Below are 115,343 nucleotides of genomic sequence, written 5' to 3'. Positions count from 1 at the left end.
TCGCTAACAGCAGGTTTTTTATGACCAGACGCCCCTCAATTGAGGTATCCATCCCGTAGTTGATGGAACTAAACGGAATCTGAGCCCCAGCCCGACTGTGCATGGTGTTGAGATTGTGAACAAAGGCCTCCATGGATTGATAAACACTGCGGTCAATTTCCCGTTCGGCATTTTCCATGGCAAAATTCTGAGCCCGGCTGATGCTGTTGGCATCCGCTATCCATAACGCCAAACTCCGGGCTTCGGCTTCCAGATAATTCTTCGGTTGATTTAGCTCGGGCTTTAACCCCAGTTTCTTTTCGATATCTTCACTGATGGCCTTTACCTTGGCTAAAGCATTTTTGGTATCGGTCAATAAGGTCAGGGCCTTGGCCAAATTCTCCCGATAGAGCCGGATAAAAGTTTTTTTCACCCCCGGCACCATGGCATAGTCAAAGTTGGGAATACTCTGTCCGCCATGCTGATCATTCTGGTTGGACTGAATGGCAATGCAGGCCAGCGCCGAATAACTCTGAATATCGTTGGGTTCCCGGAGATGGCCGTGACCAGTCGAAAACCCATCTTTAAATAAGCGTTCTAAATCAATCTGACAGCAGGTAGTGGTCAGGGTTAAAAAATCCATATCGTGAATGTGGATTTCACCGGCTTTATGAGCGGTTGAATGCTCGGGATTGAGGACAAACATTTCATAAAACTGTTTAGCGCCCTCTGATCCATACTTCAGCATCGTCCCCATGGCGGTGTCGCCGTCAATGTTGGCATTTTCCCGTTTAACATCGTTGTCCTTGGCTTCTTTAAAGGTCAGATCCTCATATATTTTCATCAAGCGGGTATCCATTTCCCGGATTCGGGTTCGCTCGGCCCGGTAGAGAATATATTTCTTGGCGGTTTTAGCATGTCCGGTTTCGATCAGAATTTTTTCCACCGCATCCTGAATTTCTTCCACCGTCGGGGTTTTGGTGTTCATTTCCTGTTCGATATAGATGGCCACTTTTTCAGATAGCTCCATGGCGGTCTGATAATTCTGGCCGCCGATTTCACTGGCGGCCTTAAAAATGGCATTGGCAATTTTTTCAATATTAAAAGGCGCTTCTCGTCCATCTCTTTTTTTGATCTTCGTAATCATCCTGGTTTGTTTTCCTACTTTCCTGCGAGTCTTTTTGTTGTTTCGGGCATTGAAAAACCTCTCGACGGCGTGGGTCAAGAGGCCTCAGATTGCTTGGCTCAAACACCCTCTATCACGCGTAGAGTCTGGTGTGACGAATAACGGCGGGTAATCTGACTTAGGCTTGATCTTTTTAAAAAAATCTCCCCCTTACAGCGGCGGGACCGTGCCGGATTTGCACCGGCTTCCCCCATGCTGCACCGGTTGGCACAGCACCATTATCTTCATATTTGGTTGTTTTAATTTTATCACATACAAGATGTGGTGTCAAACCGGTTGTTATCTGCAAACGGTTATCATTATTTAAAGCTCCCCGGTTTCGCGTAAAAATGGCGACTGATGGTCTTGACCACTGCATCATCGTCATTCGCTCCGATCTGCGGCCAGCCCATTTCTTTTAGTTCAATGGATGCATTTTCAACCACATAAGCAAAATCGGCGGCTTCCAGCATCGCTGCATTCCTGATGTCATTGCCAAACGCAATCACTGTATCGGTCGCATATCGGGCTTTCATATCCATGATGGCATTTTTCACCGAGGCTTCCCGGCTGGTTATTTCGAGAAAGTAATAGCCCGGATGTTGATCATCCGGATAGCACTCAACATTAACCGCTGAGGCAATTTCCAGCTTCATGATGGCCGCTTTAACCTGGACGATCGTCACCTTCTGATCCACTGCCATAATCGATAAGACGCTTTGATCATTTGGCACCTCGCCGCACACATAGCTCTGTTCCGGGAGTCGCTTTTTGGAATGATAGATTTTTTCTTCCACCGGATTAATAAGCCTGGTGTAATAAACATGGAGGACATCATTGATGATGGTGTGGGTAAAACAATTCAGCTCCCGTTTTTCAAAAACAGCAATCAGTTGCCTGGCCACTTCCGGATTCATTTTTTTGCAGCTTAAATAACTTCGTTTTTCCAGATCATACCAAACCGCCCCATTCATCATGATAACGGGAACCTTTATTTCGACGCCTTCCAGCAGGGGCAGCAGGGTTTCGGCACTTCTGGTCGTGGCAATGGTAATCAAAGCGCCCTGGCGGATCATGGTGTTTAGTTTTATTCTGGAGTAACTGCTGATTTCGACCTGGGAATTCAACAACGATCCATCCAGATTGGTGACAAAGAGCGTTTTTCTGTTTCTGCGCCGGGGCAAGTGAAACGCGTTGACTCCCAATGACACAAAGATTCCGATAAGGGTGTCCACGATCCGGTCAATGGTAAAAATCAGCGGATTCACATCGGCCCCATGGGTCACTGTAATGCTTAAAAAAACCACACAGGTAATATAAGATGCCGTTGGTTTTTTGATGGCCACCGTAAAATAAATGAGTGGGATAACGCACAAGGATACCACCAGATATTGCAGCATCGGCATATCCACCGGGATGAAGCTCCGCTCAAAAATAAGCAACCCCAACCCCATCGCCCCACCGATAAAGGTGCCCAGGGTTCGATTCATGGCTACCTTAAAGCTATTGGAAACATAGGGCTGCATGCATAAAATCGCCGCAATCGCCGAATAGAAGGGGGAGCCTTGCTCGCCTCTTAATAAATAGATTAAGAAGCAGAGATAAACCGCTATAAATGTTTTAAAAATTCGCATTCCTACTTTTGGCATAACCTTCTCCTCTTTCTGATGCCTGTCTATAATAACACACATTTGAAATTTTCTGCCGCTTAAATTTCTGCAAACCCTTTCAAATACAGATACCCCTTAACTTTTTTCAGAAACAGATTAATTTTTCTAAAAAGTATTGACAGATAAAAAAAGGTAATGTATTATCAATTAAGGTAATGTATTACCTTAATTGATAAGTGGAGGTTATATTTTGGACAATATGGATTCAATGCCCGATCAAAAATTCATCTTTGGCGGTGTCCAAGTCGTCGCCAACCAGATGGACACCCTGTTGGAACGGGAACTGAAAGAATACAACTTGACAACCAAGCAATGGCTGCTGACCATTGTGGTGCAGAATATTTTTGATCACGACCCAACCCTTAAGGAAGTAGCAAAAAGCATGGGCAGTTCCCATCAGAATGTCAAACAGGTGGCGCTTAAACTGGAACAAAAAGGCTTTGTTGTGATGGAAAAAGATCCCCATGACGCCCGGATCACCCGGATTAAGCTAACCGATGCGGTTGATTCGTTTGGCACAGAAAGTCAGCAGAAATCAGAAATCTTTACCGAAAAATTATTTGATGGTATATCTGACGAAGAACTGGCAATGACCCGGTCGGTTATTGAAAAATTGCTGGCCAACCTGGAAAAAATGGACCAGGAATCAAAATAACAGGAGGAAAAGCAGATGAAAAAAGCAATAATTATTCTTCTCAGTATTCTGGGGGTATTGGTACTGGTCGGCGCCGGTGGCGTTTTTTACATCACCAACGGCCTGGAAGCTGGGGAAAATCTGGCGATTAACCCCGTCGATCTAAAAGGAATTGAAGACGGCACCTATACCGGTGTTTATACGGCCGGGCGCTGGAGCAATGAAGTCGCCGTCAGCGTGGCTGATCACCAGATTTCAAACATTGCGGTGGTCAAAACCGTCACCATGGAAAAGCCCGAGGTGACTGACGCCCTTATTCATGCGGTGATCGAAAAACAAAATACCACCGTCGACACCATCAGCGGTGCCACGGTGTCCAGCAAAGCCTATCTCAAGTCGATTGAAAATGCCTTATCCCAGTGATGCCGTTAAAGTTGTCTGATTTTATAAACGTTCTAAAGAAACGAAACAGCCTGTTGTCTTTTAATCGACAACAGGCTGTTTCGTTTCTGTATCCTACTGATTTATCTCTTCCAGGGTGATCCCCATCGTTTCCTTACCAAACACCGCTACCACAATGGCCACCACTGCAAATACGAGGGTCAGAGTAATAAATACATTGGTATAGCCGATTTCGGTGCCATAGTAATTATAGATCACCGGCACAATAAAGGGAGCCGAAAAAGCGCCAATCCGTCCAAATGCGGCGGCCCAGCCAGAACCGGTCGCTCTGAAAAAGGTCGGATAAACTTCTGGCGTATAGGCATAAACACAGCCCCAGGCACCCAGACTGAAAAAATAAAGCATTGAACCATAGATCAGAATCTGTTCCACACTGCCAGCATGGCCAAATAGCCAGGCCGCCAGTGCCGTTCCGGCAAAATAAATGGCCAGCACTTTTTTTCGGCCAACTTTCTCAATCAGATACGCCGCACTGAAATATCCCGGCAACTGGGCCAGACACATGATCAGCGTAAATTCAAAACTTTTTGTCAGGGTGAAGCCTTTTGCCACCAATAGTGACGGCGTCCACAAAACAAAACCATAGTAACCAAAATTGATCCCAAACCAGATCACCCATAATACAATGGTAGATTTTATATAGGGCTTGGACCATAAATCTAAAAATGATGCCTTGATATGACTAAGTTTATCAACTTCAGTAGACTCAACCTGACTGGTAATATTGGCCTGTTTTTCCATGGTTACCAGCAATGCTTCGGCTTCAGCGGTTTTTCCCACTGATTCCAGATACCGGGGCGATTCCGGCACGGCCATCCGAAAGAAAGCTGCAAACAGGGCTGGAATACCACCCACTAAAAAGGCCATCCGCCAGCCATAGACGGGAATAAACAAGTAAGCCACAAAGGCGGCAATCAGCCATCCCCAGGCCCAGAAGCTCTCCAGAATAATTACATTTCTGCCCCGCATCCGGGTCGGCGAAAACTCACTGACCAGGGTTGATGCCGCTGGCAACTCCCCACCCAGTCCAAAACCGGTACAAAACCGCAGTACCAATAGCATCGTAAAATTGACGGCAAAACCGGACAGCGCACTGGAGACCCCATAAATAATCAGGGTCCACATAATCACCGTTCGGCGGCCCCACTTATCAGCGGCCATCCCGGACAAACCGGCACCCAAGGCCATCCCCAGCATTCCGATGCTGCCCAGCAACCCGAGCTGACTGGGATCTAACGCCCATTCTTTACCGATGGCTGCCATCACACCGGAAACCATCCCCTGATCCATCGCATCAAACATCCAGCCGATCCCGGTTAACAAAAGAACCTTTTTCAACATTGATGTCATCGGCAGCTGATCAATCCGCGAAGCAATATGTAACATTGTTACCCTCCTCATCATACTTACGTTGTGATTATTATAGCACAACTATTGGTTTTTGCTACAAAATCCCGGTATGAATTGGAAGAATTTGTTTATCCATAACCCTTATCGTTCCTACGATTCGTGCTTTAACCGGATTGTTCTTCATCGCTTTTTATCGTCGTCAGCAATTGTTTCATGGCCTGCGAAAATGCCGGATGAAGACTGGCTATTTCCCTTTCATCACAGCTTTCCAGAGCTTTTTGCAAGGCCTTGGCCACTTCAAAAAGTTTCCTGGCGCCGATACTGCCAGAACTGCTTTTAACCTTATGAACCATTTGGGCGGCTTCCTGATAGCGCCGGTTTTTGATAGCGAGCGCCAGTTTTTCAACCACTTCCTGATTTTCAGTGAAATAGGCTGCCAGTACCTCCTGATAGAGCGCCTGATTGTTCCCCATATAACGGAGCCCCTCTGCCCGATCAAGAACCGCAACCCCATCTGCCCTTTCCTTGTTCTGATCACTGTCCGGGTGCTTGGACTCTTTTGAAGTAGCTGTTTCGACGCTGATAATTTTGCTGATGGTTTCGACAAATTGCTCGGGATCAAAGGGCTTGCTGATGTAGTGATGAATCCCGCATGATTCGCACTTTTCCTTTACCCCCTCAATCACATCAGCGGTCATGGCGACAATTGGAATATCCGCCGAGAGCGTTCTGATTTGCTCCGACGCTTCATAACCATTAAGTACCGGCATGTGCAAATCCATCAGGATTAAATCAATATCACTGCGGTGCGCCTTAAAGAGCTCTACCCCTTCCTGTCCGTCATTACCCAGCCAAACCCGGAAACCGACTGGTTTCAACAGTGATTTGGCAATCAGCTGATTGGTTTTGTTGTCTTCCACCACCAGGATACCATAGTTATTATCCAGGATATCTTTATTGATCGTTTCCTGCTTAAACTCCTGATTGGCGACAATTGCTTTGGTTCTAAAAATCTCCAAAATCCCATTGTATAAAACTGAGGGGATGATCGGTTTGCCGATGCCAATGTCAACCCCCTGGGTATCGAGTTGGTCAAACAAGTCTTCCCGCATCATCGGCAATAGCATAATAACCTTGGGATTTTTCAGGATTTTCTTGTTTTCCTGGATCATTTCAACAAATTTAAAGCCCCCACCACTTGGCGTATCGTAATCCAGAATCAGCAGATCAAAGGGCTCCGTAAACTTGCCATTTTCCAGTTCCAGCATGTTGATGGCACTGACCGACGAGGTGGTCAGCTCACAATGCATCCCAAAAGCCCCGAGATAGCTGTCAATAATATTCATATTTGACCCGGTTTTTTCCAGTACCAGGGTCTTGATATCATTGAAATAAAGTGAGGAAACCTGCTGCTGATATTCCTGTTCGCTCTGCTGATCTTTTTCCAGAGACAATTCGACAATAAAGGTTGATCCTTCACCGGCAGTGCTGTAAACTTCAATCTCGCCCTTCATCATATCCACCAGACTTTTAACAATCGAAAGCCCCAGCCCGGTCCCCCCAAAACGGCGGTTAATGCTGGCATCGCCCTGAGCAAAGGGTTCGAACAGATTTTTTATCTGCTCGTCGGTCATCCCGATGCCGGTATCCCGGACGGTAAAGGCCAGATGATAGTAATTGGATTCCCTGGCCACCAGACGGATATCAAGGGAGACTTCTCCGGTGTTGGTAAATTTGGTGGCATTATTAATCAGGTTTAATAAAATCTGCTCAATCCGTTTGGCATCACCGAAATAACAGTTGGGAATTTTGGGATCCTTGGTCAGTTTAAAACCGATCCGCTGTTCTTCGATTTTATAGGATACGATGTTAATCACATCCTGAATCACCTGATCCAGATTAAAAGAAACCCGCTCCAGTTCGATTTTTCCGGCTTCAATCTTAGAAAAATCAAGAATATCGTTAATAATACTCAGCATCGTATTCGCCGACTGAGTGATCCGATCCAGATACATCTTCTGGGTCAGTGTTACCTGGGTTTTTTTAACCAGATAGGCCATCCCGGTAATCGCATTTAGGGGCGTCCGGATTTCATGGGACATTCGGGCCAGAAAACTGGATTTAATCGTGTTGGCGGCCTCGGCTTCCTGCCGGGCAATTTCCAGATCACTCTGAATTTTCTTGCGCGTGTCAATCTCCCGACGGAGCCGTAAAATCCAATAAATCGACACCAGCCAGATCAGAATAATGACCCCACTGACCATCATGACCACCTGATAAACCGGACCATAATCCGGTTCCACATCGGCCCCAACCCACTTGCTGTTAATCGCAATCCGCTCTTCCGGGGTGATGGTCGCCAGGGTTTTATCAATGATGCCAATCAAAACCGGCCAATCGTTGCGTACCGCAAAATATAGGCCCTGCTGTTTTTCGGCTTCGAAGGCGACATACTTCAGATTAGTCAGACCCGTTGAATTGATCAGATAATTGGTGGTCGCCAGATTTCCCACAAAAGCCGTTTCACTACCATCGGCAACGGCCGTTAAGGCGGCTTCGACCGAGTCGTACAAACTCAGGTTAAGCTGCGGATAGTCTGCCAGATAGCTGTGATGGGAACTGTTTTTTTGAACCGCCACGGTTTGACCGAACAGATCTTCAAGGCTGCTGATTCCCTGGGTGGAATCCCGCACCACAATGACCCGCTTAAAATAATAGTAGGGTTCTGAAAATAAAAAATATTGTTCCCGGGCCGGTGTTTTTGAAACCGCCGGGAGCATATCGACCTCGCCATGAAGGGCTTTTTCATAAGCTTCAGTCCAGGTCAACCCGGGGGTAACCACCATCTCCAAACCGGTTTTTTCACTGATTATTTCCAGATAGTCCGAGGTAATACCCTGATAGGTGCCATCTTTATCAAAAAACTCAAAGGGCACAAACTTGGGGTCGATCCCCAGCCGGATTACCGGGTGCTCTTCCATAAACGCCAGTTCTTCAGGGGTCCAGCTAATGGTGTCATCTCGGGCATAACAAAAAGAGGGCCAGCCCAGAATAATGATCAGTATCACCATTACCCTGGCCAACCACTTCATGACCAGACCTCAGAATCATCGGTGTCCTGAATGAATTTACGGGAAATCTCTATTACTTTTTCCTGGATTTCCAGAAACCCCGTCACAATCTCCGGATCAAAATGTTTCCCGCTTTCGCTTCGGATCAGATTGATGCTATAATCATAATCATAAGCTGGCTTATAAACCCGTTTGCTAGTCAGCGCATCATAGACGTCGATAATCGCCATCAGACGTCCCGGCAGCGGTATCTCTGCTCCCGCTAATCCCCGGGGATATCCACTGCCATCATATTTTTCATGATGGGCCCCGACAATTTCCATGGCCGTTTTGATAAAGCTGGGGACATCCTCATCGCAGTAAATTTCATTTTGCAGGGCATTGACCCCGTAATCCACATGTTTTTTCATGATTGTAAATTCATCCTCGGTGAGTCTTCCCGGTTTTAATAAAATATTATCGGGAATGCCAACCTTGCCGATATCATGAAGCGGGGTGGTGGTCACCAACTCCTTGACGTAGTTTTCACTGAGGATATCCTGGTATTTGGGTTTTGCCCTTAAATGATCACAAAGAATTTTCATAATTAGTTGGGTGCGGATGGTATGTTTGGACGATTCAACATTACGGACTTCCAACAGCCCGACCAACGCCTGGATGGTGATGTCCCGGGTGGCGGCCACTTCTCTGGTTTTCTTTAACACCATGGCATCCAGCCGTTCATTATCCTGTTCGATCATTTTCTGGATCCGCTTTAATTTGATATGGATGTTAATCCGAATCAGCAACGACTGAAGATTAAGCGGTTTTCTGATATAATCCACCGCTCCTAATTCCAGGCCTTTGACCTCATTGTCGATTTCATCATAATTAGTCAGAATAATGGTACGGAGTTTGCGATATTCCGGATCCTTCTGTAGTGCCTCCAGCACTTCAAATCCGTTCATTCTGGGCATGTTTAAATCAAGAATGACCAAATCAATGTCCGGGTTTTTGGCAATTAATTCCATGGCCTCCAACCCATCACAGGCTGTCAACGTCTGATAATCCGCCAACATGGTACTGATAATCAGCCGATCTGTGGTCGAATCATCCACAATCAATATCTTTGTGCTCATTGTTCCCCCTAAGCTTTTATTATTTACCCAATTCCAGCTATCCTTTGTCCCTTTACGTCCTTTTTTCTTTGTCTTGCTATCTTATACGCTGTTAACATCCAGTATACCCCTTTTACATACCCCCTTGCACTATATTTTAAACGCAGAAAAAGTTTCAAGATAAAAATAATCCTGAAACTTTTTCTGTTTGAGTCAGCTTATAAATATTTTTTATTACTTTGCCATACTGCTTTTTATATGGTACCACTGTTGATATGCGTTATCTCACTTAATCAAAGGCTTCCACTGAAACTTCTTTAGTGGCCTGCCCAGAAAAAAGCAATTCTGGGGTTTTGATACTAACTTTGGTTCCTTCCGGCACCGATTTTGTAATAAATACATTACTACCAATGACCGATCCTTTGCCGACAACCGTATCGCCACCTAAAATAGAAGCCCCGGAATAAACGGTAACTTCATCCTCCAGACAGGGATGACGCCGGATACCCCGCAGTTTCTGGCCACCCCGGGTAGATAGCGCCCCCAGGGTAACACCCTGATAAATTTTGACATGTTCCCCGATAATCGCCGTTTCACCAATAACCACACCGGTCCCATGATCAATAAAAAAGTATTTACCGATGGTCGCCCCAGGATGGATATCGATCCCGGTAATGTTATGGGCATATTCGCTCATAATCCGGGGGATCAACGGCACTGAAAGTTTATACAACTCATGTGCCAGACGATGAATACTGATGGCAAAAACACCGGGATAGCAGAAGATGATTTCGTCCTTACTCTTTGCCGCCGGATCACCGTCAAAGGCGGCAATAACATCGGTTGCTAAAAACTCCCGAATCTGCGGAATTCTGCTCATAAACTCATCGCAGATTCGCAACGCTTCCTGATGATAATGCTCCTCGCCCAAATTTTCCTTGCGGCTGGCCTGATGCTTCAAGGCCAGGGTAATCTGCTTGGTTAAGCTCTCAATAATACAGACCAGCAGCTCGCCAATATGATAATCCTGAATTTCTCTACGAAAATTGGTTTTCCCGAAATAACTGGGGAAAACAAGCTGGCGCAAAGCTTTAGTGGTATCAATGATTACCGTACGGTTTGGTAAAAACCCTAAATCATGCGGGGCAATATAACACTCCTTTCGATAACTTTCTGAAATGTTGTCAACCAATTTACCTATTTTTTCTTTATATTCGTTACTCATTGTGTTCCCTTTCACTTTCGCTTATTTTTACACATCAACCATTTGATAAAATATCTGTTTCTATAAAATTTTCTTTTATTATACTACAAAATCCGACTTAATCCGGAAAAATAATAAGGATTAACCCCTTTAAATATTAGGAGTTAATCCTTAATTAATTTGTTGCTGTAATCAGATAGTCAGTACCGGTACACTGCTGCCAGCTCCCTTTCGGTGGGCATTTCATCTTTTCCCAGGATCAGCACCTCACCACCCCGGCGCAGCACCACCTCAGCCATATCATCATAGACATCGCCAACACGGGGATCGGCAATTTCACCCTGCATAACCGTGCCCAGCTGGGGATCAAAGCGGCCGGGATGAACCGTGTTTTCTTCCAGATAGAGGCTGGCGACCTTGCCTTCGACAATGGCCCGGCCAATCTGTATCACATCATCAGACCCCAAATCCTTGGCGTGGGCTTCAGAAAAAGCGGCCATCCGGTCTTTCAATTCTTTTTTAAACCGTTCCTGCATCACATCCTGAACCTTTACATACAGGCTTTTCTTGTCCAAAGAATCGCCATCAATTTTGATGCCCTCATCAATCAGGAAATTATTTTTTGACAGCTTTCTGAATTCACCCTGGTGTTCATCGGGACTAACCAAAATCAGGGGTATTTTTTGTTTTTTGGAATACTGTTCCAGCACAAAGGTATCGACATGCCGGAAGAACTTTTCCTGATCCACCTTGCGCTCATCCTTGGCCCCGCCATGACCGTGATACATGGACTGGTCGCCGCCAATGCTGGCCACAGACAGATGGGGGGCGGTTTTCTCCGTTCCCAATACCCCTTCCATGGTGGCATCGCTGGCATCCACCGGAATTTCGGTAATACCGTAACGGTCGGCTTCAAACAAAACAAAATTATCCCGATTCAGTCCCAGCACATGATAATGGCCATTAGACTGAAAACTTCGCAGCAGGGGTTTTATATAAAAACTGTCTGACACAATCGCCAGGCTTTTGACATTCACCGGCAGCTTATAGACAATACATTCGTCTTCATCTCCCAGAATGGCCATACTTTCGGTGGCCCCTTCCCAGAACAAAGCATCTTCTTCCATTTCTTTAAACAGCGAAAACAGATCCTTAAATCCTTTGAATTCTTTCTCTTTCAAAGACGCTTGGGCTTCTTTAACGAGATTTTTAAAACGGATGGGATTTTCCAGACGATCCGGTTTCTTGATATGGGTATCCACATAAATGGAGATCACCGGCCTCTTTCCTTTTTCCATCATCGGATGGGGAAATTCTTTAACGATTTGATAGTTCATCCACAAATCCTCCTCTCTGGTTTATGGAGTATTTACCCGTTTTTTTTATAAAATCACATCGTTTCAGTTATCCTCTCAAAGAACTGTTGCCGAAATAGTAATTTTGCTATAAATTAAAAAAATAGTTTTCATCAATAATAAAGACCGGCGTTTGATCGTTTGATCGTTTTCCCAGACCAAGGCTCTCATGGGACTTATGGGTTACTGAATCAAGGGAATTTTCCCGATCTTCCAGAATCGGTTCAATGGCAATGACCCGATCCACCGTCAGACCTATTTCCAGATTTTGTTTTGGATCCTCCAACACGATCGCCAATTCCCGTTTGGATTCTGTAAAATCATTCACCAATGTATCAAACAGTTTGATCATTTGGATTAACTCGTTATTTTTTGCTTTTCTGATTACATCAAAAGCCTTTTCTCGCTCGCCCTGATCCACCAGTTGCCTGACTTCAACGCCCACTTTATGAATCCGCTTATGGGGCGCATCAAATTTTCGCAAAAGATATTCCAGCGTGTTATCATTGGTTTCAAAATGATCATACCATTTTCCAAAGGCACAGGCGTGAGGATCGGTTGTTAGCTTGAACTCCCGGTTTTCCACAACTGAGTCTTCCAATTCTCTAATCCAATTGATATGATCCTGTTTTCGCTGTCCCAACAGTTCTGTCAATCCGTTAATTTCCTCTGCAACCGACTGAAACCCATAAAATTTTCGCGTATCAATAATCGGCACAATTTTCCCGCGCATGTTCACTGCACCCCGCATGTAGTCGGGCATACCCGGCATCTTTATTAAATTTTCAATTTTAAAAATGGATTTAATATATTGACTGGAAACACCATAAACACCCTGTTCCAGGTTAAACAATGCCCATGGGTATGCTGTTTCTAATTCACTCATTGCTGCCTCCCGATTTCTAGTAATTATTCTTTTTAATCAAATAATCATTATAAACTAATCATACTCTATGTTAATTAAACCGGTTTAATTAGTCAAGAAAAAAGTATGTTAAGTCAAATTTATTATTTGACTCCTCAATATTGATCCCACTTGATCGCGACAAATATCAAATCAGACTTTTTTACAAAATAATACCCTAACCCAGCTTTGACAAAGCTGTCAAACAATGCTAAGATTGCCTTATTAAACTGAAAACGTTATAGTGTTGCTATTATCCTGACCGAAAAGATTTTTTCTGACCGGAAAGGTGCGAAATTGGCAAGTTTATTGATAATGCACGTGTTTGCTTTATTTTTTAAACATCCTGATACAATTGCGCTCTCTTTCCGCCTATTTTTCGGAAAGAGAGCTTTTTTGTATTTGAAAAGAGGGAAAACATGCGAATTGAACATGATTTATTAGGACCGTGTGAAGTACCGGCGGATGCCTATTTTGGTATCCATACGGTGCGGGCTAGGGAGAATTTTCATCTGACCGGCCAGCCGATTCACAAAGAGTTGGTGGCCGCTCTGGTGGTCATCAAGAAAGCGGCAGCGCTGACCAATCTAAGCATTGGCGCCCTGGCGCCTGACAAAGGCGAAGCCATCATCGCCGCCTGTGACGAGATTCTGGCGGGAGCCCTAAGTAACCAGTTTGTGGTGGATTGTCTGCAGGGCGGCGCCGGTACCTCGGCCAATATGAATGTCAACGAGGTGATTGCCAACCGGGCCATTGAACGCCTGGGCGGACAAAAAGGGGATTACCGCCTGATACATCCGCTGGATCACGTCAATCTTCACCAATCGACCAATGATGTCTTTCCGACTGCGGTGCGAATTGCTGCCATCCGGCTGTTAAAACCGGTGACCGAGTCCTTTGCCAACCTGCAGTCGGCCCTTCAGGAACAGGAAGAAGCCTTTTCCCGGATCATCAAAGCCGGGCGAACCCAGCTTCAGGATGCCGTACCAGTAACCCTGGGTCAGGAGTTTGGCGCCTGGGCCCAGGCCATTTCCCGGGATCGCTGGCGGCTTTACAAGGCTGAAGAGCGGCTCCGGCAGGTGAATATCGGTGGTACTGCCGTGGGTACCGGCCTCAATGCCCCCCGGGCCTATATCTTTACGATGATTGAAAAACTTCGGGATCTGACCGGCATCAGCCTGGCCCGAACCGATTACATGATGGATCCGACCCAGAACTGCGATGTCTTTGTGGAAGTTTCAGGACTGTTAAAAACAGCCGCCGTCAATCTTTCAAAAATTGCCAATGATCTACGGCTGCTGTCCTCCGGACCCTACACCGGCCTTGGCGAAATCACCCTGCCGGGAGTTCAGGCCGGATCTTCAATTATGCCCGGTAAGGTCAATCCGGTCATCCCTGAAGCGGTCAATCAGGTTGCCTTTCAGATTATTGCCAATGACACCGCCATCACCCTGGCAGCCATGTCCGGACAGCTGGAGCTTAATGCTTTTTTACCGGTGATTGCCAAAAACCTGTTTGAGGAACTGGATCTGCTCCGTCATGCGCTGCCGCTGTTTAGCAAGCGCTGTATTGCCGGGATTACCGCCAACGAGCAGACCTGTCGGGAACATCTGGAAAACAGCACCGTCATGCTCACCGCTCTGACTGCCATCATCGGCTATGACAAGGGCACCGAAGCAGCCCTGATTTTAAAAGAAACCGGAAAGCCCATCCGGGATATCATTCTCGAAAAAAATTGGATGACCGTTTCGGAGCTCGATGCAGTATTAAAACCGGAACGGCTGACCTCACCCAGCATGGATAAAAAACACTGATCAAAATCTCTGATCGAAAGGAAAAAATTATGAATTTAAATAGTATGAATGAAACCCCGATGTCCAGCCGGATGGCGATTGGCCTTTTTGGCAAACGAAATGCCGGTAAATCCTCTTTGATTAATGCACTGACGGACCAGTCGGTGGCGGTTATTTCGGACGTGGCCGGAACCACCACCGATCCGGTTTATAAAACCATGGAGCTGTTGCCGATCGGCCCGGTGGTCTTTATTGACACCGCCGGTCTGGATGATACCGGCGAACTGGGACTGCTGCGGATTGAAAAAACCTATGAGGTCCTCCGGAAATGCCATTTTGCGATTGTCGTGGCAGATATTGAAACCGGCATCACTGACTTTGAAGAAGAATTCATTGATCAACTGATCAAGCGCAAAATCCCCAGCGTTTTTGTGCTCAACAAGGCCGACAAGGGCTGTCCTGCACCGGAAGAGATCGAAGCCTTGAAAAAATCCCTTAAAATCCCCTTATCCTTTACCAGTGTTTATAATGGCACCGGGATTCAAGCCGTTAAGCAAATGATCATCGACCATGCCAATTATGAAGATGTAGAACCGGCCCTGGTTGGCGATCTGATCGATTCCGGAGATATGGTGGTACTGGTGACCCCAATTGACAAATCGGCCCCCAAGGGTCGGTTGATTCTGCCCCAGCAGCAAACCATCCGGGACATCCTCGAAAAGGATGCGGTGGCGATGATCACCAAGGAGCATGAGCTCAAACACACCCTGGAAAGCCTGAACAAGCCGCCAGCCATTGTCATCACCGACTCCCAGGCCTTCCTGAAGGTCTCGGCCGATACCCCTGCCGATATTCCCCTGACCTCTTTTTCGATCCTGTTTGCCCGACAAAAAACCGATTTGGCCGAAATGGTTCGGGGGATTAAACGGATTGAACAACTGGCCCCCGGGGATAAGGTGCTGATTGTTGAGGGCTGTACCCATCACCGCCAGGCCGATGATATCGGCAAGGTTAAAATCCCCCGCTGGATCCGCCAGATTGCTGGCTGTGATATTGACTTCCATTGGGCCTCCGGGGCCCATTATCCCAAGGATATTGGCGAGTATGCGGTGATTGTCCATTGTGGCGGCTGTATGCTCAACCGTCGGGAAATGCAATACCGGGTTCACACCGCCCGACAAAAAGGGGTTTACATCACCAACTACGGGATGCTGATCGCCTACGTTCAGGGAATCTTAAGCCGGGCGCTGGAGCCTTTCCCGGCAGCCAAACTGGCCCTGGAAGAAAACAATCTAAATTAACACAATTTAAACCCTGATTAAGCATCAGGGTGTGAGGTTGTTGATAAACTGCCGTACCGACCAATTGTTAATCTGTTGTTCGCTGCGGAATCGGACAGGCGATGCCGTGTCCGCTCCGATGCGCACAACATGATGTAACAATTGTCGGTACTGGGTTATCTTTTTTAACAGTCTGAATAGATCCGTTTAGCGGGTCTATTTTTTTTGCATTTTTAACCGCTATCACCGATTTATTTGAATGCTCACATCAAATTGGATCAATGAAGGTTCGTTCTTTTGCACTTGAATATTTAGGAAAGTTCGTTTGACACGAAGCAAGGCTTTATTGTACAATATACAAAAACAATTTAAACATAACAAAAACTAACTAAACAAATTAAATCGAAGTTTATCAAGGAGACAGTATTGAAACAGTTTAACCGAAATACTTTAATCATTCTCAGTCTGGGCATTATTCTGATTCTTACAATCGTCGTTTCCTTCCGGATTGGTCGATACCCAATTTATACCAATGAGCTGCTGGGCATTCTCTTTTCAAAGCTTATCCCCATCGAACCCTTTTGGACTGAAAAAATTGAAACTGTCTTATTCAATGTCCGCTTACCCCGAATCGCATTGGCCTGCCTGGTCGGTTGTTGTCTATCGGCTGCTGGTGCCGCTTACCAGGGCGTTTTTCAGAATCCCATGGCCGCTCCCGATATCCTGGGGGCCTCAGCTGGTGCCGCTTTTGGTGCTGCTCTGGCGATCCTCCATTACGGCAGCAGCTTTATGATCACGATCTCAGCCTTCGGATTCAGTCTGCTAACCGTTGCCCTGGTCTATCTAATCAGCAAAAAAGCCAAGGGCAAAAACATTTTAGCGCTCATTTTGTCCGGCATAATGATCAGTTCGCTGTTCTCGGCCGGTACCTCCTTTATCAAACTCATTGCCGATCCCAGCGATCAACTCCCTGCCATCACCTACTGGCTGATGGGTAGCTTAAACGGTGCCAAAATCAGTGAGGTGACCTTTGTCCTGATTCCCATGGCGCTGGGCCTGATCCCCTTATTATTATTAAGGTGGCGGATGAACGTCCTGACCATGGGTGACGATGAAGCCCGCACCATGGGAGTTAATTCAAACCAAATTCGTTTAATCGTCATTATCTGCGCCACCCTTGTTACTGCTGCCAGCGTGTCGGTCAGCGGCATGATTGGCTGGGTTGGCTTGGTCATTCCCCACTTGACCAGAAAACTGGTGGGGAATAACTTTAATCATCTGATGCCCGCCACGATGCTGTTCGGGGCTATCTTTCTCTTGCTTGTAGATGATGTATCCCGAAATCTGTTCACCACCGAGATCCCCCTGGGGATCTTAACCGCCTTTATTGGTGCCCCCTTTTTCATCTATCTAATTACCAGAACGGAGGAAATCTATTGAGTATTGAAGTCGCAAATCTCAGCTTCAGTTATGGCACGCATCCGATTCTCAAGCACGTCAGTTTTGCCGCTCAGGAAAATCAGTTGTTGTCCATTCTGGGCGCCAACGGTGTCGGCAAAAGCACCCTTTTTCGCTGCATGCTGGGTTTACAAAAAGGGTATTCCGGCCAAATACTCCTTCATGGTAAAAACCTGAATGCCATGAGCATTATGGATATCGCCAAAGCTGTTGCCTATATCCCCCAATCCCACTATCCGTCCTTTAACTACAGTGTCTTCGACATGGTATTGATGGGCACCACCCATCAGGTCTCGGTGATTTCAAAACCGGGGAAAAAACAGCTGCAACTGGTGGAACAGGCCCTGGAACGGCTGGGGATCAGTCATCTGAAAAAGCGGGGCTATACCCAAATAAGCGGCGGTGAACGCCAGCTGGTGTTGATGGCCCGGGCCCTGGTGCAAAAGGCAAAAATTCTGATTCTGGATGAACCGACCGCCAATTTGGATTATGGCAACCAGATCCGTGTTCTGACCCAGATAAAATCCCTGGCTCAAGAAGGTTACACGATCATCCAATCAACCCATAATCCGGATCAGACCTTTTTATTCTCCGACACGGTGATGGCCATGAAAGATGGTGAAATCGCCGCCTGGGGGCAACCCGGCGACATTTTTACCGAAGAGCTGATTCGCAATCTCTACGCTGCTGAGGTAACCATCAATAGCCTTTATGATGACCGGGTCAGAGTCTGTGTTCCCAAATGTGCCATCTGATTATCTGGTAATCCGCTCTTGGTTCAGCCTCTAGAATTGATTGACACTGACTTTAAACCATTGTCAATGGTTTTGATATAAAGAACATAAACGTCTAAAGAGGAGAAAATGAAATGAAGAAAAAACTTGTAGCCCTATTACTGGTAGTTTGTCTGGTGATGACGATGGCCACCGCCTGCGGCAGCAGCGGATCCGGCACGGCATCAGCAAATGCCACCACCAGCTTTACCGACTCTGCTGGCCGGGTGGTCGAGGTTCCGACCAAAATCACCCGGATTGTCCCTTCCGGGGCGCTGGCGCAGATCGCCCTTTTTGCTTTAGCTCCGGAAATGTTTGTCGGTCTTTCCAGTAAATGGGATGCCACTGCTCAAGAATACATCGACACCCAATACCTGGATCTGCCCGTTTTAGGCCAATTTTATGGCCAGGGTGATTTAAATCTTGAAGAAATTGCCAAGGTCGACCCCCAGATTATCATTGATATTGGCGAATCCAAATCCACCATCGTCGAGGATATGGATGGCATTCAGGAACAGGTCGGCATTCCCACCGTTCACATCGAAGCAACCATCGATACCATGGCCGAGGCTTATCGAACATTAGGGAAACTGCTTGGTAAAGAAAAAGAAGCCGAAGTTCTGGCAAAATACTGTGAAACGGTCAATACCGATACCCAAAATATTATTGATAAAGTTGGTGAAAGCGGCAAAGCCAAACTGGTTTACTGTACCGGCGAAGATGGCCTGAGTGTGCTGGCCAAGGGTTCTTTCCATGCTGAAGTAATTGATGCCCTCAGCAATAATGTGGCGGTTGTCAGTGATATTTCCAGCAAAGGCACCGGCAACCCGGTGGATATGGAGCAGCTGATGCTGTGGGATCCGGATGTCATTATTTTTGCCCCCGGCAGTGCTTACAGCGCCGTGGCAACCAGCGAAGCCTGGCAGAATCTTAAGGCCATTAAAAACGGCACTTATTATGAAGTCCCCAATGGCCCCTATAACTGGATGGGCAGCCCGCCATCCGTTAACCGTTTGATGGGGATGATCTGGATGACTCAGTTATTATATCCCGATCAGGCTCAATATGATGGCTATAAAAAAGCCGCTGAATATTACAAATTGTTCTACCACACCGATTTAACCCAGGATCAGTACACTAAACTGGTTGCTAATTCACTGGGTAAAACAGCCAAATAATTCCACCACTGATACGGCAAAGCAGCCACCCCGCTGCTTTGCCGTTTTAAAAAATTAAGGGTCTGTGACCCCTTACACGTCATGATAAGCAAAGATAAAGAAGGTAACGAAATGAAATTAATCACCATCGCCGGACCACCCTCCTCCGGCAAGACTGCTGTTATTTTAAAATTGATTGAAGCCTTTAAGATGCCCCCGGGCAGCATTGGCGTAGTCAAATTTGATTGTCTCACCTCCTTCGACAATTTAAGCTATGAGGCCGCCCAGGTTCCCGTTCAAATGGGTTTTTCCGGGAAAACATGTCCCGATCACTATTTTGTCAGCAATATTGAAGACGCTGTTCAATGGGGGATTGAGTCCGGCTTTAAACTGTTGATTACTGAAAGTGCCGGTCTCTGTAACCGCTGCTCCCCTTATATCAACAGCATTGCTTCGATCTGCGTCATTGATAATTTATCCGGGGTCAATACGCCCCGCAAAATCGGTCCGATGTTAAAATTCGCCGACATTGTCGTTGTCACCAAGGGAGACATTGTTTCTCAGGCCGAGCGTGAAGTCTTTGCCTTTAACATCAAACAGGTCAATTTAACCGCCCGGATTATTTTTATCAATGGCATCACCGGCCAGGGGACTTTTATGCTGGCTAAACACCTGAAAAATGCTCTGGAGATTGACACCATCCGGGACATGCGGCTGCGCTTTACCACCCCGGCGGCGGTTTGTTCCTATTGCACCGGCGAAACCCGAATTGGGGAGCCCCACCAGCGGGGCATGCTAAAAAAAATGGAGTTTAAAAAATGATGACTGTTTCCGATTTTATGACTCTTCTGAATAACGACTATCTGGCCCTTGTGATTGAACGCTATCCGATCACCCTGGATTTTCTAGCCAACTATCGGTTAAGCGATCTTGCCACCGATGGGCTGCTACTTGATGCCCTGGCGAACGTTGAAGACGAAATTCTGGAGGAATTTGGTCTGGAACCTTATGATCTGCTGCTGAACCTGGCCGTCTTTCTAAAAACATTTTCCGAAACCCGATCCGCCATTGGTGGGGTCACCTCAATTACCATTAATGGCGGCATCAATAAATTAAAGCAGCCGGAAAATATCAGTCTGACCATTACTGCCGGGGAAGTCATCAGTATTGTCGGTCCCACCGGATCAGGAAAAAGCCGATTACTCAATGACATCGAATGTCTGGCCCAACGGGACACCCCTACCCAGCGTCAGATAATGATTAATAATCATCCGCTGGATGATACCCAACGTTTTGAAATGGATGGCAAACTGGTGGCCCAGCTTTCCCAGAACATGAATTTTGTGATGGATCTGACGGTTCGGGAATTTCTGGAAATGCACGCTAAATGCCGGTTATCTCCCAATGTAAATGAGGTGGTGGAAACGTGTTTTTTATGTGCCAATGATCTGGCCGGGGAGACGTTTTCTGATGATACCAAGGTCACCCAGCTCAGCGGCGGACAGTCCCGGGCCCTGATGATTGCCGATACCGCCTACATGAGCGATTCCCCCATTGTTTTAATCGATGAGATTGAAAACGCCGGAATCGATCGCCGGAAGGCCATTATGCTGCTGGCCAAGCGTGAAAAAATCATCTTCGTATCAACCCATGATCCGCTACTGGCACTCAATGCTGACAAACGAATTATTATCAAAAACGGTGGTATTGACCGAATTATTGAAACCTCGACGGAAGAACGGCAAAGCCTGGCGCTGATCGAAAAACTGGATAATCAGCTACTCAAACTGCGAAATCATTTGCGTAGTGGTGATTTGATCACCAAAGAATTAATAAATCTGTAAGGAGAATCGCTTATGTGGGAATTATACGATGCCCTGATTGATGGCATCCCAGAAAATTATGGAGTTGATGAGTTGATCTGCGGAAAAAAACGGGCCTATGTCCGCAGCGGTAACGGTGTCGGAATCGCATCACCCCGGCTTTGCGAAACCCGGCTGCCGATGTTGACAAAAAACATGCTGGGCCTGCCCTTACGGGAGGTTGCCAGCTGTGCAAAATCCTGGAATTTTGTTGAGGCAGCCGTGGGCATTGCGGCTATCAATGCCTATTACAACAACCCCCAAATTGCCCGAGCCAATGGCATTGAATTTTCAGACAAGCCGCGGGTGGAGGATCGTAACTTTGATCCTTTTATTATGTGCCAAAACGATATTAAGGATAAAAAAGTCGCAGTGGTCGGCCATTTCCCCTACATTGAAAAGCTGATGGCACCGGTTTGTGATTTTTCGATTATCGAATGGAACCCGGAGTCTGGTGATTACCCCATCTCGGCCAGTGAATATATCCTACCGGACTGCGACTATGTCTATATTACTTGTGCAGCCCTGCTTGATAAGACCCTACCGCGCTTTCTGGAGCTGTCAAAAAATGCCCGACGCATTACCATTGTTGGGCCCGGAACGCCCCTGGCTCCAGCATTATTTAACTTTGGCGTCGGTGAGCTATCCGGATTTATGGTCAAAGACAATTTGCGGGCCGCCCGGATTGCCGCCGGGGCTGAAAATGTCAAGATTTCTGTCACTGGTCAAAAGGTGGCTTTTAAAAGAGAAGCGAAGGTGAAGACGCAATGAATTTCAGCTGGGATCCGACAACAATTAAATGGTATCAGGACGCCAATGCATACTCGCAATTTTTTAAAAACATTGCCGATTTTATTGCCCCCAGTTTAAACGGCTATACCACTTTATGCGACATTGGTTGTGGACTGGGCCTGATCGATCTGGAATTAAGCAAACATATCGACCATATCACCTGCATTGATATTAATGAATTTGCCCTCAATTCTCTAAAGACAACCATTGCCAAACAAAGAATTACCAATATTGAGCCCCGCCTGCTAAATTGTGATGACATACAAAATACGTGGGATGTCATCTATACCAGCTTTTTTGGCAGTCGTGAACCCGAAAAATTCCTACCCTACTGTCGCAAGCAAATTTCTGTCGTAAATCAAAAGAGCGCCAACCATTCATCAATAGAAAAATATAAATCCTTTCACAAAAACACCTGTGACCTGGTTGCTGCTGCCTTAGATAAGAAAAGCATCCCCTATTCCGTTACTGAAATCACGTTTGAATTTGGCCAGCCACTTGCTTCCTTTGAAGAAGGAAAACACTTTGTCCGCAAAAACTATCCCAAAGTCACTGAAGCAGATCTGCACCGTTTTCTATCGCAAAATCTGGTTGAAACCAATCAGACTGACTACCCCTTCTACCTTCCCAAAAAGAAATCATTGGGGATTTTTGAAATCGAAGGGAGGTGTCAATAAATGCATATCTTTTTAACCGGCCCGATCCAAGTCGGAAAAAGCACCATTATCCGCCGAACCCTGGGGCAGTTAAATCAGACCTACGGTGGTTTTAAAACTTATTTTGGTCCGGATCGACGTTTTCAAGATCGGTTACTGTATCTAAATGGCGCTGCTGAACCCAAATTTTTCAGCACCGATCACGGTATTGCTATTTTTAAGAAGGATTGTTTACCACAAGTTGATGACGCTCGATTCAATACCGATGGTGTTGCCCTGATCCAGCGAGCCAAAGCCAATGCTGCCATGATTATCATGGATGAGTGCGGAAATCTTGAACGCAATGCCCTTACCTTTCAGCGTGAAATTATAAATACCCTGGATGGCGACAAGCCTGTTTTAGGGGTGATAAAATGCGATAGCAACGGTTGGACGGATACGATTCGAAACCATAAAAAGGTAACACTAATCACCGTTACCTACGAAAATCGTAATAATCTCCCCGCTTACCTTGTCAATTATTACCTCCAAAGGGGCAGTTTCAAAGACCTCTGATGTTTATTTGCTGTCGTAGCACCGCCTCGATTTCCACTGCCTGCATTGGCTTATGGTAGTAAAAGCCCTGAACCGTATCACAGCGGTTTTCTTTTAGAAAATTGACCTGTTCGATGGTTTCCGCACCTTCAGCAATGACAGCAATGCCTAAATTTTTAGCCAGCTGGATGATCGTATTAACAATGGCCTGATCTTTTTCATCGCCAACAATCCCATCAATAAACTGCTTATCTATTTTTAACTGATCAATGGGCAACAGTTTCAGACGGCTCAGCGAAGAATATTCAGTGCCAAAGTCATCGATTGAGATGTAGACCCCTATTTTTTTTAGTCGGTTCAATACCCTAATCACATAGTTGGCTCTGTTGATGGCAATACTCTCAGTCAATTCCAGTTCCAGATATTTGGGTTTCAGCTCTGTTTCTTTGAGTAATTTTTGAATTTGATTGATTAACAGCGGATTGCGAAATTGGGTGGCCGAGACATTTACAGCAATTCGAACATGGGCTAGTCCCATGTCCTGCCAACTTTTATTTTGAAGACAGGCTGTTTTTAATACCCATTCCCCAATAGGATTGATGAGCCCGGTTTGTTCCGCCAGGGGAATAATTACCTTCGGCGGAATCAACCCCAGCTCCGGATGCTGCCATCTCAACAACGCCTCAACGGCAACAATTTTACCGGTTTCCAGAGAAATCTGGGGTTGATAATAAACCCGCAATTCATTATTGTCCAAGGCATGATACAAATGACTGATGAGTTTATTCTTAAATTCTACCTCCTCATATATGGTGTTTGAACACAATACGTAATTATTTTTGCCCTTATCCTTAGCCTTATACATAGCAATGTCGGCATTCTTAATCAGTTCCTCAGCGGTTTCCCCATCCTTGGGAAAAATAGCAATACCGGCATTAGCCGCAATATAAAATTCCTGGCCGTTGACTATAAAGGCATACTTGAATAAACCAATGATTCGGTTAGCTACCTTTAGCACCTCTTTTTCCCGGGCGATGTTATTGAGCATAATGACAAATTCATCCCCTTCAAAGCGGCAAACTGTATCGGTTTTTTTGATCGTTTGGGCCAGTTTCTGGCTGACCTGGATCAGCAATTTGTCCCCTCCTTCATGCCCCATCATATCGTTAACGGTTCTGAAGCTGTCAATATCCAGATAGATGAACCCGATCATCTTTTCGGCTGTCCGGGATACCTCAATTTGTTTTGCGATGCGTTCACCTAACAACAATCGATTTGGTAATCCGGTCAGTTGGTCATAGTAGGCCCGATACCGGATTTCCCGTTCGGACTGAATCTTTGACATCGCATCTGCCAGCAGATTGGCGATGATTTCCAACATATCCGCATAACGATCATCAATGACTGCAACTTCCCGGGACAAACAAAATACTAAAAATCCCCGAACATCGCCCCCCCGGCAGGAAATGGGAATGGCCATGGTTACATTGCTGTTGCCGCATATTTTTTGTTCTTCCTGTTTTTCCCCTGATTGATTCGCTTGCTCAAAACAATGCACCACCTGATTGGCAAGTATCCGCTTAATCCAGGCCGGAGCATTTGCCACCGGGATCTCCTGATGACAATGCTTTTGCGGTTTTAGCCCTTCTCGGCACCATTCATCGGTACAACTGAAATTTGTTTTATCCAGACTGAAAAAGCACAGACAGGCCCGATCCATATCAAAAGCTTCGCCGCTTTTTTCCAGCCATTTATTGGTGATGGTTTCAAAATTCTCACTACTGATCGTCAGGAACTCTGCGGAAATTTGCGCAATCATTTTCTGAATCTTAATTTGCTCGGTATTTTCTTTTAGTCGCTGAACATACAAAGAGTTGACAAAAAAGGCCACCCAGATACCGATACCAAACAATCCAATTCTGACCACATGCTCGTTGCTGTCAATCACCACAATCGCCTGCGGCATGATGATAAAGACCAGAATCTGGGTCAAAAAAATCGACACCGTGATTCCCACGATAGCAATCCGGTTATTAAATACAAGGGCCATAATAATTAAAATAAAGGGAAAAGCCCATACTGTCAGACTGGCTGAGCTGATAAACCGAAGGGTAATCAACGGAATGGCAGCTACCAGTATCACCATAATGATCTTATTCTGATGCTTTCTTAAACGATTGCTCCGCTGGGTAATCTGAATCACCAGCCCAACCAGTAATAGCAGGCTGCTAAAGCGGAAAATGGCGGTGAGCTCGTCGGAACTGGCCATAAAATACTGGGAAATAATATTCAACAAACTACCGGCAATAAAGACTACCGTCAGGTAATTATAGATCTGTTCCCGGGTATGGTTGTTTAAAATCATTTCGTAGGTACTGATGGGCTTCATCTTCACCAGGCCGTATTTTTTGATTGAAAAAAAGATACACAACGTCACGATATACATAATGTTTGGCAGTATTTGGAGGATTGACATCAGTGAAAACAACTGACTGATGACTTTAAAAACAACTGCTACTGCCAGAGAAACTGAAAAGCACAGCAAAATATAGCGGCCCTGTTTTTTATATTGTGGATTTTTTGTATTTCTGATCCAATCAATCAATAACACCAGCCCTAACAAAATACCACCAAAATAGTATAAATTATACAGCCGATCCCAGCCGTTATTCCCTGGGGTATTGATCCAGCCAAAGGGAGTGTTCGTTAAATTATATTGAATAATTGCTAAGTCCCGTGACAGGGAGAACACATAAATTAAAACTGCTGCCGGTATGTAGATCAAAAAATAAAGCCACCATTGTTTTAACAGCTTGTTACGCTGGGTTAGTACCAGAAAAAAATGAAACAGCAGCCCCGGAAACGTCGCCCATCCCAAGGCCGATACCCGACGCCAGAATAAACAGCTTTCCATATCCGGTGCCGAAACCGCCAGAGCAAATGCAAAAGCCCAAACGCTTAAGAAAATACACAACACAAAAAAAAGGCGGTTGCTCTTCTCTTTTGAATTAGTCAAAACGATATTGCTACCAAAAAAAACATAGCTGCCGCCAATCACAAAAAATATAAATGAAACCAGATGCGGTATTATCTCCACAATTGCTCCTTTCCCATGATATGTATTTGATCCTAAGAACTAAACCATCAATGTTTTTATGCTTTATACCCACAAATATTCAATTTCTACATAATTTGTTGCTATTTCATGATTAAAACCGCTTGTGGATGCTTTTGGGTACACAAAGCAACTCACTCCCCACGAGTATTTGAGGCTCCCAAAGAATGTCAAACAAATTCAAGCACCCCATTCTGAAAAAGAATTGGGGTGCTTGAACTTTTAGTCATTCTGTTGGCAGTCATTATTTTCAATCGCATTCTCTGCTACTTCACCACTTCATAGGGCCAATCCACAATACCACCAAAATCATAGATATTGCTATAGCCGAGATCCACCAGTTTTTTTGCCGCCTCGGCACTCCGGCGGCCGGTGCGACAATAAACAAGAATGGTCTGATTCGAATCGGCTAAAACAGTGGGAGCCTTAGCGCTGATCTCGGTGTCCGGAATCAGTACGGCATTCTCAATATGACCTTCGTTATATTCCTCTTGAGTCCGGACATCCAGGATGACCAGGTTTTTGCCCTCATCGATCATGACTTTGGCCTCTTCAGCCGTAATTTTGTTAACTGACACTATCTTCTCCTTTGTTTGTTGCTGACTTGAACATCCCGCCACCAAAATGACCACAATCAGCATCAGTATTCCTAACTTTTTCATCGCTTTGCCTTTCATAAAAACCAAATCATCCGCTCAGTTAGTAAATTCCATAAAATTCTTCCATCGTTTTACCGCTGTTGTAAATGGCCGTGGCTACCGGAACCCCCAGGTACCGCAGATGCCAGGGTTCATAGGCATAGCCGGTGATATTGGTTTTGCCCTGGGGATAGCGGACAATAAAACCATACTCATGAGCATGATCCCGGATAAACTGACCCTCCGCCGTGGCACCAAAACTTTCCACCAGATCAAAATCAACGGTGGCGGAGGTGACATCCATGGCCAAGCCCAGTTGATGCTCACTCATTCCCGGCCGGGCACTGACCAGCTCCGCCCCGGCGACTCCATACATCTCGACATTCCATTGATACAATGCCGCCTGAGTCGCATAAGAGCGATACCCGGAATTGCAGTAGAGGGTCAAGCCCTGAGCACTGGCACCATTAAATAACTGGATCAGATGCTCGGCGGCATCAGCACGCAGTTGGGTGTCCCGGGTGGAAGGCAGATTAACCCAGACCAGATCATCCGGTACATAATCCGCTGGGATATGATGGTTTTTATTGACCAGCTGGGCCAGTGAGCCCAATTCGTTGGCGGTATTGTCAGGTATCGGCAATCCTTTTAGTTGAACAATTATTTTAATGCCCTCCAGGCGCAGCCCCAACCCTTCAGTCCCGGCACTTTCACCATTCATCACCCAGGGCATCCAGCCAAAGCCTTCCACATGGGCTTCATAATACACGTCGAACAGATTGGCATTGGCTCCCGTCAAACGGATCTGTATTCCTTCCAGTCGCAACCCCTGATTCGAGGTCCCACTCAGTTCACCGTCCTCTTTCCAACCCTGCCAACCAAGATTCTGGACATGGGTCTGGTATTCAAAGCCAACATTGCTTTCCAGGTTTTCATTTATTATTTCGATGGCTTCCAGACGCAGATTCTGTCCTGTGGTACCACTCATTTCGCCATTTTTCTGCCAACCCTGCCAGCCAATATTCTGGATATGCGTTCGATAGGTCGATTGGGTGTTGGTGGTGACAAAGGGACGATCCGTTGCTCCCGGTGCCGGATCACCCTTGGGTACCACCATGATTCTGATCCCCTCCAGCCTTAAACCAAACCCTTCGGTTCCGGCGCTGGCATCATTCTTAGCCCAATCCAGCCAGCCAAAATTCTGGGCATGAACCTGATAGTACACGTCATAATTCTCAGCGCCAGCCCCGATCAGTCGGATTTTGATGGCTTCCAGCCGGAGTGACTGGCCCGAGGTACCGCTCATCGCACCGTTTTTTGCATAATTCTGCCAACCGATATTCTGGACATGGGTGGTATACTCAATGCCCACATCACCGTTAACATTCTCCAGGTTGACTTCAATACCCTCCAACCGCAGCCCCTGGCCTTCCGTGCCACTCATGGCTCCATTGCTGACAAAACTCTGCCAGCCCACATTTTGTACATGGGTACGATAGGAACAGCCCATCATCGCATTCACGGTACGCTCCGAGGTCGCGACCCGCTCCACCGAATCGGCTGTGACAGCGTTTTCAGTTTGTGTCGAATTATCTTCGGCGCTAACCCTGCTGATATGCGGCGTCATCGCCAACAATAAAACCAGACCGAATAAACCAATCAGTGTGATCCTCATTGCCCTTAATCTTAACATTTCATTCAACCCTTCCTTTTATAGCATTATCTTAAAAAATTAATTCCCATGATTTATTTTATCATAAATCATGGGAATGGTCAGATAATTTGTTGGCATTCGCTGTAAAATCATGTCTGCTCGTATTTCCTGTTAGCTGATTTTTTCAGTTTTTTCGGTCATCCTATTTTTTCCCGGAGCGCTCTGCTTTTCAGAAATGATCAACCCCAGGAGGGTCAGCCCAATTCCCAGTACCGCCAGCCCGGTTAATCTTTCCTTAAGAATCAGCACCGATGTTGCCACGGTGATGACCGGCACCAGATAAATATAAACCGTGGTTTTGGTGGCTCCCAATCGCTTGACTGCCAGACTCCAGGTGACAAAGCAGAGCGCCGAGGCCAGCAGTCCCAAAAACAGCAGATTAAAGAAATAAACCGGCTGAGTCAATGGTTTAAGACTCCAATTGACATCAAAAAAGGGCAGGGCCGGCAGCATAAAGAGGAGCCCGTAAAAAAAGATCCGCCTTGTGGTTTGAATGCTGTGATACCCCAGGCCACTAATTTTACGGGTCAGCACTGAATAAACCGCCCATACTCCGGCTGCCAGTAGCGCCAGTAAATCACCAATGGGATTGAGTTGCAACACCATGATCCCATTAAAGCTGATCAGAAAAATTCCGATAATGGCAGCCAGAAAACCGATGAAAAAATTCAGGCTCAGTTTTTCGCCATCCAGAAAGAAATGGGCCAGGATGGCGGTGAAAAAGGGGGCAATCGAAATAATCACCCCAACGTTTGAGGCATAGGTATAGGTAAGGGCAATATTCTCCAGTAAAAAATAGAGGGTAACCCCACATAAACCGGCAGCCATCATCAGCCTTTCCTCGGCCCAGCTGCGTAGGCCCATACGCCGGGGATAGACCAGGGTCAGGGCGAGATAGCCGATCACAAAGCGAAAAACCAGAATCTCAATCGGTGTAAAAACATCCAGCAGAATTTTTGTCGAAACAAAGGTAATGCCCCAGATAAAAATCGTAAACGCCGCCGCCAGATGGCCGGTCAGCCGATACTCGCCGCTCAATTTTTGCGCCCTTCGTCCCCGCTCCTGGTTCCCCGGGGCTGCGGATCATTTGGGATAAATATTTTCTGGTATTGTTTGGGCGTAATCCCGATGAATTGCTTAAAAAAATTAGTGAAGTGACTCTGATCCGAAAATCCGGTCTGATAAGCTGTTTCAAGCGGCTCCAGCCCTTTTTCCAGCAACTGCTTGGCCTGGTTGATGCGCACAGTCTCCAGATAACGGTAGGGGGTGATCCCCTTTGTTCTGGTAAAGGCCCGGACCAGATAATACTTGCCGCATCCGGTTAAGGCACATAAGTCTGCCAGTGTGATCCGCTCCTGATAATGTGCTTCCAGGTAGGCGCAGATCATTTCAATGTTGCCATCACTTTCCGGCTGATCACCATCGGTTTCCCGGATTCCATATTCTTCGACCAGCTGCTCGATCAAAAATAGAAAGGCTTCTTCTTTGTTAAATTCGCCTGCTTCCTGCATGACCATCTGATGCAGTTCCTGAAGGGCCTTGACCTGCTCGCACTGGGCTACTACCGGCTGTTTAAAAATCAACTTATCCGGCTTTCCGGTGATTTCAAAAACCACCTCCTTCATTATTTCCGGTTTGATGTTGAGGCACCGGTAATCCAGGGGTTTTTCATCAATTTGTTCGCAAAAATGATTATCGTAGGGATTAAAAAGCAGCAAATCCCTTGGTTCTACCCGGTATTCCCTGTTCTTGCAGGACAATTTTCGCTGTCCGCTTTCAATAAAACCAATCACATAATGTTCATGAAAGTGATTGGGGAATTTTTGAATAATGCCTTTTAACCGCAAGGCTTCGATTTTCAGTTCGCCATCATAACGGACGATCCGTTCTTCATGGTGTTTCATTTAACTACCTCCGCTTCCATCCCAGTGTAGCATTAATCTTCTTTTATCTCTAGGATGATATTGCAGTTCCGAAAAAAAAGCAGGAAATTACTTTCCTGCATAAAGATTCATTCGTTTGCCTCTGACAAAGCCAATCAGGGTGAGATTAAACTGACGGGCCAGTAAAACCGCTTCGTCGGTGGGCGCTGAATGGGAGGCAATCACCGGGATACGGCTTCTGATCGCTTTGATAACCATATCCGAGGGAATCCGGCCGGTGGTAAACAGGATCGCCTCAGCGATATTTTTTTCTTCCATCATGGCCTGGCCAATGGTTTTATCCACTGCATTGTGGCGGCCGATATCTTCGCAGATAAACGCCAGTTTATCACGAATGCTCATCGCACAACAATGGGTTCCGCCGGTTTCGGTAAACAGCCCGGCATTGTGGTTGCAGGCATTGGCCAGCATCAATACCGTTTCCGGGGACCAGTCATGAACCGGTAAGGGCATCAGGCTTTTGGCGTAAGCAGCCTGGCGGATTTTTCGGTTATTGCCACAGGAAATCGAGTTGCTGCCGGTATCATGATCAATTTCCGGCAATGGCAGTGGTTTATACAGCTGGACCTTGACCCGCTCCCCACTTTCACAGACATAAATAAATTCAATTTCATCGGGATTTTTGATATAGCCCTCGCTGAGCAGAAATCCCAGCACCAGGGCATCCAATTTTTCGGGGCTGCAGACCAGTTTAAAGGCCAGTTGATCATTAATATAGGCATTTAGATGATGTTCGACAATCACCATATCGGTCATTTTCTCTTCAGTCAAGCGATGATCTGCCGATTGCCGGATGCGTTCGATTGCAAAACTTTCTTTTAAACTTAAGTTGTGGCTTTCATTGATTATCTTCATTGCGCTTTTTTCTCCACTTTTTTACTATAAACAGGCTAAAATATCATTCACCTTCACTGAGAGCTGAATGTTGAACAAGGTTTCGCTATCGGATAAATCAAGCTCAGTTAATTCAATAATCCGATTAATCCGGTATTTGAGGGTATTGTAGTGAACATGCAAACTTTTCGCAGTCAGGGTGGTATCCTGATTATAATTAATATAAGCTACCAGGGTTTCCAGAAAATTGCTGCCCTTTTTATCATCCAGGTCTTTTAGTGTTTTCACCACCGGATGGATTAAGTTTTTAATATTGGTTTCCCCTCTAAAGCTTAAGATCATATGGGGAATAATCAGATCATCATAGTTGCGAATTCGCCCTGGTTTTTTCAGCTGATCGCCCAAGGTCAGCGCATTGTGCGCCTGTTTATAGTGCTCACAAAAATCGTACAGGTGATAAAATATTTTGCTGATGCCAGCGGTGCAGTCATTTTCTTCCAGTAGGTTTTCAAACGATGCCATTTCCCGCTCATTCTGAATTTCTGCGGTGATGGTGTCCAGCAAAATCACCAATTGTCCATTGTAAATAATCACCGTTTGCCGGTTAAAGAAATTCTGATAAATCCGCTTTAAGTAATACAACCGATCATTGGTATTCTGGCGATTATCGATGCGGATAACCAGGGCGAAGAGATTTTTATAGAGCTTTAGTCCATAAATTCTTTCCCGTTCTTCAATGGCCGCATGATCATACATTTTCTGGTTCAGCAGGGCAATTAAAAAGGTGTCACTCAGTGAACTGGCGGTCTGGCTGATGCCGTTGGCATCCTCCATGGTCATCGCTACAGCATGACACAGCATAATCAGTATTTCCTGATCACTTTCGCTAATTGGATGGTGGTATTCCAAAAGCTTCAGATAGGCCAACGGACGATTGTTTTTTAAAACCCGGCCAACCAGTTGCCGGTGGTTTAACAAGCCCGTCTCCCAAATGACCAGCACCTCTTTGCCCTGATCGATTTCATTTTGATTTTCATCCGTCATCACCGATTTAGCATACTCTTTATTGACATAGCCCTTGGACAAAGTCCATTCCCAAAGCGGTTCATTATTAATATTATTTCCCCCGGAATGAGCAATAAAACATAATGAAACATCAACCAGCAACAAGGGATTACCCAGCAGCTGATAGCCCAGATCCAGTAATTGCTGGATGGTATAGCCCTTCTGACAGGACTCAAGAATCTTTATTGAGCTGTCGCCAATCCGATACTGATCCTCAAATAATTGTCTGACCCGCTTAATCACCGTTTCCGGGCTCCAGGCTTTGTCCACCAGAATGGCATTCGTGCCACTTTCTCCCGTATACTTTTCGTCCAGGGGCTGATCCTCGATGATAATAAAACAGATTTTGTGATCCAGTCGTCGCTGGATATCAGACCCCTTTATAACATAGGCATAGTCCGGCGACACGTCTTCTTGTTCAGTAAAAAAGTCAATGCCTTTAATTTCAATCGTGTCGTCATTTTCATTGATGCGCATTCTAACAGGACGCCCATTCAATACCGACCTCATTTTTTTAAGTGTTACCGCCATCAAAACCACCTTATCATCTTATCGAATTTGACTCATTATATCACGGGGTGAAACCCCTGTACATCAGGGTCTTAAATAAAAACCACTGACCGTTTGCAGATCTCATTTTTAGGAATAATTTACCAATTCAACCTCCTTATTTTGTCACTTTTTACAAGCCTGCTTTGTCAAACGACTTCTTTTTTGATCACTAAAATCTCAAACCCTCACAAAGACGGCGCCACCCCCAACTGCTATACTGGTGCCAGCTCGAAATGACAACGCTTTAACAAAATCAAGGAGGATTTGAGATGGTACAACGATACTCACAATTATGTCCGGTAGCTTTCGGTGCTGGCGCTGTCAGCACCACCGGAGATGTAGCCAAAGAATTAGGATTTAACAGGGTTTTAATCGTCACGGATGAAAACGTAAAAAAAATGGGGCACTCTCAAAAAGTAGTCGACAGTTTAACCGCAGCCGGAATGGAAACCTTTTTATTTGCTGACTGTGAAACGGATGCCCCGGACTATACGGTTCAGTCTGGTGCCAATCTGGTAAAAACCCACGCCATTGATGGGATAGTCGGCATTGGCGGCGGCAGTGTTCTGGACACCGCCAAAGGAATCAGCACCTTGGGCGCCAATAATGTCAGTGTTTCAGAACTGCTGGATTCAGCCCGAAACATGATGCCACTGGAAAACCCGCCCATAAAGCTGATTTTAATCCCCACCACCTCTGGTACCGGCTCTGAAAGCACCATTATCGCCGTCATCAGCGATACCAAAAATCATGAAAAAATCGGTGCCATTGCACCACCCAGCTTTGCGATTGTTGACCCTGAATTGACCCTGGGGATGCCAAAAGAAATTACAGTTTACACCGGTATGGACGCTTTTTCCCATGTTTGCGAAGCATTAACCAGTGTACAACCCAATCCCCACTCCGATATTCTCTGTTATGATACCATTGAACGGATTACCAAATGGCTGCCAATCGCTGCTGCCGATCCCTTGAATCTTGAAGCCCGGGAAAATCTGGCCCTGGCCAGCAACAATGCCGGCATTGCCTTTAATGATGCCATGGTTCACTTGGGTCACGCCATTGCTCACGCCATGGGCGCCACCTTTCATATTCCCCATGGCATTGCCTGCGCCCTGGTCACACCAGTTATCCTTGAATTAACAGCTCCCGTTTATCCCGAAAAAGTCAAAAAAATCGGCACTTGCATGGGCCTAACCATCAGTGCCACTGATCCCCAGGAAATTGGAATCGACGTCGCCAATGGATTACGTCAATTTCAGAAACAATTGGGGATTCCAACCCTTCCGGACTTAACTATATCCCGAGAACAAATCCTCGGCTGTACAAACTATGTCGCCAATGAAGGTCTGCGTTTTCTCTGTCCGGTTCCGGCCACTGAAGAACGCATTGCCGCATCGCTGGCCAAGATTTACGACTGCTATCAGTAAATCGATTTATAAAATTTAAGGAGAATCTCTATGACTTTTGAAAATTTATTATCTCCCATTAATATTGGTACCTTAAAAATCAGAAACCGGGTGGTGATGGGCGCCATGGGTTCAGGAACGGCCCACGACAACGCCACGGTTTCGGAATGTGAATGCGCCTACTACGCCGAGCGTGCCAAAGGTGGGGTCGGACTGATTATCAACGAAGTCACCCGGGTAAATAATGAAACCGGCGTGATGATGCCCCGCCAAACCTCCGCCGCCACCGATGACTGTATCCCGGGACTGGCAAAATTGGCTAAAGCCGTTCATTTTTATGACGGAGCCATCTTTATTCAGCTTCATCATCCCGGTCGCCAGACTGATAACATGGCCATTGGCGGTCGAGCGACCATCTCCCCCAGTGGTATCAAGAGCATGTTGACCCAGGCCGAATGCCGGGAAATGACCAATGCCGAAATAAAAAGCTTTGTTCAGGATTATATCAATGCCGCCGAACGTTGCTACAAAGCGGGGATCGACGGGGTTGAACTGCATGGCGCCCATGGCTACATGCTAAACCAGTTTATTTCCCCGCTGACCAATAAACGGACTGACGAATACGGCGGCAGCACCGAAAACCGGGCCCGGGTGGTGAAAGAAATTATTGAAGGTATTCGCGCCCGCGTTGGCCGCGACTACCCGGTGATGTTCCGGATTTCAGCCGATGAGTTTCTTCGTGAATCGATGTTCCCCTTTTCCGAAGACGGCTTGCTGCTGGATGAAGCGGTGGAAATCTGTAAATACCTGGTGCCCTTTGGTCTCGATGCCATCAATGTCTCGGCTGGTATTTATGAAACCATGAATCAGGCATGGGAACCGATTTCTTTTAACGAAGGCTGGAAAATCTATCTGGCTGAAGCCGTAAAAAAAGCGGTGGATGTACCGGTCTTTGGGGTCGGCGTGATCCGCAACCCGGAATTTGCTGAAAAAATCATTGCTGAGGGTCGCGTGGACGGGGTTACCATCGCCCGGGGTCTATTGGCTGATCCCGATTGGGTTAATAAAGCTGCTGCCGGAGCGGTGGATGATATTCGCCGCTGCATCTCCTGTCTGAACTGCATGGACTCCATGATTGCCAATGGGATGAAGGGCGAACCCTTTGCCTGTGCCATCAATGCCCGGGCCGCCCGGGAATGGTTCTATAATGATGCCCGGCAGGATGGCGATGGCCGTTTAGTGGTTGTTATCGGTGGGGGCCCTGCGGGCATGGAAGCGGCCCGCAAGCTTTCTGAACGGCAATTTAAGGTCGTCTTATTTGAGAAAGACGGCGAACTGGGTGGCCAACTCGGTCTGGCCAACAAGCCGCCCCATAAAGATAAAATCAACTGGCTGATTGACTACTATAAAACCCAACTCACCAAGCTGGGGGTCGAAGTTCGCCTCAATACACCTGCCACCCATAATGCCATTACGGCTCTGAACCCTTATGCTGTTTTTGTGGCCACCGGTTCTGAAGCGATTGTTCCCCAATCCATCAAAGGCGTCAAAAAAGCCCATGTCTGCACCAGCACCGATATTCTCACTGGCAAGGTTCAGCTCACCGGTAAAAAAGTCGCTGTGATCGGTTCTGGCATGACCGGGGTTGAAACGGCTGAACTGCTGGAAACCCAGGACAATGAGGTTTTTGTGGTGGAGATGGCTGATCGCATTGGCCCCGATGCCAGCTGGCAGAGTTTCAGCGACGTTCAGGCCCGCCTGATTAAATTTGGCACCGTCTTTATGCCAGCCCATAAACTGGTATCAATTGATGATCAATCGATTAAATTGAAGCAGACCAATGGACAATACACTGATCTTTCTGTTGACTATGTGGTTCTATCCTTAGGCGTCAAAGCTGATCAAACCTTGGCCGATGAGCTTGTTAATCACTTTGATCGGGTTGTCAAAATTGGTGACACTGCCCAGATTGGCCGCATTGCCAATGCCGTCGAAACCGGTTTTGTCGCCGCTTATCAGTTGGTTTAGATTTTAATTCCATCATATTTTTAAATTTTTCGATAAAAATTGGCGAAGCCTGAAGCTTCGCCAATTTTTTCATGTTTTTATCCGTATTCTTCTCATGTCTCAAGCGCTTCTTCCCAAACCACAGCGTTTCTACCTGCATTTTTGGCCTGATACAAAAGCTTATCGACCAGATTCATGGTTTTGCTGTAATCTTCCTTATTATACCAGCATAAGCCAATCGACACCGTACAGGGAAAAGCCGTCTGTCGGGATTGAAAAGCCGTCCTGAACGTTTCACTCCGGTTTCTGGCATTTTCAAGGCTTTCCCCTTCAATCAGCACCGCAAACTCTTCCCCGCCGTAGCGACAAATCACGCCATCGTAAAAATGCTCACTCAAGCAATCGGCAAGTTCACAGAGTACGGTATCTCCGGCCAGATGTCCATATTGATCGTTCACCAGCTTAAAGTGGTCAATATCCAGCAACATAACCACGCCCGCCTTCTCCAGCTGATTGAATCGCTGGACAAAATGATGCCGATTATAGAGTTGAGTTAAGTGATCAGTGATAGCCAAAATCTCAACCTGTTTTTTTGCCTCAGTAATTTCGGTCACATCGGTAAAAACGACGATGGTTCCATGGTGCTTTCCAATCGCATTCAAGCGAATCTGATAATGTTTATCACCCATGGCAATAGTCTGAGAATCACTGCTCTCCAAAATATGCGCCAAAACCATATAACGGTTTATGGGCTCTCCAATCTTTAATTGACCGAGGATTCCAAACAAGCTTTGCATCGCCCGATTCATTTTCAGAATATAGCCTTCGCTGTCAACCACAATAACCCCCTCACCAATGGTATTAAAGATCATTTCATGGGTGACTTCACTCAAAAAAAGAATATCATAGCGATAAATACCACTGGCCACCAACACACTTAAAAAGATAAATGAAAAAGGTATCAGATCAATTTCACCAATTCCCCAGCCCAATAAATAACAGGTGCTGGCAATCATCGGAACCAGCATTCCGGTAAAAACCAGAAAGGCCCGCCTTCGGGTCACCCCTCTGGTATTTAGGATCTGTCCAATCAAAACAACCAGGGCATAAATCATCGCAAAATACAAGGCCCCTACCTGAACCATATACCATTGACCTTTTTGTGTCATCACGATGGGAAAGCCAATGCTCCTATCCACCCCCATTTGAGCATAATATAAACCATGCATCGCATTTGTCTCAACCAAAAACAAGGTAGCCGTACAGATGGCCAGCACAATCCCCATCACATAATTGTTGGCAAAACGCCGCTCCCCGGCATACTCTCTGGCAAACCAGAGAATGAGAATGGGATAAAAAGACACGCCCAGATACTCCACTCGAATCCATTGATACATGGTTTCCCAATCCGAGCTCATCAATTCCATCCCATAGGCAAAACTGTGAATTGCCATGGCAAACATTAATAGCGTAATCGCTTTAACCCCAGAAATTCCCCGATGCCGAAAGCCAACGATCCCCAAAACAATCAAGACCATTGATGAAACCACCAATATTGTGCTTAAAATTATATTCATCTAATTAGCCTCATTCAAAATTATCGTTGTCAAAAAAACACCCTTGCAAACCGAACTAATCGAGACGCTGATTTTTTATTCGGCCTTTTTTATCGTTGGCGGTTGCCAGCTGCCATCAAACACTGATTCCTGAGGCAGATAAATTCGCAGGTACAAATGAAAATTATCGGCTGAGATCGGCAACCAGTTATTTGCCAATGTGGCATCAGCTGGGGCCTGGGTTTGCAGCAATAAATCCAGTGATCCATCCTGATTGTAGGTGACGGCACTGCGGTCATTGATACTGTAGCGATTAATCGGATTATCAATTAAAAAATTATCACTGTCATAGGCGGTGATCGACCAGAAACCGGTGTCTTTGGTTGGTGGGAGCTGCTCTTTGTCAAAATGGATCACATAATTGTTGGTGCCATCAAAGGTGACGCCATCACTAGTGGTGCTGGCATTGGGATAAATGGCGACGGAAACCGGATTGGCTGCCAAACCGTTTAAAGCAATCAATGCCCGATAATCGTATTCGGTGCCAAATTCGGCCACCGGTTCACCAAAAAACCGCCAGTTATTCATCTTAACCAGAAAATCCTGAGAATCATTGAACAAGGTGGTCGACAGATCATTGATCATCGTATTCCACTCGTCCTGTCCGGAATCCCCCAGTATCGCCGGGTCAAATTCAAGGCCCGGGCCGACGCCCACCGCACTGATTTTTTCGATCATGGCCTGATCGGCGCTGGCAGGAGGATTGGCAACCATTAACGCATTGGCGGTATTAAAAAACTCCGCCGGAGTCATCTGCAAAACATGTTCGATGGGAATAAAGTTATTACTTTCACTATAGCTGCCCTTAGCTGGAATATAGGCTTCCCCCGACAAATAATTCGTCAGCGGCAGCAATTGGATGTTATTTTGAATGGCATAAACATTGTCAAGATCGGCTTCGCCGTAGCTGAGCACCCGACACAGAATCCAGGCCATATTGGTAGGCATGGCAACATGAACCAGGTCTTTGGGAATTTCACCACTGTAATTGGGCCCGGTAATCAGAAAAGCCGTCTGATCCGGATTATCGCTGCCGGAGCCGGTAATTTTGACGGCATTGGTATAAGCATCCATGATCTCCCCGGAACAAAATCGGTCCGCTTTGGGCATCACAAAAACCATTGCCGTTTCCGAAAGATCTAAAAATGCCTGCGAATAAAGGGTATCGGTATTGAGGGTGACCACATCCTTAGCACTGGCATTGGCCAGATTATGGCTGTGGAACAACTGATTGGGCGGTGCCTGGGTCGTCGTTGGTTCCACTGTATTGGTCATCTTTTCCATGGTGGCATTCACCAGCACCAACGGAAAGGCATAAACGTAGGCATCGTAGATGGTCTCTTTGATACTCTCTGTTTTTGGTTCATTCTGGCTGGCGGTACAGCCGGTCAAAAACAGCAACGAAAGAAATAGACAGATAATCCTGGTAATCTTCTTCATGACAAATTTCCCTTCTTATTCAAATAAGCTAATCTGCAATCATCCTGGATAATTTTTCGACTCATGATCAATTGCTCTATTTCATTCATTGTAACCCAATTCCGACAAAAAAATAAGACTCAAAATATTAATTTTGAGTCAGACTGTCAAAAAAGATAACCCAGTACCGACAATTGTTACATCATGTTGTACGCATCGGAGCGGACACGGCAGAGCCTGTCCGATTCCGCAGCGAACAACAGATTAACAATTGGTCGGTACGGTAGTTTATTGATAACCTCACTCAAATATTAATTTTGAGCCTTATTGCGGCATCAACTATTTAAAAGCTGTACTGATAGGCAAATTCATCGCCTTCGTTGCCGATAAACATCAGATAAGCACCCGCTGGCACCGGTACGTCTTCGATTACGGCATACATGGTATCGGCCAACACCGTCAGTGCGGGGTCATAGATCACCAGGCGGCCGCCCTCTGGTAGGGTGACACTAAAGCTACCGTCAGCGTCCAGCTTCCTGATGACATTTTCGCCTGCCGTATCAATCCTGATTTTTTCATCACTGGCCAGCACGGGGATATCAGCCACATCCACAAAAACATAACCCATTGCCGTCATTGTGGTGGTTCCGTTTTCTTCTGTAAGGGTTGGCTCAACCAGATCCCGGGCGTAGGGCAGGTTGTTATAGGCGGTATTTTCGTCTTTCAGGGGATAGGGTGTAAAGCTGCCGTCACTGCCAAAATAAATAGTTCCCGGAAGCTCCGGCAGACTGCCAGTCACAGCAGAAAATGCATATAAATCAATGGCACTGAGATTTTTGGGAATCCAGGCTTTACCGGCAAAACGACTGGTATCGATCGGGTTATTGGCCGTAATACCCTGACCGATGACCAGCGAATAATCGGCCGTATTCATCGACTGCAGCACCAGTTTTTTGCCAAAACTTTCAGAAAAAGACATCCGATATCCGTTTTGCATATCAAAATAGCCCTCACCGCTGTAGGAATAACTGCCAGCGGTGGTAAAGCCATCGCCATCGAAGCGTTTGTATTCCAGCGTGTTATTCTGCTGATTAAACTCAATTTTGATGACACTGCCGCTGGCTCCATAATATCCGGCAAAGCTGAGTATTTCGCCTGGTATCGCTGTGGTAGTGGTTGTTTGCTCGGCTTCTGCCGGGGCGGAAATAATTTCCTTCTCTTCCAGTAGTGTCTGGGTGATGGTTTCGGCAATTCCCGAAGCATCCCCGGTACCAGCAAAGATCAGAGCCACAGAAAGTTTCTCTTCAGGAATGACATACAGCTGAGAATTAAACTGCAGCGTTCCGCCATTTTTGCTCAGTACATGGACACCCTGTTCGGCAAAACTGGCAACGTCCACCATATCCCAACCCAAACCATAATTGGTAATCGGGGTGCCTGTCGGCACTGTTTCTTTTCCATACTGGGGACTGGTATACTCGGTAAAGGATTCGGCACTCATCAGCATGTTTTCCAGCAGAGCATTGCCAAAATGGCATAGATCCACTGCCGTTGCGGAAATTCCCCCGGTGCCCATCAGATTAATGATTTCTGCTGGCAGAGCGGTGCCATCCTCGTTGTTATACTTCAGGGCAATATTGGGATTTCCAGCCTTAAAGGAACAGCTGCTGTCGTTCATCCCGGCTTTTTTAAAAATATTCTGCTGCAGATAGTCGGAATACGTCTGGCCGGACACCTTTTCAATTAACACCTCGGCCAGAGTGAATCCATCATTACAGTAAACACTGACCACCCCAGGATCAGCCTTGAGACTGGAACCCGCCAGATAATTCATAAATTCCGTCAAAAACTGGGAATCTTTGGCCGATGCAAAGCCATTATACATCATCGTTCCCGGCAACCCCGAGGTATGGTTAAGCAGCATCCGAACCGTGATGTCCTTGTAGCGGCTGTCCGCCATGGTGAAATCCGGCAGGTAGCTAACCACCGGTTTATCCAGCTCCAGCTGACCCGCCTCCACCAGCTGCATCACGGCCGCAGCTGTAAACACCTTACTGACCGAACCAATATTAAACTGAGTGCTGGAATTTACCCCCAACGCCTCAGTCCGGTTGGCCATGGCAAAACCTTCTTCATAAACAATTTTACCATTGTCCATAATAGCCACGGTGGCACTGGAGGCCCCACCGCCAGCGATGGCTTTCCAGATTTCGGTGCGTGCCGTGGTGATGGTTTTTTCATAGCTCTGACTCTGGGATGGGGCGGTCGTACATCCCGCCAAAGGAACAAGAATCAACAACAAACCAAGCATCACAACTGTTAATCGTTTTTTTAACATTTTCTTTATCCTTTCGTTTTTTTATAAATTGTTCCCTCTTTTAATACCAGTCTTTAACCGCTTTTATAATTCCTGTCGATGTTGCCCCACTAAACGGTATACGCGTAAGTGAATGTCGCTCCCGGCGCACCGATAAAGACCAGATAAGAACCGGCTGTCACTGGGATTACTTCGGCGACGCCACTGCTGCTGTCGTAATCTCGCTGCAGATCGGGACCATAAATCACAATCCGGCCACCTTCTGGCATAACCGCACTGAAGGTTCCATCATTATCCAGCTTGCGGCAGATACTTTGCCCATCACTGCCAATTACAATCGCTTCATCGTTCTGCAGCGACGCCACGGAAGCGGTATTGATAAACTGATAATCCATGATGGTTAAGATCCTTTGGCCGTTGTTTTCGGCAATCGTCGCCTGGGCCAGATCCCTGCCGTAGGGCAGCACCATTTGGGTTGTGGTCGCATCTTTTAAGCCATAGAGGGTGTAGCCGCCATTGGCCGTGTGATAAAGATAACCCGGCAGCTCTGTCACAACCCCGGTTTTTACGCCCATCGCATTGGCGTCAATGGCCGAAAGATTGGTGGGAATCCATGATTTTCCGCTAAACTGGCTGGTATCCAGCGCTGCCGCTGCTGCCGCCATTTTCTGCCCTGAGACAAAACCAGCATCGCTGCTTTGATCATAGATCATAAAAAATTCCTGGCCGAAATTTTTGGCAAAACCAGCTCGATAGCCCACCGGTAAATGAAAATAACCATCACTGAGATAGGGATAGGTGCCCTGGGTTTCAAAGGTCTTGCCGTCATATTTTTTATAAATCATGGCATTTTTCTCGTTATTGAATTCAATCTTTACAATCGCTCCACCATCGCCATAAATCCCGGCGTAAGCCAGAAACTCATCGGGGATGGTGGCTGCCGTTGGTTCTGCTGTCTCCGTTTCCAAACCCTCACTGAGACCATTTTCATCAAGCAGCGCCTGGACAATATCATTGGCAACGCCAGTGACATCGGCATTTCCGGCAAAAACAATGGCCACCGAGATATTTTCCTGCGGCAGCAGATATAACTGCGAATTATATTGGGGCGAGCCGCCGTTTTTACCAATCACCGTCACCCCCTGGCGCTCAAAATCGGCCACCGCCACACTGTCCCAGCCCAACCCATACGGATACAGGGGTGTTCCAGCAGGCACGGTTTGGTCCCCATATTGGGGACTGGTATATTCGGTGACCATCGCTTCACTTAAAATTTTGCCCTGAAACAGGGCCTGGCCATAACGACATAAATCAGCGGCGGTGGCGGCTATCCCGCCGGAACCAAGGCTGTTTATATATTCCACTGGAGCAGCGCTGCCATCTTCGTTGTATTTCCGGGCAATGTCGGTGTTATCGGCTTTAAAATAACAACTGCTATTTTTCATCCCGGCTTTTGTAAAAATATTGGTCGCCAGATAATCAGAAAAAGATTGGCCGGAACTCTTCTCGACCAGAATTTGGGCCAGCGTAAAACCATCGTTGCAGTAGACACTTACCTTCCCGGGATCGCCCTTTAACTCAGTACCAGCCAGATAGGCCAGAAATTTTTGGGTATAGTCTGGGTCCGGCTCCGTTGTTTCGGCATTGGTGGTATAGGTTCCGGGCAAGGCGGCGGTATGATTTAACAGCATTCGAACCGTGATATCCTGATAGCGGCTATCAGCCATGGTAAACTCCGGCAGGTAATCAACCACCGGTTTATCCAACTCCAGTTTTCCGTCTTCGCAAAGCTGCAAGACTGCCGCAGCGGTAAACACCTTGCTGACCGAACAGATATTAAACTGGGTGTCTTTGGTTACCGCAAGCCCGGCTTCCCGGTTAGCCATGGCAAAACCTTCTTCATAGACCAGATTACCATTGTCCATAATCGCCACGGTGGCACTGGAGGCCCCGCCTGCTGAAATGGCATTCCAGATCTCCGTTCGTGCCGTCTCAATGGTTTTTTCATAGCTTTTGGGTTCTGCCTTGGAGCTACACCCCGAGAACATCAATCCCAGCATTATCAAACATCCCCAGATCAAAATTCTTCTTTTCATTACCGTTCCTTTCAAAAATCATCCACAATTTTTTCTGCTATTTCTTTTTTACCCCAACACGTTTAGTTTATCAACCTTTTTTCGTATAAAAAAACAGATAGTTATTACATATCTGTTTTTAGGGCTTCCTATTTTCAGTTTTCTTGATTATAAAATAAAAAACGACACCGCCATAATCAGATAAACTGCCAGCAGCTGAACCCCTTCCAGCCAGTTGGATTCGCCGTCACTAGCCACCCGATTGGCAATCAGTACCGACAATACCAGGGCCACCAGTTCAAACTCGTTAAAAATGATGCTCATCGGCGTAAACAGCAGACTCAAAAAAATCAGCACTGGCGTAACAAAAAGAATCATCTGGAGACTGGATCCAATGGCGATCTCCATCGCTACATCCATTTTATTTTTATAAGCCATCACAATCGCGGTGCTGTGTTCAGCCGCATTGCCGATAATCGGCACCAGAATAATCCCGACGAAAAACTCACTGAGGCCAATGGCTTCGGTCATCGGTTCAACTGCTCCCACAAACATCTCACTCTCAACCCCAATCAGGACCGTTGCGCCAATTAAAACAGCAATCGCCTTATTAAGCGACCACTTGGGCGTAGCTTCCTCCTCTGGTATCGCCGCATAAATATCTTTATGGGTGTAAAAAGAAAAGTACAGACTCATCAGATAAATGGCAAACATGATTATTGCTACCGTAATGCTGAGACCCTCATAACGGGTATTGAGAAGATCGGCGGCCACGGTATGAGTAAAGATCGCCGGAACGGTTAAACCAATGACCGCAAACAAGAGCATACTGGACGACACCTCAATGGATTGCTTATTAAAGGTTTGGGATTTAAACTTAATCCCTCCCATCAGCATGCTGGCCCCTAACACCAGTAGAATATTACCAATCACCGAACCGGCAATAGACGCTTTGACCACGTCAAACAAGCCAGCCTGCATGGCAAAAAAGGCGATGATCAGTTCGGTGGCATTGCCAAAGGTGGCATTGAGAAAGCCGCCGACACGGGGTCCCGAATAAAAAGAAATTTCTTCGGTTGCCTCACCCATAATACCCGCCAGGGGGATAATCGCCAAAGCTGACAAAATAAACATCACGGTGGGTGAAAAGTGCATGAATTCTCCGACAATACTTATCGGCACAAAAATCAGTAAAAACCTTAGTATCTTCATCTACACTCACTATCCTCGTTCTTAATTTCTGATTCCCTGACACTGGTAAAAGAATACCACAAACCTTAAAGAAAATAAATGCAAAGATAACAATATCAGGCTATAATAAGTATTAACTCTAAACCGTTAATATTTAATTTTCTGGAGGTATTTCCATGAAACTGGATAATGACCAGTACCGGATCATTGTTGAGTCCTCACCCAATATGATCTGGCGGGCTGGAACCGATACATTGTGTAATTATTTTAACACCACCTGGTTGAAATTTACTGGCCAGACAATGACTCAGGAAATGGGAAATGGCTGGGCCGAAGGTATTCACCCCGAAGATTTTGACATGTGCCTGAAAGTATATTTGGAAGCCTTTGCCAAACAAGAATCCTTTGAAATGGAATACCGGCTTAAACGCCAGGATGGTGTTTATCGCTGGATCAATGACCGGGGCGTTCCCTACTATATCGGTGACCATGAATTTGCCGGCTATATTGGTAGCTGCATGGACGTGACCGATAAGGTGGAAGGCCAGAAGCTGCGGGATCTGGCACAGCGTGACGGTCTGACTCGAATCTACAATCGCCAGTATTTTGAACAATTGGCCAATGTTGAATTTTCCAAAGCCAAACGATTTGATGCTGATCTTTGTGTTGCCATGATCGATATTGATCACTTTAAGACGATCAATGATACTTTTGGCCACCATGCTGGGGATCTGGTTTTAAAAACGGTGGCTAAAACCATCAATGAAAGCATTCGGGCCTTCGATCTGTTTGGTCGCTATGGTGGTGATGAATTTGTTTTGCTGATGTCCAATACCAATTATGTTGAAGCTTCGATCCTGATCGCCCGATTAAAGCATGTCCTTGAAACCATCGAAATAAAATATAATGATACCCTGATCCGTATCAGTGCCAGTTTTGGATTATACCAGATGCATCATGAGGTGATCCTGGAAAAGGTCATCATTGAGGCCGACAAAAAATTGTATGAGATCAAAAACAGTCGCTCCAAACAACCCCCACATTCAGTTGAGCAGCGACCTGCTTTATGATCGATAACCGCTTTTCCCCCTGTTTATCGAGTATCAAGCAAACTCTTGTCCGCATACCAAAAAAGCAAGTGAGCTTTCAAAAAGCGCTCTCACTTGCTTTTTCTGATGCTGCAATGATTATTCTAAACGGATTCACCTTATTCACGAATGACCGTCTCTTCTGTTTTTTTCATTCTTTTTTCAGTCTTTAACAACCGCTGGTTGGTCACTGCCAGAAAGCCAAATACCATCAATCCGATGCCAACCGCTACCCAACCCAGGAAGAAAAAAATTATCAGATATGGGGAATTCGTACCGGCAATTTCCAGAATCCCTTTAAGAAAACTCCCCACCGTTAGAGCGGCAAGCCCCGAATTGTAACTGTTATAACCCATGCGATAAACGACAAACCGGGTAATAAAGGCCAGGTAGCGACCAATCAGCAAATACCCCAACGCCCCACCCAATAATGGGTATAAAAACATCCATGTCATGGCCGCTGCACGGACCCCGTGTCCAAAAAAACCGTAGATCAGATTGACGGCCACAGCCACCAGCGCCAGTAGCAGGTAAACCACGATGGTTTTACGGATCCTATTATTGTTGCTTTTTATTTTAATACCCGAAATAAACAATATCACTGACCTCCCGTTCTGCAATACTGCGGCCGTCGGTGGGATTATTGACCACTTCGCCATTAAAAACCATGGTGGATGATCCGCCGCCATCCAGATTGTAGGCAATGGTGCAGCCTCGTTCTTTAAATTCCTGGGCCAACTGAAGTAGTGAAAGCCCTTCGCTCTCATCCGTCCGGCCATCCGAAACGATCACCAGATAATGTCCCGCTGAAATCTGTCCGATGGCCGTACGGGGATTGCTTTCCTTGGCTTGCCCCACTTCGCTGCTACTATCAACCATGATGTCACCATTTTCAACCAGGGCTGGCCCAAATGATAGCACCTGCCAATTCTCACTTAATGATGCCATACTGACGTCATTTTCATCGGCAATCGAAAAATTGCCATTCTGATCAATAACCAAGGCCTCATTCTCACTGGCACTATCCCGATAGATAATGCCATTACGCAAAACATAGCCGTCGTCCCGGAAGCCGTAATAGTCACCATTGATGGCAAAGATGGCATTTTGAGCAGCGGCGATATCTGACGTTTTGGCCTTGACATTTCGCCCATAGGTATTATTGGCAAAGGCTGTTTTCAGATAGGCCGCATCCGAAACCTGAATATCCGCCACATAAATGGTCGAATCATATTTCAAAATGGTTTCAATGCTAATCTGGATATTTTCATCACTATAAGATGTTGCGGTAATCACCGGTTCGGTTTCTGCCGCTGTGGACGTTTCGGCACTTGTTTCTGGTGCCACAATCACCATTGATTTCTGAAGCACAAAAGTATCCATTAGCACAAAGGTAAACAACCCCACCAGCAGGAGCGAAAATATCCCTGCCCAACGATACGGTTTTGAAAAGAACTTGATCATTTAAGACGATACTCCTTCCTCGATTCCCCGAAAATAAAATTTTTCTGAATCAGGTAACTGCCGATAAATAATCCCGTGTCAACGCATATTTTTAACACCGTCAGGTGAATCGGTAAACTGCTTAAACTGGAGACAAAGAACCAGCTTAACAGCATCTGACTGATAAATAAAATGGCGTACTGCAATGCCGCCTTCCCTTCCCGATCGGTATTTTGAAAAACCCAGTGCTTATTAAGCAGATAGTTGACCCCGCCGGACATCACCCGGGCGATAATGGTTGCCTCCAGGATTCCCAGTGAGGTCGCTCCAAAGGCAATTTGCATCAGTAGCGTAAAGACCGAGTTATCCACAATCGCCGAGACAAAAGATGATAAACTGAATTTTAGAATATTCAGGTAGATCCGGGCTGAATCTTTAATCGCATGAAAATGAGATGCTTTGTTTTCATTCAAATAAATGGTCTCAATCGGGACTTCCACAAAGGGAATTCGGCTTTTACCAGCTTCCAGCAGCACATTCATTTCATACTCATAGCGGTCACCGGGAATCTTTAGTAACTCTTTTGTCCAACTCATCGGAATTCCCCGCAGTCCGGTTTGAGTATCCGGACACCGCTCTCCGGTACTCAATAAATAAGCCAGCGATGTGATGCGGTTACCCCACTTGCTTTTAAAGGGAGTTTTTACATTATTGAAATCCCGGGTTCCCAGAATCAGGCTGGCCGGGTTTTCTTCCAGCATCCTGGCTACGTTTAAGATGTCCTCCGGTGCATGCTGTCCATCGGCATCCGCCGTTACATAGCCCGGCGCATCGGGATAAATATTGGCGGCATAGGCCATTCCCGTTTTTAATGCGACGCCTTTACCCATATTTTTGCTGTGAACCCGAACCACACAGTCAAGCTTTTCTCTTAAAATATCAAAGATGATTTCATACCCGGGGGCACTGCCATCATTTATAATAATTGTTGTTAAGTCATAGTGTTTTAGTTTTTCAACTAAGGTGATCAATTTTTCGTCCGGATTCAGAGCCGGAATAATCACAACAGCTTTCATAATGCTGACCTCCTTTATGTTCTTGTCGGCATTCTATCGTCCTAAAGTGATTGTTCTGTGATTGGGTTCTGAATTTTAACGCTTTGTTTCAAAAGCCTTCCCGATTTTGATGCGATTTTAGCCAAACACAAAAAGGTCGGAAAAGAGATAAACCGTATCTCTTTTCCGACCACGTAAAACATCAAGTTAAACCATTTTATTTTGTGAACAAATTAATAATCACAAGGAGAATTACCGCTCCCACTGAGGCAACAAAAATACTCCAAAGATTAAATCCGGTTACTCCCGTGGTTCCGAAAAAGCCAAATACAAAACCACCAATCATGGCGCCCAGTATTCCAACGACAATATTTTTAATGAGTCCCATTTTTTCATTGTTTTTTGTCAGCATGCTGGCCAGCCAACCGGCTAAACCACCAAGGATAATCCAGCTAAAAAACCCCATATTATCACATCCTTTCTTAATTTTCAGGTACTTGCAACGCTTCCTTCCATCTTGGATTTTATTTCGCAATTACCTAATTTTCTTCTATTTGTTATTATACCCGCTTATCTTTAAACAAACCTTCCAACTTCATCGTTTTCATCTGCCCCACTTTCTCTCCACTCTATTATTTAAAAACTTTTTTAGTCGGTTAAACTTAAATTGCATCTAAGCTTTTAGCGTTAAAATAATTAGTTGTAGCCTCTATTGAGATTACCACGTTTTGCGATTCACTCTTTACCATATCCACGATTAACTATAGAAAGGCACTTTCTACTCTTAACTGATAAAAGTGAAATACAATCATGCAGATTAATTCGACTGAACTCCCCTTTTCTGAAGACCTGGACATGAATGGTAGTTTAAAGGAGTTTCTCCTACAGCAGCAGATTTACCGGGCTGCCATCAAAGAAATAAAAACCAAGCTGGAAATTTTGGATGAAGAGTTCCAGGCCAGATATGACCATAACCCGATCCATCATATGGAGTACCGGCTTAAATCTCCCCAGAGCATCGCCGGAAAGATGCAGAAAAAAGGGCTGGAAATCACCGCTGAAAACATCCGTAAAAACCTGACGGATATTGCTGGCGTTCGGGTGATCTGCAACTATTTACACGACATCGATCGGATTGCCAACCTGTTGCTGCGCCATGATGACATTACCCTGATCCGTAAAAATGATTATATCAATGAGCCCAAAAAAAATGGTTACCGCAGCCTTCATCTGATTGTACTGGTGCCCATCTTTCTGGCCGAGCGAACCGAATCCGTTCCGGTGGAAATCCAAATTCGTACCATCGCCATGGATTTCTGGGCCAGTCTTGAACATCAGCTCAAATACAAAGGTCATAGCGATATCTCCGAAGGCCTCCGGGAGCGGCTCAAATACTGTGCCGAATCAATTACCCGACTGGATGAGGAAATGCAGATGATCTATGAGGAAATTACGACAAACGACTGCGACCAATAATAATCGATACCGAGGCCATCACCTCGGTTTTTTTATGTTTTTTTTGCATATCTTATTGACACTCTGATTATTCTATGCTATCTTATTTATATTCATTACTGTTTAGTAATTATTATTTTATAAGTTGATCTAATTTTCTTCTGGATTGCACCCCTAACTTTCCAGAATCTTGATCAATTATACTACCTAACTAAAATATTAATATGGAGGAAAACAAATGTCAGAATCAAAAACACTTAATAATCTTATGGAGGCGTTTGCCGGAGAGTCCCAGGCAAACAGAAAGTACACCGCATACTCAAAGAAAGCTGAAGCTGATGGAAAAATCAATGCGGCTAAATTATTTAAAGCTGCCGCCGATGCTGAAACCCTGCATGCCTTAAAACATTTTGAAGTCGCCGGAAAGATCCATACCACTGCTGAAAACTTAAAAGACGCCGTGGCTGGCGAAACCCACGAGTTTACAGAGATGTATCCGGATTTTCTAAAAACAGCGGAAGCTGAAGGTAATCAGGATGCCATTAAAACCTTTACCTTTGCCATGAAAGCTGAAGCGGTTCATGCCCGACTCTATCAGGAAGCCCTAGAAAACCTCGATCAGAGCGAAGAAGTTTTCTACTACCTCTGCCCCCTCTGCGGTAATATTGAAAAAGCCGTACCTGATAAATGCGCCATTTGTGGCGTTCCCGGAAGCAGCTTTATTAAATACTAAGCCATCCATTTTTCTACTCTCCTAACCTAAAAACCAGAAGAATCTGCTCGCACTGAGTAGAGTTCTTCTGGTTTTTTTAATCGATAGTCGAACTACCTAATAGCAAAGAATTTCTGCAAGCTACTCAACTTTTTCAGCAGGGCATTTTTTCGATCAAAACCCAAATGACAAAGCTCACTTCACTCACACCGCATAAACTCCTATCCGGTTCTTCACCAGATCCCCCACTGCTTCACTGGCTTCAAAAAGATCATTAGCATAGGCATCGGCCTTAATCCGGGCGGCGTATTCTCTGGTTACCGGGGCGCCACCCACAATCACCTTCACCTGAGAGCGCAGGCCCGCCTCAACCAGCGCTTCCAGCGTGGCATCCAGTTCCGGTAAGGTAGTCGTTAACAAGGATGACAGCGCCAGCACATCGGGCTTGTGGGTTCTAATCGCTTCGACAAAGTCTTCCACTGGCACATCAATGCCCAGATCAATCACCGTATAGCCGCTGCCCTGGAGCATCATGATCACCAGGTTCTTGCCGATATCGTGGAGATCGCCAGCGACGGTGCCGATGGTAACAATCCCTTTTGTTTGACCGGTTGACCGGGAGATGATCGGTTCCATCACATACATGGCGGCGTGGGCCGCCCGGGAGGCCATCAGCACATCGGTAACGTAGATTTCCCCATCAAACATTTTCTGGCCCAGATCTCGAAAGGCCGGGTTAATGGCCGTTTTGATGATTTTATCGGTGCGAAGCCCCATGTTTAGGGCATCCTTGGTCTTGTTCATGGCTTTCTGGGTTTCGCCTTTTTCAATGGCTTCCTGCAGTTGATCCAAAATTTCTTCCATTTTTTGCTTCCTTATCGTTTATGAAACTTGCGGTACTGGGTGGGGGTGATCCCCTCAAATTTCCGAAATACCTTGGTGAAATAACCGGCATCCTCATAGCCCACTTTTTCGGCAATGGTCTGAATCTGATAATGGGGATTTTCCAGTAACTTTTTGGACTTCTCAATGCGCACTTTCAGCACATGATCCATCATCGACAGCCCCAGCTGATCCTTGAAGATTCTGCCAGCATAACCCGGGCTTAAACAGGCGGCCTCGGCAATGGCTTCCACTGTCACATTTTCGGGATAATGGCTTTCGATGTAGTTAAGCATCAGGGTGATGTTGGGGTTTTGGGGTCTTTGGTGATCTGCTTCCAGCGCCTCCAGCTGTTCCAGATAAGCATCCACGGCCTTTGAGGCCAGCACCCCGATGGCTTCCATGGACTGGGTTTGATAGAGTTTGCCAATGGTATCATCATTGATTCCGGCAAAGACCGGCTGTGGTAATCCCAGCTGATCGACCACCCGTAACAGCATCACCAGCAGTTCGGTCATTTTGGATCGCATCACCGGCAAACTCTGACGGGCTTCATAGCGCAGACCAGTGATTAGCCCTTCCAGATAGTTCCGGGCTTTTTTGCGGTTATTCTCAAGCTGATGGCGGATGGCATCCTCGTCAACCAGAGAAATCGTTTCCCGTTTATCCGTCTGGTGATCCGGATTTTTCCGATTCTCAATTTCCGCATGAAAAAGGGTTCGCTGGCGAGCAAACTCCCGGGACTGCTCGTAATTCTCCCAGCCAGCCTTCATGATGTAATTTGCCACGACGTAAAGCAGATAGGCCGAGGCCTGAACCTGGTTGCCGGTCACAATGGGGAGCTCCCCCACTGCGGCAAAGAGTTCCTCAAAGTCGGTGGTAATGGGCTGGTTCATCTTGCGCAGTTCAATCCAGAAAAACTCCTCCGGCTCCCACATCAACACCTGTCCGCAGATGATCGTGCCAACATGGGAACCGCCCAGAATAATCGGCGCCGCCCACTCAATCAGTCCCGACGGGCACCTAAAAATATAGGGCTCGCCAAACAATGCCGCCTGTTTGCCCGCTCGTTTATAGGCTCCCTGGCAACGAGTTTTACCGCCCTCTAAACCATAGATGATCCGGCAAAACTTGCTGCATTTCTTGATCCCTTTTCGTGGAAAGATCGACACTCCTTCCACATCGACAATGTTAGCCATCAGTCCCGTGGTGGTGGTAAAGGCGTCGAGAATTTCCTGAAGGGTCTTGATATCAACCAGGTCGTTAATGCGTTTATTTTTTTGTTGGGATTGGCGGGTTTCGGTTTGATCCATGATTTCACCTGTAAGTTTTCAGCTCTATATTTTTATCAGTATAGCACTGTTTGTTTAAAAATAAAACACGACATGTTTTAATTCTTTGATAAGCTTAAAAACAACACAGCGCAGTTCCGCCGTGTTGTTTTTGTCATTTTTACTCAATTTATTTGTTTAGTTATCCTTTTGGGAAACTTTCTTCTGATACATGATCAGACCGATAAAGCCACCCATAAAACCGCTCATCAGGCCACTGATACCGTTACCCAGAGCATTGGCAAAAGCCGTTTCCGGTATGGAGACTAAAAAGTAATTCAGCGCAAAGCTGATCAAAAGCCCCATGATGCCGCCGACTAATCCGGTCATTAGTGCTGCTTTCATTGAATTTAGCCTATTTTCCTAGAGCTTGTTTATTTCATTGAAGGCCTGAAGCATGGGGCCAAGTCGGGGATCACCAACCATAAGTGAGTTGCCATTTTCATTCAAAAGTGTCGGCATTAAGATAAAATTACCTTTCTGTCCATAAATGTTGGCACAACGTTTCGACTCTTCAATTAATTCTTCTACTGAAGCGCCGATATAACTGGCTGGCCCGGATGAATCCCATCCCCCTTCAACAATCAAACGTCCCTGATATTTTTCCAGAATTCCTTCCAGATCGTTCATCGGCTGGGCTGAGTGCCAGATTTTAGCTCCCATTTCCACATAGTCACCGACAATTTCTTCACATTTGCCACAGGTATGCTGGGCGAAGATCACCTCTCTGGAAGTGACGGCCTCAATAATCCGTTGATGCGACGGTTTGATTACTTCCCGATAGACTTTCGGAGACATAAACAGTCCATTAGCGGTGGCCAGATCATCAAAATAGGTCAATACATCCGGCTGATAGGCATCAATAATACGATTGTGACAGGCGATTCTAAAATCTGCCAAGGCTTCAAAAAATCCCCGGCAGGCATCGGGATCTTCCACCAGTGAACAAAGAGCATTTTCAAAGCCCATGAAAGCGGCCATTCGTTCAAATAAACCACAGGGACTAAAAAGATTTACTACCACTTCATTACGGTTATTTTGATTAAAGTCTTCCAGTTCTTTTGCTGCCGCCGCTTCAATGCCGAGGCTATCAAGATCTACAAAATGGACATGTTCCTTCCAGTCGGCAATGTCCTCAAACATAAATTTATTTGGTTCCGGCATTGCGCCTTCTTTAGTGACAACCCAATTAACACCAAAAGAATCTACTCCACCTTGCAATGGACTTTCTATGAGACTTGCTGAAATAAAACCACACATTTTATACGTTTCCATTGAATTGGGAATAAACTCCGGTTTCTTCCCCTCGATCATCGCAAAAAAATTCTCTCTCTGATTCATCTTTTTTCTCCCTTATCGATATTTTTTATCATAATACGCATCACTTAACCAGTTCTTTAGCCTTTACTGCGGCACTGCCAGCATCAGCGGCATATCCATCAGCCCCAATTTCGGCAGCGAATTCCGGTGTCACCGGGGCCCCACCGACAATCACTTTAAAACCACTTAAGCCGCTAGACTTGATGGTTTGGACGGCACTTTTTAAAGACGGCATCGTAGTTGTCAGCAGTCCCGATAAAGCAACTAAGGTAACATTGTCATTTTCCTTAATGGCATCCACAAATTTTTCATCAGCCACATCGACCCCCAGATCCACCATGGTAAAGCCAGCACTTTCAATCATCATCGCAACCAGGTTCTTGCCGATATCATGAAGATCCCCTGCCACGGTACCAATAACACAGGTGCCCAGTGATGCAGCGTTATCCCCGGCCATCAACGGTCTTAAAACGTCCACCCCTTTGGACATGGCTTTGGCAGCAATCAACATTTCCGGTACAAAAATCTCACCGGATGAAAACTTATCGCCGACGACGCTCATGGAATCCACCATGGCAGCCAGAATTTCCGCCGGTTGACTGCCAGCATCCAGAGCTTCCGAAACCGCTGCCCCAACCTTTTTTGACTTCCCGGCTTCCACCAATTCTTTGACTTCATTAATTTTTGACATGTTTTGCTTCCTCCTATTATATCAATCTTGATTTGAAATATATTAATAAACTGCTCCCGCCAGACTTTGGGTCATTTTTTCACCGTGTGTGCCGTGAACCCATAATCCCATGCCGGTCAGGTCTCAGCCCACAATCATTTGAGTTTTTCTTCGTTTCGCTATTTCGTTTGTTACTTTTTAACCGGTCCGTGGATTCCCTGACGATAAGCCCGGATGTACTCCACGCAGTATTCATCGTCGCCCATCAGCGCTTCAGTGGCAAAAATGATCCCCATCAGATCCCGGTCAGTGGGATCAAGAATCCCGCTGTCCAGTCCAGCCATCATCGCCATGACGGTAAAGCCCATGTTGACCGTTTTGCGAGCTGGCAGATTAAAGGAAATGTTGCTGATCGCTCCAGTAACGTGAATGGTAGGGTATTGGGCTTTTATTTCTTTAATGACCTCGGTGACAACTGCGATTCCCTCTTCCGACGTACAGAGCATTTCCACTAGCGGGTCAATGTGCAGCCGGGAGGGGGCAATATTATATTCCTTAGCTTTGGCCATAATATCAGCAAATACCTCCAGGCGGTCTTTGGCGGTTTTCGGAATGCCCTTGTCGCTGTTAAGCAGAGCTACACAGTCCCACCCCGTATCAGCGATGGCGGCAAAGCCCACGTCTACCTTGTTGCCTTCCATGGAAACCGAATTAAACAGCCCTGGGCGTTTGCAGTATTTCATGGCCGTCACACAAGTGTGTTCGTTGGGGCTGTCCACCGCAATGGGGATATCGGTTTCTTCCTGAACAATGTCGATGAGCCATTTCATGGTCTCCAACTCGACGTCGTTTTCCACCGAGGCGCAGACATCGATGTAGTCAACCCCGGCCGCAGCCTGGATTCGAGCCAGGTTTTTGATGAATTCGGCGTCCTTCGCCGCAATGGCTTTTGCCGTTGACGGAATCGCACCATTAATTTTTTCTCCAATGATGATCATAGTAATGTTTCTCCTAACTTAATTTGCAAAAATTATTATTAAATTATTTCCTGTTACATGGCTTCCAGAAGTGGCGCCATTGCCGTCAGCAGGGCATCACTGACCGGCTGCAGGGCGGCCCCATCATTTCCACTGAGCCATTCAAAAACGTAAAGTTCTGCGTCATCTGCCGGACTGTGATAATGTTCATGACAATTGCAGGTTTCACCGTGATGATGGTTGGCAGCCAGCTCCCTTGCCAGCACGTACTGCTTGTCTTCAAAACTGAAATGCTTCACGATCGTCATGTCAAATGAATGACCATCCACATCCATGTAGGTCATGCGCTTGATCTCCTTAAATTTATCGTTCATCGTTTTCCTCCCTGGTACTTTTTTGACACTGGACCAGCTGATCGAAGACGGCAATCAGTCGTGCTTCCAGCTCCGGCTGACTGATCCCAAAAACAATTACGGCGATACTGACCTGTCCGGCCTGATTTTTCGGTATGGCTACCGGTTGGGTGTGCACCTGATCCCCGGTTGATGAGATCATAACGCCTTGCCCCGCAGCCGCAAGATAGCTTTTGAGATGCCCGACCACACCCCCACCAGCGGCAATCCATTTGGCCATGGTCGCAAATTCATCACCGATGATTTTACAGCTGGTCTCAAACAACTGCTCTGGTAGGCGTATTTCCCCAGCGATGGCAACGGCCCCCTCATGAAGGGTCGTCGCAATCTGATAGCTTTTTCGTTTTGATAACTGGGAACTCTTGTTAATTCGTACCATCGTGAATCACCTTCAACACGCTTTCATTAATCGGCCTGATCCCGCTGATGGGATACATCGCCGCCGTGGCATTTTGTAGCTGCAGATCTTTTTTGACAGCATTCAATTCCGCCGCATCCACCAGATCGGTTTTATTGATCAGAATCAGCTCAGCATCATTTAACTGACCTTCGATCAGATTCGCCAACGGTATCCGGATGCGTTGCCAGCGTTTGGCATCAACAATGGTAACAATCCGGGCTGTAACCCCAAGATTTAAAAACAGTGATTCGGCAATTTTATCGGGAAAGGCTACCCCGGTGGCTTCAATAATCAGCCAATGGGGGTCTGCGGTTTTTTTGATCTCCTGAATTCCGGAAATCAGATCGCTGTTCAAGCTGCAACAGACGCAACCGGAAAAGATATCCCGGACTTCGTAGCCGCTGCCTCGCAAGACCTTGTCATCAATGCCGATTTGGCCGATTTCATTTTCAATGATGGCCACCCTAGTCTGGCGATCCCCGGGAGACTGCGCCACCAGATAGCGGGCCAGCTGCAGTAGTACCGTGGTTTTGCCGGAACCCAGAAAGCCACCCAGTATTAATATTTTCACGGCTTCCTCCTCCTGATTGGTTTGATTGATATTTTTTTCGGCTGGCGATTGTAATCATCACCGCCGTTTTTGTAATATCTGTATTATATCCGAATGAAAACGATGTTAATATGGAGGAAACCGTATCATTTTATGACAAAAACAGCTTTTTCAACTTCGTTTTTCCGGACGTTTTGACAAAATGGTAAAATTAAAACCTGTTCTTTTGTAAAACAGGACTATTCAAACTTAAGGCAATAAAAAAAGACCCGGTTAAACCAGGTCATTTTAGGGTGATGGATGAAGCTTTTTATTGATCCTTGCCATTACAGCTAAGCGTGCTGTTTGATACAAAGCAGTCAAATATTTGAACGGTCACATCTAAACGTTATTTCTCACTACTATAAAAACATACATAAATTTCAAACTTTTTTTATGATCCGTTGTAAAATCAGCAGTTAGCTATTTCTGGCCTTTCTCATACTAGCTGACGCTTGGCATACTTATAAAAATAGGCTTCTTTTTTCATCAGTTCGTCATAGGTGCCGGATTCAACAATGCTGCCCTTTTCCAGTACCAGAATGCGGTCGCAATCCATAATCGTGCTAAGCCGATGGGCAATCACAATCCGGGTGGCGTCGAGGTTTTTCAAACTTTCAGAAACAATCTTCTGGGATCGGTTATCCAGGGCGCTGGTCGCTTCATCGAAAAAGAGTATGGCCGGATTGGCGGCAATGGCTCTGGCAATCAGCAACTTCTGGCGCTGGCCTCCGGACAAGGTACCGGCTCCCTCCGCCACCATGGTTTTCAGACCCATGGGCATTTCCCGGATTTCTTCATCCATACCGACTTTTTTAAGCAGTTCCCAGACTTCATCTTCCGACAACTCCTTTTTTGAACCGGCAATGTTTGATAAGATATCCCCGGGGATCAGTTGGCTGTCCTGGAGTACCACCCCCATCTGCTTTCGGATTTCCCGGATATCCACACTTTCCAGATCAAAGCCGCCACAGTAAATGCTGCCACTGGTGGGTTTTTCAAAGCCCAAAAGCAGCCGCAACAGGGTTGACTTGCCACTGCCGGAAGCCCCAACAATAGCCACATACTCGCCATGTTTGATATGGAGAAAAATATTATCCAGAATCGTGGCCCCGCCCTGATAGTAGGAAAAATAGAGATGCTTAATTTCAATGTCTCCCTGAATTTTTCCGGGGGTGGTTTTAAAGCTATCCACTTCGGGCACACCGTCGATGATCGGTTTGGTATTTTCATACTGGGGCACCACACTATTGATCGAAATCAGGGTTTGCACCAGTCCCAGCAGCGACGAGATAAAAATGACAAAGGCCGAATTGATGGCCACAAAACCCCCAGAGGAAATGCTATTGACACTGACATAATAGTAGATTACACACATTGACAGGGTTGGCAGAGCAATGGTCATCAACCGCAGCAAGGCCATCAGCTGACCACGCTTATATTCCACCTTCCGCTGTTTGGCATATTCCCGAACCCATTTCAGATAAGAGCGACTTTCAGCGCCAGCCACCCGTAGCCGGGAAACCGAGGTGATCAGCTCAAACACCATGCCCGAAATATCATTGGACATTTCCAGTGAGATCCGTTGGCATTTCATTTGCGCTTTTCCGATGACCAGGGTGATGGCCACACTGACCGCTGTTAAAGCCATGGCAATGAAACCAATGGTGGTGTTGATGGTAAAAATATACAATCCGTTGATTAGTGAAAATGAGCTGGTGATGATCATCGTGATGACATTCACCGATAAAATTTTCTGGATCATTGCAAAGCCAGTGGCCCGCATCGCCAGCGCGCCCGAAGAGTACTGTTTAAAAAAAGAGGCCGGCAGGGATAACAATTTGTCCAGCAGGGAATTCTGCAAAATTGACAATTTCCCCTGAATGCGGAGCACACAGATGTTTTGCACCATTGCAAACAACCCCCGACTGATGGCCACCGCCACCAGAATAAAGCCTACTACCAGAATCGTCACCGACTGATTCTGAGGAATCCAGACGTTGAAAGTCTCCTGCATCGCCATCGCCGGCAACAGCGAAAGCAGCGCTGCCGCCAGCGCCAGCACCAGCGTTAAGACCAGGTCGCGACGACGGAACAGTTTTAAACCCAGCTTTACCATTTCCCAAAAGGTCACTGGTTCCTTGGGCAGGGGTGGGTAAAAAACATAGGCCCGGTCGAATTCCGACTGAGCATCCACTTCCTGAGCTACCCCATCACCATGCCAGCACCGATAACGACTGGGGGATTTGGGAATCAGGGCAACCGGCTCCCCGTCTTTGGTAAACGCCAGCATCGGGCCGTTATCATGCTGATACCAATTGGCTTTAAGTTCCACCTGGCGGATTCGAAATCCCGATTCATCGGCAATCAGTTTAAAGGGATCACCACCACTAAGCTTTCTAAGCGGGGGTATTTTAACGGCAATACCCATCGCCTCAGCGACTCTGGCCACAGCGGCAATCAGGGGATTATCATCCAGAGCGGCCGATTTTTTAGGCGACAACACACTGTCGAAGGCTTTTTTGGCACTATTATCGTATTTTTTATTGAGCTGTCGGATTTCTTCTAATTTTTTGGCCATCTTATCCCTCAGTTCTGATCAGACTTGCATACTCGCCACCTAAAGCCATTAAATCTTTATGGGTTCCCCGTTCAACCACAACGCCACAGCTTAACACGATGATTTCATCACAATCCCGAATCGTCGACAACCGATGGGCAACCAGAATGGTGCTGATGCCCCGGCGCCGGATGTTTTCACTGACCGCAGCTTCGGTGGCCGTATCCAGAGCACTGGTAGCCTCATCCATGATCAGTATTTTGGGATTTTTGCAGAGTGCCCGGGCGATTTCCAGGCGTTGCCGTTGACCACCACTTAAGTTTTTGCCACCCTCGGTTAAGATATGGTCAAAGGCATTGGGCAGCGCCAGAATATCCTCATAAATACAGGCATCTTTGGTGGCCTGGATGACATCCTCGACGGCAATGGTCTCATCCCACATCGTAATATTATCCAGTACCGAAGCTGAATACATGACGATTTCCTGATCGACCGAACTCATTGTATTGACGCGCAGTTCAGTTGGTATTGCCTTAATATCAATGCCATCGATACGGATTTCGCCACTCCATGGCTGATAAAGGGTGGTTATCATTTTGGCAATGGTCGATTTACCGCTGCCTGACGAACCCACCAGCGCAATCGAGCCACCCGCCCGGAGTGTCAGGTTCAAGCCCTGAATAATCGGAGCCGATAAGCGGTTATAACCAAAGGTCAGATCCCGGATCTCAATCTCACCTTCTAATTGATCGCAGTCAAACCCATCCAATGAAAGCTTTTCGGCTTCCAGGGCGACATCTTCGGGATACTTTTCAACATCATCGAGACGTGAAATATCGGCGATCATCCCCTGCAGAGCGGCGCTGGTACTGACCAGTTCGCTCATTGGCTGAGTAAAACCAGTCATCAGAGTGTTAAAGGCCACAAAGGTACCGATGGTCATCGCTCCCATTAAGACATACTCACTGCCGATAGTAAAGATCAGGGCCGTTAAAATACTGGTCATCAGAGTCGGCAGCACCGAAATAATGGCTTCCATCCGGCCCATTTTCTGTTCCACCGCCAGGGTTTCGGCACTGAGTCCGGCGATCCGGGTAAAGAAATTATCTTCTTCCCCAATCGATTTAATGGTTTCGATGGATTTTAGATTAACCATGATCCAGCCAATTGATTTTCCCTGATACTGGAGCAGCACCCGGTTGTTATCGGCGTTTTTCTTGGCCGTGTACTGCAGCAGAAAAATATTGATTGCGGTGATAACTATCCCGATCAGGGTCAAGATGACATTATATTGAAACAGCAAAATCAGGTATAAAAAGGCCGTGACCAGATTGACCAGAATCCGGGCCAGATTGCTTGACAATGCGGTGGCTACCGTATTGATGCTTTGCATCCGGCTGTTGATATCCCCGGATTGGCGCTGATTAAAAAACTCCACCGGCAGCCGCAGCACGTGCCGCAGATAGGCACCGGCACTGTCAATGGCAATATAGTTCTCCATCCGCACCAGCGCGTTTTCCTTTAGCCAGTTAAGAATCGCCTGGAGTACCACCGTGTTTAACAGGATAAAAATAAAGATCAGAATATCGAATCTTTCGTTATTATTCAGGAAATAATCGACAAAAATTTTAGCATAATTTGCGATGATCAGCCCAGGAATGACCAGCAGCACACCCAATACCAGGGCATAGAGTAGCGGTGACACGCCGGTTTGGGAAAGTCGTTTATAGAGCGCCTTCCAAACATTGGGTTTTTCTCCAGCTGGCGTGAAATCGGGTCCCGGTCGGGATTCAATGACGACTCCGGTAAACATCTGCCCCAGTTCCTCGGTGGTGATCACCCGTTGTCCCGAAGCCGGATCGCACAGATATACCTTGTCGTTTTTAAACCCTTCCAGCACCACAAAATGACTAAAATCCCAGTGAATGATCACGGGCATTACCATTTCTTTTAACTTATCAACGGTGCAGACAAAGCCCTGGGATTCCAGACCATAAAGCCGAGCCGTTCTGGCAATGTTCCCGGCCTTAACCCCATCCCGGGACACGCCACAATCAATCCGTAGCGTTTCCAGGGTTTCGTAGCGCCCATAATAGGCCAAAATCATCGACAGTGAAGCAACCCCACATTCCACCGCTTCCATTTGCAATACCACCGGAACCTTGGCTATCTTAGGCAGTTTTTCGTGCTCATCCCAACTTTTTTCGGATTGTAATTTCGTCATGCGTTGGCCGCCTTTCTAGGAAATAATCAGATCAATGAGATAAAGCTGATCGGTAAAAATCGTCGCCGTGCCGGAGGTTCCGGCGGTAATTTCGCCGCTAAAGCCATTGTTTTCTTTGGTCCAGATATAATTTCCCTGATTGTCCACCTTGGGATCGATAATAATCAGCATTTCGATGGGGTTCTCTTCATCCTGGGACAAACCGCTGAGCGAAACACTACGGACAATCCCTCTTAAATAACCATATTTATCACTGTTGACCGATTCCAGATTGATAAAAACTTTATCACCTTGCTTGACATTAATGGCCCCTTCATAGCTGGAATAGGCCTGAACCACCACCGTGGTGTCTTCGTTTTCCCGTTTGACAATTTTACCGAGCGTCGAGTTTTTGGGAATGTATGCCCCATCCTGAAAACTCAAGTCGGCGATCACACCACTTTCCATGGCCACAATCATGGTTTGCCGTTTCACCAGACTTTTTAGCTGATCGGTCAAGATGGTTCCGTTACTGATCGATGTTGCCGTTGCTTCGGTGGTCAACACCCCCAGCAAATCACCCCGCTTGACATAGTCGCCATTAGAGACGGCCAACTGCGACAGGATTCCTTCATTTTCAACCACTACATCCACCGTGCCTTCACCATAGGCCACTACCGCATCGGTGGTGGTGGTAATATTAATGGGAACGGTCACGGCGTAAATCATCACGCCCACCAGAAAAATAATAATACCCAATAAAATCAGCAGATTTCCCGGACCGATGACTGTCATCAGGGCCGCATGTTCACTTTTGGGGGTGCCTTTATCCGCTTTATTCCGAAAGATTGATTTATTCACCACTGTTACCTCCCCCTGTCATATTATTACGGGGCACCAATTGATCATTTAAATAGATCTTCTGAAATACCGGTATACCACTGATCAACCGTTTATCAAAGCTTAAGCTACCATAGACGGTCTCAAAACTGTTTTCGGCTAAGACTTTTTTAATGGCCTCAATTTCCAGACTTTGGGCCTGGTTGGCCGCATCGGCCGCCAGATGCATCGCCATGTAAGCTTGGGCGGCCGGCAGATCCGGGTTCTTGCCATAAGCCTGCTGATAGGCCTGAATAAATTCGGCCTCGGCACCAGCAGTGGCGGTATTGTTAAAATAACTGGTGACCTGGATCAGGTTTTTCATACTTTGAGGAATGGTATACGCTTGAATCTCAATGTCATAACTGGCAAAGACTGGCCGGGTATTGCCGGTTTTCTCCAGGTACTCATAAAGCGCTGTGATGTCATTGCCGACACAGGCACTAACAATCGCCTGAGCCCCCATACTGTCCCATTTTTTAACATAATAGCGGAAATAATCGAGATTTGGCAGATACGAAACCGCATCGACAATTTCGATTCCCATCGCATTGGCATGTTCTTCTACCTTTTGAATAAAGTCTTTGCCATAGGTATTGCCAGCGCTATGAACGACCGCAATCCGGCTGATTCCCTGGGCAGCCATACTGCCAACCAGCTCACTGGCCATGGCATCGTCGGACGGCGCACAAAGATAAGCCCCCGGATTTTGAGCCAGATTCAGTTTCGAGCTGGCAATAATCGGGGCAAAAAGCAGCTTGTTGTTCTGGTGATAAATGCTGCCCACCTTTAGCACATCGTCGGTACTGCGATGGCCGATGACAATTGGAAAACCCGGATTTTCGGCGATTCGGGTGGCTACCTCTACTGCTGTATTGGTGTTGTTCCCATCATCATTGTAGTTTACTTCGATGGCCTGATTAAGAATTCCGCCCTGATCGTTGATCTCCCGGGCGGCCAGTTCAATGCCATTTTTGAAGGATTGGCTATAATCTTCCGAGAATGGATAAACCACATCGATTGACAGTGTACTGGTTTTGGTGGTTTCTGTTGCACAGCCAAAGCAAAGCAATCCACCGCTGACTATTATAGCTAGTATCGATAATACCATCAGGTGTTTTTTCATAACCTTCTCCTTACGTTGGGATAATTCTTAGTCTAAATAAACGCTGAAAATAAAATCAGATAGCGGTCACTAAGGCTTTTTAGCGGTATGTTCAGATCCGCCGGGGTACAGTTTAGCCTGGCTGCCGTTTCTGCGATGGTAAAGCGGCCAGCGCCAGCCAGAATGTCAAGTTCGACCGGGCTGAAGTGATTGATATCCAGCAGCGAAAAATCCGGAATCATCTGGATCACTGCGTTATTTTTCTCCCACTCACTCAGTTCATGCCATTCTTTTAACAACCCCTGATACTCGATCAGTTTTTGATAATAGGCCACCATAATCGGGTCTTTGGCATAGATAAATTTAAGGTAGCCCGCGGCAATGCCATAGTTAAAGGCCAGCTTAAAGTCCGTGTAAATCCGTGTTTTAGGAATCAAACCCTCTTTAAACTGCTGTTTCATTTTATTAGAAACCGCCGTAATCAATCGGGAACGCGCCATGCAGATTTCCGGTAATGACAGGGCCTCGGTATGGTTGACCGGAAAATCCTCGAGGTTGGTCAGACATTCGCGATCTTCCAGCGTGATTCCAAATTTTTCGGGGTGCTGATAAATCTCGGTACCGGGCAGGGGCATAATAAAGGTAGTTGAGATGTCGAGCATCCCCGGTGCCAGCTCCAGCAGCGCCAGCACTGTCTTTGTGGTCTCAGCCAGAGTAGCAGGGCTTTCAAAGGCCCCACCAATAATATAGTTGCCGGTTAGCTGGGGTAAGCCCTCGGCGTAGCAAAGCTCGACCACTTTTTTGATATCAGCGGGGCTGGCCTGTTTACCATAGGCTCTCAGCACATCAGCCACTCCAGATTCCATCCCGATCTGCATCCGCACCATGCCGCTGTCAATCATTTCCCGGATCAGCTCGGGGTGTTTGACCAGGAATCCGGGATGGCCTTCACAAAACCAGACAAAATCATATTTTTCCCTAAGCGCTTTCAAGCCAGCTAAGATCTGCTTCAGTCTGACCGGATGGGTAGTAAAGGTATCGTCACAAAAAAACAGGTAGCGGGGGCGGGTGCTTCTTTTTAGTCGTTCTTCAATTTCAGCCAGGACATCTTCGGCCCGACGCAGCCGCAGGTTTTTGGAATTTCCGCCCTCAAAACAGAAGGCACAGCGATAGGGACAACCTCTTGCCGTAATTACTGACAACAGCGGCCGCTCCTGAAACTCAAGGACATCTTCGTTGCGGGGCCATTCATATTTGGCAAAATCCTCCAGATAAACGTAATCGGCGTTTTGATCGGCTCGAAGCTCGCCCGGAACAAGTACATCCTCACCCCGAACCCTGGCACTTAGCCAGGCTAAGAGGGTTTCTTCACCATCGCCCTTAATAATCGCATCGGCCTGATATGTTTTTAGATCTTTTTTCGTCATATGCAGGGTTTGGGGACCACCCACCACCACATAAAAGTGCTCATGCTTTTTTAAATCACTACAAATCGCCGCCACTGCCGAACGATTATCAAAATCACAGTAGAAACAGACCGCAAAGAGGCGGTCTTTCAGATTTTTGATGGTTTTTACCACATCGGTTGTAATGCCGGTGTAGGCTTTGGCCTTAAAACCATTGGCATTGAGCTGGGCCGCCAGGGTTAAAATCCCCAGATTTTCAATCATTTCAAAGGTTCGTCCCCGGATCATCCGTTGGGTATAAATGAGTAAAACTTCGGGTTTACTGCTTATGGTCTCCGGTATAAAATCCACTTATAACCCTCCATTTTATTCAGGGCTTGCTGGGCCTGATTGTAAAAATCAGGATTTTTGCCCAGGGGATCGAGCTTCATTCTGCCCTGCCGCAGCACTTCCTTTTTTGACAGTTTGCCATTGCAAAGTTTTAGCAGGGTATAGTCGATTTCATCCAGCACCTGATTAAATATCTGCGGCTTTTCGCCGCTGACATCGGTATAAAGCCATAATTCAAAGGTACGGTGAACGATGGCCTCTTCATCGTTTTTTCCCAATTGAGTATGGAGAACATACTCATCCGAAGCCCGCATTTTCCAATAGGCGTCATCAATCGGAATATTTTTATAGACATAATCATTCCAGCGAGTAAAAACGCCGTATTGTCGCCCCAGTCGATACGAATCGAGAATTACCGCTTCGGGAATTTTGCCGTCAAAATAAATTTTGCGCATTTCATTCTGCAGTCGCTTGTTGGCCTGCAGACGAATGTTTGTCAGATCGGTAAAATCCAGTGTTTCGGTGCGAGACAGGGGAATGTCCTCATTACAACAATCAATCAACTCTTCATAGATGGACATCCCGAATTTTTCGGGATGAAGGGTAATTGGCGTTTTGGGATAGGGCAGAAATGAAAAATAAGCCGTTTCAAACTGACCCGGGGCATTATAGAGCAGTTCCATAATCAATGACTCCGATTCGGCGATGGTTTCCCGGGTTTCATGGGGGCCGCCCAGAATAATATTGCCGGAGATCCCGTGAATCCCCGATTCAACACAGTGATTGATAACATCCACCGCCATCTTCCGGGTGATTTTTTTATTATAGCTTTTTAACACCTGGTCACTGCCGGATTCCAGCCCAAAAAAGATTTTGACAAGACCGGCATCAGCCAGATGCTTAGCCATCTCGCGATGCTTATCAATGGTCGAAATGTGAGCGCTGGCAAACCAGACAAAATCGTAGTCTGTGCGGATTTCACTTATTTCGTCACAAATCTGATCGACCCGCTTATGATCAAGGGTAAAGGTATCATCGAGAAAGTTAATATAATTAATGGCCGGGTTGCGTTTGAAGTTGGCTCTGATTTCATCCATCAAGGATGGCACAGAGTGACGGCGAACCCGTTTGGCATTGGCCCCTTCATAGCAGAAGGTACAACCAAACGGACAGCCCCGACCGGTTAAAATCGGCAGTAGGCCGAAATGCTTGTAATCATTGGTCAGGGTGATGTCGGGCCAGGGAATTGCATCAAGTTCTTCCGGCGGCTTTCGCGGCTCATTTTCCACCAGGGCGCCCGTTTCATCAGGGAACACAATTCCCTGAATCGCTTCGAGCGAACCCTTCCTGCCTATAAAATAATCCATCAGCTCCAGGATCGTCTCTTCCCCTTCACCGATACAGGCTGCTGCGATGGCGGTATCCCTTAAAAATTCAGCGTCCATCCCGGCTGTCTGCGGACCCCCAGCCAACAGAATCACCTCGGGATAGCGCTTTTTAACTTCCTGGGCAAAGGTTTTGATCCAGTGAATATTATTAAAGTCGCAGTAGAAACCGATGATCTTGGGTCGATCCTCTGTTTCCATCAAAGCGATCACATACTCCAGGGCTTCTTTGGCATACCCCTGAAACATTTCGGCCTGATAGCCCTTTTGTCTTAATAGTTGGGTCAGTATATTCATTCCCAAATTACTACCAGGAATATAACCGCTGACATAGCGGTGTGATTTAATTAATAATAGTTCCATCTGCTGCGTTCCCCCTTTAAACTACTGACTGTTATTCCAATCAGCACCACCCGTCTAACGGGTGGTTTGCTCTGAGGCTATAAGCCTCTGTTACCGGCCGGCGCCTCAAGACGCTGGCCTTCACTTCGTTCAGGCTCTATGGCCTTTGCCACTTTTGCTTGCCCCTAAAGGAGCTTTCGTATTACCAGCTATCCCCTAAAGGGGTCTTCGTATTCCTTCACACTCAATTTATCCAATGCTATATCATGTTTTTCTTGTTCTTCGATGTATTTCCGTATGGTTGCTTCATTTAACCCAACTGTACTAACATAATATCCTTCCGCCCAGAAATGTCTGTTTCCGAACTTATATTTCAAATTTGCATGTTTGTCAAATATCATCAATGCGCTTTTTCCTTTGAGATATCCCATAAATTGAGAAACACTTATTTTGGGCGGAATGCTCACCAGCATATGCACATGGTCCGGCATCAGATGCCCTTCAATAATTTCTACTCCCTTGTATTTACACAATTGCCTTAATATTTCACCAATACTTTCCCGGTATTGATTATAAATTATTTTTCGTCTATACTTAGATGTAAATACAATATGATATTTGCACATCCATTTTGTATGGGATAAACTATTTGTCTTATTTGCCATTAAATCACCTTTCCTTACTTTTGATAGAGCCTGAACATCTCTATCTTACATGGAAAGGTGATTTTTGGGTATAACCCTTTTGCCCACCACCCGCATAGCAGGTGGTTTATTATTTCGCACGTTTTGCGTGCTCAACAGACTAAAGTCTAAATCAGTACTTTGAAGGGGAAATATCCCCTTCAGTTTTTCTAACTCATAGCCGTTTCCGTTGCGACAAATGCATAATCCACACCAACAATACTTAGGCCACCGGCAGCCTGATCCAATTGATCATCACTGATTGGCTGTTTGTCTTTTGCTTCTTTAAAAGCCGCTTTAAATTCAGCAGCCGAGCATGTATAACCCAATTTTGCAACAATCACATCAAACTCTGCGCCTGTTTTGGCTTCATTGATTTGTTTTGCCAAGGCCTCATCCGTCAATACTTTTGCAGCCAATGCTCTTGCACCATCGATACTCATGTTCTTCCTCCTTCCTCTACTATTTCAACTGAATCATGAAATGAGTCAGTTAATTTTCAAAAATAGGTGAACAGTCACAATGAATAAAAAATTTTACTCGTAATCGGCGTGTGATTTAGTCACTTTTTTATTTATCGGTTCTTGTCTTACTCCCCTTTAAATTACTGACTTTATCCGAATGATCGTTTTGAGTCAGTAATTTGAAGGGGAAAATCCCCTTCGTTGTTTAATAACTAAGCTCGAGCGGTTTGTGTTGCTGTGAATGCGTAGTCTACGCCAACAATACTTAAGCCACCAGCAGCCTGATCCAGTTGATCATCGCTGATTGGTTGTTTTGTCTGTGCTTCTTTAAAAGCAGCATCAAATTCAGCTGCGGTACAGCTGTAACCCAATTTTGCAACCACTGCATCAAATTCTGCTTCAGTTTTAGCACCATCAAGTTGTTTTGCCAAAGCCTCATCGGTTAATACTTTTGCGGCCAATGCTTTTGCACCATCAATACTCATTTTCTTCCTCCTTTTAAAAGATTTTGGCTAAATCACAAAATGTGTCAGCCAATATTTAAAATCAAATTGATCCAGCAGATCAACTAATTTTCCATGGAATTCAGCCGGATCGTGATACGGGCCACCGAAATGTTCATATAATTCGACTTCGATCTCGGCCAGACTTCTTTTCCCGGCACAACGCAGCAGCAGCTCATACTCCAGCGGTGATAGCGCCATCCCATCCAGTTTGGGAAAGCCTTCGGTAAAGGTCATCGTGCGCCATAATTCAAAGGTGCGTTGGGGATAATCGCTGGAAAAATCCATCGATCTTTCAAAGGCCTGCCCTTCATTAAGATACAGCACATAATAGTATTCATAGGCTCTGGAATTAGCGGCAATTTCCTCAAACCAGCGGCTGCGGATGCCATATTTCAGGGCGGCGTTAAATTGCTTTTGCACCACCTCATTTTTTAACGCATGATTTTTGATTTTATTCTGCATACTTTGGCGGATCACCTTGTTGAGTTCCTGACGCATGTTCATGATCTGATCCTGGCTGCATCCTACTGGGGTGACAAAGGGATAATCATCGCCGGACAAGCGGCCCGACTGATCATGCAGTACTAAATTAAACTTCTCCGGATTATCCATGATTTCGGTACCCGGATAGGCTCTTAAAAAGCCAGTGATGATATCAATAATACCCGGAGCCCGATCGATCAGGGTTTTTATCAGGGTTGCGGTTACCCCCGGGCTTTCCGCTGGCCCGCCGACAATAAAATTAGTGGCAATCTGGGTCAGCCCACAAGCAGCGGCGTAGGTGACAAATTCAACGATGTCATCAATCTTGACGTGCTTGTTGTAGGCATCAATAACCTGCTGATCGCCCGACTCAATCCCAATCTGCAGCCGAACCAATCCGGCATCGATCATCGTTGGCAGAATGTCCATCCAGTTTTTGATTCGGCCGACATGGCATTCGCAATACCAGACCAGGTCGCGGTCTTTGCGGATTTCCCTCATCCCCCGGCAGAATTCTTCAATCCGTTCCCGACTGAGAGTAAAGGCGTCATCCATAATAATAATGTATTTAAGTTCCGGATTGTTTTCTAAGTTGAGTTTAATTTCTTCCAGAACCAGCGGGATGCTGCGCAACCGCACCTGCTGTTTGCCGGGGCTGGGGGCGCAATAGGCGCATTGGTAGGGACAGCCCCGACCGGTAAAGATCAGTTTGCCATAGGCGTGGTCAATATGCAGGGAAGCGTGGTAGGCTGGCAATGGGAGGGCATCCAGATCTTTGATAATTTCCGGCGGGGTGACCGTAAAAACCCCGTCCCTGATCATCGCTAGTCCGCTGATCTCACTTAATTCGCCCTCTTCTTTTAACACCGCTTTCAAGAGCAGCGGCAGCGACACTTCACCCTCACCGCTTAAAATATAATCGGCCTGGCTTTCTTTTAGAAATTGCCTATCCAGCCCAATGCTCTGAGGGCCGCCGACGATAACGGGGATCTCCCAGCCGTTTTTAATTTTTCGGGACAAATCAGCAATCAGCGAAACATTATCAAAATCACAGGAAAAGCCCACAGCATCCGGCTGGTTCTGTTTGACTTGTTCCAACAGCTCTTCCGGTTTACCATGAAAAACCAGGGGTTCAAAGCCGGCTTCTTCCAGAGCTCCGGCCAGATAAAAGAGCCCCAGATAATCGTGAACCCGAGTTTCATATTTCTTTGATACATTGCATAGGAGTATCTTCATTTTATTACCCTTTTTCTAGAACGGAACAACAAGAAGCCAGTATTTTTTATCAAAAACTTTCAGGGTTTCAATGATCCGTTCCATTAATTCATCCTGCCCTTCGCCAAATGGTTTACCAAAACGCTCATAAAGCAGCTCGGTCATGGTGGCAATGGTGCTTTTACCGGTTGCATATTTCATGATTTCATATTCAAAGGGTGACAGTGCCTCCCCCCACAACAGCGGATAGCCCTGGGAGAAATCGACATCCCGCCACATCTCAATTAACCGCTGGGGCCGCCAGTGCGGCAATTCCTGGCGATCCACATCGACGATCCGACTGGCAGCCTCCCGGGCCAGCATGGTGTAGTAGGCCGTTAAGGTGGGTTTATGATGCGATATAATATTAATCCAATATTTAGGGCCATTGGCAGCAAGTGATGTTTGATAGCATCTTAAAATATCTTCATGTGTGAGCTCCCCATCATTCAGCATGATTTTCACCTCATCGACAAAACTCTGGAGATATTCCTGATAGGCCCCCATGATCTCCCGACGATCCATGGTTTCACTGTCCATCATCGGGTAATCAGAAATGCTGCTCAGCCCCTGCCGGTCATAAATTGTCAGGCCGTATTTTTCAGGGTGTAGGCCGATATCCGTCATCGGATAAGGCATAACGATACTGGGGGCAATTTCCATCATCCCCGGTCCCAATCGCAGCAGCTTGGCCCCAAAGGCCTTGTTCTTTTCAATATGTTCCCGGTTTTCAAAGGGCCCGCCCACCAGCAGCGCTCCAAAGACCTGTTGCACCCCGGCATCATAGGCTGCTTTTACGACCGTTTCGACCATTTCCGGGGAAATATTTTTGCGGTAAACTTTGAGCATCTCCTTATCCACCGTTTCAATACCAATTTGCAGCCGGTTAAGGCCAGCATCCACCATCGCCTTTAATACTTCCGGTCGTCGGCTTAAGGACACGACATCGGCCTCACAATAGAACTGGAAGGGCCGGATTGCCTGCAAGACTTTGGCTTCCCGGCAAAACGCATCCAGCCACTTAGGATTGGTGACCAGGGTATCATCACAGAATTTAAAATAACTCAGCTCCGGGTATTTTTGCAGAAAGTACTTCATTTCGGCAATGACGTTGTCCACACTGCGCTGTCGCATCGGCCGTTTTAAGGCCCCTTCATGGCAGAAGACACAGTGGTAGGGGCAGCCCCGGCTACTCATCAGATAGAGACTGGAAAAGTCAATCGGGGTAATGCTTTTGTCGTAGGCCGGGAAAGGCAGTTCATCAAGATTTTCCACCACCGGGCCTTCACCCATATCAATTGCCTGGCCACTCTCGTTTAGATAAAAGATACCGGGAATCTTATCAAGACTTTGCTGGGCTTTTATCGCCTCCAACACCGCCACCATCGCCAACTCGCCTTCACCCCTGACAATGGCGGTGGCTTGTGACTGGCGCAGATAGTCTTCATCCAGAGAAATTGCTTCCGGTCCGCCTATCAGCACCGGAATCCGATAGGTCTCGGTAATGGCCGCACTGACTTTTCTAACCACGTGCTTGTTTTCAAAATCCACCGAAAAGCCGATCCCACAAATTTCATGAAACGGATACCGCTTCAGGTAATCGATGGTCTGATCGGGTCGGCATTCACAGACAATGGCATCATAGCCATTGGCATCAAGATAGCTGGCCAGGCCATAAATGCCCAGAAAGGCACCATTTCGGCTGAAGCCAGCGATTTCCATCCCAATTGTTGATAATTTAAAAAGTATGAACTTATTTTTCACAATGTTCTCCCCGGTTGTTTCCCGAACCTGCCACTGCTGATCGGTTGTCTGGGCGGTCAGTGCCCCCGATAAAACGCACATACCGACCTGCTCCAGTTTTTTAATCGTCTGCAACAAATGCTCTTTAAAAGCTTCAAAGTTTTCAAAACTGTGCTGATAGGCTGGGAAAAGTATTTCGGCCATCTCCAGCATGGACACTTTGCCAGAACTGTATTTTAATACTTCAAATTCAAAGGGGGAATAGACAAAGCCATTTAATACCGGAATCTCGGCCGCCAGCTCGGGCGTCAGTGAAAGTAACGCAATCCGCTGGGGATGAGTCGCAAAAACCGTCTCCTCGTCATAGTCTTTGGTCAGCTTGTCACCCCGGATCCGGGCCTTGTACTGGGCATCAAAATAGGGGTAGCGGGAGTAAGCCAGTCCCTGCCACATGCCACTGAGACCATATTTTTCACTGAGGGCATAGCTTTTTAGAATCACTTCATCGGGAATTTCACCGTCACTCAGCATTTTTCGCATCAGCCGGGTGTTCATTTCGAAAAATTCGTTCCGGGCGGCGCAGATTTCTTCAATGCTCAGGGTAGCGGTTTCAATTACCGGAAAATCCCCCACTGAGGTCAGGGCCGCTTCATCCTTGACATAAATGCCAAAAGCTTGGGGATTTTTGGACATCGCCGTTTCCGGGAACGGCATATAGAAAGTACTAACCACCTCCACCATCCCGCGACCGGCTTTAATCATCTGATTGACGGTATCAAAGGTATAGTCCAGGCTTTCCCGGGTTTCCAGCGCGCCGCCAATGATGATGTTGCCGACCAGCTGGGGCAGACCGGCAGCTTGACAGATTTCAATCACCTCAAAGAGTCCTTCCCGTTTGATTTTCTTGTTATAGATATCAATAATATGCTGATTACAGCTTTCAATGCCAATCTGCATCCGCACCAGCCCGGCATCCACCATCATTTTGACAATTTCCGGATATTTAATGACGATGTTGACATGGGCATCGGCAAACCAGACAAAATCATGTTCCTTCCGCAGTTCTTTTAATTGTTCGCAAAAACTTCGCACCCGTTCTTTATCCAGAGTGAAGGTATCATCGCCGAAAAAGATGTACTTCACGTTAGGGTTTTGTTTCAGCCGACAGCGAATTTCCTGCATCACATTTGCTACACTGCGGCGTCTTACATTTTTGCTGTTTCCACCCTCATAACAAAAAGAGCAGTGGAAAGGACACCCTCGTCCTGACATGACTGCCATATGATTAATGCCCTGATGCTGGGCGGATTTAATTGTCCCGGTAATAATCGGCAGCGCATCGAGATTTTCAATGGCCGGATAAATGCCATTATCATAATAACTGCCGTCACTTCTAAGTGAACAGAGTCCCGGAATGCTCTCCCACTTTTCGATCGCTTCATTTTGCAGGGCGTGGATGGCCTCAAAAAGCGAATATTCCCCTTCTCCCCGCATGATTGCGTCAGCCTGACTGGCCCGCAAAAAATCCTCCCCTAAACCAACGGTCTGGGGGCCGCCCACCAGTACAGTAGCGCCATAACGCCTTTTAATTTCCCGGGAAAAACTTTCAACCGCCGACTGATTCTCATAGTCACAGTATAAACCGACCACAGTATTGCCATCTGAGCCGGTCGCTGCCAGAAACTCCAGCCCTTTTAACAGCTCCCCTGAAAAAACCGCTACCTCAATCCCTTTACTGGCCATCATTTCCGCCAGCGACATATGGCCAATCGGCTCAATTTGGGTGATCGAATGCGTTCGGGTTCCGCGATGAATCAGCATCAGTTTCAAGTTGATCGTTTTCACTATGTGCCTCCAGTTCAATTTATTCACTTTATTTGTATTATATCAGTATTTTAAAATTTTTTATTCACAGTGTATTCTTTTTTTACGGTTTTGTCTATTGCTTTTTTGTTAAAACCACTGCACTTTTTAGCTTTTGCTGTTTTTTATAATTTCTGGCTTCCACTTCTCATTTTTTGTTAAATCACCGATCCTGATAAACGGTTCTGGCTTAATGCCATGGGCCGCAATCATTTTTTCCATCCAGATCATGTCATACCAGGTTTCCAGCTTGTAGCCACATTTAGAAAAATGACCAATGGTTTGATAGCCCAGGTGTTCATGAAAACCGATACTGCCGGGATTAGGATAGGCAATACAGGCATAGAGATTCGTGATGTTCTGCTTTTTTAAAACTGTCTCAAGCGCCTGATAAAGCTTTTTACCCACTCCGTTTTGTCGGCTGTGCTGTTTAACATAGATGGTGGTTTCCACCGCCCAGTCGTAGGCCGCCCGGTTTTTAAACTCGGAAGCATAGGCATAGCCAAGGATTTCGTCTTCCCTGACGGCCACCAGATAGGGATATTTCAGCATGGTTTTTTGCATACGCTGCTTAAATTCTAAAAGCGTCGGCACCGTATATTCAAAGGTGATGGCCGTTTCCCGAATATAGGGCGCATAAATATTTAATAATGCTTGTGCATCAGCTAGCTCTGCCCAACGGATGGTGATGTCTGTGTTCATATTTATAACCTTCTTTTCTCAATTTTAACTGTTTTATTATATCATTTTTAAAACTGACGTAAAAGAAGCCCTTCAAATTTTGTGTATGAAGGGCTTCTCTACTTTTAAAATCTACATTTTTATTCAACCGAATTTTGTTTTCAACTTTATTTTATAAAACTCTTAACCACTTCCTCCGGCATCATGGTTCGCTCGACAATTTCCGCCTCGGTCATCCCCTGGTCATAAAAACGCCGACACACCATGGCCATGCTTTCACCCACTTCAATAATATGATAATCCGGATCATAGAAGCGAATGGACCGCTGACCCCAAGCCGCTTCCTCCACATCGTGCAAATATTCAATCTCCGGAAAATTTTTTAGATGTGCTAAAAACTCATCCAGATTCTCTTCCTCAAAATAAAGTTCCATATCGTTACCCCGATAGACAATCTCTTTTTCGTCCCGATGGATAAATTTTGCCCAAAGGGCCTTATCCTGAAGCGAAAACCCGGCATTAAAAGTAATATTCTCACCAAAATCCATCACCACTTCCAAACCAAAAACATCACAATAAAAAGCCCGGGAATGATTAATATCATTCACTACCAGCATCGGTGCTTCAAATTTCATAACTACTTCCTCCTCGTTTTTTAATCATTATAGCTCCACAATCACGACACCTGTCTGTCATGTTTAACTCAATCATTGGTATTTTTTACTGATTTTTTTTGTGATCATCAAAAATTCATTTCTCAGCGCTTCCGGTTTTATTAATTCCACCCCATCACCAAAACTCAGCAGCCAACTAAAAAGATTCTCCCGGCTGGAAAAACAGAATTCGAAACGAAGTTTGCCCGCTGTGGTTATCTGATAACAATTTATTCCATATTCGTCAATGAGCCGCCATTTCATTGTGGGGTCAAAGTCTGCCACCAATTGAATCTGGCTTGGCATAACCAATTGCTCCTGACTGTTATATTCCGGCAGATCTCTTGTTTTGTAGGTCTCGTTTAGTACCTGCAAGTCCCAGAGACGGTTGAGTTTAAAGTGTCGAAAGTCGTTTCGCTCCCGACAATAGCCCCAAATGTACCAGGATGACCATTGATAGACAATCAAATACGGTTCAATCTGGCGGCAGCTTTCACTTTTTGGTGAGTAGTAATAAAAAGTAATCAGCCGCCGCTGGTTGATGGCCTGTTTAATGATTTCAAATTTGGGTGCCAATGAATTTTTATAGTGTGAGGACAGATCAATAACGATAGGGTTATCCGGCTGGGTTGCTCCCCCATTCACCGCCAGTTTATCAATTAATTGCCGATACTGATTGGTCCCGGCGACACTGTCCAGACTTTTCAGTCCAGCCAGGATCGACTGTAGTTCTGCTGATGACAGCAGCGTTTTATCGATCTTATAACCTTCCATAATGGCAATGCCACCATTTGCTCCCTGAGTCGTCGTCAGCGGGATTCCGGCCTTGCAAAGGTCTTCGATATCCCGGTTGATGGTTCGGCGGGAGACCTCAAAAATTTCAGCCAGGTAGGGGGCAGTTACCTGTTGCTGTTGTAGCAGGATGGATAATATTCCAATGAGTCGGTCTATTTTCATTTGCAAATCCTCTATGATTCTTTTAAAATCTCCGCTTTCTTCGGCATTAACCTGAAAAAAGGCCCAGCACATCTATTGACATGCTATGACCTTATGCTTAAAACTCATGGTTCAAAATATTCAAAAATGATCGCATCAAATTTTTTCTTGCAATACTCAATATCATCGGTATCCTGGACTGTCCATCCAACCAATCTGCCAGTCAGCAGATGAAATAGGCTAAGCCCCAGTTTACGCCGGGCATCGCCATGATGGAAGGCCATAAAATGTGGTCGGGTGATAAAATTGGTCGCAAATGAAATGATCAGCAACCATTGCCACAATTTGACATCCAATCCCTTGAGACTTTTACGCCCCACTGACAGCTGACCTCTGACCACATCGGGCCGATTTTTATAAAACCACCGGACGATTAACGGCTGAAAAGATTCGACACAATACAAACCCTCATACTGATCCAGATATGCGGCTGTTTTTGAGCACAGCTCGTTGAGATTCTTGGTGTTTTTCAGTTCGACAATTAATGGAACCTGTCCATCAACCATGCTCAGCACCTCTTCAAACAAGGGAATTTTTTCCTCTGTGTTTTCGAGATTATAAACCAACAATTCATCATAGGTGCAATCAGTTATTAATCGATCCTCCCCGCACAAACGCAATAAATTATCGTCGTGAAAGACAACGATCTTTCCGTCGGCGGTCAGATTTAAATCCATCTCGATGCCATAACCAGCCGCCACCGCTTTCTTAAAGGCCGCCATGGAATTTTCCGGAATCGATTTATCTTTTTCGTGCAAGCCCCGATGCGCATAATAACTGGTCCAAAGGCGATCATCAACCTCCTTTGGCATTCTGCCCGGAAGCAACAGTAAAATATAAATAATAAAGATGGCTATAATTGCCATGATATATAGTGTCATGTACCCTCACCCACTTCTGTTAAGCTAATTCCAATCAGTTCCTTTCTCTCAAATTTAAAACGCAACACCAAACCATTAAATCAATACTTTGGTAATCGTCAAAGTATTTTTCTGTTTGTGTTTCTTTATTTACCCCTTTATTCTCTCAATCAATCATTAAAACTAGATTAGTATTAAGCCTATTTTCTGTTAAATCGAATGGTGCGCCGCTAAGGCCTAAAAAACTCAAAGATAATTACATCAAAAAAATCCATACACCGCACCCGATCATCATTATCCCGCACCGTCCAACCAACCAATTCCCCCCCTAATTGCCGAAACAGCCTCAGGCTGAGCCGATAGTGGGCATCTTCGTGCTTATAGGCAATAAAATGAGGCCGGGCGACCACATTTGTCACCACTGAGGCAATCAGTAGACGCTGCCATAACGGCGTACCGCCAAGACTGCGGTAGCCAGCGGATAGCTGGCCTCTGATTACCTCGGGCCTGTTTTTATAAAACCAGCCAACGATCCCGGGATGAAAGGACTCAATGCAATACACACCGGCATAGTCATCCAGCAGTTTTGCGGTTTTAACACAGAGTTGCGGCCAATCTTTGGTATTCTTCAGTTCAATAATCAGTGGAACCTGGCCCGCCACAAGTTGCAGCACATCTTTTAATAGCGGAATGGTTTGTTCCGTGTTTTCAATCCGATAATCCGAGAGCTCGGTCGACAAACATTGGGTAATTAGTTTATCAACACCACAAACCCGAAGCAAACTGTCATCGTGAAATACCACCACTTTTCCATCGGCGGTAAGGTTAACATCCAGTTCCATGCCATATCCCGCTTCAACCGCTTTGGTAAAAGCCAGGATTGAATTTTCCGGAACCGCCTTGTTTTTTTCATGCAGACCGCGATGGGCATAATGACTCTCCCAAAGAAGCGAATCGGAATGGTTCGGTACTGTCCCTGGTGCGATGAAAAAAAGATAGAGCAAAAAAAATCCAATCAGCACCCCGATTAAATAGATCATCTCTGGCCTTCTTTTATAAGCTCTTTTCGCATATCAATCCGCCACATCAAAAACCTCCAGTTTAGACCGGGGAGCAATGGGTTTGGAATCCCCATGCTTAACCTGCATCATTGTTAAAAAGGCCAGCCCCACAAACAAAGCGCCATAGGGCATCAGGGTTTGATAACCAAGATGTTCTAAGAGGGCCCCGGAGGCGATCGGGGTCACAACCTGGGCAGCCATCGATGCTGTATAATAATAACCCGTATAACGACCAACATTAGCGCCCTTGGACATTTCCAGCACCATCGGCAGGGAATTGACATTGATGGCCGCCCAGGCGATTCCTGCTAAGGCAAAGGATACAAATAACATTGGGTTAAAGGCTGTATAAAAAGCTGCCGTGGCAAAAACGGTTACCAACACCGCCACCCCCATCAGGATGATTTTTTTACGCCCCACCTTTGAGGAAATAATCCCCACGGGAATAAAGGAAATAATCGCCGCAATACTGGCTACCATCAAAATTAAAGCGGTTTGGGATTCTTTCATTCCCAAAGAAACCATAGCATACTTTGAAAAAGCCGAAGTGACCGCATTGTAACCCATAAACCATAAAGCCACCGATAAGAGGATAAAAATCAGACTCTTTTTATAGGCTTTCGGTAGCTTTTCATGGGTTACCAGGGTTTCATCATGCTCCGCCTCTTCAACGTCAATCCCCATGGCTGCACTGTTGTGGCGCATTTTTATCACTGCCTGCGGTTCGTTAACAGTCAGTTTGAGAATCACAACACCTACCACCATCACTGCCGCTGTACCCAGAAACAGGGGCCAATAGTTAATATTATCCTTATCGGGGGCCAGCAGGGCCACCATTCCCAACACTAGAATCCCGCCAACTGCCCCCATCAGATTAATCACCGCATTCCCCTTGGAACGCAGTGGTTTGGGGGTGACATCCGGCATCAGGGCCACCGCTGGCGAGCGGTAAAAAGACATCGAGAGCAAAGCCAAGGCCAGCGCCACAATAAACAACATCAGCTTATTGGCCATTACGGCATAGGGGATCAAAAGCATCGATACTACCGCCATGGCCGTGCCGCCTAAAATATAGGGCATCCGTCGCCCCATTTTAGTGTTGGTATTATCTGACAGCATCCCAAACAGCGGCAGCATAAATAAAGCCAGCACATTGTCAAAAGACATAATCACCCCAGCCATTGTGTCCTTAAATTCGAAGGCTTTTAACATAATCATCGGAATCACAAAATCATACAGGCTCCAAAAAGCACTGATGGTCATAAACCCCAGACCAACTAATACAGTGAGGCGGTAATCCAGCTTCATCAACACGCTCCTTTTTCTATCATGAAAAAAGTATAGCATCAGCTGCATCTTTTATCAACGCACTTAACCAATCTTTAATAAATCTTCATAATTTGCCAGCATCATTTCCCGCCAATCTTACCATCTCCCCAAATCGATGCTTGCCATTTTTTTTGGATGCCCCATACCAGAAACAGCTGCACCTATTTTCTTAAGTAAAGCCCTAAATTACAGCGATCTGCTTGTCAAAAGAATCCATGATTGATATAATTAAGGTTCTTAATATGACTTATGCTTTTGGATGCATCACTTCTGATGCATCCATTAAATTTTTTATAAGATCCTGGGAGGAAACAACAATGAAAAGAATATGTGTCTATTCCGGTTCCAATCTGGGGGTTCGTCCCGAATACCAAGAAATGACAAAAGCCCTGGGCCTGGTGCTCGTTAAGAATAATATTGAATTAGTCTACGGCGGCTCAAAATTTGGTCTGATGGGCGAAATCGCCAACCATATGCTGGACAACAATGGTCGGGTTACTGGCGTTATGCCCGGGGGACTTTTTCCCAACGAAGTGATTAATGAACGTCTGACTCAATTTATCGAAGTTAAAAACATGCATGAACGAAAACAAATGATGGCTGACTTGTCCGATGGTTTTATTGCCATTCCCGGCGGCATCGGTACTTTCGAAGAGTTATTCGAAACCTATAGTTGGGCCCAACTGGGAATTCATAAAAAACCGATTGGCATTCTTAATATTTCCAACTTTTTCGACCCCTTCATCAATATGATGACAACCATCGTCAACGAAGGCTTTATGAACCCCTCCAATACCAAACTGGTTCTGGTTTCTTCTGATCCCGGTGAGCTGGTCAATCAGATGATTCACTATACCCCACCGGTTTTGGGAAATAAATGGCAGCAACTGGATGCCGCAGCCGTGAAGTAACTTATCAGAATCAAGCAAAAAAAATCTGACGAAAATGTCAGATTTTTTTTGCTTGATTTCAATTATTCAAAGTGAACCCGATCTGCCTCAAAACGATCCTGCTGCTTTGCTTCGGCTGCCGGGTAACCAATTGGAATGATGGCGTAAGGCTCAAGATGATCGGGAATCGTTAAAACTTTACGGACATTTTCCATCCGGTCAGCCAACGGCGCAATCCCAATCCAAACCGCCCCCAAACCAAGTTCAGTGACTTCCAGCAGAATATTTTCGGTACAGGCGGCCATATCGATGTCGGCAAATTCCGGCATCATCATCTCTTTTCGATATACCGGCACAATCGCCACAGCAGCATCCTTGATGCATCCGCCGTAGGGACTACAGTCTGCCAGAGCTGCCAGGGTTTCTTTATTCTTAACGACAAAGAATTCCCAGGGGCGTTGGTTGGCGGCCGATGGAGCGGCCATCGCAGCTCTTAGAATCTGGTCAATTTTTTCTGCTTCCACTGCCTTGTCTTCATACTTTCTCACACTGGTTCTGTTAAAGATTACGTTCATTTTCTTCCTCCAATTATTTCTTAGCCGGGTGTTTACCCATGCTATTTTGGCTATTTCTTGCTTCTATTCTTGATTCATGCTATCATTTTACCAATCATTTTCATAAAAACAAGAATGCACTTTTTTGTCACTTACTACCCAAAAAGATAGTAAGTATTCAAGAAGCCACTAAAGGAGAAACCATGTCCGAAAAAAAACATTTCTGCTGCCCCATTGATGCTACCATTAGCCTGATCGGTGGAAAATATAAAACAAAAATTCTCTGGAATCTGGTTGATCAGACCCTGCGCTTTAATGAACTGCAAAAAATCGTTCACCAGGCCACCCCAAAAATGCTCACCCAACAGCTGCGTGAGCTGGAGCGGGACGGTCTGATCACCCGCACCGTCTATCCGGTGGTGCCGCCCAAAACTGAATATGCCCTGACCAGTTTCGGCCAGAGCCTTTATCCGATTCTCGATGCCATGTGCGAATGGGGCAAGGATTATATGGCCGAAGAGGCCCCTGACGAACTTGCCGAGGCTGTCAATCAATAGTCAAATTAATCCCTGTCATGACAAGCATATTAAAAGACACCTCTAATCTCTTTATCCTCATCAAAGCTTGATCCACTGTTCGGGGTGATTCATCGCATCCTGGAATTTTTCCAAAAACAAACCCACATGATAACCATCAGCGACAGCGTGGTGAACAGTGATCGAAAAGGGCATCATTTTTCGGCCGTCTTTTTCAAAAAAACGGCCCGCCTGCAAGATCGGAAAATAATAATCGGCCTTCGCATAGGGGACTGGTGAATAACTGGTAAATTGAGTCCACGGCACCATCCCCACCATAAAGCTATTCGGCGGCGGCAGCTCTGGTTTGGCCAAAATCCCGTGATTCCCAGAATATCGTTTTTGATCTTCCATATAGTTGTGATAAAAGACTTCAAAATCCGGATCATATTCTGTCCACATATTTGACATGGTTTTGTCATCCTCATGAAAACAGGCATAAGAAGGATGTAAGACCTCATAATACCCCAGCTGATCGGCCGTTTTAGCAACCCGAAATTCCGGCTGCTCGGTAATCAGTTTTGCCGTCAGATAGAGATAGGCCGGAAAAAACTTCTTTCCAGCTTTTTTAATTAGATGATACGCCTCTGTCATATCGATCTCCACACTCATACTAAATCCAGTCGGCAGCATTTCGGTAAAATAATAAAAGTATGGTCGTCGATCCCAGCTTTCAAAATCAATGAGATGTAATTGCGTGTTCATTTATTCGTTCTTCCTTTTGTTTATCAATCCAGATTTCAAGCAACATCGCAATGTCATCACTAAACTCTGCCTCGCTCTGCGTTTCACCTTTTTTTATTTCTTCCAGAACGACAAATGAAAAGGATTTGGCGCCATAGGCTTTCCAATCTTCCAGCATTGCGGGCTCCGGGCACGAATTCGTGGCAACAGCAAAGCCAAAGCGGTTTTGTTGTCCGACCATATTTTGGGTCGATTTTATCCAAATCCGGTCATTTCCACTGCATTTTATGCCATAAATGCCCCCGACAACCCTTCTGTTTTTATAGTTCTCTTTTAATTCTTTTTTTGATCGTGTTTCCATAAACCTAATTCTCCTAAACCTGTATCTATTTTGCTTACAGCACCCAAAGACCATCTTTGCTGCAATAATAGTACAGTTTGCTGCCAAACTTTTTACCCAGCTTGCCGCCACTCATTTTCGGCAGTCGCAGGGCCGCCGTCTGCTCGGGATAAAGCCTGACAAACAAGCTGCGATCACTTGATACATAGGCCACAAAAGAAATAAAATGGGCCTTGGTCATTTCGTGATCAAACGTAATATAATATTCTCCATCATCATCCTGGATGGTTATTCTGTGTTTTTCATCGGCTGGTTTTGCCACCAGTGGTGCCAGTTTGCGACCGCAGCAGGAAAGCTCCGCATCGCCAGTGGTACTGATCACATTGCCACAGTTGGGACAAACATAAAATTTTATTCGCTTCAAGTTTCCTGTTTCCATATCATTCAGTTCCAGATCTCCCAATAGTATTTTTTCAATATTTACCTCAAACAGTTGTGAAAGTTCTCCCAGCAGGGATACATCCGGACAACCCAGGCCCCGCTCCCATTTGGAGATGGTCTTATCACTGAGGTGCATCCGCTCGGCAACCTGTTTCTGGGTCATCGCCTTTTCTTTTCGTAATGCCTTCAGTAGTATGCCTACCTTATTACAATCCAATTGTCGTACCTCCATATGAACTATAGTAATTGATCGATGGAATTTATTCAATCGACGCTCCGTAGAGTTTCGGCTGTTTCTGCTGTCACGATCAAACACGCTTCCCTAAAAAGAACTCGCAATTATTTCTACTGATCGTTTTTGATATAACGGAAACTATCTCACTTAATCGCATTCGTTTTCGTTATATCGTAATCGATTATCAAGTTAACTCCCATCCTTAAATCTCACCGATCTCATAATTCCCCTTGTAAATATTCCCCAGCCCACCGTCGATGGAGATGGGATCTCCCGATTTAAAGCGATGTCCATTGATGGTACATTCTTTGGTTGAATCATTGACTTCCAGCCCCTTACATTTAACAATACAAACCTTACCAACGCTGGCAGCCGCCACGGCAGCATGGGAGGTGACCCCGCCCTTGGCGGTGATCAGCCCGTCGCAGACAAAAATTAAGGGAATATCATCCGGAACCGTATCCGGTCGCACCAGAATAATTTTGGCCTCGGGACAGTGTCGTTTTAAATCCTCCATATCCGCCATATCAAAGGCCAAAAGCCCGGACAACACCGCACTGCTCATGCCGATGCCGTGACCAACCAGTTCCATTTGATTGGGTGCTGGCAGAAAGCTGGAAAAAGCTGTCTGTTTTTTGAGGTTCTGATTCCTCGTCTGGAGAATATATAGATCTTCCGGGTTATCAGACTCAAAGGTAAACTCTATTTCCTGGTGGACAAAACCATATTCTTCGATCAGTCGAACCGCATAACGCGTCAGTTCCTGGTAGATATTGGGAAAGCCCGATTCCAAGGACAGACTGCTGTCCCGATAATCCCGTTTTCTTTGTGCCTCGCTAATCGGCAGGGTATTGACCAGGCCGGAAACCACATCTTCACCCTGACTGCAGAGGGCAAAATCACCGTAAAGATTTATCCCGGCGCAACCGTTAAAAGGACTGCTGGTAAATACGACCCCGGTACCAGAGCGGGCCGAACGGTTTCCCAGCACCATTTTCTGAACCACCACAGCGGTGCCCCAGTCCTCGGCAATCTGCAGATGATCCCGATAGTAGACGGCACTTTCCGAAAACCATGAATCCAATACCGAGCCAATGGCTTGTTTCAGCTGCTTGAAGGGGTCGTTTTCGATTTCGATTTGATAGTCGGTTAAAACCATTTTATAGCTAAAGGCAATGATTCTCATCTGCTCGGGACTGAAGTTGATTTTTAGGGTCACGCCCCACTGCTGTTTATATTCCAGCATCACCCGGTCAAACACATCCCGGTCAATGCCATAGGCCATCCCCCAGCTCTGTAAAAAGCGCCGGTAACAATCCCAAGCCGTCCAACCATAGCCCTGCTGTTGGCTGAATGCGGCCGCGATTTCATCATTCATGCCAACGTTTAAAAATGTTTTCATGGCCCCGGGCAAAGAAATGGATGAACCCGAGCGGATCGAAAAGAACAGCGGATTTTCGGCACTGCCAAAGGTCTGGCTGGTAATCTCCTCAATCATTGCAATATGTTTTTGGATCTGCCAATCCATATCCCGCCGCATATCCGGATGGCCCTCAATGGTTTCCTTGTGCCGGAATACTTCGGTGGTAATCACAAATCCCGGCGGAACATGAAAGCCATAGTTGATCAGTTTCTTCAGAAAATATGCCTTGGCCCCCAGAAAAACCGGGTTATCAATAGCAAGCGTGGCTTCGGTCAGGAGGCTGAACGAAATATCCGGGTCGTATGTCAGCATGCTTTCAATAAAGGAACTGGAATAGTTTTTCATCAGGCTTCTCAGCCCGCTGATGGTGTCGGTGATAAAGTTATCCAGATCCTGAACCAAAAAAGCAGTTGACAGGTTGTCCCGGAGGAATTTCTCAGATTCGATATGATAGAGTCGGCGCTCATCGCCAACCACTTTTTGTTGCTTTGCCACCAGAATCTGAGGAATAATAACCCGCATCGGAATCTCAAAAAGATCGAAAAAGTATTCGCTGATAATTTGTTTGATATCATTGGCCATAAACTGAAAAATATTGATATATTGATGGATCGAAAAGCTGGGCGAGGCCAGCCCGAATTTCAGCATATCGAGATGAGAATTAAGCCCCTGATTAACAATTCCGTCCAGCTCCAGGCCATCCTTAAACAGCAGCAGAATATGATAAATCTGACGAAAGGTTTTGGCCGTAATGTACTCAGCGTTAAAGGGCTGGGTAATCTGGGTCATCAGTTTGACTACGGTTCGTTCGAGCCGATACATCAGCCCCAGGGCATCAAATTTGGGCTCCACATATTCGCCATACATCGAGGGAATATCGGCGGCGATATGGCGCTTGTAATATATGTTTTCAGAGGCTTCGCTGGGACGGGGATCCAGAATAATCGTTTTAAGGCGGTTCATATGCTGATAAATCTGGCGGATCGCCGCTTCCTGATCATTTTGTTTCAGGCAGTTTTTTAATTCACTCAGATCACCAGTCAGGTTGGGGCTGTAACCGCTGAGCATGGCCAGCACATCATCAAATTCAAAGGAGTACTTTTCCAGCAGCAGGAAATAAACCCGAAAAAGATTGAGTACCCGCTTGTTGTCCAGACCCTGTTCCGAACCAAACCGGTGCAATCCCGCCCGGATCGCCTCAATATCCAGACGTAACAGCCCAACCGGGGTGGTTTCCAGCTCCTGACACAGCCTGATCATCGTGTCATGGGGTCGGCTAAACCACTTGCTTTGAGGATCAAGACTTTCATAAATTTCCTGGGGAATCAGCTCCTTTAGCGGTTCCTTATTGCCGTCATACCAATAGGTAATGATTTTCCGGGCCAGATCAATATGCGTATTGTTACTTTCGATATGGATCTGTTTGCGCATAAAATGAATCAGTCGATCCTTGCGCCGGGAAACCTCATCAATGGCAGTGGTCACATCCCGGAGCTCGCCCTCGGCGCCGATTTCTTTGAAATAGACCGGAAATATCCGGGCCAGCTGCTTGATTTCGCGGTAAACCGGGGTGATCTGACTGTTGAGCAGCCGGGTAATATCCCGCTGAAACAGATCAGTGTCCGAAATAAAGATCCCCCCCAGCTTGAGGTTGACAATCAGCGCCGCCAACAGCTCCCGCATCGCCCGAGGATCTTCCTCGATTAATTCCAGCCAGACCCGAATATTTTTAACGTGGTTCGAATCAATCAGAATCTGCCAGTCACTATTGAGACTTAATTTCCCCGGAGCGTTAAAACCCAGTCCGATCAGCGCTTTGGTAAAATAATCGATATTGGCTCGATCCCCGGTGGCAATGATTTCTTTACCCAACGTCAGCAGACAGTCCAGCACGGTATCGCCATGCTCCTGCCTGAGTTCCTGAAACTCGGCCATGATGGTGTTGATAAATTCGGTAATATCCTGGGAATCCAGTTCATCAAAAATATTGCCCAGATTCCGGTTGATATCGTAGATCAGATGGTCGTTCAGAGTTGCCATGCCCGGTAAATGCAGGAGATAATACAGATAATAGATGGTTTCGATATGAGTCGGAAATTTTTCTGAAAAACTGCGGAAATAGTTGGCGATGTCATTGAAGAACAGCTGCTCCTTAAGTTCCGGCCAATGAATCGCCTGTTGGCGACGGGTTCTGAGAGCTTCAAAAAATACCTGCCCAATGGCCTCAATATCGGTTGCCTGTAAATGGGGGAACAATTTCTGCCGGGAGTTAAACCAAACCTCGGCCTGAGAGCTTTGCTCCCAGAAATCAATGCACTGATCCAGAAGATGTGCAACGATCGCTTCCAGAATTTCAGCAAATTCAGGCTCTGCTGCCACCTTATTGAGATAAATTTTGAACACACCGGAATTCTTGACATAAAGCAGTTCATGCTGAGCCATATCCTCCTTAAGGACATCGATACATAAAAAAATAACCGCTTTGGGATACGCATCAAAACTGGCCAGCCGATCCATAAAACGGATCAGAACCTGGCTGAGCAGCGTCCGCTGGCTGTCTTTGAGTTTGGATCGCAGCACTGAGCGGATTATCTCCACCAGAACGGTGAAAGCCTGTTCTGACTCCGGTAGATCATGATAGAGCCAGATATCACCCAGACAAATGGTCTGCAGCGACTCGATGACATAGCGATTATTACGATATTTATGATTGAGCTCGATTAAAAATTCCTGGGTCCGTTTATGAATCCCCCAGTACTCTTTTGATAATTCACCGAACCACTGCTGGTGCTCCGGGATTTCAGTATGGGTTTCCCGGGTCTGATTAAGATTGGCCTCTAAGGCCTTTGAAGAAAACACGTTAGCCATTTTATTATCCCCCTGATTCAATCTATTTGGGTAAATGTCGGCTTTACCTTTTCCTCAGTATAGCATAATCACTCACCGAATTGAAACCGTTTTCGCAGCCAATCCTATTTATTTACTACGTCAAACACCTCCAAATCGGCTTTGATTCGGAGGCGTTTGGTAAAATCATCGTTCGTCGAGCGCAACGTGAGTTATTTTTGTTGGGCTGGTTAAATAATTACCTTAACCGTATTTCGGCCCGCTTCATGACTAACGTCAAGTGATTTTGCATAGTTATGGATAATCGCCAGGGATAGTTCATTTTCATCGCCCTGCTCCAGATCATAGGCGTCCCCGGAAAAACTGGCCTGGATGGCGATCTCTCCGCTTAAATCCGAATACTCAACTAAAAGTGTGACACTGGCTCTGGGAAAGGCCCGCAATAGAATGGCCAGCACCAGTTCTTCACAAACCAGCTGGACATTCATAATCTGCCGATCGGAAAACATCTGTTTTTTAAGGAAGCTTTCGATTTTGGCATTAAGTTCATAAAGATCAAAGCCGCTGCCTGCCGCCGTATATTCAAAGGCTGAAATCTTCCGGATAAAGGCCCGGGTCTTGGGCTTCTGCGGATGGTCAAAAATTTCTGCCGGTACTCCGTCTTCGTAAATGCCCTGCTCATCCATATAGAAGACCCGGCTGGAAACATCCCGGGCAAACTTCATCTCATGGGTTACAATCATCATTGTCATCCCGGTTGATGCCAGCTTGCGGATCACCCCCAGCACTTCGCTGACCATGGTCGGATCCAGGGCCGAGGTGGGCTCATCAAAGAGCACCACCTCGGGTTTCATCGCCAGGGTTCGGGCGATCGCCGCCCGCTGTTTCTGGCCGCCGGATAATTCGTCCGGAAAGGCCAGCGCTTTTGACCGCAGCCCGACCATTTCCAGATAGGCCAGCCCTTCTTCATAAGCTTGCTGACGCGGGATTTTGAGCAGATTAACCGGCCCCAGCATCAAATTTTCGATGATCATCAGGTGGGAAAAGAGGTTAAAGGACTGAAAAACCATCCCCATTTTCTGGCGTAATTTTGCTACATCGGCATTTTTATCGAGAATATTCTGCCCTTCAATATAAATTTCTCCGGCAGTCGGCTTTTCAAGCAGATTAATGCACCGCAAAAAAGTCGACTTACCACAGCCCGACGGCCCGATAATCGAGATCACCTCGCCTTTTTTAATCTCGGTGTTGATATCCTTTAGCACCTGTAGCTGACCATAGCTTTTCGACAGATCTTTTATTTCAATCATTTTTGCACCTCAACAACTTCTGCGTCAATCTCAACAACGCCTTTGACTACCCGTTTCCGGCGTTTGGGGTCAATCTGTACTTCAATCTTTCCCAGTAACAAAATAAACAGGTAGGTGATGACAAAATAGATCGCCGCCGTTACCACCAGTGGAAAAAACGCTTCAAAGGTCCGGCTGCGGATAATATCGGTCATCTTGGTCAAATCCTGAATAGCAATATAACCGACCACCGAGGTCATTTTTACCATACTGATAAATTCGCCTTTAAAAATCGGCAGAATGTGCCGTAGCGCCTGGGGCAGGGTGACCTTAAAAAAGCTGGCCACTCTGGTAAACCCCAGTGCGTAGGCAGCCTCCAACTGCCCTTTATCGGTGGCGTCAATGGCGGTTCTGAAAATTTCTGCCGAATAGGCGGCAAAATTAATCGAAAACCCAACCACCGCAATCAGTACCGGATGGATGTCCACCGAAGCAAAAATAATATAGTAAAGGATCATCAACGTCAAAACAATCGGCACGCCCTGAATCAGCCGAATATAAACGACCGCCAAGCCTGAAATCAGGCCCACCCGGGAACGACGCATCGCACAGATGAGGGCCCCTAATAAACTACCAAAGAGCAATGACAACAGCGAAATGACAATCGTCGTTGAAAGTCCCTCCAAAATCAGTTGATACCGGTCTTCAACAACAAAGGTCTTGTTAAAGCTCTCCCCCAATGACGCTATCATGCCAGCCCATTGTTGTCCTCCTGTCGAAGCAGCCACTGCCTGATTTCTGACAATCGCCACAGCCTGATCAGACTTTAGTGGTGTCAGAAAACGAATCGATGCAGCCCGTTCCGGAGTATACGCAAGATAGAAGGCCAGATCAATTTTTCCTGACGTGATACTAGGAATGATCGCTGAAAAATCCATTGGCTTTATCTCCACGTTCATTCCCATCCTGGCAGCCAGACTACGTGCCAGATCAACTTCAAGACCAACCAGTTCGTTATCCTTATAATAGGAATACGGATAATCGTCGCCTAAAACTCCGGCTATCAGGGTTCCTTTCTCGCCAGTCAGATCAACCGGCGTCAGCACTTTTCGGTCTTCGTTTTCGCCCATCCATTTTTCGGTCATCGCTTTTAAACTGCCATCATCGATCATTGTTTTAACCGTGGCATCAAGGGCATCGCCGAGCTGGGTATTGGTCTTATTGACTCCGATTGATGACGAGATATCCGCATAAGGCGGCAATGCAATCAGATCAGGGTTCTGCTCAATAATTTCGGCAACCTTTGACTGACTTGTCAGTAGCGCATCGATTTTTTTTGATTTTAGCGCTTCAAGCATCGACGAAAAATCATTGAATTCATATTCATCAGCCTGATAAAGTGGTCGAAAATTGTCAATATGAACCATCCCGGTAATAAAACCAACCCGCTTGCCATTCAGCTCCTCATTGGTTTTAATGGATTGATCAACCATTGACGCTGCCGCCATATCTTTTCTGATCAAAGCACTGTTGTGCAAGACCACATAGGCATCCGTGTAGAGCACCTCTTGCCCCCGCTCATCAGTCTTAAAGAAGTCAGAAATAATCACATCGCCCTTCCCGCTTTGGAGGGCTGGAATCATCGCCTGATAATCCATGGTAATGATTTCATAATCGAGATTGGCATAACTGGCAAAGCGTTTCATAAATTCAACATCAAAGCCAGTCAGTTGTCCATTTTCATAATAGTTCATCGGTTCGGTTAAACCATTGGTAATAATCGTGATTTTTTTCTCCGGATTTTGGGGCTTGGGTATATCCGGCATTTCCCCACCGGTGTTATTTATCCACCGCTTCACCATCGCTGCTGCCGTACCATCGGCCTGATATTGTTTAATAAAAGCATTGAGCTGCTCATTCATGGCCGTATCATCTAGTCGGACAACAGCGGCAATCTCGATATTGCCCAGCTCTTCGTCAAGCTTGACCAGATCCGGGTTGCTTAACAAAATCCGATCAACCCCAGAGCTATCATAAATCACAGCGGTCACCTTACCGCTTTTAAGCGCCGCCACCCCATCCATAAACTGAGTAAAGTAGGAAATGTCAGCATTGGGCATCAGTTCTTTAGCCACCTCTTCCGGCGGAGTTCCCTCCGGTACGCCAATGGTGTAGCCGGCTTTATTCAGATCACTGCTACTGCTGATCAATGTCTGGCTGCTCTGAGTGCCTTCAGTTGCTGCCTGTCGATCGGCCTTGACAACAAAAACCTGGGGATTGGGAAAATAACCAGCGGTAAAATCGACCTTTTCCGATCGCTCCGGGGTATTATACATGGCCGCAACCACATCACTATTTCCCGATTGGAGACTGTCAATCATCGCTTTAAAGTCCATATCCTGAAATTCGACCTGCATCCCCAGTTCATATGCGATGCGGCTCAGTAATTCCACATTCATCCCGGTTAGCTCCCCATCCTGAACAAAACACCGGGGCTCAGTCAGGGATGTGACGGCTACCCGCAATACCGGGCCGCTGACATTTTTGGGCACGTCAACAATTTCATAGTCGCCGCCCGCTTCCGGAAACCAGTGACCTTTAATTTCCTCCATGGTGCCATCGCTTAAATAACGGTTCAACACCGCATTAAGTTTCTGGTTAAGCTCAGTATTCTCTTTCTTAAGGGCCATTGCTGTCACTTCATCAGTCAGTGCTTCTGGTAACACCATGGTTCCTTCGTTACTCTTTACAAAATTTCGCGCTGTTGCATAATCCATGATGGCATAATCAATTTTTCCCGCCATCAAGGCAGCTGACTCATCAACGTAATTGTTGAAGCGATTGATTTCTGCCTTGGGGTATTTTTCCGGAGCCATCGATTCGCTCACTGTTCCAATCATCGTTCCGATTTTTGCCGTTTCCACGGGTGGAAGGGGCGCCACCGCCTGACTGCATCCGGCAAGTAATAATATCATTACCACGCAAAAGCCTACAAAAATGCGTTTCATCAATCGCCTCCATTTTTAGTTACTGTTCATTTCCAGATAATCCCGGTGCTTCCGAGCCGGGATTGATCAACCCGCTCCAGCCACCGTTATTATCTACATTAATAATGCTTAAACAACCGCCTGATTCAGGACACCAATTTTTTTATCGTCAGAATATTTTTATTTTCTTCAAAGCGATAGTCTACCGCATCCATGCTTTTTTTAACCATCAGCACCCCTAACCCGCCAATTTGCCGTTCTTCTGCGGTTAAGGTAATATCCGGATCAGGATTTTCCAGGGGGTTAAAGGGATCGCCCTGATCAATAAACTGAATTTCCACCAAGGGCGGTTCCCCATAATTATCAACTTGAATGATGACGTTGCCGTCATCCGGAGCATAGGCATAGTTGGCAATGTTCACAAAAATTTCTTCCGCAGCCAAATCAATCTGAAAGATCATTTTCATACTGGCCCCAGCCGTCTCCAATTCGGTATCGATAAATTCAAGCACCTCCGGCAACTTATCTGTCGATGCATTTACAGTTAATTTCTTCATCTTATCTGATCTCCTTTACTGTTGTTCAACAAATCCACCAAAACGCCCAGAACTTCAATCGTCTTGATGGAATGGAATCCAAGCCTTTGATAAAAGTAGTTATTATCTTTTATGTTGCTGTTTTCAAGATAGATGGGACAATCCCTGAATTTTTCAATCGCATAGTCCATCAGGGCCCGCCCCGCCCCCCGATAGACTGAACCGATCATGAAGAGATAGTGATGTTCCTGATTATAATGGTAGCGTTCGGTAATCAGGGTTTCATTCCTCAGCCGGATCATGCTTTTTAACTGAATCAGTAATAAGAATTTGATTATTTGACCAATCATTCCACTGACAAAAACACTGCGGATACTAAAAAAAGGTTTTCCTTTATGATTCCAGATTGATGCCCCAACAATTTTTTCGTCAACAACCGCCACATGGATTTCGCCATTGCGATTATAGTACTCCACCATCAGTCTGATATAGCGGCATAAATCTTTCTCATTCTGAAAAACTGCCAGGTACAAGGGATCACCCTTAAAGGCCTGACCCAAGACTGCCGCAACCTCTTCGAGACGATGTTGATCCAGCTTTTTATCGCTTATTGTGATCATAACTGCCCCAAAACGAGCTCTTGATCGAGTTCAAAAAGAGTCGTCTGATTTCTTGTCCAGATTGCTTGGCCGCCTAAATTTGACATACTTTTGCATCCTTCATTTGTTATTGCAAAACAAAACACCCGCTCAATTGGGAAGCCCTGATTCTGCTTTTGCTTAAGATAATCCCAGAGTTGATCATGCAACTGCTTCGAGATGCCCTGATGCCGGAAAATCTCATCCACCGCCAGATCCAGGATCAGGATGTAATTACCCCTTCCTTTCTCCAGCGGTACTACCTCATTTTCATTCAGATTGTCGTCGATATATTCCTGATTCGACACCGCCCGCTGATAGACGGATTCATCGACCCCAAAAAAGCTGATAAAGCCTGCCAGAGTATCACCTTCATATGCTGCAATAATCCCTTCCGGGAACTTTACAAAGCGCTTTAACGCCATCCCCTGATTGGTTAAAATGTCATCCCCATAAATTTTGCAATCCAGATCAAGAATCGCCTGAAATGCTTCTATTGACAATTCCTGCCCCACTTTAATGGTGATCTCCATCTGCTACGCCTCAAGCTTGAAGCCCAGCATGGTGATGTCGTCAAATTGCGGTTCCTGATCGGCAAACTCATCCACATCCTCAAGAATGTCAGCGCACAGCGCTTTAATATCATGCTCTTTTTTTGCCGCCACCAATGTTTGTAGCCGTTCCAGTCCATAAAACTCTTTTTTGGTATTATTCGCTTCAGGAATTCCATCGGTGTAGAGATAAATAATATCCCCTTTTTCAATTTTTGATTCATTCATCTTATACTTAGCCGTTTCAATCCCGGCACAAACAAAGCCTTTTTTGCCAGTCAGCATTTCAACCTGACCATCTTTTTTCCAGATTATGGCCGGATCATGACCGGCATCACACCACTGGAATACCCCCGTTTTGACGTTGATAATGGCAATCAGCAGGGTCACAAACATTCCCTGCTCGTTATTATTACACAGGGTGACATTGGCTTCGGTCATGACTTCATCGACCGGCAGGCGTCGGAGCACTAGATCTTTCACCGTGGCTTTGGCCATGGCCATAAACAGTGCCGCTGGCACCCCTTTACCGGAAACATCACCGATGGTAATACAGAAATGGTCATCATCGACAAAAAAGAAATCATAAAAGTCGCCGCCGACGTCCTTGGCCGCCCGCATTGAGGCATACAGGGTAAACTCGTTCCGGTCGGGATATTCAAAGTTCCGGGGCAGCATCCCTTCCTGAATCAGAGTAGCAATGCGAAGCTCGGTCTCAATTCGCTCTCGCTCCGAGGTGACTGTCGTCAGCTCATTAATATAACGAATAATGTCACTGGTCATCTTATTAAAGGCTTCGGCCAGAATTTCGATTTCATCCCCAGTTTTAACATCGATATTCAAAGCCACAATCTCACTTAAGTTTTCATCGACATTGGTATTAACAAAATCCGTGGCATTATCGACAATCACCTGTAACGGATCAATAATCGACTTATTGAGAAACAGCAGATAAATCGTGATAAACAAAATTAAGATCAAAGCTGCAATGGAAGATACCAGAATGATATATTTGAAAAGGGTTGAGTTGATCTCCTTCATGGACATATCTGCCCCAACTACTAAAACCGGATTGCCCTCACTATCTTTTAACACATTGAACGCCGAAATCAGATAGCCAAACTCACTTTCATTGGTGATGACCACTTTAGGCGCATCCGGATCGGTAAACAATCGATTGGCAGCGTCAATATCTTCCTGGGGATAATAGTCCGTTCCCAAAAAATCACCAAGCCCAAAATGACCGGCCATCCCGGGCGTGGTTCCCTGACCAAACACCTTAAATCCTTCTGCGGTTGGTACATAGGCATAAAGATATTCCAGATGATTCTGTTCCTGCAATGTCTGAAATTCTTTAATCAATAGCTCATAGTCGGCATCAGGCTGTCCCGTTTCATAGTACTGATTGACCTTGTCCACCGGTACAAAAACAGATGCCGTTTTGACGAGTGAGGTGATATTTTCTTCATAACGCTTAAACATTGAGTCCCGATAACTGAAATAGGAAATCAACACAATCACCAGCGAAAGCACCAGTGCCAAAATCATACTGGCTGAGGCGAACTTTGTTTTTAGGCTGATGCGACGAATATTCTTTTGATCTTTCATTCTTGCCACCTTTTTTATAGAATAATAAGTAAATTGTTAAATACCAGCGTCCGATTATAGGCAAAGGATTTTGCTTTCTTCCGAACAATCGATACGCCCAGATAATCCAGGGCTTCATCCGGTTTTTCCGATTCTTCAAAGGGATTATAGCTGGTGCTGTCATCCCTGAGCCTGATGTAGATGTCCTCTTCAAATAGGGCGATTTTTATATGGATATAATGGGGTTTCCCATCATTGAAGCCGAAATTAATGATATTAGCTGCCAGCTCTTCAATGGTCAGATTGATAAAGTAAGCATTTTTGCTGTCGATATCCAGGCGTTCACAAAAAGCTTCGATCTCTAGCACACATTTTTCCAGCTCCTTTATATCCGCCGAAAGGGTGGTTTCATAAAGATTGTCTTTACTGATTACCGGCTCCCGAAACAGTAAAATATTTCGGTACCCCCCTTGTTTTTTGAGCACCAGGGCCGCAAAAAGCAGGATCACCATGGTCACGGTTTCTGCTGCCACCATCGCCAGTGCTGTCCCGACGACGCCAAACGCCGGAATTAACCAGGCGCAAAAGGCGACCAGCAGCAAAAACCCCCGTAAAAAATAAATAATCCCTGCCAGCGTCGGCCGCTTAATGGTCTGATAAAAATGGGCCATAACGCAGTTAAAACAGGTCTGCACCACCCCCAAAGCAAAGATCCGGATGGTCTGGGCTACCAGCGGCAGGTTATCAGTCACCCCAAACATTGCTGCAATCGGCTCGGCCAAAATTAGTAACAACAGGGCACATAAGCTACTAAGCAAAACCGAGGTCTTTAAGGACAGGCTCATGGTGTCATAAACCCCTTCAGTATCCTTTTCCCCGGCAAAGGTTGCCACCAGCGGCGCCAGGGCCAGTGATATCCCATCAAAGATCGCATAGGCAAACAAGGAAACATTAAAGAGAATATTATAAACCGCCAGTCCCCCGACCCCAACCGTTGCACTGAGTAAATTGTTGATGACGACCAGGGTGATACCCTGATAAATAAAGGCCGAGGCGATTCCAAAACCGCCGTGAAAAAGCAGATAGCCAGCTTTGGGGCTCAGGGAAGTCTGCCCGAATTTAAGATGATTATGCTTTTTTAAAAAATGCATGCCATAAACGGCAATCGCACATAACTGTCCGATTACCATCGCCAGAGCGCCACCAAATACGCCCATATTCAGCCCAAAAATAAAGATAAGGTCCAGTACCAGATTGACGATCACCGAGACGCTAATACCCAAAGTGGACAAAAACGGATCAGCATCACTGCGAATCAAGAGAGAGATTACCGGCGCCAAAATGAATATCGGTGCGGTGATAACAATCGGCCACATATAGTCCCTGGCTGCATCAATTTCGGCCCCGCCGGTGAGACCAATGATGGTCGGAAGAAAGAGACTTCCCAACACGGCAATGGCCAGACCAACGATAGCAGCAAAAAATAATGTCTGGGTAAAATAGGCTCTGACCCCATCTTTATCCTCGGCGCCGATGGCCTCAGCTACTTTCAGAGAGCCACCAACACCAAAGGCATAACCGAACAGATTATAAACCATGTATATAGGCATTGATACCGCCAGCACCGATAGTCCAACTTCTCCAAAAGCGTTTCCCAGAATAATGGCATCCACAAAGGTACCCAGCACCACTCCCGCTGAGGAAAGAATACTGTTGATGACAAATACGCGAAAAGCCTTGTTAACAAAATGTTGATTATTCATGATGCCCTCTCTCATTGCTTCCTTTTTTAGCAAGGATAGCCACACCCACTGGTTGCCGTTAAATGATCGACACGTCATTTTTGGTGATTAAATATATGATTGACTACAAACAAAATTGCCTGAACAGAATAAAGTTATACGAGGCTATTATAGCATATAAACGACTTTGATTGTCGAACATTTCTTTACTTCTGCTGTAAATTTTCTTACTCTTTGAATATTATACGTCATCACTGATGCTTATTTTTATAAGCCACTAAAATCACTGAATTCTTTATTTTTATTTTATATTTACCGGGTATCATTAATACGACTCACTTTTTCGATTATTTAATATTTACAAACGATGCGGAGGTCGAACATGCCCAAACAAATACTGGTCGCTGATGATGACAGCGATATTGCAGCAATCATTGCCGAGGTCTTGACGGACGAAGGTTATCTTGTCCACACTGCCAGTAATGGACTGGAAGTTCTGGATAAAATAAATACTCATGAAATCAGCCTGTTGATTTTAGATATTATGATGCCTGAAATGGATGGTCTGGAAGTTTTGACGCAGCTAAAAAGAGAAAGCAATACTCCGGTCATGATCCTCAGTGCCAAGGGCCGGGATATTGATAAGGTCATCGGTCTTCAAATCGGGGCCGACGATTACATGGCCAAACCTTTTTCCCTGGATGAATTGGTAGCCCGAGTTTCTGCCCATCTTCGCCGGGAACACCGTCGCGAAAAAATCAACGAAATAATCCGTCTGGGTACTATTGAACTGAACAAATCCACCTTTCAGGTTTTTGTCAAAGGAACCCCAACGGATTTTTCCACCAAGGAATTTCTGATTCTCAGCTACCTGATCGAAAACAAAGGTCAGGTTCTGACCCGGGAACAGATTTATGAAGCCGTCTGGAAAGATGCCTACGGCGGTGATATGACAACTGTCACAGTTCACATTAAAAATATCCGTTCAAAGCTGGGATGCGAAAGCAATCTTTTGGAAACCGTCTGGGGTGTCGGTTATCGTATGACAGGAGGTCACTGATGTCGATCCGCTTAAAACTCTCACTTTCCTTTATTTTGCTGTTTTTACTGGTCGTTGGTCTACTGTTGGCAAGCTTTTTCTTTTTTTATCGCGGCGACTATCGGGATGGTCTGGTGGCCGATCGGGAACATTATGAAGCCCTGGCCGCAGATCTCGTAAAGCAAGCGGCTTCACTTGAGGAAGCAGACATTATTGCACTCCTGGCCGCCCAGACTGAAAACGGGGATCAGATGCTGCTTCTTGATTCCAATAATCAGTTAATCTGGTCCAGTGGTGAGGCGCCGCTCAGTACCCGGCTCAGTGTCAAAGACTTTGTCATCCGTGATGATAAAGTACGCTACGCCCTACGGATCAATTATAATTTTCACAGCCGCAATCAGGTTATTGAAGACTACATTTTTCAGTATCTCTGGCTGATTATTCTTTTAATCATTGCCTTATTTATGTCCATTGCCTATTTCCTTCACCGCTCCATTACTTACCCGCTTTCGGTGCTTCATGACCGGATGATTCAGGATCCTTTGCAGATCAAAATTCAGGCACGACATTACCGCAATGACGAGATCGGCGAACTGGAAAAGCGCTACGATGACATGCTGGTTCGCTTACAATCCTCAGACCGGGAACAGCAGACCATGCTGGCGGCCATATCCCATGACTTACGAACCCCACTCACCTCAATTGCCAGCTATACCGATCGCCTCGCATCGGGAAAAATTACTAATGCTGAAAAAATAAACCACTATTACGCTGTTATCCACCAGAAATCCGAGGATATTCGACTGCTGATTGATCAATTTCAGGAAGCCGCCCAAATTATTCATCACGATCACACCATGAACTTTGAGGTAGTAACGGCGGCTCGTTTCTGGCAATCCCTCCTGAATCCCTATCTGTCAGACTGGGATGATGTGGATGCCAGTATGGACTATAACAGTCACCTTTCCGACACTGCCCAAATTCAGGTCAACAAACCGGCCCTCCAGCGGGTGATCGGCAATATTCTTTGCAATGCCGTTAAATATGGGGGCCATCCACTTTTTGTTGATGTTCATCTGTTTCAAACAAAACACTGGCTAGTCCTAAAAATAGAGAATAACGGGCAACCGGTACCTGGTGAACAACTGCCGCTGCTTTTTGATCGATTTTACCGGATAGAAGCCTCCCGCTCCAAGGAAAAAGGGGGTAGCGGCTTAGGCTTGTACATCTGCCGGGAACTGATTACCCGGCATGGCGGCAGCATCCGGGCTTACCAGCCTACCCGGTATGATTTTGGCATTGAAATCCAACTACCGCTGATTAGTTCTTAATTTTTCTTTACTGTTTCCATATTTTTATTTTATTTCCCAGTCATAAAATGGATTGTGTCAGGAACACCCGGCATAATCCATTTTTTATGGTCGTTTTTTTAAGCGACCGGGAAAGGAATCATTAATGATGAATGAATTCAAAGGAATCACCAAAGAATACACCATGGGCGAAGTTAAAATAGCAGCGCTGGCTGGTGTCGATTTTACCGTAAACCGGGGCGAGTTTGCCATTATCGCCGGTCCCAGCGGTGCCGGTAAAAGCACGATTTTAAACATTCTGGGGGGCATGGATTCGCCCACTGGGGGTGAATTCACCGTCAACAAACAGCCCCTTCACTGCTACGGAAAAAAAGACCTGATTACTTACCGTCGTCAGGAGGTCGGCTTTGTTTTTCAGTTTTACAATCTGATCCAAAATCTGACCGCACTGGAAAATGTTGAACTGGCCGTAGAAATTTGCAAGAATCCTTTTAAGCCTCTGGAGGTATTAAAACAGGTCGGTCTGGAAAACCGGATGATCAATTTTCCTTCCCAGCTTTCCGGCGGCGAACAGCAACGGGTTTCGATTGCCCGGGCGCTGGCTAAAAACCCCACTCTACTCCTCTGTGATGAGCCCACCGGAGCGTTGGACTACAATACTGGCCGATCAGTGCTGAAGCTGCTTCAGGATACCTGCCATCGTACCGGCATGACGGTGGTACTGATCACCCATAACCTGGCGATTGCCCCCATGGGTGATCGGATTATTAAAATCAAAAATGGCTGTGTCGAAAGTATGTCTGTCAACGCCACCCCCCTTCCAGTGGAAGATATTGCGTGGTAAGGAGAAAAGCAATGGGAAATACCATTATTAAAAACGCCTTTAAGGAAGTCCGTTCGTCCTTCTCACGATTTTTAGCCATCTTACTGGTCATCATGATCGGCTCCGCTTTTTATACCGGCTTGAAATCGGTGGGTCCTGATCTTGAGGCTTCCGCCGATCGATATTTTGAAGCAACTCACTTCATGGACTTTCGTTTACTGTCATCTATCGGATTTAATGATGCCGATCTGGCCGCAGTCCGGAACAGTTCCGGCGTGGAAGATGCCCAACCAATTTATACCATCGATGCGTTTTTGTCATATGGGCAGCAGACCAATGTTGCCCATGTAATTTCAATTCCAGATTCGACCGTGGCCATCAATGATCTTCATCTGGTAGAAGGCCGATTCCCTCAACAATCGGATGAATGTGTCGTTGATAAGCAGCGCTCCGAAGCCGGTCCAAAAATCGGCGACACCATAACGCTCTCGTCAGGAACCGAAACACCCATCAATACAAGTCTTAGTCAAACTGTCTACCATGTGGTCGGCCTCGCCGAAAGCCCCTCTTATCTGACCAAAGACCGGGGCACCGCTAAATTGGGAACCGGAAAAATAAATAGCCTGGTATTTCTCCCCGCAGCCAATTTTACGCTGCCTGCCTACACCGAGATACTGGTTACCGCTGCCGGAACCTCCGAGATATCGGCCTTTTCAGAAGAATATGCCGAAATGATGACCCCGTTAGCCGAATCCCTCACCACCGTTGCCAATCAACGTAGTGAAATCCGCCAGCAGGAACTGAAGGCCGATGCCGAAGCTCAGCTGGCCGCACAAAAAACAGCCTTTGCCGCCGCGAATGGCATCGCTGATCCCAGTCTTCTGGATTCCTCCCCGGAATTTTTAGAAGCTCAAAAATCAATAAATGAGCTGGCGGCACCCCAATGGCATGTCCTCAACCGAGAATCCAATTCCGGTTATCTGGATTATCAAAATACCATTGAAAGTACCAATGGCATCGCCAGTATTCTGCCGCTGTTCTTTTTTGGTATTGCCACCCTGGTCTGTCTGACCACTATGACCCGAATGGTGGAAGAACAACGCACCCAGATTGGAACCCTCAAAGCGCTCGGTTACAGTAATGCTGCCATTGCCTTTAAATATCTTTTGTATGCGGCGACGGCCAGCGTTTTAGGCAGCCTCCTGGGCTGGGCCATTGGTTTTATGCTCATTCCCCAGGTCATCTTTAACGCTTATCGGGTACTTTATACTTTACCCGAAATGACTCCGGCTTTTCATGTTTCAATTGCGGCATTATCGGCGCTTTTTGCCATCTCAGTCACCACTGTCGCCACCTTTTTAAGCTGCCTGACCATCCTTCGCTCTGCCCCTGCGGAACTGATGCTGCCCAGTGCCCCACCACCGGGCAAACGCATTTTTCTGGAAAACGTTGACTTTATCTGGAAAAAGCTTCAATTTAGTCAAAAAATCACCTTTCGAAATCTTTTCCGTTACAAAAAGCGCTTCTGGATGACGGTACTGGGTGTGGCCTGTTGCACTGCCATGCTGGTTGCCGGGCTGGGCTTACGGGACTCCATTGCTACCCAGGTCGCCGAAAAACAGTTTGGTGATATCATGCGCTACGACGTCTCCCTGCAATTAAAAGAAAATTTGACGATGGAACAAAAATCAGCTCTGGTCACTACCCTGGCAAACACTAACCTCTCTACGTATCTGGATAATACCGTTAATAACATCTCGGTGCAAGGTAGCACCGACAATTCAGACCCTATCGACAGCCTGCTGATGGTGCCCGCCGATCCGGCCGCTTTATCCAACTATTTTATGTTGCGCAGTTATGATACCGGAGAGCCCTTAGTTTTATCCGATCACGGGGTGATTTTGACCCAGAAACTTGCTAAAAACCTTGATGTCACCACCGGCGATACCATTGTGATTAAGGAAGATGAAACGACTACCCAGCTTGTGCTGGTGGAAGGAATTGCCGAGAATTACCTTCAGCATTATGTTTTTCTATCTCCGAGCTACTACCAAACCATTTATGGTGAGCTGCCTCAGCCCAACCAGGTTCTGGGCCTACTTGATTCGACCCTGTCACAGGAAGATCTGGCCGCTACCCTAATGGCCACAGCGGGTGTTTCCGCCGTTCGCTTCACTTCTGATAATGAACAGGATTTTCAAAACACTCTGGGAAGTATCAATTATCTGATTTGGATCATTATCATCGCTGCAGCGCTACTGGCGCTGGTGGTGCAATACACCCTGACAACCATCAACATCAGTGAGCGGTTCCGGGAGATCGCTACCATTAAGGTATTGGGCTTTTATGACCGTGAAGTGTCTGCCTACATTACCCGGGAAAGCTATCTGCTCACACTATTCGGAATTCTTCCCGGCCTGATTGGTGGGATCTTTTTGCATGGTTATATTCTGGATGCTGCCGAGGTTGGCAATGTAATGTATGTTGAGTCCATCCTTGCTCAAAGCTTTATCCTCAGTATTTTGCTGACTTTTATGTTTACCTGGCTGGTGAATCTAATCATGATTGGCACCCTTAAAAAAATTAATATGGTGGAGGCATTAAAAAGCAATGAATAGAAAAGAGAAACCCGCTAAAAGAAAAAACAACAGCGTCAGAAAAAAGATTTTGATTCTTATCGGCAGTATTCTGCTTTGTATCGTGATTGCCGGAGTTTCCTGTTTTATATTCAGGGCTTCCGATTCGTCAAACTTACCCGATCCATCAGATCTCAGCTCCTCTGAAATTTCAACCCCAACCACCGGCGTTGAAACAACCTTTACTCAAACACTTGATCAACTGATACAAACCTCGAATCGGATCACTGGTCTGAAAATTAATCAGACACTACTTTCACTCTCAGGATTGAATCAAGCCGTTACAACCATTATGTATAATCAAAAGCAGATTATCGCCCGGTGTCATGAACTCAGTGAAACGACCGCGGATATCCCTGAATCTGATGAAAACATGACCCTGTTTTCTGAAATTAATCAACTCAATAAAAACTTGGATTCCAATTGTGATCAGATCCTGGAGGCCAAAAAACAACGAGACCTAACTGCTTTGGAAGCGCTTTTGAGTGACACTGCCAACCTGCAGAATGGGATTATTGACGCACTGGAGCAGGTCTCTTAAGATAACTTTTAGCGATATCTATATTCATATTCCTTAATGAATTCTTAATCAAGAATCATTTCAAGATACCCTTAAGCATTTCCCTGTATAGTATGAATAAGCAAAGCATCATCAAACACTTAACTATTCTAACCTTTCATGAAAGCAACGGCCCGTTGAAAAGCCGTTGTTTTTATTTTTTGAACATTTATCCCCTTCCAAGCTTTGTTATTGCGCAATTTTTTGCCAACCAACTTTATCAATCGAGTTCTACCATCGTATTCTTCTTAAATTCCTTTGACAAAACCAATTCATAGCGATAAACTGAAAACAGTAGCCTTTGTATTTGGCACTGAATCGGTATTTGCAAAATAATTGAGGTACTTAAATCGACTAAATATTTTTATATAGGGAGAAATTCTAATGGGAAAGTTGTTTTATCAAGGCCACGGTAGTTACCGTCTTGTTTCAGATCAGGGGATTGTAATCTATGTTGATCCATTTGCCGGATCAGGCTACGATCTACCAGCCGATATTGTTTTGATCACCCACGAACATCCCGACCATAATGATTTGTCTCTATTACGCCAAAATCAGGGATGCGTTGTCATCAGACCGGAAACGATCCTGATTAATGGCGTTTATGGTACCCGCTCACTTCATGAAATTGTTATCCAGGCCGTGCCTGCCTATAACTCCGGACATGATAAAAACAAGTGCGTGGGTTATCTGATCGTCCTTGATGGCATTAAAATCTACGCTTCCGGTGATACATCCACCACCGCCTATATGCAAGACGTTTTATCCAAAGAAGCCATTGACTACGCCCTGCTACCAATTGACGGCTTTTACAATATGGATCCTCAGGAAGCATCTGCATGTGCGGCAGTCATCGGAGCCATCCATAGCATCCCCATCCATATGAAACCGGGGTCTTTGTTTGATCGTAAGCTCGCCGAAACCTTTGTTGCCAGAGGTCGCCTGATTCTTGAACCCAATGACGAAATAAAACTGTAAATTTTTAAGGAGGTAGTGCAATCAAACCGATCATTAGAGAACGATCCTTTTATAAACTAGTGGCTACCATTGCCATTCCCATCACCCTACAAAGCCTGATCACCATTGGTGTGAACATGACCGATACGATGATGGTGGGCGCTCTGGGCGAGGTGCCATTGTCTGGTGCCGCTCTGGCCAATCAATTCATTATGGTTTTTCAAATCTGCTGCATGGGCATTGGCATGGGTGCTTCGGTGCTCACCTCCCGTTTCTGGGGAATGAAAAACCATGCTGCTTTAAAAAAATCGATTACCATCATGTTACGGATCTGCCTTGGTTTTGCGCTAATCTTTTCGCTTGTAACCTTTTTTGCGCCTGAAACGATCATGCGTATTTATACAACTGATGCAAAAATTATCCAAGAAGGTGTGCGCTATTTTAAATGGGCGGTTCCCTGTTATCTGCTCTTAGGTCTGTCACTGACATCCACCATTGTGCTACGCAGTGTCGGGCAGGTGCGACTCCCCTTAATTTCGTCGGTTTGTGCATTTATTATCAATATTTTCTTCAACTATTTGTTTATCTTCGGGAATTTAGGAGCCCCCCAGATGGGTATTGAGGGTTCTGCCCTATCCACCCTAATTGCCCGATTTTTCGAATTCTCATTTATTTGCGGTTATTTATTTTTTGTTGATAAAAAAATAAACTACCGGCTCAGGCATCTCTTTATGCGCTGCCGGGATATCCTTAAAGAATACGTCGAGATCGCTATTCCGGTTCTGGTCAGCGATATTTTACTGGCCCTTGGCAATAATGCGGTGGCGATGGTGATCGGCCGGTTGGGCGTCAGTTTCGTCTCGGCCAATGCCATTACCCTGGTTCTACAGCAGCTCAGCACGGTATTTATTCAAGGTATTGCCAACGCCAGCGCCATCATAACCGGCCACACCCTGGGTCGCGGTGATGAAGAAGCCGCCCAGCAACAGGGAATCACCTTTTTATATCTGGGCATTGCGGTTGGCATCGGTGGCGCCATCCTTATCTGGATCACCAGCAAACCGATGATTGGTCTTTACACGCTGACCCCAGAAACCCAACAAATTGCGTCTCAGCTGATGTTTGCCATCGGTTTTATTGTGATCTTTCAGTCTGCCAACAGCATCCTGACCAAGGGGGTTCTGCGCGGCGGCGGGGACACCCGGTTTTTAATGGTAGCAGATATTATTTTCTTATGGGTGGCCTCAGTGCCACTGGGCGCCTTGGCCGGTTTGGTCTGGCACCTACCCGCCTTTTGGATCTATACGCTGCTTAAAATTGATCAGGTGATCAAAGCGATCTGGTGTATTTACCGATTGAAGAGCCGAAAATGGATTAAAAAAATTGCTGCTGCTCCTATCAGTCAAAATCATTAAAAACTCCCCAATATATTAATAGTCATTTCATCACAAAAGTGATAAAATAAAACAATTATCGATTGGCGTTCTATACTTATTAATGGTTTTAATAAACTAAATAATCCCTATCAGAAATGGAGGTAACCATCTTGCGAATTACCAGAGACGACTATCATGGCCGAACAAAAATAACGAAAAAAGAAAAAAAAGAACCGCTTAAAGAGGCACCCGCTGAATCTCCAGCGCCGTTAGAAGCCCCAACATCTGCAAAAGCGCCTTTAAGCACCTCGACAAATCTTCCCCAGCCAAATAAAAACAAGGTCGATTTATCGGTAAAGTTATCAGATACTGAAATTAAAAAGCAGTTATCGATATTGGCCGAAGAAACCATGCACCAATTATCGGAAGAAAATAAAACTCTCAGGGATGTTGAAGATATCTATCTTATTTTTAAAGGTCAGATGATGGTCATTAACAAGTGCCGCTTACTCACTGTCAGCGAACAGCAGGAACAGAACGCCCAGGTTTATGCCTGTTATTATAAAAAGAAATTTGAACTGACAAAACTGGAAATGAAAAAAAAGATGGGCTGATTTTTTTCAGTTTTGCCAACCAATATTATCAAGAATTCGTATCTGAAAAGAAACAAAAACCATGGAGCATGATTGGCTCCATGGTTTTTTGTTGTAGGTCTTTCTTATCGATCTGGAATCGTTTCGGTTATTAAATAGCTTGTCATAGATATGGACCCCAATGTGCGTGAATCATTAAAAACGGTGATTGTCCTATCTCTATCTGATGCGCCTAACCCCGGGTAAATTCATTATTTTCAACTGCATTCATGGGCGAACCATGACTAACAAACACTACCGGCATTTTGGTATCCATTTTATTTTCCTCCAACACGTTCAAACTATATCCAAACCTAAACAGAACCGAATCTATCGTTTTGATTATATCACTATTTAATGTTTTTCATTGGTAATTTAAAATTTAATAAGAAAAACCTCTGGCATTCTGAAAACCTATATTTCCGTTGCTACTTTTGAGGGCATCACTGACAATTGTTTTTTAAACAAGATTCGGAACGTAAAACGGACAAATGGACCAACATAGAACAGCTGGATACAAAGCGCAAAGGGGAAATTTTGAACCAACTTAGGCAACCATAACAGAGGAATCTCACTAACAAAACCATGGTGCAGAATTGAAACATATAGTGTCATAATCGGAGCCATCAAACAAACCGTACATCCAGCCATGGCGATGGTAATAAAAATCGCTTTATCAATATCTGGTTTGAACCAGCTCAGCACCTTTTTCTGAACAATCGGCCCTACAATGTACCTTTGGGCGATAAATGCTCCTACGACCTCTGGCCACATCCCCAATAAAGCATTGAGAAATGTCACATAGCTAAATCCAAATTCTAATACCATGTTGTATACAGTCATGCAGTACACCATCGTCACTACCATAATTATGGTAAATATAAGCTCTTGAAACTTTGTTTTCGGCATAATTCTCTCCTTTTCAAAATAAGTTTTAGAACGCAAAAAAACGAGCCGCGTGATCAACTGGCTTTACATGATCATTCACTACTCGTTGCATAGAAATTATATCATTTATTATCTAAACGTGTCAACTTTGGCCGTCTCAAATTTCTGAAAACTAATAACTGTCGGCTTTATTTTTTCAACAAAAAAACTCGCAGCAAATAAGGACATATGTCCTATTGCCGCGAGATTTTAAACTATTTTACTCAGATACTGCTTGAAGTCAGCCGTTTACCTAAATCTCGGCAGGCTTCCAGGCCTTCTTCATCCGGTGTATCATTGATTTTCAAACCATCATCCACCAGATTAGCTCCCGTTTTCTTCATTCGTTCTTCCCATTCATCCATCCATTGCCCATCGCCCCAATCGTAGGATCCAAACAGCGCTAACGGTTTTCCTTCAAGGTTTTCTTTTTCCAATTCCGTAACAAAGGGTTCCATTTCCTGTTCTTCCAGTTCTTCGGCCCCCATGGAAGGGCAACCCAGCGCAATGGCATCACTACTTAACACTTCTTCGATACTGGCTTTATCGACGCTGACAATCTTGACCTCCGCACCGCCTGCCTCTGCTCCGGCGGCAACTGCTTCAGCCATTTCCTGAGTATTTCCGGTTCCACTCCAATAAACAATTGACACTTTTTTCATTATAAATTCTCCTGATCTGAATAATTTTTGTTAAATTATTTTTAATTTAACAGACATTATTTGTGATCATTTCCAGGGTTTCTTTCCATTTTAGCGTCATCCCGTCCTCCACTTTTTATGTCAGGGATCACCAATACACAAAGAAAGTTGGCCCCTGCATTTGTTAGTTTTTTCTAACATATTAGCAGCAATTTTTACTCCTGTCAATCCTTTTAAGTATTCTTTAATCACCTGGATTGGTCGGATTTTTAAAAATTGACAAAAACCAAGCGCAAAAGCAAAACTGATTTCACACTGAACCATTACTGGTACGAGAATTCTAATTATTCTTTACTACGCCTCACGAGGCGGCCAACTCAAGCAGGGTATCCCCGGTAATCCGATAAACCGTCCATTCATCCATGGCTTTTGCCCCTAGCGAAAGGTAAAAGTCGATACTTGGCTGATTCCAATCCAGACACCACCATTCCAGACGACCACACCCCCGTTTCACAGCTATTTTGGCAAGCTGCGTAAGAATTGCTTTGCCATAGCCATGTCCACGGTAGTTCGGCAGTACATACAAATCCTCCAGATATAGCCCAGCCTGGCCCAGAAAGGTTGAAAAATTATGAAAGAATAAGGCAAAACCAATTTCTACTCCATTCAACTCCGCAAAAATGACCTCAGCCGTTTTCTTTTCAAACAGCCATTCCGTTAAGCCTGCTTCGGTGGCCACAACCTGATCAAGCATTTTTTCATAGCTGGCCAACTCCTTGATAAAATAAAGAACCAAACCTACATCCTCTTTTTCTGCCTCTCTAAAGGTTAGCTCTGAGTTTAATTCACTTTTCATTTTCTGTTCCTTTCATAAAATGGTTCTCAAAGAAATCCGAATTCGTACTGAGTGACATTTATGGAAACGCATTTGTTTTTAAACCATTATTATCTATTTTCTTACTGTTATTCTAGGTTGTATTATACTACAAATATTTTACGGCAACATCAATTTTCCGACTTTGAGAGGGCATAAAAAGAGGCGTTATAAGCGAAGTAATCCTTCGTCACTATAACACCCCATGCTTTATCCAACTAATTTATTTAAACCCCAAAGTGCATCCCCGGCCATCCATTGTTGACAAATCTTTACACCTTCTGCTGCATTGGCAGTATATCCGTCAGCACCAATTTGTTGGCCGATTTCTGCAGTCACAGGATGTCCACCAACAATTATTTTGGCCGTGACCCCTGCTGCTCTTAAGGCGGTGATGGTCGCTTCCATCGAGTCAATCGACATGGTTAGAATCCCACTTAACCCAATGATTGCAGGTCTGCAATCTTTGGCTTTCTGCACAAAATATTCAGGATCAACATCAATTCCCAAATCGACAACCTTAAAGCCAGCCGCTTCTGACATTATTTTAAAAATATTTTTTCCGATATCATGCAGATCGCCATAAACGGTTCCCAAAACAATCGTTCCCGACACCTTGGCTTCAGTCTCCCTTAAAATTGGCTTTAGCCGATTAACGGCTTCTGTTAATAATTCCCCTGCAAAAATTAAATCCGCAACAAAGTACTCCCCTTTTTCGAAAAGCGCTCCGACCAAGCCCATACCACTCTGACAAGCTGTGACAGCTTCGCGAACTTCTAGTTCAGAGGGATTCTCCGCAATAAAATCATCGAGTAAATCCATCACCCTTTCTTCATCCAAATCGCCGACTGTCCGTGTTAAAATTCTTAAATCCAGCACTCCAATAACCTTCCTTACTGCGTTTTATGCCTAATTTAGCTTTCATCAATTAAAGAGGTGATCGCATTGATAACTTTAATGTATAGCAATAAGCATGCCAACTTTTTAATATTAAAAACTTCAACAAAATGACGATTTCATCGCGATTCTAAAAATTCACTCTGACGATTCGATTGCCACAAGTGAAAACCTGCTTTCTTTTTTTTCATTCCTGAAAACAAAAAACAAACCGATTTTAACACTAAATCAGTGAAATCGGTTTGCTTTGCTTGTTGTAGTCTTTCTTGATCTGATCACTTATTTATGATTGTGAGTCATTATGCTTTTTTGACAAATTCGGATTTTAAAAACATTGCTCCGAACCCATCAATTTTACAGTCGATGTTATGATCACCGTCGACCAGCCGGATATTCTTCACCTTGGTTCCCTTTTTGAGATCCTGGGAACTGCCCTTCACTTTAAGGTCTTTAATTAAAATAACCGTATCACCATGATTTAAAACATTTCCGTTAGCATCCTTAACGGTGAGTTCGCCTTCGCTGGTTGATGTCAGGGTCCATTCATGGGCACATTCCGGACAGATCAACAGTTCTCCATCGGCATAGGTATATTCAGAATTACATTTCGGGCAATTTGGTAAATTTTCCACGCTTTATTCTCCATTCATTATCTTTTTATGGTTTGAGCTATTCATGTTATCATACTCTTCGACAATTGACAAGTAAGCCGGATCGCCGATCTGAACTATGATCTGCTTTGTTTGGCGGTTGTTTTTTGAATTTCTGGTTAATCATAATGCTGGGTAGCTTGCGTCATCCGTGCCATCGGGATCTGTATTACTGCCCGGGTTCCGCCGCCCGGCATTCTGTTTATTTCCAAGCCATGACCGTACAACCGCACTAACCGCATATTGATATTTTTTAAGGCCACCCCTGTGCTGTCACTGCCGTTTTGGCACTTTTCAAAGACATCCTCGGGAATACCAACACCATTGTCGATAACACTGATGATCACAAAATCCGCACGGCGGTGGGCTGAAATTTTAAGAGTTCCACCATTTTTTTGCGCTGACAAACCGTGCTGCACGGCGTTTTCAACCAAAGGCTGAATCACCAGTGGCGGCAGCAGACATTTTATCTGGTCTTCAATATCATAAATAATATTTAGTCGTTGGCCATACCGAGCTTTCTCGATAAATAGATAGGCTTCCACCAGTTCTAGTTCCTTTTGGAGAGTTACAAGCTTATCCCGATTTTTAAAATCAAAGCTGCCCCGCAGGAAGGCACTGAGATTTGCCAGTAAATCCCGGGTCATCTGGGGTTCATCCAGGGAAAAAGCGGCAATGGTATTGAGGGCATTATAAAGAAAATGCGGTTTGATCTGCGCCTGTAAAAAGGCAATCTCCGATCGCAATAATTCTTCGGTGGAACGATGCAGCGCCTCTTTTGTGGCGATCAGGTTCGTAAACAACTGCACGTTTCGAAGCGAAATTGAAAACTGAGCAGCCAGCAATTGCAGAATCTCAACCTGGCTGTCAGTAAAAACCGCTTTGGCCAAATTGTTTTCAAGATATAAGATGCCGGTGATCAACCCCTGATTTTTAATGGGTAAACCAATCAGGGATTTCGTTTGGTTTTTTTGAATATAGGCATCTTGTTGGAACTCCCCTTGTCCACTCGCATCGCTTAGCACCACCGCTTCGCCGGTATGAATACAGAAATTAATCACCGCCTGGGGTAGCATCTTGGCAGCTTGCTTGAGGGCAACCGACTGTAAAACGTTTATATCGTTCTCGCCTTCTAAAAACGTTGCATCGATCTTCCAGCCCTGTTCATCCTTTAAGAGTAGCATGGCTTTTTGAGCTCCGGAATTCTCCACCACAATTTTCATGATTTTTCTTAATAAATCGGGAAGTTCGACTTCTTTTGTAACCGCCTGATAGGCACTGGTAATGGCAATCAAGTCGATGGGGGGGACGGCCAGCTTTTCCGCCAGCGCCATTTCATTGCTGGCAAGCTTGAGCAACCCTTCGTATTTCTTTGCCAGCTGCCTGACTTTTGCCCTTGCCCCCCACCGCTGATAGCCCCGGAAGGCTTCGGTCATAAAAAACCCGGCCTGCCGCTTCATGCCGTGCGCTAAAAACATTTTGGCGGCCAGTTCATTGACCAGCGCTTCATCCCGAAGAAAGCCGTTTCGGGCCGCCGTTTCGGCGGCCAATTCGTAGTATTGAAGCGCCTGATCCTTTTTCTCTTCAATCCGGGCCAGTTCAGCCTGCAGCAAATATTGCAGATGTTGAAAGTTTTCCGGACAATAGCTTGACCAGGCCTTTACATATTTGTATTCACGCTTTAGTCGCTGGATTGCCTTTTTCCGTACTTCCCCCTTCATCCCAGCGAGGTTAGCTGCGACTACCAGAAAGTTGCAGATGCGACACTCCACCACATAGGGGGTTCCGGCATGATATTTCAGATATTTATCGGATACTGCCAGATAGTCCAGGGCTTTTGCATAATCATCATATAAATAATGAATATACATCTTTTCTTTATAATAAACACCGAGGCCGGATAACGAATTTGATTCCCGCAAATTTTTAAGACATTGCTCTTCACTGCCGATGATTCCCATACCGCCATTTTGTTCCTGGGTCTGTTGGGATACTCCCAGCGAGAATTGATGATCCGTTAAACCCAGGTAGTTGAGCCTGCGATTAATAAACATAAACGACATGCTGTAACCGTACTGGTTGTTGGTCTGTTTGATTAACGACACCTGTTCCATCGCTTTTTGGGTTAATTCGGTCAAATCCCGATTCGCCTTGAAGGCATACATAAAGGTTCCGGCTAAAACCACCTGATAATGATCGCCATACCGCAAAGCATCTTCCATAGCTTTTTTAAACCACTGATCCACATCCTGAAAAGATTCACTCCAGGCATAGCCTAAAAAGCCGTAGGCAAATAAAACCCCAGCCCGATACTTGGCCCGGTCTTCCGTTTCAACCAGCTTAAGCGCCAATTTGTGGAATTGATAGGAGCCCTTCAAATCCCCCATTACCGCCAGCAACACCCCATAGCCGGAATAAATCGAAGCTGCTTCCTGGCTGTTTCCATATTGAAGGGTCAGACTCAAACTCTTTAAGGTTGAGAACAGAAACAGGTTAACATTGCCGCCGTTATAGGTCACACTGTTTAACTCACTCATAATCCGGATCATCAGTTTGACGCGATCATTTTGCAGCGGCGGCGCATATAAGAGTTGCTCGGTATTTTTCCCCAGCAGCCGGCCCTTGACCAGCGCCAATTCTCTTATAATCAGATGAAAGCCCGGTTTAAAGGGCAAGCGAATTCCCAGTAGCCGTAAACCAAGAACCCCATAGTTGATCACCTGATCCAATTGTCCTAGATACCGATATAAAACACTCTGCATCAACCTTATTTCAGCCTGGTCAATGGCCGTTTTGGCATGCTTCATCAGCATCTCAATCTGAGCTTCGGCCAATGGGTATTCTTTATTTAAATAGGCGCATTCCGCATAGGTCTTTATCAGCTCAAAAGTAAGCGGATAGTCCGCTTCCCAGGGGTTATCCGGCAACAGACTGATTGCCGTTTCAATGTACTGCCGGGCCAGCGAAAAGGAGGTGGCGGTTTTGGCCTTTTGGGCAGCCCACAAATTTAATCGCAACACCATTAAGCGTTCCTGCGTGTCATTAATCAAGTCCAGCCCTTCATTTAAATGACAGACGATTTGAATCGCCTGATCCGCTACCTGCTCCGGCGGCAAGCTCTGCCAGATCTTGTTACCAATTTTTAAATGCAGCTGCTTTTTGCTTTCCGGTGGAATCAGGGCTTCACAAGCTTGCTGAATTCGGTCGTGGGCAAATCTGAAGGTCTGCCCCGCCTCTCCCAGATAAAATTCGTAGTAATTATTTTCCGGGATAATAATTTCCCGATCAATGGCTTCCCCCAGCTGATTAAGGATCGCCTGCTCATCCAGATTCAAAACCGCCATCAACAGCTTTACATCAAATGCGGCGCCAATTAAAGCCCCTGCTTTTAACAAGTCCTGGGTCTTTGGTGGCAATTTTAGAATTTGCCCAATCATAAAGTCAACAATATTATCACTGATGGCACACTTCTCGATTTCGTCCTCGTCCCATTCCCACTGATGGTTGTCCTCATTGTAATAAATGTACTGGCTGGTATGCAGGTGCAGTAGTAGATTTCGGACAAAAAAGGGGTTTCCCTGAGTTTTCTTGTGAATGACCCTGGCCAGCACGTCTGCTTGATCGGGATGGCAATGGACGGTATCGCTAATAATCCGGGCAACATTCCCCTGATCCAGCGGCTTGACAATGATTGTCGCCGCCTGATCCGATTTTTTTAATTCCTCAAGGCAACGATACAAGGGATGATTTTGCTGAATTTCATGATCCCGATAACCAATGATCACCATCAAGCTGTTCATATCATCAAGGGTCAGCAGATATTTGATCAATTCGACGGAAGACTGATCACACCACTGAAAATCATCTAAGAATACCGCCAATGGTTGTTCTTTTTTTGCGAAGGTTTTAATAAAATTGCCGAAGGTCGTTAAAAAACGGTTGCGGTTCTCGGTTGGCTCCAGTTCTTCCACTGCATCCTGATCGCCGATGATCAACCGCAGTTCCGGAACCAGGTCAACGATCAATTGACCATTATTATTTAGTGCTTTTAGCAACCGTTTTTTCCACTCTTCCAACATCAAATCCGATTCCTGCAACAGGATTCGGACTAATTCTCTGGTCATCTGGGTAAAAACATAATAGGGGGTATTGACCTGCAAGGGCTCCGCTTTTCCGCTGGCAAAATAAACGTTCCGTTCCGCTGCGGGCCGAAAAAGCTCTTTTATCATCGCCGTTTTTCCCACACCGGCAGCACCGCCTACCAGCAGGATTTGTGAAACCCTTACCGAAGCCTGCTCAGCGAGCTGCCGGATTATGGCCCTTTCTTTTTCCCGGCCATAGAGTTTTTGCGGCAGCCCAAATTTATTTGACCAATCATCCCGTCCCAGCGCAAACTCTTCAGCCCTCCCGGACGCACTGATTGCCTCTATGGCTCGCTTCAGATCACTGATTATTCCGGTAGCACTTTGATAACGCCGTTCCGGTTCTTTT

The 115,343-nt window shown here is 45.8% G+C and carries 94 protein-coding genes, 1 pseudogene and 1 riboswitch (2 of these 96 only partly in view); of the genes and pseudogenes, 27 read left to right on the top strand and 68 right to left on the bottom strand.

Annotated elements, in window-relative coordinates; all coding sequences use genetic code 11:
* Nucleotides 1-1,126, bottom strand: the 5' portion of a protein-coding gene (locus BI182_RS05835; protein WP_286806160.1) for an anaerobic ribonucleoside triphosphate reductase. 1,235 nt of this gene lie to the left of the window's left edge; only the first 1,126 of its 2,361 coding nucleotides appear in the window; its start codon is at nucleotides 1,124-1,126; its stop codon lies beyond the left edge, outside the window.
* A 125-nt stretch (nucleotides 1,127-1,251) separates the two neighbouring features.
* Nucleotides 1,252-1,400: riboswitch (cobalamin riboswitch) on the bottom strand.
* A 64-nt stretch (nucleotides 1,401-1,464) separates the two neighbouring features.
* Entirely contained in the window at nucleotides 1,465-2,793 is a 1,329-nt protein-coding gene (locus tag BI182_RS05830; RefSeq protein ID WP_286806158.1) for an HAD hydrolase family protein, read from the bottom strand.
* A 211-nt stretch (nucleotides 2,794-3,004) separates the two neighbouring features.
* Between BI182_RS05830 and BI182_RS05825 the strand changes: the two genes are divergently transcribed.
* Together BI182_RS05825 and BI182_RS05820 are read left to right on the top strand one after the other, a co-directional pair.
* The gene (locus tag BI182_RS05825; RefSeq protein WP_420840480.1) at nucleotides 3,005-3,469 is read left to right on the top strand and encodes a MarR family winged helix-turn-helix transcriptional regulator; all 465 of its coding nucleotides are present in this window, start codon (nucleotides 3,005-3,007) and stop codon (nucleotides 3,467-3,469) included.
* A gap of 15 nt (nucleotides 3,470-3,484) precedes the next feature.
* Nucleotides 3,485-3,871 (top strand): FMN-binding protein, encoded by a 387-nt coding sequence (locus BI182_RS05820; RefSeq protein ID WP_286806156.1) that lies wholly within the window; start codon nucleotides 3,485-3,487, stop codon nucleotides 3,869-3,871.
* A 93-nt stretch (nucleotides 3,872-3,964) separates the two neighbouring features.
* Here the strand turns inward: BI182_RS05820 and BI182_RS05815 are convergent, their stop codons facing one another.
* The 6 genes from BI182_RS05815 to BI182_RS05790 all read right to left on the bottom strand — a co-directional run bounded on the left by BI182_RS05815 (nucleotide 3,965) and on the right by BI182_RS05790 (nucleotide 12,873).
* A complete protein-coding gene (locus BI182_RS05815) occupies nucleotides 3,965-5,296 on the bottom strand; it encodes an MFS transporter (RefSeq protein ID WP_286806154.1) in 1,332 nt (443 codons plus the stop codon).
* Nucleotides 5,297-5,424: 128 nt separating this feature from the next.
* On the bottom strand, nucleotides 5,425-8,352 hold the full coding sequence (locus BI182_RS05810) for a response regulator (protein ID WP_286806152.1): 2,928 nt from the start codon (nucleotides 8,350-8,352) through the stop codon (nucleotides 5,425-5,427).
* Nucleotides 8,349-9,449: an HD domain-containing phosphohydrolase gene (locus BI182_RS05805; protein ID WP_286806150.1), complete on the bottom strand. Its 1,101-nt coding sequence runs from the start codon at nucleotides 9,447-9,449 to the stop codon at nucleotides 8,349-8,351. Before BI182_RS05805 ends, BI182_RS05810 begins: the two co-directional genes overlap by 4 nt.
* A 268-nt stretch (nucleotides 9,450-9,717) precedes the next feature.
* Complete coding sequence (gene epsC / locus BI182_RS05800) at nucleotides 9,718-10,653, bottom strand: serine O-acetyltransferase EpsC (protein WP_228878448.1); 936 nt, start codon at nucleotides 10,651-10,653, stop codon at nucleotides 9,718-9,720.
* 179 nt (nucleotides 10,654-10,832) lie between these two features.
* The gene (locus BI182_RS05795) at nucleotides 10,833-11,969 is read right to left on the bottom strand and encodes a baeRF3 domain-containing protein (RefSeq protein ID WP_286806147.1); all 1,137 of its coding nucleotides are present in this window, start codon (nucleotides 11,967-11,969) and stop codon (nucleotides 10,833-10,835) included.
* 106 nt (nucleotides 11,970-12,075) lie between these two features.
* Nucleotides 12,076-12,873, bottom strand: a complete 798-nt coding sequence (locus BI182_RS05790; protein ID WP_286806145.1) for a chemotaxis protein CheW — start codon at nucleotides 12,871-12,873, stop codon at nucleotides 12,076-12,078.
* 437 nt (nucleotides 12,874-13,310) lie between these two features.
* On the opposite strand from BI182_RS05790, the gene BI182_RS05785 reads away from it, so the two are divergent.
* From BI182_RS05785 to BI182_RS05740, 10 genes are all read left to right on the top strand, one after another.
* Nucleotides 13,311-14,705: an aspartate ammonia-lyase gene (locus BI182_RS05785; RefSeq protein WP_070370874.1), complete on the top strand. Its 1,395-nt coding sequence runs from the start codon at nucleotides 13,311-13,313 to the stop codon at nucleotides 14,703-14,705.
* A gap of 29 nt (nucleotides 14,706-14,734) precedes the next feature.
* The gene (gene hydF / locus BI182_RS05780) at nucleotides 14,735-15,985 is read left to right on the top strand and encodes a [FeFe] hydrogenase H-cluster maturation GTPase HydF (RefSeq protein ID WP_286806143.1); all 1,251 of its coding nucleotides are present in this window, start codon (nucleotides 14,735-14,737) and stop codon (nucleotides 15,983-15,985) included.
* A 405-nt stretch (nucleotides 15,986-16,390) separates the two neighbouring features.
* Nucleotides 16,391-17,404 carry a FecCD family ABC transporter permease gene (locus BI182_RS05775; RefSeq protein WP_286806141.1) on the top strand — a complete coding sequence of 338 codons (1,014 nt, stop codon included), beginning with the start codon at nucleotides 16,391-16,393 and terminating at the stop codon, nucleotides 17,402-17,404.
* Nucleotides 17,401-18,177 (top strand): ABC transporter ATP-binding protein, encoded by a 777-nt coding sequence (locus BI182_RS05770; RefSeq protein WP_070370873.1) that lies wholly within the window; start codon nucleotides 17,401-17,403, stop codon nucleotides 18,175-18,177. Before BI182_RS05775 ends, BI182_RS05770 begins: the two co-directional genes overlap by 4 nt.
* A gap of 113 nt (nucleotides 18,178-18,290) precedes the next feature.
* Nucleotides 18,291-19,373, top strand: a complete 1,083-nt coding sequence (locus BI182_RS05765) for an ABC transporter substrate-binding protein (RefSeq protein ID WP_286806138.1) — start codon at nucleotides 18,291-18,293, stop codon at nucleotides 19,371-19,373.
* Nucleotides 19,374-19,484: 111 nt separating this feature from the next.
* A complete protein-coding gene (locus BI182_RS05760) occupies nucleotides 19,485-20,174 on the top strand; it encodes a GTP-binding protein (RefSeq protein ID WP_286806136.1) in 690 nt (229 codons plus the stop codon).
* The gene (locus tag BI182_RS05755; protein ID WP_286806240.1) at nucleotides 20,174-21,196 is read left to right on the top strand and encodes an ATP-binding cassette domain-containing protein; all 1,023 of its coding nucleotides are present in this window, start codon (nucleotides 20,174-20,176) and stop codon (nucleotides 21,194-21,196) included. Before BI182_RS05760 ends, BI182_RS05755 begins: the two co-directional genes overlap by 1 nt.
* 12 nt (nucleotides 21,197-21,208) lie before the next feature.
* Nucleotides 21,209-21,985 carry a DUF364 domain-containing protein gene (locus BI182_RS05750; RefSeq protein WP_070370870.1) on the top strand — a complete coding sequence of 259 codons (777 nt, stop codon included), beginning with the start codon at nucleotides 21,209-21,211 and terminating at the stop codon, nucleotides 21,983-21,985.
* A complete protein-coding gene (locus tag BI182_RS05745; protein WP_286806133.1) occupies nucleotides 21,982-22,683 on the top strand; it encodes a methyltransferase in 702 nt (233 codons plus the stop codon). Before BI182_RS05750 ends, BI182_RS05745 begins: the two co-directional genes overlap by 4 nt.
* Nucleotides 22,684-23,217: a nucleoside-triphosphatase gene (locus BI182_RS05740; protein WP_286806131.1), complete on the top strand. Its 534-nt coding sequence runs from the start codon at nucleotides 22,684-22,686 to the stop codon at nucleotides 23,215-23,217.
* On the opposite strand, the gene BI182_RS05735 is transcribed toward BI182_RS05740, so the two are convergent.
* From BI182_RS05735 to BI182_RS05705, 7 genes are all read right to left on the bottom strand, one after another.
* Complete coding sequence (locus tag BI182_RS05735) at nucleotides 23,204-26,293, bottom strand: EAL domain-containing protein (RefSeq protein ID WP_286806130.1); 3,090 nt, start codon at nucleotides 26,291-26,293, stop codon at nucleotides 23,204-23,206. The genes BI182_RS05740 and BI182_RS05735 overlap by 14 nt on opposite strands.
* A gap of 284 nt (nucleotides 26,294-26,577) precedes the next feature.
* Nucleotides 26,578-26,889, bottom strand: coding sequence for a rhodanese-like domain-containing protein (locus BI182_RS05730; protein ID WP_286806128.1), 312 nt, complete (start codon nucleotides 26,887-26,889; stop codon nucleotides 26,578-26,580).
* A 121-nt stretch (nucleotides 26,890-27,010) separates the two neighbouring features.
* Nucleotides 27,011-28,642, bottom strand: coding sequence for a D-alanyl-D-alanine carboxypeptidase family protein (locus tag BI182_RS05725; RefSeq protein ID WP_286806126.1), 1,632 nt, complete (start codon nucleotides 28,640-28,642; stop codon nucleotides 27,011-27,013).
* Nucleotides 28,643-28,774: 132 nt separating this feature from the next.
* Nucleotides 28,775-29,701: a DMT family transporter gene (locus BI182_RS05720; protein WP_286806124.1), complete on the bottom strand. Its 927-nt coding sequence runs from the start codon at nucleotides 29,699-29,701 to the stop codon at nucleotides 28,775-28,777.
* Nucleotides 29,698-30,567 (bottom strand): helix-turn-helix domain-containing protein, encoded by an 870-nt coding sequence (locus BI182_RS05715; RefSeq protein WP_286806122.1) that lies wholly within the window; start codon nucleotides 30,565-30,567, stop codon nucleotides 29,698-29,700. The genes BI182_RS05720 and BI182_RS05715 overlap by 4 nt, the downstream gene beginning before the upstream one ends.
* Nucleotides 30,568-30,654: 87 nt before the next feature.
* Complete coding sequence (fdhD, locus tag BI182_RS05710; RefSeq protein ID WP_286806121.1) at nucleotides 30,655-31,461, bottom strand: formate dehydrogenase accessory sulfurtransferase FdhD; 807 nt, start codon at nucleotides 31,459-31,461, stop codon at nucleotides 30,655-30,657.
* Nucleotides 31,462-31,485: 24 nt separating this feature from the next.
* On the bottom strand, nucleotides 31,486-33,003 hold the full coding sequence (locus BI182_RS05705) for a PucR family transcriptional regulator (RefSeq protein ID WP_286806120.1): 1,518 nt from the start codon (nucleotides 33,001-33,003) through the stop codon (nucleotides 31,486-31,488).
* 323 nt (nucleotides 33,004-33,326) lie between these two features.
* Between BI182_RS05705 and BI182_RS05700 the strand changes: the two genes are divergently transcribed.
* Both BI182_RS05700 and BI182_RS05695 read left to right on the top strand, forming a co-directional pair.
* Nucleotides 33,327-34,487 (top strand): iron-containing alcohol dehydrogenase, encoded by a 1,161-nt coding sequence (locus BI182_RS05700; protein ID WP_286806118.1) that lies wholly within the window; start codon nucleotides 33,327-33,329, stop codon nucleotides 34,485-34,487.
* A 30-nt stretch (nucleotides 34,488-34,517) separates the two neighbouring features.
* Nucleotides 34,518-36,494 (top strand): NAD(P)/FAD-dependent oxidoreductase, encoded by a 1,977-nt coding sequence (locus BI182_RS05695; protein ID WP_286806116.1) that lies wholly within the window; start codon nucleotides 34,518-34,520, stop codon nucleotides 36,492-36,494.
* Nucleotides 36,495-36,586: 92 nt separating this feature from the next.
* On the opposite strand, the gene BI182_RS05690 is transcribed toward BI182_RS05695, so the two are convergent.
* The 5 genes from BI182_RS05690 to cax form a co-directional block, all read right to left on the bottom strand.
* Nucleotides 36,587-38,050: a histidine kinase N-terminal 7TM domain-containing diguanylate cyclase gene (locus BI182_RS05690; RefSeq protein WP_286806114.1), complete on the bottom strand. Its 1,464-nt coding sequence runs from the start codon at nucleotides 38,048-38,050 to the stop codon at nucleotides 36,587-36,589.
* 75 nt (nucleotides 38,051-38,125) lie between these two features.
* Nucleotides 38,126-39,529, bottom strand: coding sequence for a DUF1254 domain-containing protein (locus BI182_RS05685; RefSeq protein ID WP_286806112.1), 1,404 nt, complete (start codon nucleotides 39,527-39,529; stop codon nucleotides 38,126-38,128).
* A gap of 322 nt (nucleotides 39,530-39,851) precedes the next feature.
* Nucleotides 39,852-41,846 (bottom strand): serine hydrolase domain-containing protein, encoded by a 1,995-nt coding sequence (locus BI182_RS05680; protein ID WP_286806110.1) that lies wholly within the window; start codon nucleotides 41,844-41,846, stop codon nucleotides 39,852-39,854.
* A gap of 89 nt (nucleotides 41,847-41,935) precedes the next feature.
* A complete protein-coding gene (locus BI182_RS05675; protein ID WP_286806108.1) occupies nucleotides 41,936-43,921 on the bottom strand; it encodes a serine hydrolase domain-containing protein in 1,986 nt (661 codons plus the stop codon).
* A gap of 147 nt (nucleotides 43,922-44,068) precedes the next feature.
* Nucleotides 44,069-45,112 carry a calcium/proton exchanger gene (cax, locus tag BI182_RS05670; protein ID WP_070370857.1) on the bottom strand — a complete coding sequence of 348 codons (1,044 nt, stop codon included), beginning with the start codon at nucleotides 45,110-45,112 and terminating at the stop codon, nucleotides 44,069-44,071.
* Between the two features lie 155 nt (nucleotides 45,113-45,267).
* On the opposite strand from cax, the gene BI182_RS05665 reads away from it, so the two are divergent.
* Complete coding sequence (locus BI182_RS05665; protein ID WP_286806105.1) at nucleotides 45,268-46,161, top strand: sensor domain-containing diguanylate cyclase; 894 nt, start codon at nucleotides 45,268-45,270, stop codon at nucleotides 46,159-46,161.
* A 137-nt stretch (nucleotides 46,162-46,298) separates the two neighbouring features.
* On the opposite strand, the gene BI182_RS05660 is transcribed toward BI182_RS05665, so the two are convergent.
* The 4 genes from BI182_RS05660 to BI182_RS05645 form a co-directional block, all read right to left on the bottom strand.
* Nucleotides 46,299-46,781: a hypothetical protein gene (locus tag BI182_RS05660; RefSeq protein WP_250934109.1), complete on the bottom strand. Its 483-nt coding sequence runs from the start codon at nucleotides 46,779-46,781 to the stop codon at nucleotides 46,299-46,301.
* Nucleotides 46,756-47,643: a phosphodiester glycosidase family protein gene (locus tag BI182_RS05655; RefSeq protein WP_250934110.1), complete on the bottom strand. Its 888-nt coding sequence runs from the start codon at nucleotides 47,641-47,643 to the stop codon at nucleotides 46,756-46,758. The genes BI182_RS05660 and BI182_RS05655 overlap by 26 nt, the downstream gene beginning before the upstream one ends.
* Nucleotides 47,640-48,698 (bottom strand): bifunctional glycosyltransferase family 2/GtrA family protein, encoded by a 1,059-nt coding sequence (locus tag BI182_RS05650; RefSeq protein ID WP_148638208.1) that lies wholly within the window; start codon nucleotides 48,696-48,698, stop codon nucleotides 47,640-47,642. Before BI182_RS05650 ends, BI182_RS05655 begins: the two co-directional genes overlap by 4 nt.
* Nucleotides 48,699-48,894: 196 nt before the next feature.
* The gene (locus BI182_RS05645) at nucleotides 48,895-49,143 is read right to left on the bottom strand and encodes a GlsB/YeaQ/YmgE family stress response membrane protein (protein WP_070370849.1); all 249 of its coding nucleotides are present in this window, start codon (nucleotides 49,141-49,143) and stop codon (nucleotides 48,895-48,897) included.
* Between the two features lie 344 nt (nucleotides 49,144-49,487).
* On the opposite strand from BI182_RS05645, the gene BI182_RS05640 reads away from it, so the two are divergent.
* Together BI182_RS05640 and BI182_RS05635 are read left to right on the top strand one after the other, a co-directional pair.
* Complete coding sequence (locus tag BI182_RS05640) at nucleotides 49,488-50,153, top strand: GTP pyrophosphokinase (RefSeq protein WP_070370848.1); 666 nt, start codon at nucleotides 49,488-49,490, stop codon at nucleotides 50,151-50,153.
* Nucleotides 50,154-50,370: 217 nt separating this feature from the next.
* Nucleotides 50,371-50,865, top strand: coding sequence for a rubrerythrin family protein (locus BI182_RS05635; protein WP_070370847.1), 495 nt, complete (start codon nucleotides 50,371-50,373; stop codon nucleotides 50,863-50,865).
* Nucleotides 50,866-51,048: 183 nt separating this feature from the next.
* Here BI182_RS05635 and BI182_RS05630 read toward each other — a convergent pair whose 3' ends face one another.
* The 26 genes from BI182_RS05630 to BI182_RS05505 all read right to left on the bottom strand — a co-directional run bounded on the left by BI182_RS05630 (nucleotide 51,049) and on the right by BI182_RS05505 (nucleotide 80,191).
* The gene (locus tag BI182_RS05630) at nucleotides 51,049-51,708 is read right to left on the bottom strand and encodes a cobalamin B12-binding domain-containing protein (protein WP_148638209.1); all 660 of its coding nucleotides are present in this window, start codon (nucleotides 51,706-51,708) and stop codon (nucleotides 51,049-51,051) included.
* An 11-nt stretch (nucleotides 51,709-51,719) separates the two neighbouring features.
* A complete protein-coding gene (locus BI182_RS05625) occupies nucleotides 51,720-53,039 on the bottom strand; it encodes a PocR ligand-binding domain-containing protein (protein ID WP_148638210.1) in 1,320 nt (439 codons plus the stop codon).
* 156 nt (nucleotides 53,040-53,195) lie between these two features.
* Nucleotides 53,196-53,402: a hypothetical protein gene (locus BI182_RS05620; protein ID WP_148638211.1), complete on the bottom strand. Its 207-nt coding sequence runs from the start codon at nucleotides 53,400-53,402 to the stop codon at nucleotides 53,196-53,198.
* An 18-nt stretch (nucleotides 53,403-53,420) separates the two neighbouring features.
* A complete protein-coding gene (locus BI182_RS05615) occupies nucleotides 53,421-54,398 on the bottom strand; it encodes a uroporphyrinogen decarboxylase family protein (protein WP_286806098.1) in 978 nt (325 codons plus the stop codon).
* Nucleotides 54,399-54,438: 40 nt separating this feature from the next.
* Nucleotides 54,439-55,068 carry a cobalamin B12-binding domain-containing protein gene (locus tag BI182_RS05610; RefSeq protein WP_286806097.1) on the bottom strand — a complete coding sequence of 210 codons (630 nt, stop codon included), beginning with the start codon at nucleotides 55,066-55,068 and terminating at the stop codon, nucleotides 54,439-54,441.
* Nucleotides 55,069-55,238: 170 nt separating this feature from the next.
* On the bottom strand, nucleotides 55,239-56,045 hold the full coding sequence (locus BI182_RS05605) for a methyltetrahydrofolate cobalamin methyltransferase (RefSeq protein WP_286806095.1): 807 nt from the start codon (nucleotides 56,043-56,045) through the stop codon (nucleotides 55,239-55,241).
* A 53-nt stretch (nucleotides 56,046-56,098) separates the two neighbouring features.
* Nucleotides 56,099-56,398, bottom strand: a complete 300-nt coding sequence (locus BI182_RS05600; RefSeq protein WP_148638527.1) for a hypothetical protein — start codon at nucleotides 56,396-56,398, stop codon at nucleotides 56,099-56,101.
* Nucleotides 56,388-56,816 carry a hypothetical protein gene (locus BI182_RS05595; RefSeq protein WP_286806093.1) on the bottom strand — a complete coding sequence of 143 codons (429 nt, stop codon included), beginning with the start codon at nucleotides 56,814-56,816 and terminating at the stop codon, nucleotides 56,388-56,390. Before BI182_RS05595 ends, BI182_RS05600 begins: the two co-directional genes overlap by 11 nt.
* Nucleotides 56,803-57,408, bottom strand: a complete 606-nt coding sequence (locus tag BI182_RS05590; RefSeq protein ID WP_148638529.1) for a CobW family GTP-binding protein — start codon at nucleotides 57,406-57,408, stop codon at nucleotides 56,803-56,805. Before BI182_RS05590 ends, BI182_RS05595 begins: the two co-directional genes overlap by 14 nt.
* 457 nt (nucleotides 57,409-57,865) lie before the next feature.
* Entirely contained in the window at nucleotides 57,866-60,007 is a 2,142-nt protein-coding gene (locus tag BI182_RS05585; RefSeq protein WP_286806089.1) for an NHLP bacteriocin export ABC transporter permease/ATPase subunit, read from the bottom strand.
* A gap of 1 nt (nucleotide 60,008) precedes the next feature.
* Nucleotides 60,009-62,210: an NHLP family bacteriocin export ABC transporter peptidase/permease/ATPase subunit gene (locus tag BI182_RS05580; protein WP_286806088.1), complete on the bottom strand. Its 2,202-nt coding sequence runs from the start codon at nucleotides 62,208-62,210 to the stop codon at nucleotides 60,009-60,011.
* 15 nt (nucleotides 62,211-62,225) lie between these two features.
* On the bottom strand, nucleotides 62,226-63,050 hold the full coding sequence (locus BI182_RS05575) for an HlyD family secretion protein (protein WP_286806086.1): 825 nt from the start codon (nucleotides 63,048-63,050) through the stop codon (nucleotides 62,226-62,228).
* The gene (locus BI182_RS05570; protein WP_286806084.1) at nucleotides 63,043-64,194 is read right to left on the bottom strand and encodes an ABC transporter substrate-binding protein; all 1,152 of its coding nucleotides are present in this window, start codon (nucleotides 64,192-64,194) and stop codon (nucleotides 63,043-63,045) included. The genes BI182_RS05575 and BI182_RS05570 overlap by 8 nt, the downstream gene beginning before the upstream one ends.
* Before the next feature lie 32 nt (nucleotides 64,195-64,226).
* Nucleotides 64,227-65,930, bottom strand: a complete 1,704-nt coding sequence (locus BI182_RS05565) for a B12-binding domain-containing radical SAM protein (protein ID WP_286806082.1) — start codon at nucleotides 65,928-65,930, stop codon at nucleotides 64,227-64,229.
* Nucleotides 65,906-67,657 carry a B12-binding domain-containing radical SAM protein gene (locus tag BI182_RS05560; protein ID WP_286806080.1) on the bottom strand — a complete coding sequence of 584 codons (1,752 nt, stop codon included), beginning with the start codon at nucleotides 67,655-67,657 and terminating at the stop codon, nucleotides 65,906-65,908. The genes BI182_RS05565 and BI182_RS05560 overlap by 25 nt, the downstream gene beginning before the upstream one ends.
* Nucleotides 67,658-67,845: 188 nt before the next feature.
* Nucleotides 67,846-68,301, bottom strand: coding sequence for an IS200/IS605 family transposase (gene tnpA / locus BI182_RS05555; protein WP_286806078.1), 456 nt, complete (start codon nucleotides 68,299-68,301; stop codon nucleotides 67,846-67,848).
* A gap of 188 nt (nucleotides 68,302-68,489) precedes the next feature.
* The gene (locus tag BI182_RS05550; protein WP_070370813.1) at nucleotides 68,490-68,762 is read right to left on the bottom strand and encodes a Nif11-like leader peptide family RiPP precursor; all 273 of its coding nucleotides are present in this window, start codon (nucleotides 68,760-68,762) and stop codon (nucleotides 68,490-68,492) included.
* Nucleotides 68,763-68,995: 233 nt separating this feature from the next.
* Nucleotides 68,996-69,268 (bottom strand): Nif11-like leader peptide family natural product precursor, encoded by a 273-nt coding sequence (locus BI182_RS05545; RefSeq protein WP_070370812.1) that lies wholly within the window; start codon nucleotides 69,266-69,268, stop codon nucleotides 68,996-68,998.
* A gap of 27 nt (nucleotides 69,269-69,295) precedes the next feature.
* The gene (locus BI182_RS05540; RefSeq protein ID WP_286806074.1) at nucleotides 69,296-71,008 is read right to left on the bottom strand and encodes a B12-binding domain-containing radical SAM protein; all 1,713 of its coding nucleotides are present in this window, start codon (nucleotides 71,006-71,008) and stop codon (nucleotides 69,296-69,298) included.
* 15 nt (nucleotides 71,009-71,023) lie between these two features.
* Nucleotides 71,024-74,614, bottom strand: coding sequence for a B12-binding domain-containing radical SAM protein (locus tag BI182_RS05535; RefSeq protein ID WP_286806072.1), 3,591 nt, complete (start codon nucleotides 74,612-74,614; stop codon nucleotides 71,024-71,026).
* Nucleotides 74,615-74,740: 126 nt separating this feature from the next.
* Nucleotides 74,741-75,334 carry a GNAT family N-acetyltransferase gene (locus BI182_RS05530; protein WP_286806070.1) on the bottom strand — a complete coding sequence of 198 codons (594 nt, stop codon included), beginning with the start codon at nucleotides 75,332-75,334 and terminating at the stop codon, nucleotides 74,741-74,743.
* Nucleotides 75,335-75,480: 146 nt separating this feature from the next.
* Nucleotides 75,481-75,948 carry a VOC family protein gene (locus BI182_RS05525; RefSeq protein ID WP_148638539.1) on the bottom strand — a complete coding sequence of 156 codons (468 nt, stop codon included), beginning with the start codon at nucleotides 75,946-75,948 and terminating at the stop codon, nucleotides 75,481-75,483.
* 72 nt (nucleotides 75,949-76,020) lie between these two features.
* A complete protein-coding gene (locus BI182_RS05520; RefSeq protein WP_286806068.1) occupies nucleotides 76,021-76,923 on the bottom strand; it encodes a helix-turn-helix transcriptional regulator in 903 nt (300 codons plus the stop codon).
* A gap of 104 nt (nucleotides 76,924-77,027) precedes the next feature.
* On the bottom strand, nucleotides 77,028-77,843 hold the full coding sequence (locus tag BI182_RS05515) for a glycerophosphodiester phosphodiesterase family protein (protein ID WP_286806067.1): 816 nt from the start codon (nucleotides 77,841-77,843) through the stop codon (nucleotides 77,028-77,030).
* 209 nt (nucleotides 77,844-78,052) lie between these two features.
* On the bottom strand, nucleotides 78,053-78,862 hold the full coding sequence (locus BI182_RS05510; protein ID WP_286806065.1) for a glycerophosphodiester phosphodiesterase family protein: 810 nt from the start codon (nucleotides 78,860-78,862) through the stop codon (nucleotides 78,053-78,055).
* Between the two features lie 33 nt (nucleotides 78,863-78,895).
* Nucleotides 78,896-80,191, bottom strand: a complete 1,296-nt coding sequence (locus BI182_RS05505; RefSeq protein WP_286806063.1) for an MFS transporter — start codon at nucleotides 80,189-80,191, stop codon at nucleotides 78,896-78,898.
* 338 nt (nucleotides 80,192-80,529) lie between these two features.
* Here BI182_RS05505 and BI182_RS05500 point away from each other — a divergent pair, with 338 nt between their 5' ends.
* Complete coding sequence (locus BI182_RS05500) at nucleotides 80,530-81,123, top strand: LOG family protein (RefSeq protein ID WP_286806061.1); 594 nt, start codon at nucleotides 80,530-80,532, stop codon at nucleotides 81,121-81,123.
* Between the two features lie 62 nt (nucleotides 81,124-81,185).
* Here BI182_RS05500 and BI182_RS05495 read toward each other — a convergent pair whose 3' ends face one another.
* Entirely contained in the window at nucleotides 81,186-81,677 is a 492-nt protein-coding gene (locus tag BI182_RS05495; RefSeq protein ID WP_286806059.1) for a nitroreductase family protein, read from the bottom strand.
* A 182-nt stretch (nucleotides 81,678-81,859) separates the two neighbouring features.
* Between BI182_RS05495 and BI182_RS05490 the strand changes: the two genes are divergently transcribed.
* Complete coding sequence (locus BI182_RS05490; RefSeq protein ID WP_286806057.1) at nucleotides 81,860-82,213, top strand: winged helix-turn-helix transcriptional regulator; 354 nt, start codon at nucleotides 81,860-81,862, stop codon at nucleotides 82,211-82,213.
* Nucleotides 82,214-82,273: 60 nt separating this feature from the next.
* Here the strand turns inward: BI182_RS05490 and BI182_RS05485 are convergent, their stop codons facing one another.
* The 11 genes and pseudogenes from BI182_RS05485 to BI182_RS05435 all read right to left on the bottom strand — a co-directional run bounded on the left by BI182_RS05485 (nucleotide 82,274) and on the right by BI182_RS05435 (nucleotide 97,552).
* The gene (locus BI182_RS05485) at nucleotides 82,274-82,936 is read right to left on the bottom strand and encodes a chloramphenicol acetyltransferase (protein WP_286806055.1); all 663 of its coding nucleotides are present in this window, start codon (nucleotides 82,934-82,936) and stop codon (nucleotides 82,274-82,276) included.
* Nucleotides 82,911-83,276 carry a GIY-YIG nuclease family protein gene (locus tag BI182_RS05480; protein WP_286806053.1) on the bottom strand — a complete coding sequence of 122 codons (366 nt, stop codon included), beginning with the start codon at nucleotides 83,274-83,276 and terminating at the stop codon, nucleotides 82,911-82,913. The genes BI182_RS05485 and BI182_RS05480 overlap by 26 nt, the downstream gene beginning before the upstream one ends.
* A 34-nt stretch (nucleotides 83,277-83,310) precedes the next feature.
* Nucleotides 83,311-83,913: a helix-turn-helix domain-containing protein gene (locus BI182_RS05475; RefSeq protein WP_286806051.1), complete on the bottom strand. Its 603-nt coding sequence runs from the start codon at nucleotides 83,911-83,913 to the stop codon at nucleotides 83,311-83,313.
* 220 nt (nucleotides 83,914-84,133) lie between these two features.
* Nucleotides 84,134-88,222, bottom strand: coding sequence for a PEP/pyruvate-binding domain-containing protein (locus tag BI182_RS05470; RefSeq protein ID WP_286806050.1), 4,089 nt, complete (start codon nucleotides 88,220-88,222; stop codon nucleotides 84,134-84,136).
* A gap of 572 nt (nucleotides 88,223-88,794) precedes the next feature.
* A pseudogene (locus tag BI182_RS05465) lies at nucleotides 88,795-89,511 on the bottom strand (amino acid ABC transporter ATP-binding protein); the annotation flags it as partial.
* On the bottom strand, nucleotides 89,508-92,498 hold the full coding sequence (locus BI182_RS05460; protein ID WP_286806047.1) for an ABC transporter permease subunit: 2,991 nt from the start codon (nucleotides 92,496-92,498) through the stop codon (nucleotides 89,508-89,510). The pseudogene BI182_RS05465 and the gene BI182_RS05460, both read right to left, overlap by 4 nt.
* Nucleotides 92,499-92,623: 125 nt before the next feature.
* Entirely contained in the window at nucleotides 92,624-93,034 is a 411-nt protein-coding gene (locus tag BI182_RS05455) for an ATP-binding protein (protein ID WP_070370794.1), read from the bottom strand.
* On the bottom strand, nucleotides 93,031-93,633 hold the full coding sequence (locus tag BI182_RS05450) for an N-acetyltransferase (protein ID WP_148638551.1): 603 nt from the start codon (nucleotides 93,631-93,633) through the stop codon (nucleotides 93,031-93,033). The genes BI182_RS05455 and BI182_RS05450 overlap by 4 nt, the downstream gene beginning before the upstream one ends.
* Complete coding sequence (locus BI182_RS05445; protein ID WP_148638552.1) at nucleotides 93,630-94,184, bottom strand: GNAT family N-acetyltransferase; 555 nt, start codon at nucleotides 94,182-94,184, stop codon at nucleotides 93,630-93,632. Before BI182_RS05445 ends, BI182_RS05450 begins: the two co-directional genes overlap by 4 nt.
* A 3-nt stretch (nucleotides 94,185-94,187) precedes the next feature.
* Nucleotides 94,188-95,810 (bottom strand): SpoIIE family protein phosphatase, encoded by a 1,623-nt coding sequence (locus BI182_RS05440; RefSeq protein WP_286806042.1) that lies wholly within the window; start codon nucleotides 95,808-95,810, stop codon nucleotides 94,188-94,190.
* Nucleotides 95,811-95,824: 14 nt separating this feature from the next.
* The gene (locus tag BI182_RS05435) at nucleotides 95,825-97,552 is read right to left on the bottom strand and encodes an MATE family efflux transporter (protein ID WP_286806040.1); all 1,728 of its coding nucleotides are present in this window, start codon (nucleotides 97,550-97,552) and stop codon (nucleotides 95,825-95,827) included.
* A gap of 361 nt (nucleotides 97,553-97,913) precedes the next feature.
* Here BI182_RS05435 and BI182_RS05430 point away from each other — a divergent pair, with 361 nt between their 5' ends.
* From BI182_RS05430 to BI182_RS05395, 8 genes are all read left to right on the top strand, one after another.
* On the top strand, nucleotides 97,914-98,591 hold the full coding sequence (locus BI182_RS05430; protein WP_286806038.1) for a response regulator transcription factor: 678 nt from the start codon (nucleotides 97,914-97,916) through the stop codon (nucleotides 98,589-98,591).
* Nucleotides 98,591-99,901 (top strand): sensor histidine kinase, encoded by a 1,311-nt coding sequence (locus BI182_RS05425; protein ID WP_070370788.1) that lies wholly within the window; start codon nucleotides 98,591-98,593, stop codon nucleotides 99,899-99,901. Before BI182_RS05430 ends, BI182_RS05425 begins: the two co-directional genes overlap by 1 nt.
* A gap of 124 nt (nucleotides 99,902-100,025) precedes the next feature.
* Complete coding sequence (locus BI182_RS05420; protein ID WP_502691630.1) at nucleotides 100,026-100,724, top strand: ABC transporter ATP-binding protein; 699 nt, start codon at nucleotides 100,026-100,028, stop codon at nucleotides 100,722-100,724.
* Between the two features lie 11 nt (nucleotides 100,725-100,735).
* Complete coding sequence (locus tag BI182_RS05415; RefSeq protein ID WP_286806036.1) at nucleotides 100,736-103,321, top strand: ABC transporter permease; 2,586 nt, start codon at nucleotides 100,736-100,738, stop codon at nucleotides 103,319-103,321.
* Nucleotides 103,314-103,880 (top strand): hypothetical protein, encoded by a 567-nt coding sequence (locus BI182_RS05410; RefSeq protein ID WP_286806034.1) that lies wholly within the window; start codon nucleotides 103,314-103,316, stop codon nucleotides 103,878-103,880. Before BI182_RS05415 ends, BI182_RS05410 begins: the two co-directional genes overlap by 8 nt.
* Before the next feature lie 402 nt (nucleotides 103,881-104,282).
* The gene (locus BI182_RS05405) at nucleotides 104,283-104,876 is read left to right on the top strand and encodes an MBL fold metallo-hydrolase (RefSeq protein WP_070370785.1); all 594 of its coding nucleotides are present in this window, start codon (nucleotides 104,283-104,285) and stop codon (nucleotides 104,874-104,876) included.
* Nucleotides 104,877-104,935: 59 nt separating this feature from the next.
* Nucleotides 104,936-106,270: an MATE family efflux transporter gene (locus tag BI182_RS05400; RefSeq protein ID WP_250934154.1), complete on the top strand. Its 1,335-nt coding sequence runs from the start codon at nucleotides 104,936-104,938 to the stop codon at nucleotides 106,268-106,270.
* 131 nt (nucleotides 106,271-106,401) lie between these two features.
* Entirely contained in the window at nucleotides 106,402-106,845 is a 444-nt protein-coding gene (locus tag BI182_RS05395; RefSeq protein WP_286806030.1) for a hypothetical protein, read from the top strand.
* A 432-nt stretch (nucleotides 106,846-107,277) separates the two neighbouring features.
* Here BI182_RS05395 and BI182_RS05390 read toward each other — a convergent pair whose 3' ends face one another.
* The 6 genes from BI182_RS05390 to BI182_RS05365 all read right to left on the bottom strand — a co-directional run.
* Nucleotides 107,278-107,772, bottom strand: coding sequence for a DUF2798 domain-containing protein (locus tag BI182_RS05390; RefSeq protein WP_286806028.1), 495 nt, complete (start codon nucleotides 107,770-107,772; stop codon nucleotides 107,278-107,280).
* Nucleotides 107,773-108,014: 242 nt separating this feature from the next.
* Nucleotides 108,015-108,452, bottom strand: coding sequence for a flavodoxin (locus tag BI182_RS05385; RefSeq protein ID WP_070370781.1), 438 nt, complete (start codon nucleotides 108,450-108,452; stop codon nucleotides 108,015-108,017).
* Between the two features lie 340 nt (nucleotides 108,453-108,792).
* On the bottom strand, nucleotides 108,793-109,287 hold the full coding sequence (locus BI182_RS05380; protein WP_286806025.1) for a GNAT family N-acetyltransferase: 495 nt from the start codon (nucleotides 109,285-109,287) through the stop codon (nucleotides 108,793-108,795).
* Between the two features lie 228 nt (nucleotides 109,288-109,515).
* Nucleotides 109,516-110,184, bottom strand: a complete 669-nt coding sequence (locus BI182_RS05375; protein WP_070370779.1) for a cobalamin B12-binding domain-containing protein — start codon at nucleotides 110,182-110,184, stop codon at nucleotides 109,516-109,518.
* A 317-nt stretch (nucleotides 110,185-110,501) separates the two neighbouring features.
* Nucleotides 110,502-110,834 (bottom strand): zinc ribbon domain-containing protein YjdM, encoded by a 333-nt coding sequence (locus tag BI182_RS05370; protein WP_286806022.1) that lies wholly within the window; start codon nucleotides 110,832-110,834, stop codon nucleotides 110,502-110,504.
* Nucleotides 110,835-110,971: 137 nt separating this feature from the next.
* Nucleotides 110,972-115,343, bottom strand: the 3' portion of a protein-coding gene (locus tag BI182_RS05365) for an AAA family ATPase (RefSeq protein ID WP_286806021.1). The gene runs 545 nt beyond the window's last position; the window shows 4,372 of its 4,917 coding nt (coding positions 546-4,917); its start codon lies beyond the right edge, outside the window — the gene reads right to left on this strand; it ends in the stop codon at nucleotides 110,972-110,974.

This window comes from Acetobacterium sp. MES1 (assembly GCF_002237635.1).
GTDB classification, from domain to species: Bacteria; Bacillota; Clostridia; order Eubacteriales; family Eubacteriaceae; genus Acetobacterium; species Acetobacterium wieringae.
The sequence above is the reverse complement of the archived record's forward strand: the minus strand, read 5'-3'. Positions and strand labels throughout refer to the sequence as shown.

Coding starts and splice junctions, on each gene's coding strand:
- BI182_RS05650 (WP_148638208.1), bottom strand. CDS start 48,698: ATGAAAGCTGTTGTGATTATTCCGGCTCTGAATCCGGACGAAAAATTG.
- BI182_RS05430 (WP_286806038.1), top strand. CDS start 97,914: ATGCCCAAACAAATACTGGTCGCTGATGATGACAGCGATATTGCAGCA.
- BI182_RS05740 (WP_286806131.1), top strand. CDS start 22,684: ATGCATATCTTTTTAACCGGCCCGATCCAAGTCGGAAAAAGCACCATT.
- BI182_RS05515 (WP_286806067.1), bottom strand. CDS start 77,843: ATGACACTATATATCATGGCAATTATAGCCATCTTTATTATTTATATT.
- BI182_RS05415 (WP_286806036.1), top strand. CDS start 100,736: ATGGGAAATACCATTATTAAAAACGCCTTTAAGGAAGTCCGTTCGTCC.
- BI182_RS05620 (WP_148638211.1), bottom strand. CDS start 53,402: ATGAAAGCAGCACTAATGACCGGATTAGTCGGCGGCATCATGGGGCTT.
- BI182_RS05760 (WP_286806136.1), top strand. CDS start 19,485: ATGAAATTAATCACCATCGCCGGACCACCCTCCTCCGGCAAGACTGCT.
- BI182_RS05665 (WP_286806105.1), top strand. CDS start 45,268: ATGAAACTGGATAATGACCAGTACCGGATCATTGTTGAGTCCTCACCC.
- BI182_RS05460 (WP_286806047.1), bottom strand. CDS start 92,498: ATGAAACGCATTTTTGTAGGCTTTTGCGTGGTAATGATATTATTACTT.
- BI182_RS05795 (WP_286806147.1), bottom strand. CDS start 11,969: ATGAACTATCAAATCGTTAAAGAATTTCCCCATCCGATGATGGAAAAA.
- cax (WP_070370857.1), bottom strand. CDS start 45,112: ATGAAGATACTAAGGTTTTTACTGATTTTTGTGCCGATAAGTATTGTC.
- BI182_RS05420 (WP_502691630.1), top strand. CDS start 100,026: ATGATGAATGAATTCAAAGGAATCACCAAAGAATACACCATGGGCGAA.
- BI182_RS05655 (WP_250934110.1), bottom strand. CDS start 47,643: ATGATCAAGTTCTTTTCAAAACCGTATCGTTGGGCAGGGATATTTTCG.
- BI182_RS05810 (WP_286806152.1), bottom strand. CDS start 8,352: ATGAAGTGGTTGGCCAGGGTAATGGTGATACTGATCATTATTCTGGGC.
- BI182_RS05470 (WP_286806050.1), bottom strand. CDS start 88,222: ATGGCTAACGTGTTTTCTTCAAAGGCCTTAGAGGCCAATCTTAATCAG.
- BI182_RS05450 (WP_148638551.1), bottom strand. CDS start 93,633: ATGATCACAATAAGCGATAAAAAGCTGGATCAACATCGTCTCGAAGAG.
- BI182_RS05600 (WP_148638527.1), bottom strand. CDS start 56,398: ATGAACGATAAATTTAAGGAGATCAAGCGCATGACCTACATGGATGTG.
- BI182_RS05675 (WP_286806108.1), bottom strand. CDS start 43,921: ATGAAAAGAAGAATTTTGATCTGGGGATGTTTGATAATGCTGGGATTG.
- BI182_RS05405 (WP_070370785.1), top strand. CDS start 104,283: ATGGGAAAGTTGTTTTATCAAGGCCACGGTAGTTACCGTCTTGTTTCA.
- BI182_RS05700 (WP_286806118.1), top strand. CDS start 33,327: ATGGTACAACGATACTCACAATTATGTCCGGTAGCTTTCGGTGCTGGC.
- BI182_RS05640 (WP_070370848.1), top strand. CDS start 49,488: ATGCAGATTAATTCGACTGAACTCCCCTTTTCTGAAGACCTGGACATG.
- BI182_RS05480 (WP_286806053.1), bottom strand. CDS start 83,276: ATGGAAACACGATCAAAAAAAGAATTAAAAGAGAACTATAAAAACAGA.
- BI182_RS05520 (WP_286806068.1), bottom strand. CDS start 76,923: ATGAAAATAGACCGACTCATTGGAATATTATCCATCCTGCTACAACAG.
- BI182_RS05530 (WP_286806070.1), bottom strand. CDS start 75,334: ATGAACACAGACATCACCATCCGTTGGGCAGAGCTAGCTGATGCACAA.
- BI182_RS05440 (WP_286806042.1), bottom strand. CDS start 95,810: ATGAAAGATCAAAAGAATATTCGTCGCATCAGCCTAAAAACAAAGTTC.
- BI182_RS05610 (WP_286806097.1), bottom strand. CDS start 55,068: ATGTCAAAAATTAATGAAGTCAAAGAATTGGTGGAAGCCGGGAAGTCA.
- BI182_RS05805 (WP_286806150.1), bottom strand. CDS start 9,449: ATGAGCACAAAGATATTGATTGTGGATGATTCGACCACAGATCGGCTG.
- BI182_RS05525 (WP_148638539.1), bottom strand. CDS start 75,948: ATGAAATTTGAAGCACCGATGCTGGTAGTGAATGATATTAATCATTCC.
- BI182_RS05490 (WP_286806057.1), top strand. CDS start 81,860: ATGTCCGAAAAAAAACATTTCTGCTGCCCCATTGATGCTACCATTAGC.
- BI182_RS05695 (WP_286806116.1), top strand. CDS start 34,518: ATGACTTTTGAAAATTTATTATCTCCCATTAATATTGGTACCTTAAAA.
- BI182_RS05570 (WP_286806084.1), bottom strand. CDS start 64,194: ATGAAAAAACACCTGATGGTATTATCGATACTAGCTATAATAGTCAGC.
- BI182_RS05605 (WP_286806095.1), bottom strand. CDS start 56,045: ATGATCATCATTGGAGAAAAAATTAATGGTGCGATTCCGTCAACGGCA.
- BI182_RS05500 (WP_286806061.1), top strand. CDS start 80,530: ATGAAAAGAATATGTGTCTATTCCGGTTCCAATCTGGGGGTTCGTCCC.
- BI182_RS05585 (WP_286806089.1), bottom strand. CDS start 60,007: ATGGCCAAAAAATTAGAAGAAATCCGACAGCTCAATAAAAAATACGAT.
- BI182_RS05385 (WP_070370781.1), bottom strand. CDS start 108,452: ATGAAAAAAGTGTCAATTGTTTATTGGAGTGGAACCGGAAATACTCAG.
- BI182_RS05510 (WP_286806065.1), bottom strand. CDS start 78,862: ATGATCTATTTAATCGGGGTGCTGATTGGATTTTTTTTGCTCTATCTT.
- BI182_RS05550 (WP_070370813.1), bottom strand. CDS start 68,762: ATGAGTATCGATGGTGCAAGAGCATTGGCTGCAAAAGTATTGACGGAT.
- BI182_RS05545 (WP_070370812.1), bottom strand. CDS start 69,268: ATGAGTATTGATGGTGCAAAAGCATTGGCCGCAAAAGTATTAACCGAT.
- tnpA (WP_286806078.1), bottom strand. CDS start 68,301: ATGGCAAATAAGACAAATAGTTTATCCCATACAAAATGGATGTGCAAA.
- BI182_RS05820 (WP_286806156.1), top strand. CDS start 3,485: ATGAAAAAAGCAATAATTATTCTTCTCAGTATTCTGGGGGTATTGGTA.
- BI182_RS05645 (WP_070370849.1), bottom strand. CDS start 49,143: ATGGGGTTTTTTAGCTGGATTATCCTTGGTGGTTTAGCCGGTTGGCTG.
- BI182_RS05380 (WP_286806025.1), bottom strand. CDS start 109,287: ATGAAAAGTGAATTAAACTCAGAGCTAACCTTTAGAGAGGCAGAAAAA.
- BI182_RS05690 (WP_286806114.1), bottom strand. CDS start 38,050: ATGAATATAATTTTAAGCACAATATTGGTGGTTTCATCAATGGTCTTG.
- BI182_RS05750 (WP_070370870.1), top strand. CDS start 21,209: ATGTGGGAATTATACGATGCCCTGATTGATGGCATCCCAGAAAATTAT.
- BI182_RS05455 (WP_070370794.1), bottom strand. CDS start 93,034: ATGAAGAAATTAACTGTAAATGCATCGACAGATAAGTTGCCGGAGGTG.
- BI182_RS05390 (WP_286806028.1), bottom strand. CDS start 107,772: ATGCCGAAAACAAAGTTTCAAGAGCTTATATTTACCATAATTATGGTA.
- BI182_RS05615 (WP_286806098.1), bottom strand. CDS start 54,398: ATGAATCAGAGAGAGAATTTTTTTGCGATGATCGAGGGGAAGAAACCG.
- epsC (WP_228878448.1), bottom strand. CDS start 10,653: ATGAGTAACGAATATAAAGAAAAAATAGGTAAATTGGTTGACAACATT.
- BI182_RS05785 (WP_070370874.1), top strand. CDS start 13,311: ATGCGAATTGAACATGATTTATTAGGACCGTGTGAAGTACCGGCGGAT.
- BI182_RS05485 (WP_286806055.1), bottom strand. CDS start 82,936: ATGAACACGCAATTACATCTCATTGATTTTGAAAGCTGGGATCGACGA.
- BI182_RS05560 (WP_286806080.1), bottom strand. CDS start 67,657: ATGGAACTATTATTAATTAAATCACACCGCTATGTCAGCGGTTATATT.
- BI182_RS05505 (WP_286806063.1), bottom strand. CDS start 80,191: ATGAAGCTGGATTACCGCCTCACTGTATTAGTTGGTCTGGGGTTTATG.
- BI182_RS05625 (WP_148638210.1), bottom strand. CDS start 53,039: ATGGATCAAACCGAAACCCGCCAATCCCAACAAAAAAATAAACGCATT.
- BI182_RS05580 (WP_286806088.1), bottom strand. CDS start 62,210: ATGACGAAATTACAATCCGAAAAAAGTTGGGATGAGCACGAAAAACTG.
- BI182_RS05790 (WP_286806145.1), bottom strand. CDS start 12,873: ATGAGTGAATTAGAAACAGCATACCCATGGGCATTGTTTAACCTGGAA.
- BI182_RS05745 (WP_286806133.1), top strand. CDS start 21,982: ATGAATTTCAGCTGGGATCCGACAACAATTAAATGGTATCAGGACGCC.
- BI182_RS05445 (WP_148638552.1), bottom strand. CDS start 94,184: ATGGAGATCACCATTAAAGTGGGGCAGGAATTGTCAATAGAAGCATTT.
- BI182_RS05635 (WP_070370847.1), top strand. CDS start 50,371: ATGTCAGAATCAAAAACACTTAATAATCTTATGGAGGCGTTTGCCGGA.
- BI182_RS05815 (WP_286806154.1), bottom strand. CDS start 5,296: ATGTTACATATTGCTTCGCGGATTGATCAGCTGCCGATGACATCAATG.
- BI182_RS05680 (WP_286806110.1), bottom strand. CDS start 41,846: ATGTTAAAAAAACGATTAACAGTTGTGATGCTTGGTTTGTTGTTGATT.
- BI182_RS05725 (WP_286806126.1), bottom strand. CDS start 28,642: ATGTTAAGATTAAGGGCAATGAGGATCACACTGATTGGTTTATTCGGT.
- BI182_RS05435 (WP_286806040.1), bottom strand. CDS start 97,552: ATGAATAATCAACATTTTGTTAACAAGGCTTTTCGCGTATTTGTCATC.
- BI182_RS05595 (WP_286806093.1), bottom strand. CDS start 56,816: ATGGTACGAATTAACAAGAGTTCCCAGTTATCAAAACGAAAAAGCTAT.
- BI182_RS05540 (WP_286806074.1), bottom strand. CDS start 71,008: ATGAAGATACTCCTATGCAATGTATCAAAGAAATATGAAACTCGGGTT.
- BI182_RS05425 (WP_070370788.1), top strand. CDS start 98,591: ATGTCGATCCGCTTAAAACTCTCACTTTCCTTTATTTTGCTGTTTTTA.
- BI182_RS05765 (WP_286806138.1), top strand. CDS start 18,291: ATGAAGAAAAAACTTGTAGCCCTATTACTGGTAGTTTGTCTGGTGATG.
- hydF (WP_286806143.1), top strand. CDS start 14,735: ATGAATTTAAATAGTATGAATGAAACCCCGATGTCCAGCCGGATGGCG.
- BI182_RS05495 (WP_286806059.1), bottom strand. CDS start 81,677: ATGAACGTAATCTTTAACAGAACCAGTGTGAGAAAGTATGAAGACAAG.
- fdhD (WP_286806121.1), bottom strand. CDS start 31,461: ATGAAGATAATCAATGAAAGCCACAACTTAAGTTTAAAAGAAAGTTTT.
- BI182_RS05410 (WP_286806034.1), top strand. CDS start 103,314: ATGAATAGAAAAGAGAAACCCGCTAAAAGAAAAAACAACAGCGTCAGA.
- BI182_RS05630 (WP_148638209.1), bottom strand. CDS start 51,708: ATGGAAGAAATTTTGGATCAACTGCAGGAAGCCATTGAAAAAGGCGAA.
- BI182_RS05830 (WP_286806158.1), bottom strand. CDS start 2,793: ATGCCAAAAGTAGGAATGCGAATTTTTAAAACATTTATAGCGGTTTAT.
- BI182_RS05685 (WP_286806112.1), bottom strand. CDS start 39,529: ATGAAGAAGATTACCAGGATTATCTGTCTATTTCTTTCGTTGCTGTTT.
- BI182_RS05715 (WP_286806122.1), bottom strand. CDS start 30,567: ATGAAACACCATGAAGAACGGATCGTCCGTTATGATGGCGAACTGAAA.
- BI182_RS05755 (WP_286806240.1), top strand. CDS start 20,174: ATGACTGTTTCCGATTTTATGACTCTTCTGAATAACGACTATCTGGCC.